This window comes from Streptomyces sp. NPDC057280, assembly GCF_042668605.1.
GTDB lineage: Bacteria > Actinomycetota > Actinomycetes > Streptomycetales > Streptomycetaceae > Streptomyces.
On the sequence record NZ_JBHUYR010000017.1, the window covers coordinates 1 to 113070 of the forward strand.

105 protein-coding genes, 1 tRNA gene and 12 pseudogenes (1 of these 118 only partly in view) are annotated in these 113070 nt (G+C 68.2%); 49 read left to right on the top strand and 69 right to left on the bottom strand.

The genetic code is table 11. From position 1 onward, the window contains the following. Positions 1-1181: 1181 nt before the first annotated feature. Complete coding sequence (locus ACFUO4_RS43815; protein WP_383496377.1) at positions 1182-1370, top strand: hypothetical protein; 189 nt, start codon at positions 1182-1184, stop codon at positions 1368-1370. On the opposite strand, the pseudogene ACFUO4_RS43820 reads toward ACFUO4_RS43815, so the two are convergent. After that, positions 1340-1750, bottom strand: a pseudogene (locus ACFUO4_RS43820) (transposase); the annotation flags it as partial. The gene ACFUO4_RS43815 and the pseudogene ACFUO4_RS43820 overlap by 31 nt on opposite strands. 808 nt (positions 1751-2558) lie before the next feature. Next, positions 2559-2762: a hypothetical protein gene (locus tag ACFUO4_RS43825; protein ID WP_383496380.1), complete on the bottom strand. Its 204-nt coding sequence runs from the start codon at positions 2760-2762 to the stop codon at positions 2559-2561. Between the two features lie 144 nt (positions 2763-2906). Between ACFUO4_RS43825 and ACFUO4_RS43830 the strand changes: the two genes are divergently transcribed. Further along, positions 2907-6083, top strand: coding sequence for an NACHT domain-containing protein (locus ACFUO4_RS43830; RefSeq protein ID WP_383496383.1), 3177 nt, complete (start codon positions 2907-2909; stop codon positions 6081-6083). A 187-nt stretch (positions 6084-6270) separates the two neighbouring features. On the opposite strand, the gene ACFUO4_RS43835 is transcribed toward ACFUO4_RS43830, so the two are convergent. From ACFUO4_RS43835 to ACFUO4_RS43855, 5 genes and pseudogenes are all read right to left on the bottom strand, one after another. Next, on the bottom strand, positions 6271-7185 hold the full coding sequence (locus tag ACFUO4_RS43835; RefSeq protein WP_383496385.1) for a replication-relaxation family protein: 915 nt from the start codon (positions 7183-7185) through the stop codon (positions 6271-6273). A gap of 315 nt (positions 7186-7500) precedes the next feature. Next, positions 7501-8217, bottom strand: a complete 717-nt coding sequence (locus ACFUO4_RS43840) for a hypothetical protein (protein ID WP_383496388.1) — start codon at positions 8215-8217, stop codon at positions 7501-7503. A 219-nt stretch (positions 8218-8436) separates the two neighbouring features. Further along, the gene (locus tag ACFUO4_RS43845; RefSeq protein ID WP_383496391.1) at positions 8437-8607 is read right to left on the bottom strand and encodes a hypothetical protein; all 171 of its coding nucleotides are present in this window, start codon (positions 8605-8607) and stop codon (positions 8437-8439) included. A 131-nt stretch (positions 8608-8738) separates the two neighbouring features. After that, positions 8739-9005, bottom strand: coding sequence for a hypothetical protein (locus ACFUO4_RS43850; RefSeq protein WP_383496394.1), 267 nt, complete (start codon positions 9003-9005; stop codon positions 8739-8741). Positions 9006-9117: 112 nt separating this feature from the next. Continuing rightward, positions 9118-9924, bottom strand: a pseudogene (locus ACFUO4_RS43855) (IS5 family transposase). Between the two features lie 380 nt (positions 9925-10304). Between ACFUO4_RS43855 and ACFUO4_RS43860 the strand changes: the two are divergent. After that, positions 10305-10661, top strand: a pseudogene (locus ACFUO4_RS43860) (IS110 family transposase); the annotation flags it as partial. A gap of 11 nt (positions 10662-10672) precedes the next feature. On the opposite strand, the gene ACFUO4_RS43865 reads toward ACFUO4_RS43860, so the two are convergent. After that, the gene (locus ACFUO4_RS43865; RefSeq protein WP_383496397.1) at positions 10673-10954 is read right to left on the bottom strand and encodes a transposase family protein; all 282 of its coding nucleotides are present in this window, start codon (positions 10952-10954) and stop codon (positions 10673-10675) included. Positions 10955-11106: 152 nt separating this feature from the next. Between ACFUO4_RS43865 and ACFUO4_RS43870 the strand changes: the two genes are divergently transcribed. From ACFUO4_RS43870 to ACFUO4_RS43880, 3 genes and pseudogenes are all read left to right on the top strand, one after another. After that, positions 11107-11922: a GAF domain-containing protein gene (locus tag ACFUO4_RS43870; RefSeq protein ID WP_383496400.1), complete on the top strand. Its 816-nt coding sequence runs from the start codon at positions 11107-11109 to the stop codon at positions 11920-11922. A gap of 565 nt (positions 11923-12487) precedes the next feature. Beyond that, complete coding sequence (locus ACFUO4_RS43875) at positions 12488-13000, top strand: hypothetical protein (protein WP_383496403.1); 513 nt, start codon at positions 12488-12490, stop codon at positions 12998-13000. Between the two features lie 228 nt (positions 13001-13228). After that, a pseudogene (locus tag ACFUO4_RS43880) lies at positions 13229-13366 on the top strand (hypothetical protein); the annotation flags it as partial. Between the two features lie 53 nt (positions 13367-13419). Here the strand turns inward: ACFUO4_RS43880 and ACFUO4_RS43885 are convergent. Together ACFUO4_RS43885 and ACFUO4_RS43890 are read right to left on the bottom strand one after the other, a co-directional pair. Further along, positions 13420-13707, bottom strand: a pseudogene (locus ACFUO4_RS43885) (hypothetical protein); the annotation flags it as partial. Between the two features lie 137 nt (positions 13708-13844). Further along, the gene (locus ACFUO4_RS43890) at positions 13845-14384 is read right to left on the bottom strand and encodes a hypothetical protein (RefSeq protein WP_383496406.1); all 540 of its coding nucleotides are present in this window, start codon (positions 14382-14384) and stop codon (positions 13845-13847) included. Positions 14385-14564: 180 nt separating this feature from the next. Here ACFUO4_RS43890 and ACFUO4_RS43895 point away from each other — a divergent pair, with 180 nt between their 5' ends. Beyond that, positions 14565-15164, top strand: coding sequence for a hypothetical protein (locus ACFUO4_RS43895; protein WP_383496409.1), 600 nt, complete (start codon positions 14565-14567; stop codon positions 15162-15164). Here the strand turns inward: ACFUO4_RS43895 and ACFUO4_RS43900 are convergent. The 4 genes from ACFUO4_RS43900 to ACFUO4_RS43915 form a co-directional block, all read right to left on the bottom strand. After that, complete coding sequence (locus ACFUO4_RS43900; RefSeq protein ID WP_383496412.1) at positions 15046-17334, bottom strand: tyrosine-type recombinase/integrase; 2289 nt, start codon at positions 17332-17334, stop codon at positions 15046-15048. The genes ACFUO4_RS43895 and ACFUO4_RS43900 overlap by 119 nt on opposite strands. After that, the gene (locus ACFUO4_RS43905) at positions 17331-17870 is read right to left on the bottom strand and encodes a site-specific integrase (protein WP_383496415.1); all 540 of its coding nucleotides are present in this window, start codon (positions 17868-17870) and stop codon (positions 17331-17333) included. Before ACFUO4_RS43905 ends, ACFUO4_RS43900 begins: the two co-directional genes overlap by 4 nt. 35 nt (positions 17871-17905) lie before the next feature. Further along, positions 17906-18379 carry a site-specific integrase gene (locus ACFUO4_RS43910; RefSeq protein ID WP_383496418.1) on the bottom strand — a complete coding sequence of 158 codons (474 nt, stop codon included), beginning with the start codon at positions 18377-18379 and terminating at the stop codon, positions 17906-17908. Between the two features lie 795 nt (positions 18380-19174). Then, positions 19175-19615 carry a hypothetical protein gene (locus tag ACFUO4_RS43915; RefSeq protein ID WP_383496421.1) on the bottom strand — a complete coding sequence of 147 codons (441 nt, stop codon included), beginning with the start codon at positions 19613-19615 and terminating at the stop codon, positions 19175-19177. 65 nt (positions 19616-19680) lie between these two features. On the opposite strand from ACFUO4_RS43915, the gene ACFUO4_RS43920 reads away from it, so the two are divergent. Beyond that, positions 19681-19980 (top strand): hypothetical protein, encoded by a 300-nt coding sequence (locus tag ACFUO4_RS43920; protein ID WP_383496424.1) that lies wholly within the window; start codon positions 19681-19683, stop codon positions 19978-19980. 32 nt (positions 19981-20012) lie between these two features. Here the strand turns inward: ACFUO4_RS43920 and ACFUO4_RS43925 are convergent, their stop codons facing one another. From ACFUO4_RS43925 to ACFUO4_RS43945, 5 genes are all read right to left on the bottom strand, one after another. Further along, entirely contained in the window at positions 20013-21131 is a 1119-nt protein-coding gene (locus tag ACFUO4_RS43925; RefSeq protein WP_383496427.1) for a DNA-processing protein DprA, read from the bottom strand. 134 nt (positions 21132-21265) lie between these two features. After that, the gene (locus ACFUO4_RS43930) at positions 21266-21748 is read right to left on the bottom strand and encodes a single-stranded DNA-binding protein (protein ID WP_383496430.1); all 483 of its coding nucleotides are present in this window, start codon (positions 21746-21748) and stop codon (positions 21266-21268) included. Between the two features lie 44 nt (positions 21749-21792). Then, positions 21793-22590, bottom strand: a complete 798-nt coding sequence (locus ACFUO4_RS43935; RefSeq protein WP_383496433.1) for a hypothetical protein — start codon at positions 22588-22590, stop codon at positions 21793-21795. A gap of 41 nt (positions 22591-22631) precedes the next feature. Next, entirely contained in the window at positions 22632-23243 is a 612-nt protein-coding gene (locus ACFUO4_RS43940) for a cell envelope biogenesis protein OmpA (RefSeq protein WP_383496436.1), read from the bottom strand. A 52-nt stretch (positions 23244-23295) separates the two neighbouring features. Then, complete coding sequence (locus ACFUO4_RS43945) at positions 23296-23703, bottom strand: hypothetical protein (RefSeq protein ID WP_383496439.1); 408 nt, start codon at positions 23701-23703, stop codon at positions 23296-23298. A 271-nt stretch (positions 23704-23974) separates the two neighbouring features. Between ACFUO4_RS43945 and ACFUO4_RS43950 the strand changes: the two genes are divergently transcribed. After that, positions 23975-24628, top strand: a complete 654-nt coding sequence (locus tag ACFUO4_RS43950) for a class I SAM-dependent methyltransferase (RefSeq protein WP_383496443.1) — start codon at positions 23975-23977, stop codon at positions 24626-24628. 26 nt (positions 24629-24654) lie between these two features. On the opposite strand, the gene ACFUO4_RS43955 is transcribed toward ACFUO4_RS43950, so the two are convergent. The 6 genes from ACFUO4_RS43955 to ACFUO4_RS43980 form a co-directional block, all read right to left on the bottom strand. Then, entirely contained in the window at positions 24655-24783 is a 129-nt protein-coding gene (locus ACFUO4_RS43955; RefSeq protein WP_383496446.1) for a hypothetical protein, read from the bottom strand. A gap of 85 nt (positions 24784-24868) precedes the next feature. Continuing rightward, the gene (locus tag ACFUO4_RS43960) at positions 24869-26344 is read right to left on the bottom strand and encodes a ParB/RepB/Spo0J family partition protein (RefSeq protein ID WP_383496449.1); all 1476 of its coding nucleotides are present in this window, start codon (positions 26342-26344) and stop codon (positions 24869-24871) included. A 773-nt stretch (positions 26345-27117) separates the two neighbouring features. Then, positions 27118-27303, bottom strand: coding sequence for a hypothetical protein (locus ACFUO4_RS43965; RefSeq protein ID WP_383496452.1), 186 nt, complete (start codon positions 27301-27303; stop codon positions 27118-27120). A gap of 56 nt (positions 27304-27359) precedes the next feature. Next, positions 27360-27554, bottom strand: coding sequence for a hypothetical protein (locus ACFUO4_RS43970; RefSeq protein ID WP_383496455.1), 195 nt, complete (start codon positions 27552-27554; stop codon positions 27360-27362). Between the two features lie 193 nt (positions 27555-27747). Then, positions 27748-28179, bottom strand: coding sequence for a DUF4259 domain-containing protein (locus ACFUO4_RS43975; protein WP_383496458.1), 432 nt, complete (start codon positions 28177-28179; stop codon positions 27748-27750). A 57-nt stretch (positions 28180-28236) separates the two neighbouring features. After that, a complete protein-coding gene (locus ACFUO4_RS43980; protein ID WP_383496460.1) occupies positions 28237-29844 on the bottom strand; it encodes an ISL3 family transposase in 1608 nt (535 codons plus the stop codon). Positions 29845-30184: 340 nt separating this feature from the next. Here ACFUO4_RS43980 and fxsT (ACFUO4_RS43985) point away from each other — a divergent pair, with 340 nt between their 5' ends. Further along, positions 30185-32503: an FxSxx-COOH system tetratricopeptide repeat protein gene (gene fxsT, locus ACFUO4_RS43985; protein WP_383496463.1), complete on the top strand. Its 2319-nt coding sequence runs from the start codon at positions 30185-30187 to the stop codon at positions 32501-32503. Positions 32504-32548: 45 nt separating this feature from the next. Here fxsT (ACFUO4_RS43985) and ACFUO4_RS43990 read toward each other — a convergent pair whose 3' ends face one another. Together ACFUO4_RS43990 and ACFUO4_RS43995 are read right to left on the bottom strand one after the other, a co-directional pair. Next, the gene (locus ACFUO4_RS43990; protein WP_383496466.1) at positions 32549-32776 is read right to left on the bottom strand and encodes a helicase associated domain-containing protein; all 228 of its coding nucleotides are present in this window, start codon (positions 32774-32776) and stop codon (positions 32549-32551) included. A gap of 179 nt (positions 32777-32955) precedes the next feature. After that, a complete protein-coding gene (locus ACFUO4_RS43995) occupies positions 32956-33612 on the bottom strand; it encodes a hypothetical protein (protein ID WP_383496469.1) in 657 nt (218 codons plus the stop codon). Between the two features lie 213 nt (positions 33613-33825). Here ACFUO4_RS43995 and fxsT (ACFUO4_RS44000) point away from each other — a divergent pair, with 213 nt between their 5' ends. Then, positions 33826-36165 carry an FxSxx-COOH system tetratricopeptide repeat protein gene (gene fxsT, locus ACFUO4_RS44000; protein WP_383496473.1) on the top strand — a complete coding sequence of 780 codons (2340 nt, stop codon included), beginning with the start codon at positions 33826-33828 and terminating at the stop codon, positions 36163-36165. A 58-nt stretch (positions 36166-36223) separates the two neighbouring features. Here fxsT (ACFUO4_RS44000) and ACFUO4_RS44005 read toward each other — a convergent pair whose 3' ends face one another. Both ACFUO4_RS44005 and ACFUO4_RS44010 read right to left on the bottom strand, forming a co-directional pair. Then, positions 36224-36706 (bottom strand): helicase associated domain-containing protein, encoded by a 483-nt coding sequence (locus ACFUO4_RS44005; RefSeq protein WP_383496476.1) that lies wholly within the window; start codon positions 36704-36706, stop codon positions 36224-36226. Between the two features lie 345 nt (positions 36707-37051). Beyond that, positions 37052-37624 (bottom strand): DUF5362 family protein, encoded by a 573-nt coding sequence (locus ACFUO4_RS44010; RefSeq protein ID WP_383496479.1) that lies wholly within the window; start codon positions 37622-37624, stop codon positions 37052-37054. A gap of 413 nt (positions 37625-38037) precedes the next feature. On the opposite strand from ACFUO4_RS44010, the gene ACFUO4_RS44015 reads away from it, so the two are divergent. Further along, entirely contained in the window at positions 38038-38439 is a 402-nt protein-coding gene (locus ACFUO4_RS44015) for a toll/interleukin-1 receptor domain-containing protein (protein ID WP_383496482.1), read from the top strand. Positions 38440-38479: 40 nt separating this feature from the next. Here the strand turns inward: ACFUO4_RS44015 and ACFUO4_RS44020 are convergent. Further along, a pseudogene (locus ACFUO4_RS44020) lies at positions 38480-38845 on the bottom strand (2-dehydropantoate 2-reductase N-terminal domain-containing protein); the annotation flags it as partial. A gap of 68 nt (positions 38846-38913) precedes the next feature. Beyond that, entirely contained in the window at positions 38914-40314 is a 1401-nt protein-coding gene (locus tag ACFUO4_RS44025; RefSeq protein WP_383496485.1) for an MFS transporter, read from the bottom strand. Between the two features lie 140 nt (positions 40315-40454). On the opposite strand from ACFUO4_RS44025, the gene ACFUO4_RS44030 reads away from it, so the two are divergent. From ACFUO4_RS44030 to ACFUO4_RS44040, 3 genes are all read left to right on the top strand, one after another. Further along, on the top strand, positions 40455-40964 hold the full coding sequence (locus ACFUO4_RS44030) for a winged helix-turn-helix transcriptional regulator (protein WP_383496489.1): 510 nt from the start codon (positions 40455-40457) through the stop codon (positions 40962-40964). 75 nt (positions 40965-41039) lie between these two features. Beyond that, positions 41040-41981: a DMT family transporter gene (locus ACFUO4_RS44035; RefSeq protein ID WP_383496492.1), complete on the top strand. Its 942-nt coding sequence runs from the start codon at positions 41040-41042 to the stop codon at positions 41979-41981. 82 nt (positions 41982-42063) lie between these two features. Further along, positions 42064-42987: a LysR substrate-binding domain-containing protein gene (locus tag ACFUO4_RS44040; protein ID WP_383496495.1), complete on the top strand. Its 924-nt coding sequence runs from the start codon at positions 42064-42066 to the stop codon at positions 42985-42987. A gap of 27 nt (positions 42988-43014) precedes the next feature. On the opposite strand, the gene ACFUO4_RS44045 is transcribed toward ACFUO4_RS44040, so the two are convergent. Continuing rightward, complete coding sequence (locus ACFUO4_RS44045) at positions 43015-43932, bottom strand: NmrA family NAD(P)-binding protein (RefSeq protein ID WP_383496498.1); 918 nt, start codon at positions 43930-43932, stop codon at positions 43015-43017. Positions 43933-44033: 101 nt separating this feature from the next. Here ACFUO4_RS44045 and ACFUO4_RS44050 point away from each other — a divergent pair, with 101 nt between their 5' ends. Next, positions 44034-44666, top strand: a complete 633-nt coding sequence (locus ACFUO4_RS44050; protein WP_383496501.1) for a TetR/AcrR family transcriptional regulator — start codon at positions 44034-44036, stop codon at positions 44664-44666. Between the two features lie 56 nt (positions 44667-44722). Here ACFUO4_RS44050 and ACFUO4_RS44055 read toward each other — a convergent pair whose 3' ends face one another. The 3 genes from ACFUO4_RS44055 to ACFUO4_RS44065 form a co-directional block, all read right to left on the bottom strand. Then, on the bottom strand, positions 44723-45406 hold the full coding sequence (locus tag ACFUO4_RS44055) for a response regulator (RefSeq protein ID WP_383496504.1): 684 nt from the start codon (positions 45404-45406) through the stop codon (positions 44723-44725). Further along, positions 45403-46674, bottom strand: a complete 1272-nt coding sequence (locus ACFUO4_RS44060; RefSeq protein ID WP_383496507.1) for a sensor histidine kinase — start codon at positions 46672-46674, stop codon at positions 45403-45405. The genes ACFUO4_RS44055 and ACFUO4_RS44060 overlap by 4 nt, the downstream gene beginning before the upstream one ends. Before the next feature lie 133 nt (positions 46675-46807). Further along, positions 46808-47452, bottom strand: a complete 645-nt coding sequence (locus ACFUO4_RS44065) for a DUF998 domain-containing protein (RefSeq protein WP_383496510.1) — start codon at positions 47450-47452, stop codon at positions 46808-46810. A gap of 798 nt (positions 47453-48250) precedes the next feature. On the opposite strand from ACFUO4_RS44065, the gene ACFUO4_RS44070 reads away from it, so the two are divergent. Continuing rightward, on the top strand, positions 48251-49159 hold the full coding sequence (locus ACFUO4_RS44070; protein WP_383496513.1) for an MFS transporter: 909 nt from the start codon (positions 48251-48253) through the stop codon (positions 49157-49159). Between the two features lie 48 nt (positions 49160-49207). Here the strand turns inward: ACFUO4_RS44070 and ACFUO4_RS44075 are convergent. Beyond that, positions 49208-49384, bottom strand: a pseudogene (locus tag ACFUO4_RS44075) (hypothetical protein); the annotation flags it as partial. 532 nt (positions 49385-49916) lie between these two features. Between ACFUO4_RS44075 and ACFUO4_RS44080 the strand changes: the two are divergent. Then, positions 49917-50780, top strand: coding sequence for a hypothetical protein (locus tag ACFUO4_RS44080; protein ID WP_383496516.1), 864 nt, complete (start codon positions 49917-49919; stop codon positions 50778-50780). 93 nt (positions 50781-50873) lie between these two features. Here ACFUO4_RS44080 and ACFUO4_RS44085 read toward each other — a convergent pair whose 3' ends face one another. Beyond that, a complete protein-coding gene (locus tag ACFUO4_RS44085; RefSeq protein ID WP_383496519.1) occupies positions 50874-51851 on the bottom strand; it encodes a hypothetical protein in 978 nt (325 codons plus the stop codon). Positions 51852-52554: 703 nt separating this feature from the next. Here ACFUO4_RS44085 and ACFUO4_RS44090 point away from each other — a divergent pair. The 7 genes and pseudogenes from ACFUO4_RS44090 to ACFUO4_RS44120 form a co-directional block, all read left to right on the top strand. Then, positions 52555-53667, top strand: a pseudogene (locus ACFUO4_RS44090) (GlxA family transcriptional regulator); the annotation flags it as partial. A 38-nt stretch (positions 53668-53705) separates the two neighbouring features. Then, positions 53706-54752 carry a hypothetical protein gene (locus ACFUO4_RS44095; RefSeq protein ID WP_383496522.1) on the top strand — a complete coding sequence of 349 codons (1047 nt, stop codon included), beginning with the start codon at positions 53706-53708 and terminating at the stop codon, positions 54750-54752. A gap of 220 nt (positions 54753-54972) precedes the next feature. Then, positions 54973-55796 (top strand): IS5 family transposase gene (locus ACFUO4_RS44100; RefSeq protein WP_383496524.1). Its coding sequence is split into 2 segments (ribosomal slippage): positions 54973-55314 and positions 55317-55796, totalling 822 coding nucleotides; the frame shifts between segments, so codons are not numbered across the junction. A 10-nt stretch (positions 55797-55806) separates the two neighbouring features. After that, positions 55807-56244: an SMI1/KNR4 family protein gene (locus tag ACFUO4_RS44105; RefSeq protein ID WP_383496527.1), complete on the top strand. Its 438-nt coding sequence runs from the start codon at positions 55807-55809 to the stop codon at positions 56242-56244. A 205-nt stretch (positions 56245-56449) separates the two neighbouring features. Then, a complete protein-coding gene (locus ACFUO4_RS44110; protein WP_383496530.1) occupies positions 56450-56968 on the top strand; it encodes an endonuclease domain-containing protein in 519 nt (172 codons plus the stop codon). Positions 56969-57833: 865 nt separating this feature from the next. Beyond that, on the top strand, positions 57834-58085 hold the full coding sequence (locus ACFUO4_RS44115) for an antitoxin MazE7 (RefSeq protein ID WP_383496533.1): 252 nt from the start codon (positions 57834-57836) through the stop codon (positions 58083-58085). A gap of 3 nt (positions 58086-58088) precedes the next feature. After that, complete coding sequence (locus ACFUO4_RS44120; protein WP_383496536.1) at positions 58089-58469, top strand: toxin Doc; 381 nt, start codon at positions 58089-58091, stop codon at positions 58467-58469. Between the two features lie 80 nt (positions 58470-58549). On the opposite strand, the gene ACFUO4_RS44125 is transcribed toward ACFUO4_RS44120, so the two are convergent. Continuing rightward, positions 58550-59176 (bottom strand): hypothetical protein, encoded by a 627-nt coding sequence (locus ACFUO4_RS44125; RefSeq protein WP_383496539.1) that lies wholly within the window; start codon positions 59174-59176, stop codon positions 58550-58552. A gap of 267 nt (positions 59177-59443) precedes the next feature. Between ACFUO4_RS44125 and ACFUO4_RS44130 the strand changes: the two genes are divergently transcribed. After that, positions 59444-61060, top strand: coding sequence for a hypothetical protein (locus ACFUO4_RS44130; protein WP_383496542.1), 1617 nt, complete (start codon positions 59444-59446; stop codon positions 61058-61060). A 294-nt stretch (positions 61061-61354) separates the two neighbouring features. On the opposite strand, the gene ACFUO4_RS44135 is transcribed toward ACFUO4_RS44130, so the two are convergent. Beyond that, entirely contained in the window at positions 61355-62008 is a 654-nt protein-coding gene (locus ACFUO4_RS44135) for a hypothetical protein (protein WP_383496545.1), read from the bottom strand. Positions 62009-62325: 317 nt separating this feature from the next. Here ACFUO4_RS44135 and ACFUO4_RS44140 point away from each other — a divergent pair. Beyond that, a pseudogene (locus ACFUO4_RS44140) lies at positions 62326-63249 on the top strand (PHP domain-containing protein); the annotation flags it as partial. A gap of 21 nt (positions 63250-63270) precedes the next feature. On the opposite strand, the gene ACFUO4_RS44145 reads toward ACFUO4_RS44140, so the two are convergent. From ACFUO4_RS44145 to ACFUO4_RS44160, 4 genes are all read right to left on the bottom strand, one after another. Continuing rightward, positions 63271-63486 carry a DUF6207 family protein gene (locus ACFUO4_RS44145; protein ID WP_383496548.1) on the bottom strand — a complete coding sequence of 72 codons (216 nt, stop codon included), beginning with the start codon at positions 63484-63486 and terminating at the stop codon, positions 63271-63273. A 281-nt stretch (positions 63487-63767) separates the two neighbouring features. Then, positions 63768-64439 carry an HNH endonuclease family protein gene (locus tag ACFUO4_RS44150; protein WP_383496551.1) on the bottom strand — a complete coding sequence of 224 codons (672 nt, stop codon included), beginning with the start codon at positions 64437-64439 and terminating at the stop codon, positions 63768-63770. 708 nt (positions 64440-65147) lie between these two features. Beyond that, positions 65148-65627 (bottom strand): GNAT family N-acetyltransferase, encoded by a 480-nt coding sequence (locus ACFUO4_RS44155; protein ID WP_383496554.1) that lies wholly within the window; start codon positions 65625-65627, stop codon positions 65148-65150. Between the two features lie 312 nt (positions 65628-65939). Continuing rightward, positions 65940-68597: a helix-turn-helix domain-containing protein gene (locus ACFUO4_RS44160; protein ID WP_383496557.1), complete on the bottom strand. Its 2658-nt coding sequence runs from the start codon at positions 68595-68597 to the stop codon at positions 65940-65942. Positions 68598-68716: 119 nt separating this feature from the next. On the opposite strand from ACFUO4_RS44160, the gene ACFUO4_RS44165 reads away from it, so the two are divergent. The 6 genes from ACFUO4_RS44165 (at position 68717) to istB (ending at position 74348) form a co-directional block, all read left to right on the top strand. Continuing rightward, positions 68717-68914 carry a hypothetical protein gene (locus ACFUO4_RS44165; protein ID WP_383496560.1) on the top strand — a complete coding sequence of 66 codons (198 nt, stop codon included), beginning with the start codon at positions 68717-68719 and terminating at the stop codon, positions 68912-68914. Positions 68915-69547: 633 nt separating this feature from the next. Continuing rightward, entirely contained in the window at positions 69548-69805 is a 258-nt protein-coding gene (locus ACFUO4_RS44170) for a hypothetical protein (protein ID WP_383496685.1), read from the top strand. Positions 69806-70075: 270 nt separating this feature from the next. Continuing rightward, a complete protein-coding gene (locus tag ACFUO4_RS44175) occupies positions 70076-71350 on the top strand; it encodes a helix-turn-helix domain-containing protein (protein WP_383496562.1) in 1275 nt (424 codons plus the stop codon). 245 nt (positions 71351-71595) lie between these two features. Further along, positions 71596-71775, top strand: a complete 180-nt coding sequence (locus ACFUO4_RS44180; protein WP_383496565.1) for a hypothetical protein — start codon at positions 71596-71598, stop codon at positions 71773-71775. Between the two features lie 132 nt (positions 71776-71907). Continuing rightward, positions 71908-73563, top strand: a complete 1656-nt coding sequence (istA, locus tag ACFUO4_RS44185) for an IS21 family transposase (protein WP_383496568.1) — start codon at positions 71908-71910, stop codon at positions 73561-73563. Next, positions 73560-74348 carry an IS21-like element helper ATPase IstB gene (gene istB, locus ACFUO4_RS44190; RefSeq protein WP_351960816.1) on the top strand — a complete coding sequence of 263 codons (789 nt, stop codon included), beginning with the start codon at positions 73560-73562 and terminating at the stop codon, positions 74346-74348. Before istA ends, istB begins: the two co-directional genes overlap by 4 nt. Positions 74349-74400: 52 nt before the next feature. Here the strand turns inward: istB and ACFUO4_RS44195 are convergent, their stop codons facing one another. Then, positions 74401-74997, bottom strand: coding sequence for a DinB family protein (locus ACFUO4_RS44195; RefSeq protein ID WP_383496571.1), 597 nt, complete (start codon positions 74995-74997; stop codon positions 74401-74403). Between the two features lie 157 nt (positions 74998-75154). On the opposite strand from ACFUO4_RS44195, the gene ACFUO4_RS44200 reads away from it, so the two are divergent. Next, positions 75155-78445 carry a hypothetical protein gene (locus tag ACFUO4_RS44200; protein WP_383496575.1) on the top strand — a complete coding sequence of 1097 codons (3291 nt, stop codon included), beginning with the start codon at positions 75155-75157 and terminating at the stop codon, positions 78443-78445. Here ACFUO4_RS44200 and ACFUO4_RS44205 read toward each other — a convergent pair. Then, complete coding sequence (locus ACFUO4_RS44205; RefSeq protein WP_383496578.1) at positions 78442-78690, bottom strand: hypothetical protein; 249 nt, start codon at positions 78688-78690, stop codon at positions 78442-78444. The genes ACFUO4_RS44200 and ACFUO4_RS44205 overlap by 4 nt on opposite strands. Positions 78691-78873: 183 nt before the next feature. Here ACFUO4_RS44205 and ACFUO4_RS44210 point away from each other — a divergent pair, with 183 nt between their 5' ends. Further along, on the top strand, positions 78874-80388 hold the full coding sequence (locus tag ACFUO4_RS44210; protein ID WP_383496581.1) for an ATP-dependent endonuclease: 1515 nt from the start codon (positions 78874-78876) through the stop codon (positions 80386-80388). After that, positions 80388-81257 (top strand): HNH endonuclease, encoded by an 870-nt coding sequence (locus tag ACFUO4_RS44215; protein WP_383496584.1) that lies wholly within the window; start codon positions 80388-80390, stop codon positions 81255-81257. The genes ACFUO4_RS44210 and ACFUO4_RS44215 overlap by 1 nt, the downstream gene beginning before the upstream one ends. Before the next feature lie 217 nt (positions 81258-81474). On the opposite strand, the gene ACFUO4_RS44220 is transcribed toward ACFUO4_RS44215, so the two are convergent. Next, positions 81475-81909, bottom strand: a complete 435-nt coding sequence (locus tag ACFUO4_RS44220; RefSeq protein ID WP_383496587.1) for a hypothetical protein — start codon at positions 81907-81909, stop codon at positions 81475-81477. Between the two features lie 117 nt (positions 81910-82026). On the opposite strand from ACFUO4_RS44220, the gene ACFUO4_RS44225 reads away from it, so the two are divergent. From ACFUO4_RS44225 to ACFUO4_RS44250, 6 genes and pseudogenes are all read left to right on the top strand, one after another. Continuing rightward, positions 82027-83277, top strand: a complete 1251-nt coding sequence (locus ACFUO4_RS44225) for an IS256 family transposase (RefSeq protein WP_383496590.1) — start codon at positions 82027-82029, stop codon at positions 83275-83277. Next, positions 83274-83879, top strand: a complete 606-nt coding sequence (locus ACFUO4_RS44230; RefSeq protein WP_383496593.1) for a histidine phosphatase family protein — start codon at positions 83274-83276, stop codon at positions 83877-83879. The genes ACFUO4_RS44225 and ACFUO4_RS44230 overlap by 4 nt, the downstream gene beginning before the upstream one ends. A 479-nt stretch (positions 83880-84358) precedes the next feature. After that, a pseudogene (locus ACFUO4_RS44235) lies at positions 84359-85194 on the top strand (IS256 family transposase); the annotation flags it as partial. Between the two features lie 181 nt (positions 85195-85375). Next, positions 85376-86644: an IS110 family transposase gene (locus ACFUO4_RS44240; RefSeq protein WP_383496596.1), complete on the top strand. Its 1269-nt coding sequence runs from the start codon at positions 85376-85378 to the stop codon at positions 86642-86644. A gap of 135 nt (positions 86645-86779) precedes the next feature. Beyond that, positions 86780-87244: pseudogene (locus tag ACFUO4_RS44245) on the top strand (transposase); the annotation flags it as partial. Between the two features lie 39 nt (positions 87245-87283). After that, positions 87284-87562 (top strand): annotated as a pseudogene (locus tag ACFUO4_RS44250) (GNAT family N-acetyltransferase); the annotation flags it as partial. 370 nt (positions 87563-87932) lie between these two features. Here ACFUO4_RS44250 and ACFUO4_RS44255 read toward each other — a convergent pair. The 7 genes from ACFUO4_RS44255 to ACFUO4_RS44285 all read right to left on the bottom strand — a co-directional run bounded on the left by ACFUO4_RS44255 (position 87933) and on the right by ACFUO4_RS44285 (position 93447). Then, positions 87933-88847 (bottom strand): replication-relaxation family protein, encoded by a 915-nt coding sequence (locus ACFUO4_RS44255; protein WP_383496599.1) that lies wholly within the window; start codon positions 88845-88847, stop codon positions 87933-87935. A 306-nt stretch (positions 88848-89153) separates the two neighbouring features. After that, positions 89154-89870 (bottom strand): hypothetical protein, encoded by a 717-nt coding sequence (locus ACFUO4_RS44260; RefSeq protein WP_383496602.1) that lies wholly within the window; start codon positions 89868-89870, stop codon positions 89154-89156. 56 nt (positions 89871-89926) lie between these two features. Then, positions 89927-90364 (bottom strand): hypothetical protein, encoded by a 438-nt coding sequence (locus ACFUO4_RS44265; RefSeq protein ID WP_383496605.1) that lies wholly within the window; start codon positions 90362-90364, stop codon positions 89927-89929. Between the two features lie 28 nt (positions 90365-90392). Continuing rightward, the gene (locus tag ACFUO4_RS44270) at positions 90393-91262 is read right to left on the bottom strand and encodes a GNAT family N-acetyltransferase (protein WP_383496608.1); all 870 of its coding nucleotides are present in this window, start codon (positions 91260-91262) and stop codon (positions 90393-90395) included. Between the two features lie 83 nt (positions 91263-91345). Next, positions 91346-91513, bottom strand: a complete 168-nt coding sequence (locus ACFUO4_RS44275) for a hypothetical protein (RefSeq protein ID WP_383496611.1) — start codon at positions 91511-91513, stop codon at positions 91346-91348. Next, positions 91510-92637, bottom strand: a complete 1128-nt coding sequence (locus ACFUO4_RS44280) for a radical SAM protein (protein ID WP_383496614.1) — start codon at positions 92635-92637, stop codon at positions 91510-91512. The genes ACFUO4_RS44275 and ACFUO4_RS44280 overlap by 4 nt, the downstream gene beginning before the upstream one ends. A 450-nt stretch (positions 92638-93087) precedes the next feature. After that, positions 93088-93447, bottom strand: a complete 360-nt coding sequence (locus ACFUO4_RS44285; RefSeq protein WP_383496617.1) for a hypothetical protein — start codon at positions 93445-93447, stop codon at positions 93088-93090. A gap of 189 nt (positions 93448-93636) precedes the next feature. On the opposite strand from ACFUO4_RS44285, the gene ACFUO4_RS44290 reads away from it, so the two are divergent. From ACFUO4_RS44290 to ACFUO4_RS44305, 4 genes are read left to right on the top strand one after another with little or no spacing between them, the layout of a single operon-like run. After that, positions 93637-94056 (top strand): hypothetical protein, encoded by a 420-nt coding sequence (locus ACFUO4_RS44290; RefSeq protein ID WP_383496620.1) that lies wholly within the window; start codon positions 93637-93639, stop codon positions 94054-94056. Next, entirely contained in the window at positions 94016-94540 is a 525-nt protein-coding gene (locus ACFUO4_RS44295) for a DUF6879 family protein (protein ID WP_383496622.1), read from the top strand. Before ACFUO4_RS44290 ends, ACFUO4_RS44295 begins: the two co-directional genes overlap by 41 nt. Before the next feature lie 7 nt (positions 94541-94547). Continuing rightward, positions 94548-95402 (top strand): helix-turn-helix domain-containing protein, encoded by an 855-nt coding sequence (locus ACFUO4_RS44300; RefSeq protein ID WP_383496625.1) that lies wholly within the window; start codon positions 94548-94550, stop codon positions 95400-95402. 9 nt (positions 95403-95411) lie between these two features. Continuing rightward, positions 95412-95594, top strand: coding sequence for a DUF397 domain-containing protein (locus ACFUO4_RS44305; protein WP_383496629.1), 183 nt, complete (start codon positions 95412-95414; stop codon positions 95592-95594). A 428-nt stretch (positions 95595-96022) separates the two neighbouring features. Here the strand turns inward: ACFUO4_RS44305 and ACFUO4_RS44310 are convergent, their stop codons facing one another. Continuing rightward, complete coding sequence (locus ACFUO4_RS44310; protein WP_383496632.1) at positions 96023-96538, bottom strand: hypothetical protein; 516 nt, start codon at positions 96536-96538, stop codon at positions 96023-96025. Between the two features lie 205 nt (positions 96539-96743). On the opposite strand from ACFUO4_RS44310, the gene ACFUO4_RS44315 reads away from it, so the two are divergent. Further along, the gene (locus ACFUO4_RS44315; RefSeq protein WP_383496635.1) at positions 96744-97310 is read left to right on the top strand and encodes a VanZ family protein; all 567 of its coding nucleotides are present in this window, start codon (positions 96744-96746) and stop codon (positions 97308-97310) included. A gap of 56 nt (positions 97311-97366) precedes the next feature. Here ACFUO4_RS44315 and ACFUO4_RS44320 read toward each other — a convergent pair whose 3' ends face one another. The 5 genes from ACFUO4_RS44320 to ACFUO4_RS44340 all read right to left on the bottom strand — a co-directional run bounded on the left by ACFUO4_RS44320 (position 97367) and on the right by ACFUO4_RS44340 (position 99842). Then, positions 97367-97612, bottom strand: coding sequence for a hypothetical protein (locus tag ACFUO4_RS44320; protein WP_383496637.1), 246 nt, complete (start codon positions 97610-97612; stop codon positions 97367-97369). A gap of 219 nt (positions 97613-97831) precedes the next feature. Next, positions 97832-98389 (bottom strand): hypothetical protein, encoded by a 558-nt coding sequence (locus tag ACFUO4_RS44325; RefSeq protein ID WP_383496640.1) that lies wholly within the window; start codon positions 98387-98389, stop codon positions 97832-97834. Between the two features lie 145 nt (positions 98390-98534). Beyond that, the gene (locus ACFUO4_RS44330) at positions 98535-98990 is read right to left on the bottom strand and encodes a hypothetical protein (protein WP_383496643.1); all 456 of its coding nucleotides are present in this window, start codon (positions 98988-98990) and stop codon (positions 98535-98537) included. Beyond that, positions 98983-99471: a hypothetical protein gene (locus ACFUO4_RS44335; protein WP_383496646.1), complete on the bottom strand. Its 489-nt coding sequence runs from the start codon at positions 99469-99471 to the stop codon at positions 98983-98985. Before ACFUO4_RS44335 ends, ACFUO4_RS44330 begins: the two co-directional genes overlap by 8 nt. Positions 99472-99768: 297 nt before the next feature. Further along, a tRNA-Ile gene (locus ACFUO4_RS44340) sits at positions 99769-99842 on the bottom strand. 345 nt (positions 99843-100187) lie between these two features. Here ACFUO4_RS44340 and ACFUO4_RS44345 point away from each other — a divergent pair. Further along, positions 100188-101438, top strand: a complete 1251-nt coding sequence (locus tag ACFUO4_RS44345; protein ID WP_383496649.1) for an IS256 family transposase — start codon at positions 100188-100190, stop codon at positions 101436-101438. Beyond that, positions 101435-102040: a histidine phosphatase family protein gene (locus ACFUO4_RS44350; protein ID WP_383496593.1), complete on the top strand. Its 606-nt coding sequence runs from the start codon at positions 101435-101437 to the stop codon at positions 102038-102040. Before ACFUO4_RS44345 ends, ACFUO4_RS44350 begins: the two co-directional genes overlap by 4 nt. A 223-nt stretch (positions 102041-102263) precedes the next feature. Here the strand turns inward: ACFUO4_RS44350 and ACFUO4_RS44355 are convergent, their stop codons facing one another. The 10 genes from ACFUO4_RS44355 to ACFUO4_RS44400 form a co-directional block, all read right to left on the bottom strand. Beyond that, a complete protein-coding gene (locus ACFUO4_RS44355; RefSeq protein WP_383496652.1) occupies positions 102264-103439 on the bottom strand; it encodes a DUF932 domain-containing protein in 1176 nt (391 codons plus the stop codon). 431 nt (positions 103440-103870) lie between these two features. After that, the gene (locus tag ACFUO4_RS44360) at positions 103871-104437 is read right to left on the bottom strand and encodes a hypothetical protein (RefSeq protein WP_383496655.1); all 567 of its coding nucleotides are present in this window, start codon (positions 104435-104437) and stop codon (positions 103871-103873) included. A gap of 141 nt (positions 104438-104578) precedes the next feature. Beyond that, positions 104579-105091 (bottom strand): hypothetical protein, encoded by a 513-nt coding sequence (locus tag ACFUO4_RS44365; protein ID WP_383496658.1) that lies wholly within the window; start codon positions 105089-105091, stop codon positions 104579-104581. Positions 105092-105178: 87 nt separating this feature from the next. Beyond that, the gene (locus tag ACFUO4_RS44370; protein WP_383496661.1) at positions 105179-105532 is read right to left on the bottom strand and encodes a hypothetical protein; all 354 of its coding nucleotides are present in this window, start codon (positions 105530-105532) and stop codon (positions 105179-105181) included. 114 nt (positions 105533-105646) lie between these two features. After that, a complete protein-coding gene (locus ACFUO4_RS44375; RefSeq protein ID WP_383496664.1) occupies positions 105647-106018 on the bottom strand; it encodes a hypothetical protein in 372 nt (123 codons plus the stop codon). A gap of 937 nt (positions 106019-106955) precedes the next feature. Further along, entirely contained in the window at positions 106956-107462 is a 507-nt protein-coding gene (locus tag ACFUO4_RS44380) for a hypothetical protein (RefSeq protein WP_383496667.1), read from the bottom strand. 676 nt (positions 107463-108138) lie between these two features. Next, positions 108139-109098 carry a hypothetical protein gene (locus ACFUO4_RS44385; RefSeq protein ID WP_383496670.1) on the bottom strand — a complete coding sequence of 320 codons (960 nt, stop codon included), beginning with the start codon at positions 109096-109098 and terminating at the stop codon, positions 108139-108141. Continuing rightward, a complete protein-coding gene (locus ACFUO4_RS44390) occupies positions 109095-110120 on the bottom strand; it encodes a TniB family NTP-binding protein (protein WP_383496689.1) in 1026 nt (341 codons plus the stop codon). The genes ACFUO4_RS44385 and ACFUO4_RS44390 overlap by 4 nt, the downstream gene beginning before the upstream one ends. Positions 110121-110161: 41 nt before the next feature. Continuing rightward, positions 110162-112396, bottom strand: a complete 2235-nt coding sequence (locus tag ACFUO4_RS44395) for a Mu transposase C-terminal domain-containing protein (RefSeq protein ID WP_383496672.1) — start codon at positions 112394-112396, stop codon at positions 110162-110164. Between the two features lie 5 nt (positions 112397-112401). Continuing rightward, positions 112402-113070: the 3' portion of a TnsA-like heteromeric transposase endonuclease subunit gene (locus ACFUO4_RS44400; protein WP_383496675.1), read on the bottom strand. It continues 75 nt past the right edge of the window; only the last 669 of its 744 coding nucleotides appear in the window; its start codon lies off the right edge, out of view — the gene reads right to left on this strand; it ends in the stop codon at positions 112402-112404.

A 113070-nucleotide genomic window follows, 5' to 3' on the forward strand; every position in this document is an offset into this window, starting at 1 on the left:
GGGAGAGACGAGACGACATCCACGAAGCCTTCCTCGGCATCGCCACCTGCCTCATCACACACCGCCACGTCCAACGCCTTTGTTAGGACCTCTTATAGGGCCGGCCCGCCCCCCTTCTTACGCGATCCGAGAAAATTTCTCCCTGCCCGGCCGAGCCCCCACACGGAGGCCGTCGGCACAGTCCGATGGTGCGTGCGAGCCGCATGGGCCGCGGCCCGCGAGCTTCAGGCCGGCGGGCCGCGGTCCGCGAGCTTCAGGCCGACGGATCACGTGGGCGGTCACCACAGCGCGCATCAGACCGGCTCCCAAACGGTCAGCGGCATTTCCCGCTCCACTATCCACTGGCTTCTGCCGACCGACTGGGCGAGGTGCTCCGGCCCGGGGCGAGGTGGGCGCGCCGTACGAAGGCCTTCCTCGGAGGGAGAGTGGGGCCGAGTGAGCGGTTCACTGCGCGCAGCGGACGCTCTGGTGTCAGACTGGCCGTGTGCCCGTCAGGCTCCCCCGTCTTGGCGGGCACAGCCGTGTCCCGGCCACAGATCGAAGGCGATGGAGTGAGCCGGCTGCGCCGCGGCGAGCCGGATGTCACCTGGGCCGCGACGGCCCAGGCGGCCCTGGAAGTGCTTGAAGGCCAGGCGTCCCGCCTCCCACACCAACACTCCAGCACTCACCGCCGACCCGTCTTTTATACCGAACCTGGATCAGCCCATTCCGGCCCGGAATGTAGCCGGCCACTGGAAGACTCCCGGCATGAGACGCCGTCCGAGATACCGCCGCCCTGTCGGCCGGGCGGTCCGCCGGTATCAGCTTCGGGATCACCGCGGCCGCTATACCCGCGACCCACGCCCCCGAGTACAGGGCCCGTGGTGGGGACCGCTCATCATCTTCGGGATCATCGCCCTCCTGGTCCTTCTTGCCGCGCTGTAGACGCGTCCCGCCTGGCAATCACAGGTGACACGGGGCGGCTGAGACGGCGCGACAGGTGACGTAGCGCCGTCAAGGGCGGTCCCGTTGGGTGGTCGATCGGGGCGGTACGTCGGCGCGGCGAGCATCGGCTCCGGCAGGACCCATGTCATCGCGGCGGCGGACCGGGTGAGACGGTCGGCTTCTGCCGTGGCCGCGCGTGCTTCCTGTTCGGCCCGGGCGGGCGCATCCGCGGTCTGCCCGAGCCCTTCCTCGGCCTGGTGCTGTTCTCGGTCGGCCGCTGGCAGATCTTCGCGCGTCTGCAGCAGCTTCTCCTCGGCGGCGGCCCGGTGCTGAGCCTGCCGGTGACGGTCGCGGGCCCGCTCGCATGTGGCTATCGCTGCCCCGTGCACGGCACGCCGCTCTTTAAGACCGTGTCCTACGTGGTGAGGCGGATGAGTCGTTTGTAGCAGCACAGGGCAGCGGCGAGCCCGAGAAGGGCCAGGTAGTTGCGGGGATCGCGTTCGTAGCGACGGCTCAGGCGTCGAAGGCCGGACAGCCATGACATCGTCCGCTCGATGACCCAGCGTCGGCGGCCCAATCGTTCGCTGGACTCGATGCCTTTGCGCGCGATCCGCACTTCGATGCGTTTGCCGCGTAATCATTTCCGCAGGTCAGCGTGATCGTAGGCTTTGTCCGCGTGGAGGCGCTGGGGTTTGAAGTGGCGGCCGCGGTGGGGGTCGTGTCTCGTTTGGTGACCCTCGACCGTGGGTTTCAGCCCTTCGCTGTCGTGTGTGTTGCCGGCCGGGACGCCGAGGAGGAGGGGCAGTCCGTTCGCGTCCGACAGGACGATCTCGCCGTCGAGGGAGAGAGAGGCCGACTGTTGGAGATCGAGCGGGCTGGATTGCTCGGGGAGCACGAACCCTCTGCCTGGACCGGCTCCGCTCAGCCCAGGCTCGACCTCGGCCTGAGGATCGAGGTGTACTCCAACCTCACCCACGTCCGGCCCGCCTTGTGGGCCGCCTTCCAAAGGTCCGGCTCGCGCGCTCGGTCCTGGCACTGTGCGACCACTTCGAGACGTCCTCAAGCTCCGGCGGCACGGGTCCCCGACTCCCGCCCCGGGTTCCCAGCCCTGGACAGGTCGAGGGCCCGGGGCGGGCCTCTCGTTCGAGGACCTTGGGGGCGAGCGGGCCGGGGTTGGTGGCGTCCATAGGGCCAACTTCCGGTTCGATCGTCCGCGCGTGGCCGCCATGCTCCACACCCGTGAAGCCTGGGCGTACGCAGCCATGGACCGCACGGCAGCCTTCACCCGGGCGACCGGAGAGGCAGGCGAAGCCACGCAGGTGGCCCTGGTCTTCCTTCGAAGGCCGGACCAGTCGAAGTTCGGGATGACTGCTCGCGGATGGGCCAGTTGCCGGGCAGGCTTAAGGCGTGACGCCTTTCGCCTTGTCCGCCGTGCTGGTGGACAACGAGCAGTTCCCGGTCGAGGCCGCGCTGGGGGAGTTGATGTCGGTCGGGAGCCCGCAGAGGGGGTGGCTTCCAGCGGGGTGCTTGGAGCCGCTCGCTGCCGTGGTGCAACGGAGGCCGGACGCCCGCATGCGCTGGCCCGGCGCCTCGCGGCTTGCGAGAGCCCGCCGACAGGGCTGGAAGAGGCGGGTTCAACGCCGCAGCACGGCCAGCGCACCAGCAATCGCGGCCGCCAGGGCAACAGCGCGCGCAGCGGTGGAGGCGGCCCGGGCACAGACTGCGGGGTAACTAGCGCCGTCACGTCGGGCCAGATAACCGGCTGCCGTACCGCACATGAGGGCGATGACGACGGAGAGAGCGCAGGTGAGCAGAACGATGGCGGTGTGGTCGGACACGGCAGGATCTCCCTTTCATGACAGGGGGCGGGGTATGCCGAGGCCGAACTTCGCGTAGTTGCTGTTCGCTGTGGTTCGGTGAACCAAAATGAACAGGGGTGAACAGGCCGCCAGAAGCGGGCAGTCCAAGCGGAGGAGCGGGAAGTGCCGGGCACACCACAGCAGAAGGCGCTTTCCGAACTCCGTGAACGCCTCAAAGCCGCCCAGGTCGCCAAGCGCTACCCCACGCAGGCAGTGTTGGCCCACCGAGCCGGATTGGGCCGCACCGCGGTCAATCAGGCATTGAGCACCACTTCCATGCAGGTCCCCTCGGACACGACGGTGCGGAAGCTGGCCATTGCCCTTGGTCTTGATGCGGTCCCCCTGCTGACGCTGCGCCGGGCAGCCCTGGCCGAGGGTAAAAGCAGCGACGGGAACGGCGGTCTCGATCAGCGCACCTATCAGGCCATCACCGAGTACAAGCAACGGCTGCGCCAGTACTACAGCACCCTCCCCCTGGACCCACTCACCTCCCTGGCGGTGCCGGAGACACAAGCACCGGTCCGTCTGCCTGAGGCCTTCATCGCGCCTCGCCTGCATGCCGACCCACCACCAGCGCAAGTGGACGTCAGCGACTTGCAGGAAGACACAGCCCGCATGCTGGCCCGGCTGTCCAGCCAGGCGGCCGACACCGATCACGACGCGCTGGAAGTACTGTCCGACCCCCGCCACGAGCGTGTGGTGGTCCTGGGAGACCCTGGTTCGGGCAAGTCCACCCTGACGCGTTACCTGGCGGTGGAGCTGGCTCGTGACGGCGGAGCGGCCGGCAGGCTGGCAGCGCTGAGCGAATGCGTGCCGTTCGTAGTCGAGTTAAGTGCCTACCGGCCCGATCACGAGGATCGGTCGACCATCGAGCGGTACCTGGTCCGCCGTCATGAAGTCGAAGGGCTTGGACTGCACGACGATGTGCTCCACGTCGTGTTAGCTCAGGGCCACGCCGTGGTCATCTTCGATGGCCTGGACGAGATCTTCCACCCGGAGCTTCGTACCGACATGATGCAGCGCATCGCCGACTTTAGTTCACGCTGGCCCAGTGTCCGGGTCATTGTGACCTCGCGGCTCGTCGGATACCGGCGCGCGGTACTGGACCAAGCCGGATTCGCCCACTTCACCATCGCTGACTTCAACCGGGCGGCCATCGACGAGTTCCTTCGCCGCTGGTATGCCCATGAAGAAGGAAGCGGCCCAGACATGGCACGGCAGAGGGCACAGGAGCTCGCCGCGCAGCCGGCACTGCAGGAACTGGCGGGCAATCCGTTGTTGCTGACCATGCTGGCTACCGTGGACGGGGACCACAGCCTCCCGCATGACCGCGCAGGGCTGTATCGGCACGCGGTCAACCGTCTAATCGGCCAGCATGTGTGGAAGACGGCCAGCGCCTCGGGCTCCCTACCGCAGCCTGTCGTAGACATGCTGGACAGCCTGGAACCGCGAGACCGCAGGGAGGTTTTCCAGCGAGTGGCCCGCGCGATGATGGAGGGCACACATGGTGCGGCTGGCAACATCATCGGCGGCGACAGCCTGCTGAATTCGATGACTGAATACTTCCAGGAGGCCTTCGGGACCAGCCTGCCACTGGCACGAAGTGCAGCAGAAGTAGTGCTGAATCAACTGCGTGAGCGCGCCACCATCTTGGTGCGCAATGGGCCGGAAACCTATGGCTTCCTGCACCGGACCTTCCTCGAGTATCTGGCCGCAGCCGACATCAGTCAGCGCTACTTGAACCGAGAATGGACCCTTGGGGAACTTCTGGAAGAGGTAGTGGCGCGCCGGGCCGGGGACTCCACTTGGCACGAGACGCTGTTGCTGCTCATCAGCCAGCTCTCAGAACATGATGCATCCCGGGCGGTAGACCGCCTCCTCACGCTGGGCGCATCCGGCGACCTCACCGCCGCCGACAGCGCCGTGCTGGCTCTGCGCGCACTCGCCGCCACCACCGCTGTAGGTGCCTTGATCGGTCCCAGCATCGCCGCAGTCGACGCCGCGATTACAGTTCTCACACCTCGATTGCGGCAACAACACGAACCCGTGCTCGCCCAAGCCCTGCCCGCACTGGCCTCTTTCAGCCCTCAGTGGCCTGGTCGCGAACGCTACCTGCGCTGGTATTCGCTCATCGGCCAGTTCACCCAGGCCAGCGACGAGCCAGCGCGAGCAGCCTGCGCTCTGCAACACGATCTCGACGATCTCCTACGCCTGGCCCACCGCACCTACGCACCCGCAGCCCGCATCGCGATCCTTCATCACATCACCCGGCTGACGGGCGGACGCACAGCGGCCTGGCGCATGCTGTTGGCAGCGGTTACTACCGACCAGCCCGCTGCCCGCATTGCTGCCGCGCACGCCCTGGCAGACGAGGCGGCTCAAGACGACACGCCGCGCACTCTCCTGCTTGATCGGGCGGCCAACGACCCGGTCCCAGCTGTAAGGGCAGCCATCCTGACCCTGTTGGCCGGCCACTGGGGCCACAGCGATGATGTCCTCACGTTGCTGACCCACCGTGCTGCCGAGGACCCCGACTCCTATGTCCGCTGGACCGTCGTGACCGCCCTCGCCCACGCCTGGCCCGATCACCTCAACACCCGTGCGGTGCTGGCGGTACGGGCAGCATGCGACAGCGATCCCACAGTGCGGGCCACCAGCCTGCAGGCGACAACCCACACGGCTGACGGCTCCACCAATATGCCCGGACTTATGCGCTTTGCTGTCTCTCTGCCAGACCCGCAGGTCCGCAGCACCGCCCTGCGGGACCTCGCCCGGCACGCCCCCCGGAACGAGGACACCTTCCACCTCGTAAAGCAGGCCACCAATGACCCGAACGGTCTGGTCCGCGCCTGCGCCGTGGAAACGCTCGTGCAGCATTGGGGCTGGCGCGAGGAAACCCTGTTCGTCGTCCGGCAAGCCGCCGAGGACCCCGAAAGCGTCGTCCGTGGCCTGGCCGTTGAAGCGCTCGCACAGCGCTGGGCCACCCACGACGAAACCCCCGCCTGCGTCGAGAAAGCCAGCCGCGACACCCACCCGGACACCCGGTTCGCCGCCTACCAAGCGCAAGCTTGGCTGAAAGGAACGGACCCAGCGTTCTGGACCGCGCTGAGGCGCACGACCGCTGATGACCCCGATTCGACCGTACGGCAGCGGCTCCTACACCTCATCACGCTGGCTGCGCCCGACGGCGCACGTACCCTGCTCGAAGCCCGCACACGAGAGGAAACCCATCCTGACGTGCGGGACTGCGCCTGGGGATTACTGGCCTCTTTCACGACAACAGCTCGGCCCTTCAAGTAAGCAGCAGCCCGCCCGGCCCGCCGCTGTGCTTCGTTCAGTCGGCGTTGCCTCATGTGGACCGCAACCGTCACTGCGACGGGGATTGTGCCTCGTGGTCGTCCGCTCGGTGGCTGTCGTTTTGACAGCAGCGAGGCTTACCAAGTGAACCGTTCGGACATGCCACGGCCCGCAGGTGGGGTTGTTCTGGTTACAGCTCGGTCCAGGGGCGGGGTTCGCCCCCGGGCAGGGGGACCCAGACCGGTGCGGTCGGGCCGTGCTTCTCGATGTCCTCCAGCACAGCGGCCCCCAGTGGTACCTCCCGGGCGAGGGCGGCAACGAGTGGGTGTTGGGCGGCCATGGCCTGCAGATCGCTGATGCGGTCTTCCAGCCGTGCTCGGGACGCACCGGTGAGGACGAACAGCACGCGGGGGAAGACGGGATACCAGCGCAGCCATGTGGGGCCGGTAGAGACGGGTCGGCGGCGGCCGACTGACTGGGCTTCGTACTGGAACAGCCTGGCGTACTCGATCAGCTTCACGGCCAGGCGTTCACTGCTCATGGTGGTGCGGTCGACTTCCACGAACCCGCGCAGTTTGCGCCGGTGTTCGCTGTCGATGTGGGTGTAGTGGAGGACGGCGTCGGCGACGAGCCGTTCGCCCTCGCCGATGGAGTGGGCTACTTCAGGGGTCCAGTCCCATGGCCCGTGTTCGTGTCCGAGCCGGCGGGCGTCGGCTGCGAAGGGGAGGTGGGCGCGGACGACACACAGTGTGTGCGGTGTCTTCAGTGACGCTGCAGTGGCTGAGGTGATGCGGTAGGGGGGCCGTCCTCGCAGGAGGGGGAGGTCACGGGTCAGCCGTACCCCGTCGGGGGTGAGGTACCAGGCGTGCGTGCGCGATCGGTCTGGTTCCTGCAGCACGGTGAGGTCGACGAAGCCTGCGGAGCGCAGTTTGTTGAGGACGCGGGAGATGAGTTGGCGGGGGCTGTCGGGCCGGAGCATTTGCCGTAGTTGGCCGGTGGTGGCCATGCGGTGCAGGGCGAGCGCGGTGAGGACTTGCAGGCGCAGGGGTTCAGCAGGGCTGGGGGCCGGTTCGGCAGCCGGTTCATCTGAAGAGAAGCGGGCCATAGAGGCAGCCAACCCGGTGCCCCTGACCGTGCCCCTGACCACGGAAGCCCGACCATGGTCACGGCTCAACAACGGCTTCGTGGTCGGGCCATGGTCGGGGTCGTGGTCAGGGCTACGGACTGTGAGCCGTTCGCGTCATGGTCGGAAGAAGAAGGTGGCCGTTCCCGGTCCGCAGCAGCAGGATCGGCTGGGGCGGGGTGTGGTGGCGAAGCCACGCCGTCCCGGCCGTCGTGCGACCCCCGGCCCGCAAGGAACCAACCCCAACTGGGGGCCGCGTTCAGGCGCGGTGCGCGCAGTCCCGTGCACCGCCGGGTCCTACCTCCTGGACCGTTGTTCGGCTTGTTCGAGGATGCGCCGCCGTGTCCAGCGCCGGCGGCCGTTTTGGCGACCGGCGTTCTCGGCGATGCCGTCGGTGGTCTTGAGCAGCGGCAGGTTGCCCTGGGACAGACTGCTGGAGAAGGAGCTGAGGCTTTTGTAGCCGAGCAGGGCGGCCGCCTCACTCGCGCCCAGCAACTCGTCGGGATCGCCGTCCACGGGAACCTCGGGAAGGGGCGGTGCCGGCTTGGTACCGGCTCGGCGTCCGCGGCCGGGTCTGGTCTCCAGCCAGTTCAGCAGGGTCTGGACGCGCCATTGCTGGCGGCGGTAGGGGTTGTCGGTGGTGCCGAGTTCTTCGACGACGTCGGGTTCGGGGAAGTAGCCGGGGTGGTCGCGGACGAAGGTGGTGACCTGGTTGGGGTTCTTGTAGCCGAGGAACCTGGAGGCTTCTGCCGCGTTGAGGAGTTCCTGCGGGTCGCGGGCGGGCGGCTTGTACCCGTGCAGCCGGGTGGGTGTGCGGTGGGTGAACCACTCGGTGACTTCGGCGTGGTCCCACAGCCGGGCGCGGCCGCGGGTGGTGACGGGTTCGGGGAAGGTCGTGCCGGCCGTGTTCTGCTCGCGGCTGGTGTACAGGCCGCTGATCCGGGCGGGTGTCAGGCCCTGTTCGGCTGCGATCTGTGCGGCGTCGATCAGGCGAGGCTCAGGGTGCGAGGTCATGGCACAGCCTTTCCTCTTGTCAGCTGTGTGCCGGCCCACCCGGCTCACAAAGCAAATAATGGCAGAAGGTTTAGGGTGGGGTCCAGCCCGCGGCTCAACGCTTTTTGCCGGCCGGCCGCCCTGGCGGCGTGCCGCCTACTCGTTGGGGAGCAGGCAGATGCCGCGCCGCGCGGCGTCCTCGGCCATCTGGGTGTACGCGATGGCGGCCGGCGTCATCTCCTACTCGGCCAGCGCCAAGAGCAGGATGACCTTCTTGCGGTCCTGCGCGGCCTCACACGGCAAGCTGGCGACGTCCGCGGCGAGCAGCAGCTCCGCGGTGGTCCGTCCGTCGAGACGGTTTGCTACCGCCCGGTGCAGATCCTGAAGGCCTTGCTGGTACAGCTCGTTCACGTCGTCCAGGAGCAGCAGGTCCTCGGCGCGGGCGGCCGGTGGCGGCTGGGGTGAGGTCGAGGATGCGCTGGGTGGTCGTGATCGTCATGAGAAGTATCTCCCCAAAACAGCGCTGGGCGGGGTGATGGTGGTCAGCGGCAGCCGTCGCACCCGGCGGCCCTGTACAGGATCGTGCCTCGCTCGTGCGGGCCTTGGAGTCCCCTGCGGGTGGTGCGCTTTGCGGTGCCGTCGCCGGCGCCGACCGCGACCAATGCCTCCCGGTGCCGGACCGCCGGGGCGCAGCCCGCCCGAGGGGCCAGGGCGCCGAGCGCGATGAGCTGGGCTTCGGCGTGCTGTTCCTGGAGTCTTGTGTGCGTGGTGCTCTCGTGGAAGAGGTTGCAGTCTGGCAGGCGCTTCACCGTCCGGGCGGTGGCCCGGTTCGCGTATACCGCGTTCGTGGCTGCGTTACGGGGGTCTTTCAATCCTGCTCGCGGCTGAGCATCTCAGTGCTCGCCAGGCTTGGACGTCATTTCACTTGGTCAGTCGGCGGAGACATATGAGGGTCGCGGCGATGGCTGTGAAGGCAAGGAAGTGTTCCGGCTTGCGCTCGTAGCGGCGGTGCAGGCGGCGGCAGCCGGACAGCCAGGACATGGTCCGCTCCACCACCCAACGGTGCTGGCCCAGCCGCTGGGACGACTCGATGCCCTTGCGGGCAAGACGGTGCCTGATGCCGCGGGAGGCGAGCCATTGCCGCAGGTGGCGGTAGTCGTATCCCTTGTCGCCGTGGAGCTTGGCGGGCCGTCGGCGCCGTGGGCCGCGTCGTGAGCGGATGGGTGGGATGCCGCGGACCAGTGGGATGAGGGCCTGGCTGTCGTGGAGGTTGGCGGCGGAGATGCCGATCGGCAGCGGCAGGCCCCGGCGGTCCACGATGAGGTGGATTTTCGATCCTTTCTTGCCGCGGTCGGTCGGATTCGGTCCCGACAGCTGCCTCCTTTGAGGGCCCGGACGCTGACGGAGTCGATCGCGCACCGCGACCAGTCCAGGCCTCCGCGGGCGCCGAGTTCGTCGAGGACCAGGCGGTGGAGCCTGGCCCACACCCTGGCCTCGGTCCACTCGGTGAACCGGTGGAAGGCGGTCACGCCCGACAGCCCGAACCCTGGAGGCAGTTGGTTCCAGGTGCAGCCCGAGGTGGCCACGAAGATGATGGCAGCCAGCACCTCGCGGTCCCCTCGTCGACGGTGCCCTCCACCCTGTGGGGTGCCGGCGCGACGGCACCACCCGCTGGAACAACGCCCATAGCTCTTCCGGCGCCATCCGCTCGACAAGCGCAGCAGTCATCACCCCAGACTGCCGCAAGATCACGCCAACTGAAATGGCGTCTAAGTCGTCCTGATCACGGCAGACTCCGGACTGCCTCCGCGCGAACCATGCGCAGGTTCACTGCACAGACGAGCAGTCATACAGGTGGCTGCTGGGCCAGGCCCAGTGCCGTCAGCAGACGTGCGAGGGCCTCCGGCCTTCGGGTCCGGCATAGCTTCCCCCTCCTGTTGTTGATGATCCTGGGGGTGGTGTCAGCGGGTCCGGAGGCATCGACGGACCGCTGATGAGGGGCTTGAACTACGGCTTCACCCGAGCCGGAAGAGTTCTCCGTAACGTGGATGTGGCAGCTCGGTGCCCTGGCAGGCCGGACGAAAGCGTGATGGAGGGGCCTGCACGTGATCGACACCGGCGACATCGACGTCTTCCTCGGCCTGGACGTCGGCAAGGGCGAACACCACGCCACCGCCGTCACACCGGCAGGGAAGAAGGCGTTCGACAAACGCCTGCCCAACACCGAGCCCAAGCTCCGCGAACTCTTCAGCAAGTTCCGGGCCAAGCACGGAACGGTGCTGGTCGTGGTCGACCAGCCGGCTTCGATCGGGGCACTGCCGCTGGCGGTCGCGAGGGACATGGGCTGCCCGGTCGCCTATCTGCCTGGGCTGACGATGCGACGGATCGCCGACCTCTATCCAGGTGAGGCGAAGACGGAGGCGAGGCGGGCCCCGGCCCGCCCGGCCAGGAGCCGCCCGATCACCGCAAGCATGGCCTACTGGAGCTGGCTGCGGCGCCCGTATCGGAACGTCAGTCCCTCGACCTGCTTGGCGAAGGTCCGGCGCGGACACGACGACGCCTCACACCGAAACCGGCGGACCGTCAGATAGATCGTCACCGGACGTCCCCCGACGGCGACATCGGCGAGCCTGCGCCGGTACCGGTCGTGCACACGACAGGAGTTGGCCGCACAAGTGGGGCATGGAGCGGTCTCCGCAACCGTGGTAGCGGTGATCGTAAGCGTCGTGCCGACGAGTTGGAGGTCAGTCACGGCCACGGACGCGGTTCAGCGACGGATACCTTGCGTGTGGCTGTGGCCATCCCGTGAAGCGGCGTTGAGTCGACATCACCCCCGTCGGCAAGAGATGAAAATTCCCACACTCCGGCGAACCGGAGTCTCGGTTCACTACGATCACCACGGGGGTGTGGGTGAACGCTGACACGTTAGAGGCCGTGAAGCGGATAGGTCTATTCGTTCTGTCCGGTTTGCTTGCTGGAGGGGTATTTGTTCTCTCCATTGTCGCCGATGGGGCGGAAGGGCGGAGTAAGTGGACCTGGACCGCTACAGGTGCGCTGGTGGCAATGGCAGTTGTGGCAGTGGCGGCCTATGAGAACCGCCGCGCCGAGACGGCCCGACAGAAAACCCGCCAAGAAGCAATCAAAGCCGCCGGGGACCTGGCTCTTGCCTACAACATGTACCTCGTTCCGGCAAGTGAGCAGATACGTGAGCTGGCAAGGGCTTACGTTGCGAACAATCCTCGCCCGCCAGGCGCTCTACCCACTTCGGAAGAGGATGGCTACCGTACAAATATCCTCGGATCGGTGCTGGAGGCGGCCGTTGCTCTTACAGCGGAACCTGGCCCGACCGGTCTTCCGAGGGCGCGGAGCGCCTACTACGAGATGGATGCGGCCGGCGATTTCATTCGAGTGGACAAGAGGGGGAGAATTCCGGAACCTAGTATCAAGGTGGCAGCTGGTAGTATGGGTGGACATCACATGGACTTCATTTTGAACAGTGGTACCTCATTCTTTGCAGATGGCACGCCCGGCAATACGAGTATCATCAACCCTCAGGGCATTGGTTACAAGTCTGTGATCGCGGTTCCAGTCCGTGCTGATGGCAAGAGATTTGGGGTGCTAACCGTAGACGCTCCTGAGTACGCCGATTTCATTCCTGCTCATGTCGATCTTATGAAGACCCTGGCCAACGTGCTTGCCGCCTCTCTGCTGTTCGGCGCTCCGTGATGGCGGCGGCCCCAAGGCCAGATGGAGATCCGGATCCCGAGTTCGTGGCGTATCGGGAGAGTCAGGTTCGGCGAACAGCAATGCGACAAGAGGCCGCGCGGATACTGGACGACCGACTGAATCTCACCAGAGAAGCCGCGCCGTGGAATGTGGCCACGTATAGCACACTCACTGTGACGGCAACGGCCTCGGCCATCGTCCTGGCCCTAACTGGGTTCATATGGTGGACCGCTTTGCCTGCGGCGACGGCGATGGCTTGCCTGTGGCTTTTCGCGGTGTCTGTCAGGCAGATGCGCCACGCGAGCCCGCGGCGTCGGTACAGGGATGAAGAGCCGCACTGAGCTGGCCCAATCGTCCACGTCAGCCTGAAGCCAGGCGCGCGGACGCCGGTTCAGATTGAAGAGACTCAAGCGGGTGCGGATTACGTGGGTGGGCGACGAAGCCGAGTAACCAACGGTGGAAGGGGCTGAATATGAAAAATCGGCCCCTTCCGGACTTGTAGGGGATTACTTTTGCCTCCGTGTGGGGATCAGTGGGAAATAGCGGTTGGAGCCGGGGGGTACGAATGGAGATCGCTGCGCTGATCGTGTCGGTTGTGGCGCTGGCTGCTTCTGGCATTGTTTCTGTACGACAGTTGCAACTTACGGAACATTCGAACACGCTGCCAGTCCTCGTGGATTTCTTCCGAGAGCATCGCGGTGAGCGACTAGCTCAGGCTCGGCAACTCATATTCGACAAATCTTCCGTCTGGGACTTGTCCGCCGGATTGGAAGGATTGCCCGAGGTCGAGCGGAGTCTGATACGAGAGCTGGCGTGGTTCTATGATAACCTCGGCGCTTTGGTCACGCACGGCGTGGTGGACATCGAGCCAATCTCGGGCTATTTGGGTGGATCGGTCATATCTGTATGGGAGGGGCTGGAGCCGCTTGTTAGGGCAGAGCGAGAAAAGCGAGTGCAGAGCGGCCTGCCGGACACGAATCGCTGGCAAGAATATTTTGAAAACCTCTATCGCTTGGTCAAAAAGTTTCCGCCAGAACAGGCCCGGTCGCAGTCACCACTATGGCTGCCAGGCAACTGACGGTTGAACGTCGGCCCATCACCTACTAGGCGCAATGCCGTGACTCTGTTGGTAATCTTGGCAGGGGGTGACGGTCGTCGCTTTTGGTGGTTGGCTGGTCTGTGGCGGGGCGGCCTCGGTTCGGGGCGGTGGACGGTGTCGATGCGTCCGACAAGTTTTCAGCGGATTCCTCCGATGACGGTCTGCACTGCGTGGGCAGCATGTCCGAGGGGGACTCCGGTCATGCTGATGCGGGACCGGCTGGATGTGGTGTTCGCTGACGAGGACTTCACTCATCTGTATCCGGCCGATGGCCGACCGGGCTTCTCGCCAGGACAGTTGGCGCTGGTGTCGGTCTTGCAGTTCGCGGAGAACCTCTCGGACCGTGGGACGGCGGTTGCGGTGCGCACGAGGATCGATTGGAAGTACGGGCTCGGCCTGGGGATGAGGCCGTGCTCGCTGCTGTCCTGGGCGGCGAACGCGGCCGGGATCCCCAGGGCACGGATGGGCCCCAGCCAGGGCAGAGACTCGGCGAGGGTGGCCGCGGCGTCTATCGGGACGTCGGGGGCGACTGACCATAGGCAGAGCTCGGGTCCGTAGCGGTCGACGGTCGCCTGCAGCCAGGCGAGCCAGGCCTGCTCGCCGGGCCAGCCCTTGCCGAACTTGCCGTTGTCGCACGCGTACCGGGCGCCGGGCGGGATCACGTTGCCCTGAGCCGGGGTCGCCATGCAGGCCAGGAGTCCGGCCTGCATGGCGGCCCGTACGTCAGCTCCGGAGGGGAGAAGCGGGAGATGGGGAAGCACAGGGGCTGAGGGATTGGATGCGCGCACGGGATGTCCTTCTGGAGGTGGTGGTGAGGTGCGGTTCAGGCGAGGGGGAGTTGCGCGGCGGAGCCCGAGATGAGGTCGTTCCAGTGCTGCTCGAAGTTCTGGTCCTGCTTGTCGATCACGCGGGCGGGGGCGGTGGTGAAGAGTTCCTCCGCCATCGGCCAGCCCTTGGTGCGGGGCCGGACCCAGGCCCGGGCGCGCCCGTATACCGGGTCGTGCTCGGCGTCGACGCCGTGCCGCTCGGAGACGGTGATCAGCCGCTGGGCGAGCTGGTGGGGGCGGCCGAGGTCGACGCGCTCGGTGGAGCGCTTGACCGGCTGACGCCGGCTGTCCTCTGTGACCAGGAACAGGCGCCGCACGTGGTAGAGCGCCCACGGCATGTCCAGCTCGCGCTCGAACGCCTCCAGGCACGCCCGGTCGCGGGGCTGGGTGGGGTCGAACATCTCCAGAAGGGTCTTGCGGCCGTAGAGCTTCGCGTTCGGATTGAGGCTCATCGCCGTGTACTCCAGGCGCAGCACCTCACCGGTGATGTCGGGGTGGGCGCGCATGCGCTCCATGTGGGCGGGCAGCGCGCCCATGGAGGCGGAGAAGCGACAAGTTATTGAGAATTGAGACAGGGGAGAACTTCTCTGCTGGTTGAGATTGGAGGGTCGTATGAGGCAGCTGTGTTGATCGAGGGAACGCCCGGCTGGAATTCCGTGGTCTCGTTTGCGGTTCGTTGCGTTGGGTTCGAACGGATGTGTAGGGATCACGAAACGGTGGGAGAATGGCACGGTCAACCGGGGGGCGATGTGGGGAATGATGCAGGGAAATTTTCACCTGAGGAACTTCTGGCATTGATTCAGTGGCACATTGTTCGATGCGATGAACTGCGCTCGGCAGTGGCAAATCGTGCCGCTGTTCTGCTAAGTGCTAATGCCTTCACTACTGCTGGCGTGGCTGCGGTATCAGTGAGCGTCTCGGCTCCGCAGGCAAAATTGGTTCTCTATCTGATTTTTGTGGCGACGGCATCCACGTTAATCTTTGCGGCCTTGTCGGTTGCTTTTGCCGCTGACTCTTTGATCAACCGGTTCGGCTGGACTGTTCGCCAAGGAGTCGAATCGACATCGTTCGCCCCCGCCTTCAGTCATTCTGATACGGTCCGTTATGTGGCGTCGCTCGCAGGTTTTCGGCAGACGCAGCTTGATCTTCGGGTGACCGATGCGCTTGAGCATGCGATCTCGGAACTTTGGATCGTGATTAGGGCTCACCATCGAAGGTATGCTCAGATGCGGAAATCTGTGCGATTTTTCTATTATTCTCTGGGTTCTTTTGTTGCTTCTTCGGCGCTTGCCCTACTTGCTCGTTTGGTTGCGTGAAGCGGTTCTCCTGATATTCCAGGGTTGAATTAAAGACCTGGGACAGCGGAATGAAACTGGTGGTGGTTCCCAGTTCTCTTGGGGTTGGGCCTGCCGGAGTAGGCGTGTCTGCGAGTCGTTCGGCCAGGGTGCCGACCGCCTCGCGGTCTCCTTCGAGGGCCTCGCGTTCGTCGTCGGTCAGATTGAGCTGTTCGAGCATCTGGTCGATGCCGTCCTTCACCGCCAGGAGTTGTCCGCGGGCGGACTGCTTGGGGACGTAGAACGGGCAGCGGGCGCAGGCGAGCCGGTGGGGGCACTTGGCGAAGAAGTCGTAGCTGCAGTAGCCCTCGCCCAGGTCGTAGTACTTCCAGGGCTGTTCGCCGTCGGCAGCGGCGCCTGTGAGGATGGACTCGCGGTCGATGAGGACCTGGATGGTGCGGACGTTGCGGGCGAAGTAGTCGGCCTTCTTGTAGGCGGCGGTGAGGGTGCGCCGCAGGATCTCGGCGTAATAGCGGGTGCTGGCGGGGTGTTTGTGTCCGAGCCATTGCTGCAGGTCGTTGACGGTCAACGATTCGCGGGCGTTGAGGAGTTGGGTGGCGATAGCGGCGCGGGCGCGGTGGCTGGTCAGTGCGCCGTGGGAGTCGGCCTGCGGGACGCCGGACTTGTGGAAGAGGACGGGGATGATGTTGTGGTTGAGGTAGTCCTTGCCGACGAGCTGGCCGCGGTGGCAGAACAGGTGCGGTCGCTTCTGCCCGGTCTTGCGGTCGATCAGGTCGGGCTGGGGCGGCCGGATGAGTTTCCAGGCGTCGATGAGCTGGCCAACGATCGGGTCGACCGGCTTGTTGAACGGCCGGGAGGTCTTGTTCTGCGGGATGTGCAGCAGGCAGATAGTGAAGGGCTCGCCGGTGGTGTCGTCGGTGGCCTGGTCCCAGGTGACGCAGTCCAGTTCGAGGCGGCGGATCTCGTCGACGCGGCAGCCGCCGAACAGCCAGACGCCGACCATCGCGCGGACCATCTCGACGGGATAGTAGGTGGCCTTCCAGCCGGCTTCGCGGGCCCTGCCGGAGCCACAGGGCTTGAGATCCTCGGCGTTCAGGGTCAGTCCGGCGGCCATGAGCTTGGCCCATGATGCGTCGTCGATGATCCTGGGGTTCGGTCCCATCTGGGCGCGCAGGGACAGGGGCATGCTCATCACGCGGCGCGGATCGAAGCGCGGTTTGATCCATTCCCATTCGATGAGGTCGCAGAAGAACCCGCGGATGCTGTCGATCCTCGCTGCCCGGCCGCCGGGACAGATGGGCTGGCCGAAGCGGCTGCGGTTGCGGTTGTGTCCGGCCCACTGGCCGACGGTGGCGTGCATGGTGTCGGCGACGTACTCGGCCGCCATGTCCCGGCTCCACTGATCCGGCGCGATGACGTCGGCGTGCTTTTCCGCGGCCCAGCGTCCGGCGATGAGGATGACGGAGAACATCGAGCGGATGGTGCCGGGCTCATGCGTGGAGAACTTCCGCCAGCGCAGGGCCCATTCGGCCCATTGGAGCGGGACGGTGGAGAGCATGTCGGAGCGGGGACCGGCCTTGCCCTCGTTGCTGTGCAGCGGAGCGGGGATGGTGCCCTTGCTCGCGAGCACCCGGGAGAGCTTGATCAGGCCGCGGCGTCGGCTGTTGAGGCCGGCCACGTTGTTGTACTCGGCCACCAGTTGGCGCACCAGAGTGTCGGGGAGATCTTCCAGACAAGGGCTTCCGGCGCTGAGGAGGGCGTCGAGGACCGCGTTGCCGACCTGCCACTCCAGCAGGTGCGGGGAGGTCTGCCAGGAACTCAGCGTCTGCTCGACCTCGCGTAGTGCGGGCCCGGTCGCTCCGGGGCCGAAGACCAGATCCGCGAGCCGGTGCATCTGGTTGATCCCGGCAGTGTGATGCAGGCGGTGGTGCCCGCCGAGGAGGTGTCCGAGGGCGGCGATGTGCAGACGGGCCGGGCCGGCCGCGGCCGACACCTCCGCCCAGGTGTCTTCGTCCCGCGACTGGTAGGAGAGGCCGCGGGCTCGTACTGCGTCGAGTACCCGGTTGCGTGCGGCGCGGCCGGTCTTGCGGGGCCATTCGCGTACGGCGTCGTCGATCGGGCGCATCAGCTCGAACAGGGCCTCACGTGCCATCGTGGCGGTGTGAGCTTGGCCGGTGTCGGCTGGGTTCATGGCTCCTCCAGCAGTGCAGCGAGCAATCGCTCGCGGTCAGCGTGGATGGTGGTGTTCGCGCGGTAGAAACGGGCGGCCAGCTCACGGCCAGACAGGTGGATGTAGCGCATGGTGGTCGCCAGATCGCGGTGGCCGGCGTACTGGGCTATCTGGTCAAGGGTCCAGTCGGCGCGGGCCAGGTCGGTCAGCCGTAGATGCCGGAACGTGTGGGTGGACACCCTGGCGGCCCCGGCACTTCGGGCGATGTGTTCGACGGTCTTCGACCAGCTGGAAGGCCCCAGCGGCGCACCGTAGTTGCGGTTCGACACCGACCGGAACAGCGGCCCGTCGATCCGGCCGAACAGTGCGCGACGTTCGCGGAGGTAGGCCACGAACAGCTGCGACGAGGTACTGCCGAACGCCACCTCCCGGGCCCTCTGGGACTTGGTGGTCTCTGCCCGCAAGTGGATGAGACGGTGTGCGGGCTCGAAGTCTTCGACGTCGAGTTGGACGAGCTCTTCGCGGCGCAGGGCGCCGTCGTAGGCGAGCGTGACCATCAGCTGGTTGCGCAGCGATTCCGCTGCACAGGCAGCTAGGATCCGTTGCCAGACTTCCTCGTTGGGGATCCACGGGGCTTGCTCGATGTGCCGTACCAAGCCCTGACGGGGTCGTCGGCCGCCGCGTCCGGCCTGCCCCCGGCGGACCGGGTTCTGTTCGCGCAGGCCGTCTTCACCAGGTACTCGTAGAAGGACCGGACTGCGACCAGGCGCTGTTGGATGGTCGCGTTCGCCAGGCCCGTCTCCCCTTGGCGTGACCCTTTCGACGTGTGGCTGACGGTTCGGGGCCGGTCCAACATGTTCCTGATCCAGGCGGCAACGATGTCCGCGCGGGCCAGCAAGGGATCCGTATCTTCAGCTGCACAGAACTGCAGATGGTCCTCGACCGCGCGGCCGTACGCGTCGATCGTGTTGGGCGCTCGCCCGATGTTGGCTGTGAACTGCAGCCAACGGTGCGCCAGTTGATGCTCTGCGACAGTGGGGAACTTGCCCCACGGGATCGGGGCCATGAGTGCACGTTACTCGTGACCGAAGGGGAAGTTGCGATCTTAGCCCAACCTTTCTGGTGGGAATGACAGTTCGATTTGCGAATGGATCTGTGAAGTCCGGAAAAATATCGTAAAGAACATCGGTCGACGGTTAGGGAATGGTGTCCTCCGAGTCGGCAGGGGGAAGTCTCTGGCAATCTGGTGAACGGGGGGTTCGTCATGTGGTGGGATGCCGTTTCTGCAATATCTGGCGCGATTGGCGCTGCTACCGTACTAGGAGCCCTACCCTTTGCCTTGCGTCAGTTAGATGAGACTCTGAAAACGCGTCACATTTTGGCAATGGCGGAGGCCCTTGAGCCGCTGGAAGGTGTCAAATTCCAGGAAGTTCGTACGCTATTTTGCGATCATGGCTCACTCATTGCGGAAGTCCTCGGCCGGGAGGATGGCATGAAGGAGTTGGGCCTGCTGCTTCGTAGTCACTCCTTGGATGGGTGTGAGATCTCCTCTGTTGAGGAACTTCGTACGGGGCTTGCTGCGTTGGAATCCTCTGCACTGTATAGCCTCCATGGCATGTCGCCGTTGACTGAGGAGCGCGCTTATTACAGCGTGGTCGTGGCGGACACTTGGCCTCGAATCCGCCCCTTTGTGGAGGCTGTTCGCGGGGGTATGGATGATGTGGATCAGCGTCCCTCGACTGGGGGGCGCTTCGGTCCGGTCTACATGCAACACTTCGAGCGCGCTTATGAATTGATGTGCGGAGAGTATTGCCATGACTACTTCACTCGCTCGTATAAGGTTCCCAGGCTGAAGCGTAAGTTATTGCGCGACTTGGGAGGGTCGTCGTACTCGTACATCCTTCGAAAAAGGGGTGAGGGCACGATGCGGCGCTGGAGGCGGTGACCGAGTCGGGCCGAGCGTGATCGATTGCCCAGGAAGTGAGGCGGTAGCGCTGGCCTTTGCCTGATTCCACATAAAGCAGAAGGTGCAGTAGGACTTCGGCCAGTGCACGTCGAACCGCTCCAGCAGGTAGGCCTCGCATTGCTGCCGGGTCCAGCCCCAGTCGATGAGGGGGAACTCACCGGTGCGCCCGGGCATCTTCGAGGTGACCTGGTCGCCGAGGCGGCGGCCTTCCTCGTCGGCGTTGAGGCCCATGATCTGCCGGAACGGGCGGCCGCCGAAGACCTGCTTGAGCCACCAGTCACCGACGTCGGCCTTCGCCCACAGGGAGCATTTGCGGGTGCCGGCGACCTGGGGCACGGTGCCGACGGACTCCTGGTCGTGTCCCAGAGCGTCCACGGCCCGCGGGCGAAGAGCTTCTCGGGGTGGCGGGAGTCGTCCAGGATCGTGAACCCGTCGGACTTCAGGTGCCCGTTGCGTGCCAGCTGGACGAAGCGCACGCCGTTCTCGCGCAGCAGCGGGAGCATGAACTCGTCGGCCAGAAGCCGGGTTTCTGGCCACTCGCTGCCGGTGGCCATATAGAGGACGGCGGTGCGGTCGAGGTCGATGCCGTGGGCGGCCGGGGCGGTGAGCGTCTTGGCGAGGTAGGCGGTGGAGTCGGCGCCCACGCCCCAGTTGATGATGGTGTCGAGGTCGTCGTCGGCGGCGCTGAGGCCGGGCAGTGACGGCGTGTACGGCGTCAGGGACATGGCGGCACTCACTCCTCGAGGGGCCGGTCGTGCAGATGCTGGGCGGAGACGATGAGCAGGCGGTCGTCGACGGGCCAGGGGTCGCAGGACTCCCACAGGTCGCCCTGGGACAGCACCACCACCTCGTCGGGCGCTGTGATGAGGCAGCACGCGCCGCAGCCGCAGGACGGGTCGAAGGGCTCGGGGTGGGCGATGTAGGGGGTGGTGAAGTAGTCGGCTCCCTCCTCGCTGACCGCGACCAGGAGCAGGTCGCCGTCCGCGACATCGCCGGCGCGGGCCACGCGCGCATGCGGCAGGGCGAGAGCGAGACGGGGGTCCGCGCTGTTGACAGCGAGCTGTTTGTCGATGAGGCGAGTGTTGCCGCTGGAGTGGACGTCGCCGGTGGAGGGCGCGGCGAGCAGGGGCCGATGGAGGCTGATGGCCGTTTCGGCCGTGTACATCGCCGAGACGTGGTCCAGGGCCTCGACGAGGACCACCGCCCGGGCGAGTGCGGCCAGCACCACGGCGCTCGCCTTCAGCGTCGCGCCGCTGGGTGGGGTGCCGGGCCGGTAGAGGCTGACCCCGGCGCCGCCGTTGCCGACGACGGAACGCAGCAGCGGGGCGTGCGTGTGGGGGTGGACACCGTCCAGGCCGCGCGGCAGGACGGCGAGGGACGCCCCACCCGTCTCGGCGGCGGCCTGGTGGGCGGTGGAGTCGACGCCGTAGGCGAGCGTTGCGGTGACGGTGTGACCGGCCCCGGCGAGGGCGGTGGCGAAGTCGTGCGCGCGCGTGACAGCCCGCTCGGTGGGGACCCGGTTGCCCGCCACGGCGACCGCGCTGCCGGTCAGCTGCGCAAGCCGCTCGCGGCCACGGACCCACAGACCCAGCGGGCATACGGGTCCCAGGTCGGTGAGCGCGGTGGGCCACTCATCGTCCGAGGGGATGACGAACGGGCAGGTCAGCTCTGCTCGGGCGAGTTCCTCGCGTGGCCGGTAGGAGGCAAGGAGCCCGCTGCCGTCGTCGCGGAGGCGCCGGTCCCACACCTCGGCCGGGGTGTACTCGGCGAGGTCAGCGGCGAGTTGGCCGGGGGCGAAGTGGGCGGCGAGCGCGGCGCGTGCGGCGCGGTCGGACAGGACGCGTGCGGGCATGAGAGGCCGGCCTTTCGGGCAGGGCGCGGCACCGGCAGGAGAACCCGGTGCCGCGCCGGGGCGGGCGAAGGGGGAAGTGATCAGCTGCCGACGGGAAGGGGAGTGCCGTCGGCAGCTGCGGTGGAGTGGCCGGGCTAGGACCAGTTGGCGGACCGCTTCTGCTCCCACCAGTCGGGCGGGCTGCCCGGTCGCCCGGGGGGCGGGGCCGCGGTGGCGGGCTGCGGCGCCGGGGGAGAGGTGGCCGGGGGAGCGGTGACGGGGCGGGCGGCGATGGGGCTGGGCAGGCTGGTTTCGGTGTAGGCGATGCGCCTGCGCAGGCTGATGCCGAGGTCGTCGACGCTCAGGTGGATGGAGTCGTCCTTGACTCCGGTGATGCGCCCCTTGACCAGGACGTGGACTCCGTCGACGAGCGATTCGGTCGCGTTGGTGGCCAGGTCCCGCCAGGCGGTGCAGATGTAGGGGATCGGCTCCAGGTCGCGCCATTTCTGCGCGGCAGTATCCCACCGGGTGGGGGTCTGGTTGAGGCGGAAGCGGCAGACGGCGATGCCGGCTTGGGTGAAGCGGACTTCCACGTCACCGGTGACGGTGCCGGACACGTGCGTGACGGACGGGGCCATACGAACACCTCCAACATAAAATAATAGTGTATCTAGGGGTGGGGTCAACTCCCCTGTCGGCGCTGCCCGCCCGAGCGTCCGGCGCGGCGGGCGAGGCGCCGTATCCGGGCTGTCCATCCGGTCGGCTCCGGCGGGGTGACGTTGTCGGACACCGTGGTGTCGCCGATCTCCACCAGTATCGGGACCGTGCCGTCGGCGCGGACCAACTGCTTGGCGGTGGTGTCCAGATCGACGGAGATGCGTACGGCCTGGCGGTCTGCGTCGAGGTAGGCGAAGACGAGGATTCCCGCGATCTCGATGCAGGGCAGACCTTCACCCTCGGGGCCGTCCATCGGGTGGAAGACCGCGGTGCTGTTCGCCGTGGCGCAGGCGTCGTCGTCGCAGAGGCTGAGGCTGCCGGGCGCGCGGACGTGGCGGGAGATGTCGGCGGGATACAGCGCATAACCTTCGTCCCCGCAGTGCTTGTCCGGGCCGTAGTACAGGTCCACGACGGCCTGGTCGTCGGCCGGGGGCCTCAGGGGGAAGCCTTCGGTGCCCGCCACGTCGTCCCAGGAGTTGCGCACCTGCTGTGCGAGGGAGGCCACGGCGGAGGCTTCGTCGGCCCAGAGGGTGACGGCATCGGTGCACAGGTCCCACGTACGCAGTACCCACGCCCGCCCCGCCGGCTGCATGGTGAGGTCGCGGGGGACGGCGAAGGTGAAGCGGTGCAGCCAGCTGTCGAGGATGGTGACGGTGTCCGTCCCGGGCCATTCGCCGGTGCGGTCCTGGAGGTCGTCCATCAGGTCGGCCAGATTGAGGACGGCTTTGCCTGCGGGCGTGGTCGGGTCCGGTGTGATCGGCATGACGGTTTCCCTTTCTGTTCTGTGTGATGTGACAGGGGCGGTCAGGCCTCGTTCATGAGGCTGTTGAAGAGGTCCATCAGGCGTTGCTGGTCTGGGGTGAGGGTGGCGGTGCGCAGCACACGTCGGCGCAGGACGGGTGCGTCGAGGCTGATGCCCAAGGGTGCCTCGGACCGCTCGGACCTGAAGGCGAGGCGGTAGGTGCGGGTGTGGATCATCCAGGCCTCGTAGCGGTCGGCGGGGCTGCCGCTGCGGGCGGGGTGCCCTTCGTCCGTCGTGCGGGACAGGCACCGGCAGGACGGATCGGAACACGGCTGTCCGGCGGGGTGGCTGGCCAGCACCGGTCCGCGGCGGTGGTGCGTGCGGGTCCCGTTCAGCATCGGGCAGTGCGCGGCGGTGTACGGCAGGCATTCGGGGTGCAGGGCCGGTTCCGGGGAAGAGCCCTGGACGACATCGGCCGGGCGCACCAGCAGGAAGCACCGCTTCTCCAGCGGCTGTTCGCAGATCTGGCACAGGCGCCGCCGGAAGGCGTTGATGGTCTTGTCGGCGTCGAGGACGCCGAAGGCGGCGTGACCGTCGTGGATCAGGGTCACGTAGGGCACCACCAGGCCGCCCGCCAGCGGCCGGTGGGCACAGCGTTGGGGTATCGCGTGCATGGCGTGAGTTCCTTCGGATCGGTGGCGTGCCGCGGGCTTTGCCTGCCGGATGTCAGCTGGCCGGTGGGGAAGGGTCGGCGGGGCCGGCGGCGAGGAGCGCTTCCCAGTGGGCGTAGCGGCAGCCGGTGGCGTCGTGCAGGCGCAGATGCAGCCAGTTGAGGTTGCCGTCGGCCCGGATGACGGCCTCCGCTCCGATGGCGGCGGCCCGGGGGTAGAGGGTGCCGTCGTCGGGGTCGGCCAGGACGACGATCAGACCTGAGCGGTGCGGCAGGTGGCGGAGCGTGAAGGCGGTGTAGCTGCGGTCGTCCAGGAGCACGAGCGGCGCGCGCTCGTACTCCTCGGCACTGAACAACGGCGAGGGCAGGTGCAGGCGGGGGACGGGGCTCGTGCGCAGGCCGACCGGATCGTCGTCGCTGCGGTCGCTGATCACCAGCACCGGGGCTTGTGCGGGGGCGGACATGGCGGTGACGCGTCGCTTTCGTGAGGAACGGAGCCAGAAGGAGGCTTTGAGGGAGGGGTGAGTTGGCGCCCTGCGGGCGGGGCGGCCGGGCGGCCGCCCCGCCCGCAGGTGTGCGGTCGCCAGAGCGGGTAGAGCACCAGCGCGGGGCGGTCGGTGTCGGGGATGCTGTCCCCGTACAGCTCGCGCAAGGACGGGTCCGCTATGAGGCTCGCGATCAAGGTGGTGGCGGATTCCCGTGTGGCCTTGGTGAACGTGGGGCTAGGTTTGCGGGGTGACTGACATCGCCTATCTCGCCGGGGTCCGGGAGTCGTATGACACCGTGGCTGCCGACTACGCAGCAAGCGTCAAGGCACCTGCCGAACTGGACCCGCTGTCGCGGGCGATGCTGGCCGCGTTCGCCGAAGTGGTGCAGGCATCTGGTCGCGGACCGGTCGCGGACGTGGGGTGTGGTCCGGGGAAGGTGACAGCGCACCTGGCCGACCTGGGGCTCTCGGCATTCGGTATCGACGTGTCGCCGAAGATGATCGAACTGGCCCGTGAGGCTTATCCTCACCTGCGGTTTTCTGTGGGTTCCATGACTGCGTTGGAGATCGGCGACGACGATCTAGGCGGGATTCTGGCCTATTACTCGACTCACCACACGCCGCCGGAGTTGCTGCCAGTTGTGTTCGCCGAGTTCCACCGCACCCTGGCCCCTGGGGGGCATCTGATGCTCGTCTGCCGTGTGGGGAAGGATGAGCATCTGCGTCGGACCGTGGCGTATGGGGACCAGTCGGCGTCTTTCGAGTCCTATCGGCTGCCGGCGGATCGCATTTCCGAACTGCTGCAGCAAGCTGGGCTCGTTGTCACCGCGCAACTGGCGCACACTCCCGGCCAAGGAGTGAAGGGAACGATCGCCAGCTTCATGGTCCACAAGCCGGAATAACCCGGGCCGGTGACCTCCCATCCCCGTCAGGTTGCGGAAGGGGGACCTCCTGGCGTTGGCATGATGCTGTTCGTGAGGCGGGTCAGGGGGATGAAGGCAGGGCCGGTGCCCAGCTTCCCGATGAAGTCGACGTCGTCGTCGATGGTGACGGTCATGCTGGTTCGCCTCTCTGTGGCATGGAGGGTGGGGGTACCGGCCGGGCACGGGCGTGTCCGGCCGGGGCTTGCGCGGGAGGTTCGGTCAGGCGGCGGTGTCGGGCCGGTGGCGGGCGACCGCCTCGTCCTCGACCTCGGACAGCCGGTAGCTGCCGTTGTCGTCGTGGCCGAGCGCTTCGAGGAGCAGCAGGTAGCGGGCCTGGTGGGCGTTGAGGTGCGACCAGGTCTTGGGTTCGCGGATGGTGTACTCGCAGGCGGCGGCGACGTGCGCGAACAGCGCGTTGACGACACGTGCCTTGGGCAGTTGCACCGCGGTCTCCGCCAGGTTCGCATGCTCGGGGTCCTTGATGCCCAGGAAACGGGCGACGGTCGCGCTCTCGTGCTTGTCGGTCCAGGAGCTGTAGAAGTACGGGACGGTGAGCACGACCTCCTGCGCGAAGACGCGGGCCGCCTCCGGCAGGGTCTTCATCCGCACGAGCCGGGCGACGAAGTCCTGACGGGGACCGGCAGCGGCCTTCCACGCCCGGTTGCAGGCGATGACCTTGCGCCGCTCTTCCGCCCGCTGCTCGTCCTCCTGCGTGCGGGGCTTCTTCGCCTGGGGGCGGACCTTGTGGCCGTGCGCGGCCGGGTCGGAGCAGTGCCAGACGGGCTGGTGCTCGTCGTCGAGTCGGGCGCTGTGACCGGGGCAGTTCTTGTGGTTGTCCTGGTTGAGCGGGTTGCCCAGCCCGGTGGTCAGCTCGGCCAGCGGCTTGGACGGGTCCTTCTGCCCCCAGCACGGCTGCCCCAGCAGCTCGATACCCGCCTTCTTGAGGTCTTCCACGGCCCTGGCCCGCGCCTCGGCGTCGGCCTGCTCGGCCTTGAGCAGCGCCAGCTCCTGGTCCCAGTGGCCGCGCCCGCCGTTGCCCTCCTCGGTGTCGCGCTTCAGCGCGCGCAGCAGTCGGCGCTCCGCGCCGCTGACGTGCTCGACCTCGGCGAGCTGGGCGGTCTGCTCCAGGTCCATGCCACCGGCCGCAGCCCGGCGCAGCGTCGCGTCATCGAGCTTCTGCGCCGCCTTGGCCTGCTGGGCGGCGTGGCGGCCGACGCCGAGGGCCCGGGTGGCCTGCTTCCTCTCGATGTCGCTCATGTCGATCAGGGCCAGCTCCTGCGACTTGAGGATGTCGCGCTCGCTCATTCCCTCGCGGTGCTTGTTCTCGACCAGGGACAAAAACCGGGTCCAGCCGTCCCGGCCGACCAGGTCCTCCCGCACGTGCGCCTTGATCCGGCGGACCGGGCGGCCGTCCTGCTCGGCGGTGGCGTTGGCGATCTGTAGTGCCTGTGCGCGCCGCCAGCCCTTGAACGCGCCGTAGGTGCCGTCGGGCTGGGGCCGGACGCTGATGGTCTCCTCGACACCGATCTCCTTGACGGAGGCGATCAGCTCCTCGTCCGGTTCGGTGTCGCTCTCACGGGCGTTCTGCTCGTCGCGCACCACCTGCGCCGGGTCGAGCAGCACGATCTGCGTTGTGGCGGACTCCTCCTCAGGTGCGACGGGTTCAGTGGGCTGGGTCGAGACGGCGGTGGCCATGGGGCGCTCCTTCTCCTTGCCTGTGCGGCGAATTGGGGCGGTTGGGGTGTCACCCCCTCGCCCCAAAAAGCAATAATAGTGTGTTCTAGGGTGAGGGCTAGATACCCTATGAACTGCGAAAACGTGGCTACTCGGGGCGTCTGAGGCGCTCCGTGTGACGGTCCCGGCCTACGAGTCCCGGCCTCAGCTCAGATCGTGCACGACGTGCCAGCACGGACCGGACAAGACCGTGAGCCCCAGGTTCCCGACCAGCTCAAGCAGGGCCTCATCCCACCCGGCGATGATCGGGAGAGAGGTAACTGCCCGGTACGTGTGGGTTGGGGCTGCTCGTAGCCCGCGCCGAGAACGATGTGTTCGACGTCGCCGACCGTGAACAGCTGCACGCGCGCGTCGGCAGAGTCTTCGCTTGCGGGGCGGTGTGCCTGGGCTCGCAGCGACTCATTCAGCGCTGCCCACTCCCGGGGCGGCGCTACCGCGACGCCGGACATGGCGTACACGGAGTGGGACACGGGCATGGGTCAACCGCTCTGGTTCAGGGGCCGGTTCGGCGTACGGGTGCGGCCGGTTCGCAGCGGACGGACGCGGTGGCGGCGGCCGGAAAGCCGGGGCGCTCACGGGGCGCGGGTGCCGGCTGCGTGTGCGGGCGGCCGGATGGCCTCGTCGAAGGCCGGGTGCTGCCTCGATGTCGACGGCAACACCGCGTTGCGGACGCGCATGGCCCGGATGAGAACCCCCAGATGCGGGGCATAGCAGCGCCGATCGGGGGTGAACACCTATTGGCCGTCAGGCACCGGGAGGATCTGGAGTACGCCCGCGAACATGACGAGCCGTTCGTTGCTCTGGGCGGGGAACGCCGACTCCGTCGCCGGGCTGCCGCAGAAACGGCAGCGGTAGGTCCACGGGTTCTCGGCCTGGTAGTGGCCGCCGGGGCAGACGTGGCAGAGGACCGGAACAGGCACGGTGCACCTCCGCACGGGCACCCCTCGTCGGGCGCCCGCAGGCACGGGCGGTCAGGTCAGAGCTTCACGCGGGTGACGTGGGAGGTCGGCAGATGGACGCGCAGGACGTCCCCATGCGCGGGCGGGTCGTGTGCCGCGAGCCGTTGGAGCGCTTCGGAGAGCTTCGGGTCCGCGAAGTCCTCCTCCGCCCTCGCCGCTTCGCCGACCGGCACCCTGCGCGCCGTGGTCTCGGTGGGCCGCAGGTCCGGCATCTCCTCGCTGGGCGCGTGCCGCGATGAATGGACTCCAGCCCAGGGGCATTCCGCTGCCCGTCCGCTGCTCCGTCGTCGTGATGTACACGGCCGCGGCCTGCGGCCGTCACCCGGGTGTTTGGCGGTGAAGGCCCGGATGGCTTTGTTCACGAGAATGGGTTCTGGCTCAGGTTCTGTGGAAGGTGACACTGTGTCACCGCTCGACATCGAACAGCGGGATGGACGGTGATGGCGGAGCGAGAACTGCGCGAAGGCGGTTGAGGTTGGCTCGCCACTGCTTCCAGTCCTCCGGGTCGACCCAGTTCGAGGCTGCTCCGGCCTGGTCGCTGATGATGCGGGCGAGAACCTTGTCCGCGAGCGTCCGGAGATCGTCAGGGAAGGCGGGCATGGGTTCTTCTGGGCCGTAAGGTGTGTCGATTGGCTCGCCGCCAGGGCATTGCGCCGCAATCAGTGCGGCTGCGGCCACCGCTTCTTCTCCTTCGGTGAGCCAGCCCGTGGCGTCGACGGTGCGCGTCAGGACGCCACGGATCAGTGCCTCGCGGTCCTCGGGTTTCGCGTCGTCGAGATCGCCGGCGAAGTCCGCGGCCGAGTCGTTGTCGAAGGGGCCAGTGTCCCAGGTGCCCATGTTGATCTCCTCGTGTAGTTGCCGCCCGGATCTTCGCATCAGCCGCTGACATTTCGATCACTGTGCGAGCAGGACGCGCTTCCGCAGAAGGGCGAAGCCAGCACGCCCGAACATCTGGCGCTTGAGCATCTTGATCCGGTTGACATGGCCTTCGACTGCACCCGAGCTCCAGGGCAGGGTCAATCCGGCGATGACGGCGTCGAGGTCGCGATCGATGCCGGCGGCGAGGGTGTGGAGACTGGGCAGGTCGTCCTGCCGGACGGCGTTGAGCCAGTCCGGGAGACGCTCGCCCTGGCGCTCAGTGAGCATCACCGCGAAGGAACGGACGTGCCGGGTGAGGGCGTCGAGCTCGGGGCAGTGGGTGCGGACAGTCTTGAGCTGGAGCCGTTCGGGCTCGGTGAGGGTCTCCGGTTGCCTGAGGATCCATCCGGCGACCGTTCGGGGCGACGGTGGTCGGGCGGTCACCGGCCGCGGCGAGGTGCGCTTCTTGTGCAGGTAGGCACGGACGCGCTGGTAGCTGCCTTTGTAGCCGAGCGGCACGATCTCCTCCCACAGTTTCCAGGCGTTGGTGAAACCCTCGTTCCACCGGTCGTCCAGGTAGAGCTTGTAGTCGTCGAGGACTGAGGGCCGGTTTTGCCATTGGCCGGTGAACAGTTCTTCCGGGGTCGCTGCGTCGGCGAGCTGCTTGACGGTCCGCCAGGTCATGCCGAGATGACGCTGGATCGAGCGGCGACTGTGCCCGGCCTCCACCAGTGCGTGGACGGCAGCGTGCCGGGCCCGGGTACGGTCGGCGAACCGATGGCCGGTCGGCCAAGGCGAGCCGGACGGCTCTTCTTCCGGATCGGGCTCAGGCTCAGGCTCGGGTTCGGGGGCGGTCGGGACGAGAGTGCTGAGGCAGCGGCGGTGCTGGGCGACGGCTCTTTCGGCGGCTTCGCTCAGGTTGTGCCAGAGGTGCCACCGGTCCGCGACCTGGACGGCCTGCGGTGCGCCGGCGGCGGCGCCTTCGGCGAAGAACGGTGCCCGGTCCCGGCAGATGACCTCAACGCCTGGTCGTTCGGTGAGCCAGGCCGCGAGGCTGGATGCCTCCCGGTCGGGCAGCAGGTCGATGGGGCGGCGCGTTTCGATGTCGACCAGGACGGTTCCGTAGTGGCGGCCCTTGCGGGTGGCGTACTCGTCGACGCCGACCACACGTGGAGCGGCCACCTCGGGCTCGGGAAGAGCGTCCACCAGCCGGAGCACCGTACTGCGGCTGACGGACACTCCGAGAACCCGGGCGATGCGGGCACCGGCCCGGCCAGCGAGGGCCAGACCGACCGCGGCCAAGGTCGAGCGCAGCCGTTCAGTCCGCTGGCCGTGCCGGCGTGTCAGACCGGGTATCTGCTCGACGAACGTACGACGTGCACAGCCCGAGTTCCCGCAGATGAACCGACGGACCCTCAGCTGGAGAACAACACTTCGGCCACCGCTCGGCACATCAGCGGGAAACCGCAGGTAGGAACCATGAACCCGGTTCGACCAGACCCCGCAGACCGGGCATATGGCGCCGTCCGCGATGCATCGCGCATCAACACGCACTGTCTCGATGTTCACGTCCACCGACAGCACCGCGACGTCCGCGATCGACGGCAACAACAGCTCCTTCAGCCGGAGCACGACCTCTTCCACGGTCCCGAACCGTCAGCCCAACCACCTTGCCCACGAACCATTTTCGGGCGACTTCAGGTACGGCTCGAAGGTGCCCGGCTGTCACTCAGAGTGGCCGCGCCACACAAGTTGAGCCAGAACCCAACCTCGTGAGCAAAGCCATCGTGGTCTGCTCCCGCAGCCTGTCCGTGGATCGGGCTCTGTGCGCCTGCCCCTCTGTAGGCCGCTTCCGGTGCCTGTACGGCGGCCATTGGTCGCAGGAAGGTGAAGAGTACGTCCGGCTCTCTACCTGAGCTCTACGCTGGTCTATCCAGTACGAGCGGCGTGGTGTCGGGGGACAGGGATGGGTGCGGGTGCGGGGGTGTCTGACGGCACGTCGGGCGGGGTGTGGTTTATCAGTCATGCGGGTGCCGACAGAGCCTGGGCGGAGTGGGTCGCCTGGCAGCTCCTGGAGGCCGGCCTTGAGGTGGAGTTGGATTGCTGGGACTGGGGCGCGGGTGACAGCTTCATTGCGAAGATGAATGCGGCCCTGGAGCACGGCCGGATGCTGGCGTTGTACTCCCCGGACTACTTCGATCCCGAGCGGTTCACCCTCCTCGAGTACGAGGCGATGCTGGCGATGCGGGAGAAGATCACTCCGGTACGCATCGCGGACGTCACACCACCGCCTGTGCTGCGTCCGTTGATCGCCTCGGATCTGTTCGGGCTGGACGACCAGGCAGCCCGCGAGGCACTCCTGCGTGCGGTGAGCGGTCCGTCCCGTCCCGGCCGGGCGCCGGGGCGTCCGCCGGGGATGTTGTCGAGGATCGGTGGTACGGGGCCGCGTCTGCCGGGTTCCTTGCCGCGGGTTCGGAACCTCCCTGCCCGGAATGCGGCGTTCACCGGCCGCGACAGCCTCCTGGTGCATCTGCGGGAAGCGCTCGCGTCCGGGCAGCGAGTAGCCGTGCAGGCCCTGCATGGCCGGGGCGGGGTCGGCAAGACCCAGCTCGCCCTGGAGTACGCCTACCGGTTCGCCAGCGAGTATGAGTTCGCCTGGTGGATCGCCTCGGAAGACCCCGCGCTGATCCCCGACCAGCTCGCCGCGCTTGCCGCCCGTACCGGGATCGCGCCCGCGGGCACACCATCAGCTGCCGCGGTGGAGCTGTTGCTGGCGGAGCTGGGTGGGATGTCCCGCTGCTTGCTGGTGTTCGACAACGCGGAAGACCCCGATGCTCTCGCTCGGTTCCTGCCGGGCGGGCCCGGGCATGTGCTGATCACCTCCCGCAACCCCCAGTGGACCAGCTACGCCGTCCCCGTCGACGTCGATACTCTTTCCCGGTCTGAGTCGGTGGCTCTGCTGCGTGCGCAGGGCGCGGTCTTGACCGACGGCGACGCCGACGGCATCGCTGCCACCCTGGGTGATCTCCCGCTCGCGCAGGCGGCCGCACTGTTGACCCGGGGTCTGTCGGCGGCGGACTTGAAGGCCGAGTTGGCGGCGAACTTGGTGGAGGTGATGAAGCGCAACCCTCCGCCCGGCTACCAGGCCGGTTTGGCTGCGCAGGTCCGCGTGACCCGTTCCCGCCTCCAGGCGCAGCATCCCGGGGCGGCCGCGGTGGTGGAGGCGCTGGCGCTTCTGGCCCCCGAACCCTTCCCCCTGGCGACCTGCGCCGGCTGGCTTCCCGAGCGGGCGTCCGCTCTTCTTGGGGAGGCGGTGGGTTCGCGGTTCGCGGCGGTGGACGCGGTGGAGGCGATCGCCCGGCACGGTGTGGCCCGGATCCAGGACGGCACCGTGCCCCTGCACCGTCTCACCCAGGACCTGCTCACGGGACAGATGACCCGCCCCGAACACGATCAGGCGCAGGCGGATGCCGAAGCCCTGCTGACCGCAGCCGACCCCGGTGACGTCGGCGATCCGCGGTGGTGGCCGGCCTGGCAGGTACTGCTCCCGCACGCCCTGGCTCTCGACCCTGCCCAGCTCGCCACCAGCCGGGGACGGGATGTGGTGGGGTGGGCGTGCTGGTATCTGATGGAGCGCGGGCAGCCCCGCCCGGCCCAGGAACGTCTGCAACGCCTCTACGACGCTTGCCTGCAGCAGCTGGGCCCGGACCACGACGACACCCTGCGGGCCGCCCACTCCCTGGCCCGTGTCTACAACGACACCCGCGACCACGAGCGCGCCCGCGCCCTGTACGAAGACACCCTTAACCGCCGCCGACGCCTCTACGGCGACGAGGATCCCGACACCCTGGCCAGTGCCGTCGCCCTGGCCGTTGGGCTGCAGGCGTTGGGGCGGTACGAGGAAACCCTCGCCTTGGAGGAGGACACGCTGACGGTGCAGCGTCGGGTGCTGGGAGCAGAGCATCCGGACACGCTGCGCACGGCGTCCAACCTGGCCGTCCGTCTGGGGGATGTGGGTCGGGTGGGGGAGGCGGTGGTGTTGGGGGAGGAGACGCTTGCGGTGCAGCGGCGGGTGCTGGGGGCAGAGCATCCGGAGACGCTGTTCACGGCGTCCAACCTGGCCGTCCGTCTGGGGCAGGTGGGTCGGGTGGGGGAGGGGGTGGTGTTGGAGGAGGAGACGTACGCCCGGCGGCGGCGGGTGTTGGGTGAGGATCATCCCGACACTCTGAAGTCTGTTGAGGTGCTGGAGTGGCTCAAAGGGCGACAAGGCGAAGATCCGGAGGAACGCGCTTCGGGGGCGTGACTCCGCCTCTTTCCCGTGGCAGTACGCTTCCCCTTCCCAAGGCGCCTACCAGCGCATCCCCAACGCGGTCAGCGCATCGCGTTGTTCGGGGTTGAGTTTGTCGGCGCGGCGGCGGGTGTCGGAGATGAACGACCCCAAGCCCGGCAGTTCGCCGTCGACGTCCTCGCGGTGCTGGCGACGCACACGGAGGTGCTCTTCACGGGCATAAGACTGGCGGACGGCGGCCATGTGTTGTTCCCACAGCTCATCCTGGGACCGCCGCACCGGTCGCACCTGCTCTGTGGTGTCGGGGTCGATGCCGCACCTCTCCAGGAGGTGGCGCTGGGTCGGTGTCAGTTTGTCCCACCTGGCAGCATGCCTTCGAGACCGGCTGGCTTTGCTGCGCCCGCACCGTATCCTCAGCAATCCACATCATGCCGACCCCCTTCAGTAGCACCGCCCATAGCCCGCTCTCAGCGACTGAGACGGATCCTGAACGGTCCGATGTACAGGGCCGTGCCCTCAAAAGCGTTGGCTACTTCGCGGGAGAAGGAGGCAGGACGCATAGTGGACTGCTCTACATCGATCAGCGGAAACTGCACACATCGCACCGGCCTCTCTTCCCCATCGACGAGGACAGTCACTGTGACGGTTTGGCCTCGTCGGAGAAGAGCAGGCTTGATGACCAGGCCTCCGCGGTGTCTGCCTCCGGTGCCGGGGATCAGCGTCTGCCATGTCTCGATCTGAGGCAGGAGAGTTCCGTCCGGATCGGTCGCAACATCCAGGACAGCCGCTACAGCATGCTCGAAGTCGAACTTGATCGGTTCCCCCTCGTGGAACATCGATGCCGTCACATCGCGTTCTCCTGAGTTCGAGATGACTAGCTCGACGATGCGAGGACTCGACAGTCGCGTGGACCCCAGGCTGACGTTCAGTAGATCACCGTCGCCGGCAGGCCTGTCGAACAGCGCAGTGTTGGACTGTACCCACCAGTGGATCTTCCGCTGAGGGTTCGCAGACCTCATGGCAGCCCAGGCTCCCACCGCACCAACCAGCAAGCTCGCCAAGACCGTGATGATGAACTGCCACCAAGAACCCGACTCCCACCACTCACCTGCCAACTTGTCCATGATCCGGAGTCAATCACCTGAGATATTGCGCCAAGGCCGCTTTGAAGGAGGCTAGAGGTTCCTCTGGACGCCCGATGCATTCGACAGGCTCCTGGGCACGGTGGGAAGGCCTCCCTGCCTGAAGGCCAGAAGCGCAGAAGATTGGGACTAGGCAGGCGCCCGAGTTCTACGCTGGTCTATGCAGTACCAGCAGCGTGGTGTCGGGGGACAGCGATGGGCACGGCAACGGGGGCGTCTGACGGGGCGTCGGATGGCGTGTGGTTTGTCAGTCATGCCGGGGCGGATCGTGCGTGGGCGGAGTGGATTGCCTGGCAGCTCCTGGACGCCGGTCTCGAGGTGGAGTTGGACTGCTGGGATTGGGGTGCGGGCGACAATTTCGTGCTGAAGATGAACGCCGCTCTTGAGCGCGGCCGGTTTCTCGCCCTGTTCTCGCCCGCGTATTTCGAGCCGGAGCGGTTCACGACTCCGGAGTGGACGGCGATGGTGGCCCGGCAGGAGAGGATCACTCCGGTCCGTATCGCGCAGGCGCCCACACCGCCGATCCTGAGTCCTTTGATCGTCACCGATCTGTTCGGCCTGGACGACGAGGCAGCTTGTAAGGCGCTGCTGCGTGCGGTGACTGGGCCTGCCCGACCCACCCGGGCGCCGGGGCGGCCGCCGGGGATGTTGTCGCGGGTGGGTGGGAGTGGTCCGCGGTTGCCGGGGAGTCTGCCGCGGGTGTGGAACGTGCCGGCCCGGAACGCTGCTTTCACCGGCCGTGACAGCATGCTGGTCCACACACGTGAGACACTGGCGGCGAACAGCCGCGTGGCGGTCCAAGCCCTGCACGGTCGCGGCGGGGTGGGGAAAACCCAGCTGGCGATCGAGTACGCCTACCGTTTCGCCGGCGAGTACGAGCTGGTCTGGTGGATCACCTCGGAAGACCCCGCTCTGATCCCCGGCCAGCTTGCAGCCCTCGCCGTCGACACCGGTGCGGCACCCGCGGGCACACCCTCCGCCGACGCCGTCTCCGCCGTGCTTGCCGAGTTGCGCACCCGCTCACGCTGGTTGCTGATCTTCGACAACGCGGAAGACCCCGCCGCTCTCGCTCCGTTCCTGCCCGGCGGGCCCGGGCATGTGCTGATCACCTCCCGCAACCCGCTGTGGACCAGCTACGCCGTCCCCGTCGACGTCGACACCCTCTCCCGGACCGAGTCGGTGGCCTTGCTGCGCGCGCAGGGTGCAGTCCTGACCGATGCGGACGCCAGCTCCATTGCTGCCACCCTGGATGATCTCCCGCTCGCCCTTGCTCAGGCCGCAGCCCTCCTGGTGCGGGGCCTGTCGGCGGAAGACTTGAATGAGGAACTGGTGGCCAACCTGGTGGAGGTGATGGCGCATCATCCTCCGCCTGGCTACCGGGCCGGCCTGGCCGCGCAGGTCCGTCTCACCCGTTCGAGCCTCAAGGCCGAGCATCCGGGCGCAGCTGCGGTGGTGGATGCCCTGGCTCTGCTGGCGCCCGAGCCTTTTCCCCTGACCACCTGCGCCGGTCATATCCCCGACCAGGTCTCCGCTCTCCTGGCGGAGACGATGGGTTCACGGCTGGCAGCGGGCAGCGCGGTCGAGGCGATCGCCCGGCACGGCCTGGCACGTGTCCAAGACGGCACGCTCCAACTACACCGTCTCACCCAGGACATGCTCGCGGGGTTGATGACCGGTCAGGAGCACGGCCAGGCGCGGGCCGAAGCCGAAACCCTCCTGATCGCGGCGTTCCCCGGCGACTCGGCCCAGCCGCGATGGTGGCCGGCCTGGCAGGTCTTGCTCCCCCACGCCCTCGCCCTCGACCCCGCCCAGCTCACCACCAGCTTGGGACGCAAGGTGGTGGAGGATGCGTGCTGGTATCTGATGGACCGCGGCCAGGCGCGCCCCGTCCGGGAGCGCCTGCAACGGCTGTACGACAGCTGCCTGCAGCAGCTGGGCCCTGACCACGAGGACACCCTGCGCGCCGCCCACTGTCTGGCTCGCGCCTACGGCGACACTCAGGACCCTGAGCGTGCCCTCGCCCTGAACGAAGACACTCTCGCCCGCCGCCGACGCCTTAACGGCGACGATCACAGTCGCACCCTGGACAGCGCCAACAGCCGTGCCGTCTGGCTTCGTGAGCTGGGACGAGATGAGGAAGCCCTCGCCCTGGATGAGAAGGCCCTGGAAACACTGCGTCGGGTGTTGGGTGGGGAGCATCCGGACACGCTGACCACGGCGGCAAGTCTGGCCGCCCATCTGGCTCGTGTGGGTCGGGTGGGGGAGGCGGTGGTGTTGGGGGAGGAGACGCTGGCGGTACAGCGTCGGGTGTTGGGTGGGGAGCATCCGGACGTGCTGCGCACGGCGTCTAACCAGGCGATTCACTTGGGGCAGGTGGGTCGGGTGGGGGAGGCGGTGGTGTTGGAGGAGGAGACGCACGCCCGGCGGCGGCGGGTGTTGGGCAAGGGCCATCCCGACACTCTGAAGTCTGTTGAGGTGCTGGGGTGGCTCAAAGGGCTTGGCGAAGATCCGGACGTACGCACCTCAGGGGAGTGACTCCGCCTGCTTCCCGCGTAGACACGTCCTGCGGCAGCCCGCTTCCCCTCACCAACGCTTACCAGCGCATGCCCAACGCGGTCAGTGCTTCGCGTCGTTCGGGGCTGAGCTTGTCGGCTCGCCTTCGGGCGTTGGAGATGAATGACCCCAGCCCGAGCAGCTCCCCATCAAGATCTTCGCGGTGCTGGCGAGGTACCCACAGATGCCCTTCCCGGGCGTGGAACTGGCGTGCGGCGGTCATGTTCCGCTCCCACAGCTCATCCTGGGACCGCCGCGCTGGCCGCACCTCGCGCCCCGTGGCGTCCGGGTCCACCCCGAGGCTCTCCAGGAGGTAGTGCTGTGCCGGGGTCAGCTTGTCCCACCCGGCGGTCTGTCCGGCGATCCACACGGCCAGGTCTTCGCCCTGCACCACCAGTTCACCGGCCTTGGCGGGCAGTGCGCCTCCGGCTTGGACGTGGCGGAGCAGTGTAGGAAAGGGCGCATGTTCGCGGGTTGGTAGCAGGCTCTGTTTGCTGTGCTGGGCTGGAGTGTTGGGGTTCACCCGGTCGGTTGAGTCTTCTTTGGATGCTTCACGATTCGTGACGGCGTGGCGGTATCCAGGAAGGGGACAAAGCAGTCTGGATGGGGGAGGGGTGGGTGCGGTGGTAGGGGGTGGTGCGTTCGTCTTCCGGTAGCGAAATGTTCGGGATCGGCCTTCGTGCCGTCCGCTGCTACACCGCATTCCTGGGCCATCCCAGACTCGGTGTTCTCACACCCTGAGTTTCGGGGGGTGTGGCTGCCCATCGATCGGTCTGTGTACGCCGAGCTTGCGCTGTAGCCGTGTCCTAACCGGTGGTGGGTCCGATGCCGGGTCCCGAGCGAGTACTGCTGCGCGGATTGTGGGCGGTCACGCTGCTTTGGTGAAGATGCGCCCCGTGTCATCGATCCAGACATGGAGGCGGAGTGTCTGGTCATGCATGGCGGTTCCGCTGATCCCGGCTGCCATGCCGGCAGCCCCGACCGCACCGCCAGCTGTGGCGGCCGCGGTGCCCCCGGTAAAGACAGCGGCCCCCGCAGCGATCATGGGGAGCCCGATGACGGCGCCGATGATCGTAAGAGTCAGCAGCGCACCGAAGATGATCATTCCGATGCCGGTCAGCACGCCCAGAAGACCGACCCCGCCGACCGTCGCACCCGCGGCGACACCGGTGGCACCCACCGCGACAGCTGCAGCACCGTCGGCGCGCTGAATCTGGGCCAGGAGCACCGCGCCCGGCATGCGGTGGACCTCGGTCCACCCTCGCGCCGCCATAGAGCCGACGAACCGCGTCAGCTCCGCTTCCCGCTGCTCAGGCTCGATCGGCCTGCCGTACCCCGGGAACACCACCCGGTCCGGAGCCTGAGCACCCCACTGGGGCGCCTTCCACACCTCAGCGCTAGCACTATCCGGCCCCAGGGGGCGCTGCACGCGGTCACTCATGGCTCTGCTCTCCGCCCGGACCACCTCGCACCTCCCATTACACACCCACCCGACAGAACAGGCCTGCGAGCTGCCTGAGCAGAAGATCAGCACTTGGACCGTGAACGGGCGGCCACAAGGCAGAAGCCGCTCGGGGCTGCCCCTGTGTCGGCGGCGGCTCCTCCGCGCACCCGGCTGGCGCTGGTGCGGGAGGTCGACAGGCTGGGGCAAGTCACGCTGAGGGCCAGCGGTAAGGGCCCTCGGGTGGCGCCTGGGGCTCGGCGTCGGCAGCGGCACGGGGATCCGTCGCCACGAGTCGGCCAGGGGCTGGTTCCGGGGCCGGTGCCGTGGGGTGCCGCCCCGCAGCAGCGAGGGCCCTGCGGCCTGGTGAAGACCGGGGCTGGGCAGGGGCCTCGACCTCTACGCTGAGGGCGGTGAGAAATCGTGGTTTCGGGGGCGCGATGAGTGCGGTCGAGGGGCGTGACCAGGCGTCTGACGGGGTGTGGTTCGTCAGTCATGCGGGTGCGGATCGGGCATGGGCGGAATGGATCGCCTGGCAGCTCCTCGACGCCGGCCACGAAGTCGAGCTGGACTGCTGGGACTGGGGAACGGGCGACAACTTCATCCTGAAGATGAACGCGGCCTTGGAACAGGGTCGGATGGTGGCCCTGTTCTCTCCCGCGTACTTCGGGGCCAGCATCGCCGTCCACTCCGGCGTCGTGAACCGCTCCGGCTCCGCGCCGTCCAGCGTGGCGGCCGCCGGTGCGCAGACGGTCTGTCTGAAGGCCGTCGAGTTCGCCGATCTCGAGGCTCGCGCCCCGGGGCCGATACGGTGATGGCGCCGTCCGGGGTGAGCTGCGCGGCGACCTTCACGACGGCTCCCAGGACGGTTGCGGGGAACTGGGTGTCGATCACGTCGAGGTGGTCGATGCCGTTGAGGAAGGGGACGATCGCGGTGTGTGGGCCGACCGCCGGCTTGAGGTCCTGGAGGGCGGCGTCGAGGTGAGCGGCTTTCACGGTCAGCAGGATCAGGTCGTAGGGACCGTCGAGTTCCTCTGCGGTGACCAGCTTCGGGTCCAGGCGTTGGGTTCCTTCCGGCGCGGTGATGCGCAGCCCGTCGGCGCGCAGTGCGGCGGCGCGGCGGGGGCGGACCAGGAAGGTCACGTCGCGGCCCGCGCGGGCGAGGCGGGCGCCGAAGTAGCCGCCGGTGGCCCCGGCGCCGACGATGAGGATGCGTGTCATGAGTGCTTTTCCTTCGCTGCGTGGGGGGCTTGAGCAGGTGTGAGGGTGAGTGGTTCAGCGCGGTTCGGTCAGGGGGTGGCCGGTGCGGGAGCCGCGGCGGCGGCCTCGCGGGTGCGGGCGGCGGTGCGGGTGATCCGGACACCGACGGCGGCCGCGGCGACGCTCAGCGCCGCGGCCACCAGCCATGCGGCGCGGAAGTCCTGGCGTTGGGCGGGGCCGACGTGCGTGCCGACGATGGCCACGAGGAGCGCGACGCCGACGGTGGCGGATATCTGGCGCACGGAGTTGACCAGGGCCGATCCGGTGGCCGCCCGGTGGCCGGGCAGGGAGCTGACGCCGGCGGCGACCAGCGTGCCCAGGGTCAGCCCGACGCCCACGCCGCCGAGGACTTGACTGGGCAGCAGGTCGAGCCAGTAGTTGACGTCGAGGGAAGCGAAGCAGGTGCGCCAGAGCATCGCTGCGGCGAAGAGCAGCCCGCCCGTGGCGACCAGCGGCCCGTGTCCCAGGCGCTGTGCGGCGCGTGCGGTGAGCAGGGTGACGACAGGGACCAGCGCGGGCCCCGGGACCATGGCCACGCCGGTGCGCAGGGCGCTCCAGTGCCAGATCTCCTGGCACCACAGCACGTTGGACAGGAGCATGATGGCGAAGGCGACGCCGAACACGAACGTGCCCGTGCTCGCGGCGCCGAACTGGGGAAGGCGCAGCAAGGGCAGCTCGAACAGCGGGTGACTGTGCCGGATCGAGCGGCGGACGAAGACGGCGGCGCCGACCAGCGCGAGAGCGAACAGCCCGACACTCCTGGTGTCTAGCCACCCCCAGTCCGGAGCCTGCACCAGCGCACCCGACAACGCGGCGATCGCCAGGGTGATCAGCGCGGCGCCCGTCAGGTCCGGCAGGCGGCCCTGCTCCCTCCGGGCGGGCGAGGGCAGAACACGCAGCCCTGCCGCCACGGTGGCGATACCGATGGGAACGTTGATCACGAAAACCCAGCGCCAGTCGACCTGGACCAGCAGCCCGCCCGCGACGGGGCCCGTGGCGGCGGCGAGCCCGCCCACGGCCGCCCAGTTGCGGGTGGCGCGGGTGCGGTGCTCCGTCGGCACGGAGGCCAGCAGGAGCGCCAGGGAGGTGGGCAACTGAGCGGCTGCGCCCACCGCTTGGAGGGCTCGGGCGGCCACCAGGGTCCCCAGGTCCGGTGCCAGGGCGCAGGCGAGCGAGGCGAGGGTGAAGACGGTGACGCCGGCGAGGAACACCGGTCGCTGTCCGATCCGGTCGCCCATACGGCCCGCGACGACGAGCAGGGCCGCCAGGGCGATGGCGTAGGCGTTGAGCACCCAGGACAACGAGCCCAGCGTGGCCGCCTGGCCGGACGAGGAGGCGAAGGACGAGCCCATGGCGGGCAGCGCGACGTTGACGATCCACAGATCGAGGTTGGTCATGAAGACCGCCAGGAGGATGACGGTCGACGCCACACGCTGCTTTGAAAACCAAACCGATGGGCTCATGCGACCAGCGAAGCATGAGCAGCTTTGAGATTCAAACCGCAGCAGGGGGAGGAGCCTCGGTATTGCCCAAGCTTTGACATCCAAAGTAGCCGCGGCATACTCGGATCATGAGCACTCGAACCAACGACCCCTACGGCGTCCCCGGTCGCCCCTGTTCGATCGCCGCCGCCTTGCAGGTGGTGGGCGACCGCTGGTCGCTGCTCGCCGTCCGCGAGGTCACATTCGGCAACCACCGCTTCAGTGAGATCGCCAAGAACACCGGCGCTCCCACCGACCGCCTCTCCGCCCGGCTCAAGAGCCTGGTCGCCGACGGCGTCCTGGAGCGCCGTCCGCTACCCGACGCGCCGCGCCATGGCGGCTACTACCTCACCGAGGCCGGCGCCGACCTGATCGGCGTCATCCGCGAGCTGCTGCGCTGGGGGGACCGCTGGCTGACCAGCTCCCCGCCGATGAAGCTGTGGCACCACGATCACGCCTTCACGCCTCTTCCGGTCTGCGCTCACTGCGGCGAGCCGCTCGCCGAGGGCGAGGCGCACGCAGAGGTGACTGCGGAGGGCTGGGCGCTGTCCGGGCCGGTCGCGGGCTCGCCTGGCCGCGCGGGCGAAGGCCACGAGTGACACGTAAGTAGATGTTGGGTTTCTGCAAGAAAACATTAAATTGTTCTTCTTGGTGGATAGTGACACGTTGGTGAGGTGAATCGTCACCTCTTCTCTCCGCGCTTCATCGCACTGGCGGGCACTGTCGTCCTGTGGGCGTCCGCCTTCCCCGCGATCCGTGTGGGTGTGGAAGGGCTCGGCCTCGCCGCACTGTCCTTCCTCCGGCTCGCCGTCGCTGCCGTCGCCCTGCTCGTCATCGCGCCGTTCGCCGGTGTCCGCCTTCCCCGAAAGGCCGACCTGCCGCTGATCATCCTGTGCGGGCTGAGCGGCATGACCGCCTACCAGATCCTGCTCAACTGGGGGGAGATCCACGTCGAAGCCGGTACCGCCAGCCTGCTGATCGCGATCGCCCCGGTGTTCAGCGTGCTGCTCGCCGGTGTCTTCCTCTCCGAGCCGCTCACCCGCAACGTCGTCGTCGGCAGTGTCATTGCGCTCGCCGGCACCGCCGTCGTCACCCTGGCCGAAGGCTTCGCCGGCTTCAGCCTCGCCTCCCTCGTCGTGCTGGCCGCCGCCGTCGTCCAGGGCGTCTACCACTTCGCGAGCAAGCCACTGCTGCGGCACTACAGCGGTCTGGAGGTGGCGACCTACGCCATGCTCGCGGGGACCGTCTTCGCGCTGCCGTTGCTGCCCGCGACGGTGGGAGCAGTGACGGACGCCTCCGCCGGGTCCCTGTGGGCGGCGGTCTTCCTGGGCCTGCTGCCTTCCGCGCTCGGGTTCGTGATCTGGGGCTACGCTGTCGCCCGTCTGCCCATGGCGGCGTCCACTGCGGCGCTGTACCTGGTGCCTCCCGTGGCACTGCTCGTGTCCTTCGTGTGGCTGGGCGAGACCCCGCACCCCCTCGAACTGCTCGGCGGCGCCGTCTCCGTGGCCGGAGTGGTGCTGATCAACCGCCACAAGCAAGCTGCCGCCGGCCCCGGGCCGGAGCACGGTGCGCTGGAGCCTGCTGCCCCTTCCGCCGTGGGGCGACCGTCCGCCTGAGCCCTGAGCTGCCATGCCCAGCTCGGTGACCACAGGGACCGTTGAGGATTACGGTCGATAGACCTGCCGGAGAGGACTTCGAATGCTTGACGTGCGACGACTGAGAATTCTGCAGCACCTCGACACCTACGGCACGGTCGCCGCCACGGCCGAGGTCCTCCATCTGACGGCCCCTGCCGTGTCGCAGCAGTTGTCGGTCCTGGAACGTGAAGCCGGCCTGCCCGTGGTGGAGAAGAATGGACGAACCCTGCGTCTGACACCTGCGGGGGAACTCCTCGTGGCGCACGCCGAGGTGATCCTGGCCGACCTCGCGGCGGCGGAGTCCGATCTCCAGGCGCTGAAGGGAGGCCACCACGGGCTGATCCGGGTGGCGGCCTTCGCCTCCGCCGCAAGGACACTGCTGCCCGAGGTCTACCGGCTGATCGCCGAGCACGGGGACCAACAGGCCCGCACGCTCACCGTGCAGCTCGTCGAGCAGGAGCCCGATGCCGCCATGGAGGCCTTGAAGAAGCGTCAGGTCGACGTGGTCCTGGCGCACAGCTACTCCGTGCTGCCGCGCAACTTCCCCGGCGACAGCCAGCAGGACGTCCTCATGGAGGACCCGGTCCTGCTGTGCCTGCCCACCGGCCATGCGCGGCGTCTGGAACTCACGCCCGGTCAGCCGATGGACCTCACCCGGCTGGCGGGCGAGGCGTGGCTGACGCCTGGCCCGGAGACCTCCTGTTACCAGATGATCCAACGAACCTGCGGAGCCGCGGGATTCGTCCCCGACATCCGTGTCCGCAGCAGCGACTTCTCCGTGCTCCTGTCACTCGTGGCCGCGGGAGCGGGCATCGCACTGGCTCCCCGGCTGGCCATCGGTGAGCAGCCAGGGATCAGCGTGCACCCGCTCCTGGTCCCGGTCACCCGCACGGTGTTCACGGTCGTCCGCACCGGCACCGCCCGCAGACCGGATGTTCATCTGCTGAACGCCCTGCTGAAACAGGCGGCCGACGCCGTGACGTGATCCCTGTGGGGCGGCGGCGCTGCGGCGTCAGGCGAACTGGTCGAGCAGTTCCTGGCGGTGTGCGGCCGCCCAGGTATCCAGGTGGACCGGGTCGCGTCCCAGCAACTCCTCGACCGTGGTCGTGGTGACCGCCGCGTAGTCGAAGCGGCCCTCGTAGGTCTGGCGCGCCCAGATGAAGGTGCTGGCCGCGTATGCGGCGTCCATGCCGGCGGGCGGCGTGGCGTCCAGTCCGGCGTCGATCATGTGCTGGAGGTCGTTCGGGGTCAGGACGAGGGCGGGGACGGTGCGCCCGAGGGCGGTGGTGAGGACGTCGGCGACCTCGGCGCCGTTGAGGAGATCGGCGGACAGGTAGTAGTCCTGACCCGCGTGCCGGTCGGGGCCTTCGGCCAGGACCTTGGCCGCGACCGCGGCGATGTCGTCGGCGGCGATCCAGCCGACCTGCTTGTCGCCCATCGGCCACACCATGTGGCCCTCCCGCAGGCGGTTGATGCCCAGCAGGTTCTCCATGAACACGTGCGGGTGGATGTTCGCCCAGGCCACCGCGGAGCCGGCTATGTAGCGCTCCACCAGTTCGTGCCATGCGAAGTGGGGGTCGGTGGAGCGTCCGTCGCTGTAGACGCCCAGGTGGACCAGGAAGGCCACGCCGGCGTCCTCGGCCGCGTCCACGAGGGTCTTGGCCTGGTGGTTCATCGCCGACGTGTAGCCGGTCATCAGGAACAGCCGGTCGATGCCCTTGAGCGCATCGGGGAAGGTGTCCGGGTCGTCGAGATCGAGGTGGACGGCCTCCTTGCCCTCGTCGGTCCACTGCTGGACGGTCGCCGCTCTGCGTGATGCACGCACCGCGGTCACGGCCGTGGGTGTCGCTTCCAGCTCTCTGACGACCGCCGCTCCCACGTGGCCGGTGGCCCCGAGGACCAGTACGCGCGGGATTCGGGTGTCGGACATGTGTCACTCCCTGCCTCATGCGAAAGCAATCACTTTCGTATGCAGCGATAGTCATCACTGTCGTATGCTCTGTCAAGTCGACGACGAGCGGAGGACGAGCCGTGCGGACCTGGGCCGACAACGACCCCAAAGCCCGCCTCATGACGCGCAAGCGCGAGGCGATCATCAACGCGGCGCTGGCGGCCTTCCTGGACGAGGGGTACGGCGGCAGCTCGGTCAACCGCATCGCCGCCGGCGCCGGGGTGTCCATCACCACGCTCTACCGGCACTTCGAGAGCAAGGACGACCTCTTCGTCGCCGTCATCCAGGAGGCGTGCGGCTCGTCCACGCAGACCACGGACCCCGAGTGGCTGGACCTGCCTCCGCTCGAAGGTCTGACGGAGGCAGGCTGCGAACTGCTCGAACACATCCTGTCCGAGCAACAGTTGGCCCTCTTCAGGGTCGTGGCGCGAGACGCACAGCGGTTCCCGGAGCTCGGCCGCCGCTACCGGCAGGACATCCTCGACAATCGTGTCCTGCTGTTCCGGCGCCACCTTGACCGCTGGCCGGCCGCGCTGCGCTCACAGGTCCGTGACCTCGACCGGGCTGCGCACGTCTTCTCTGCCCTCGTCCAGGCGGAAATCGTGGACACCGCCTTGTTCGGCGGGCCCGTCCCCGGTCCGGCCGCCATCCGCGACCATGCGCAAAAAGCCGCCCAGGACCTGCTCAGCCTCGCCGAGGCGGGGCGGCTCTAGACGGTAGGGGGGTGCCGGTTGTAGGCCCGGGCCCACGAGCGGCACCTCCCTACCGTCTAGCCGTCGTGCGGGCCCGTCATGCCGTTGCGCCACGCCCACGCGATCAGCGCACCGCGGTCCTCCAGCGCGAGTTTGGCCAGCAGGTGATTGAGGTGCGTCTTGACCGTCGCTTCGCTGATCACCAGGTCCCGGGCCACCTGACGGTTGTTGAGGCCTTCGGCGACCAGCCGCAGCACGTCGATCTCACGGCGCGTCAGCCCGGCCGACGCGGCCGGTTCCCTGTCCGCCCGTGGCACGGGTGGCGAGGCGGCATCCTGCTGACGGGTGACCAGTTCGACAAGACGCCGCTGCACCGCGGGATCCAGTGCGGTGCGTCGGGCGGCGACGTCCCGCACAGCAGCCAGCACCGACTCGCCCGTGGCGTCCTTGGTGAGATATCCGGCCGCTCCGGCCCGCAGCGCCGGCAGCACCGCGTCGTCGTCCGCGTAGGTGGTCAGTACCAGGACCCGCGCCCCGATCCCCGCGGCCAGCACCCGCTCCGTGACCCCGGTGCCGTCCAGCCCCGGCATCCGCAGGTCCACCACCACGACATCGGGACGCATCCGTACCGCCAGGTCGACCGCGTCCAGGCCGTTGTCCGCCTGCCCGACCACTTCGATGTCCTCGGCCGAACCGAGCAGCAGCACCACCCCGTCGCGCACGACGGCCTGGTCGTCGGCGACGACCACCCGGATGGTCACTTGCTCTCCTTCCCCATGCGGCCCAGCACGCCGCCCGTGCCCAAGCCGTCCACCATTGTCTCTCCCGCACCGCCGCCACCGGCCCCGGCGCCGAGCTCGGAGGATCCGCCTCCCGTCGGCGCCGCGACGGGCACGCGCAGCACAACGCGCCAGCCCGGCCCCTCCGGCGCGGGGCCGGTGCTCAGCGAACCCCCGACGGCTTCGACCCGCTCACCCATCCCGCGTAGTCCCGTGCCGCTTCCCCGCGCCCCCGCCGCAACACCGCCCGGAGGTAGCCCGTAGTCGCGGACGGCCAGGCGCAGTTCGTCCGGCTCCCAGGCCAGATTCACATCGACGCGACTTCCGGTGGCATAGCGCGCCGCGTTCGTCAGCGCTTCCTGTACGGCGCGGTAGACCGCATGGCCGGCCTTCGCTGACACCTCGCCCTTCTGGCCGACGACCCGCATCCGGACCGAGCCGGGGTAGCGCTCCGCCAGAGCAGCGAGGTCGTCCACACCGCGCAGCGGGCCACCACGCAGCGCTCCCACCGCCGCCCGTACCTCCTGAACCCCGTCCCGCGCGAGATCAGCGGCCCGGTCGAGCGGGCCCATCAAGGACTCGCCGACCCCCTCCCGGGCGGCGACCGCCCGCAGAGCCTGGAGCTGCATCGACAGAGCGGCAAGGCTGTGCGCCAGCACGTCATGCATCTCACGCACGATGCGGGCGCGCTCCTCCAAGGCCGCCGCCTCCCTCTGCGCCTCCCGCGACGCCTCCACCTCGGCGAGCAGCGCCATCGCACGGTTGCGTTCGGCCTCCAGCGCGGCGTGCTCGATGAACCGGTCGGCCAGGATCCACGCGGCGACCCCCGCCAGCAGGCCGGCCGCACTGCGGGTGATCACCATGATCAGCACGCCGAACCCGGTGGCCACTGCGGCCATCACCGCTGTCCGGACCGGACCGGGAGCCATCCGGGTGGGAAGGAACGCGACACCGAACAGGATCGGCACCTCGCCCAGCCCCGCGGGCGCCAGGGCGGTGATGGCGAAACCCGTGACGATCGTCAGCGACAAGCCCCCGACCGCATGCCGTGCCGAGGAGGCACGCTGACCAAGCAGCGTTCCCGCTACGGCCACCGCCCCGAGGACACCGACGATCGCCTTCCCCCAGACGCCGGGCGCGGCAGGCACGGACACCGCGACGCTGATCAGCATGGCCACCGCGCCCACCAGTCCGCGTCGCTCCCGCAGCTTCTCGTGGGGCCGCACGGTGGCAGCCGGAACGTTCACCATCGCCGCTCTTGCCTCTCTCGTGCGCTCACAGCCGGTACGGCCATGCTCCCCGACGGACCCGCACCGCACCGCCGGACCCACCCGCCCCCGAGGCGGACGCAGGCCCAGCGGTGCAAGCGGTGAGCCCGGCTCCTCACATGGTCTCCGCCGCCGCTGTCTCCTTGCGCGCCACGGCCGCCCATGCGGTACCCACGCCCGCCACGGTCAGCCAGGCGGCCTGCGGCCAGATGCCGATGCGCTCCCAGACACCCAGACCGACATGCAGGAGGGACCCGGAATCCGCGGCCATGCCGGTGGCCGCGATACCGACGACAGCAGCGACGAACACCACAATGCTCAGCACCCCGCTCAGGGCGTGGCCCCGGCGCAGACGCCGAACACCGATGACGGCCATGCCCGCACCCCCGACCACCGTGTGGATCAGGGCCCCCAGCGCATGGACCGTCAGGTTCGTGTCCTCGGGCCACACGCCGACCAAGACGGTGCCCAAGCCGCCGACGGCCAGCAGCACATTCCCCGTCAGGTGCCCGCGCTCGGCGGTCAACAGCGCCCCTACGGCCCAGGTCACACCCCACATGATGATCGACACGTTCATCACCGAGTGCGCCGGTGAGCAGACGTAAGGACCAGTGCCGGACGGGAACCGGGCACAGTGCAATGCTCCGAGGTCACTGATGAAGTTCCTGCTCAGCGAGTACGGCGTCCGCCAACCCGCGGCCACGGCAGCCTGCACAAGGAACCACTGGAAGGACGAGAACAGCAGGAACGCACCTGCCATGCGGCGCCCAGTGACCGTGCCGGGGGCCCCGGCACGCGCTAGGGACGAGCGGGTAAGTGCATGGGGCGGGAACGACGTGTTCGAAAGAGCCATGGGATGCACCTTCTTCTACCCTGCAGGATCGCCACACAGGTGAATGTGCGAGCCGATCGTTGCAGGTGGCGGGCGGGAACACACCCCATCCTGCGCAACCTGCCGACGCCCGGCGTCGCACCGCGGGTCGACAACGGGTGGAAGTGCCACCTGCCCAAGGCGCGTGTCTCCACCCCTGGGTGGAGACGAGCCAGGCGCGCGACGGACCGCACGTGGTCAGCCCAGGCGGCAGCGGTAGTCACCCTGGCTGCGCTCGACCTCCAGATCACGCTCAATCGACCACCCCGCCCGAGCCACGGCATGCTCACATAACGTGCGCCTCACCGGCGCGAGTTCCTACCCCACCCGCGCTGGGACCTCCGGCCCGGAGACCGTGCGGAAGACGAGCCCGCCCTCCGCTTCCGCCGGCTTGGCGCCACCGGTCAGGGCTTCGTCGTCGGGGATGACGACGCACCGGCCGGGACGGCGCTCGGTATGGGCGTCGTCGAGTTGGTCGCCGCGGCTGACGGAAGCAGGAAGAGAGAGGAGGACCGCCGGCTTGTCTAAGGCTTCGATCTCGACAAGCGTTGTTGCCCCCCGCGCGGCCGGTGACCAGGGGTCTGCTAGCCGTAGCACGCGGTCGTCACTTCGCACAGAGAGTCCAGTTGCCGGCAGTTCTCCAGGCCGTCCAGGGCGGGGGCGTGGTTCCCCGAGCCGGGGACGTGCATGACCGAGAACCCGGGTGCAGAGCCGGTCAAGCCGGCGGCGCACCGCGTCGTCGATGCGGTGGGGGCCGCAGCCCAACTGCCGACCTCGCTCGCCCTTCTGCTGGCGGCCGTTCCGGCCGAGAACCGTACGCGCGCCACCCGCAACTGGGCGGCAGTCGGCGGACTGGATGCCGCCGCGGGCCCCGTCGCCGGCGGCCTGCTGGTCCAGGTCGACTGGCGCTGGGTGTTCGTGATCAACGTACCCATCGCCATCGCCACCGTCGTGGCCGGCCTTCGCGTCCTGCCCCGTACGACCCGCCGGGAAGAGGGCCGCCTGCCCGACATGCTCGGCGCGCTGCTCGTCACCGTCGCTGTGGCAGCCCTCTCCGGAGGTCTCGTGCAGGCCCCGGACTGGGGATGGCTGAACGCCAGGACTCTCGTGCTGTTCGCGGTCGCGCTGGTCACCGCGACTGCCTTCACCATCCGCTCACTGCGTCACAGCCACCCGCTGTTCGAGCTGCACCTGTTGAGGCTGCCCCGATTCGGCACCGCGAACATCGGGACCTTCGTCTTCGGTGTGGCCTTCGCCATCATGCTGCTGTCCAACGTGCTGTGGTGCCAGGAGGTCCGGCACTGGAGCGTGCTGCGCACCGGCGTTGCCATGGTGCCCGGGCCGGCCCTGGTCCCGGTCGTCACGCTGCTTACCGCGCGTGCCGCGCAGCGCCTCGGCCACGGGCCGCTGATCACCGTGGGTGGGCCTGCTGTTCGCCGTGGCGATGCTCTGGCGGGCCTGCTTCGCGTCTACCTGTTCGGCCGCGGACACGTTCTCAACCACCAGCAAGAGCCTGTCCTTCATACCGGCCAGCACCGTGCGATACAGCGCTGCCCGACCAAACACATCGATCGGAATGCGCTCAGGCATGACTGATGGCGCCACTGATCGCAACAGCGTTTCCAGAGCGTGAGATGGCTCGAGCGGCCCCGACGGCTCGTAGCCTCGCAGGTCCAAGTAGACGGAACCGCCCGGAAACCAGCCCTGGCGAACAGCCTCATGGGCTGCTTGCAGAACCACAGCGCTTTTTCCGACCCCTGCCATCCCGGTCACCACGGTGGCAGGGGGTAGTTCCTGTCCGTCCGGCGCGAGCTGCTCCATCAGGCTGCGCAGTTCCTTCTGCCGGCCAGTAAAAGCCTGAAGGTGACGAGGCAGTTGATGCGGAATCAAGTAGTCACTTGCATGCGGTGAGATGATGATGGAGCGGTTGTCGCCGCCCACAACGATGTTGTGGGCGCCTCCGACGGATCGGCCTCCAACCGCACTGCCCTCAGAATCGCCCCTGGCCACGCGCTCTCCCCTCTCAACCCTACGTGCTCCTCCGCTGGCGGAGGGGAGAACGCATGCCGTCCGCCTAACCCCAACAGGCAGGGGAGCTCGTTCCTACCGCACCCGCCAAGACGATGCATCAGTAAGGGAAGCTCTCTGGCGGTCTGTCAAGAAGCTGCGTACCGCGGCCGACACGAGTGATACCGGGGTGTCGCTGTGTGATCGCAGGGGGGTACCGTATCTCCCAGACAAGCGGCCGGCCTGCTCGGACGTGCGGTGCGACGACGGACTCCGGCCGGACGCTGGTGGCGACTGCGACAACTGCGCGAACGTGATCCACATCCGCCGGGGGCGCCGGGCGCGTATGGCTGCCGAAATCGACCGGGAGCTGCCCGGGATCGGTGAGGCAGAGCGCCGCAAGGTCCTCGAAGAACGGCTGCGTGAGCAGGCTGCCGTCGAGGCCGAGGACTTCATGTGGCGCCGTGAGCTGGCGCTGGCGGAGCGGGCCCGGCGGGAGGCGGCTCGTGCGGCAGCCCGGGAGCGGGGCGAGCGCGAGCGCCAGGAGGCTGTGGCCGCCGAAGCTGGGCGGCAGGAGCTGCCGTGCGGGGACTGCGGGCAGGACCGGTCGGCCGGACTGTGTGAGGCGTGCGGTTTTCGGCGCCGGAGGGAGGCGGCGATCGTGGAGGCCGGGCTGGTCGTGGCGACCTGGGCGGCCGACCTGGACGATGCCGTGGACGTCGCCGCGGTGGCCGCGCACGTCCGCTCGACGCTGGACGCCGGCATCGAGGCGGCCCGCCAGCAGTTCCTGGAGCTGATGGAGCCGGGCGAGCTGGAGGCCGACCCGGTCGCGGCGGCGTCCGTGCTCGCGTTCAACGCCTGCCAGACCGTGGAGCAGGCGCTGCCGGAGTACCGCAGCAGCGCGCTCGAACGGCTGGGCAGTACTCCGGAGGCAGAGGAGGAAGCCCGCCGGGCGTACAAGACCGAGCAGAACCGCAGGTGGTTCCGGGCGAACCCGAACGGCGCGGACGCGGTCGCCGCCGCGACGAAGGCCGCCGATGCCGCCCGGGAGCGCACGGCCGAGTACCTGCTCACGGTGCGCTTGGAGCAGCTGCGCGAGCGGACGGCGGACCGTACCGAACAGGCGGCGGCCGCGCCGTGGTCGGACCGGCTGACCGCACTGGCCGCGCGCCCGCTGGTCGGCGAGAGGGCCGAGGCGATGATCGCGTGAACGGCGAAGTGAGCGGGGGCGACCTCGCGCGCCAGCCCCCGGCCGCAGCCGACTAGGGAGGCCTATCGGACAGTCCCATGCCGACGCTGCACCTCAGACATTGGCCGGGCGGGGCAGGCCAGCGATGTGCAGCCAGGTCTTGGCGGTCTGTCGGCCAGCGGCCTCGAGTTCGGCCGTCGGCCAGCCGTTGTGGCTGTACAGGCGTCGCAGCATCGCGAGGGCCGCTAGCGGAGCTCCAGCACAACGGACCGCAGCCTCCTGAGGGCTGATCTGCATCTGCCGGTACTCAAAGTGATCGTCCGGTCCGGTCACCGGGGCACCTGGAGCATCCGTGTAGAACATCAGCAATCCATGAGTCTGCCCGTGCGCGACGGCTGAAGTGGCCCGCCACAGCAAGGCGCCCAGTTGGCCACCTGGTGCGATGACATCGCTAGCCATCTCTGTGGTGCTGGGTGCTGGGTGCGGGCCGAGGTAGCAGGGCCGCACCTTGTCCGCGATCTTTCCCTTCACGGAGAAGCCATGGAGCCGGGCAGAACGAAGGATGCGCTCGGTGCGCTCTCTGAGTCGTTGGCGAGCCTCTTCGGCTCCCGTGGTCTGGCCGTGCCCCACCATCAGCGACTGCTCTTTCAGACTCAGCAGGCGGTAGTTCATGTTGCGCCGCACCCGCTCCCGGACACCGATGTCCGGCTCCAACAGAAACCACGGCTTAGTGGCTATATCCAGGGCACTGCGGGCCACCGTATGCGAGGCCGTCAGGCCACCAGGCGAGCTGAGCAGCAGGCCCAGGCTGTCGAGATGGTCCATGGCGGCCAAGGTTGGCGCTATGGCCGCCAGATGTGCGTCGTGGACCGGGCGAGCTGCCCACTCGCCCGCCAAGTCGTCATCCTGCTGCAGCTCAAGCGCGGCAGGGGAGTCTGGCAACGCCCGGCCATGGTGCCGGCTATAGGTGTTGTCGAACTCCTCGCGAAGCAGTTGCAGGGAGCCGCTCAGTACATGCCACGCATCTGTCGTCACAGCTTCGAAGGTAAGCCGCAAGCAGGCCACCTGCTTGCGAATTACCGGCAGGCGCACGGCACAAGCCAACGCCTGCACAGACGCGCGAGCCCAGGCGGGCGGGCAGGGTGCTGGGCATGCCACAAAGCCTCCGACAAGAAAGAGTGGTCGTCGGCCGCGTCCAGGCGTGCGAGTCGGGAGACGGATCCGCAAAGATGGATTCTGACGCGGGCAGTGGACGGGCAGGCTCCCGTTTCGGACTCGTCCCGTTGGACGTTGACCGAGGGGCGAGTAGGGAGGCCGCGCGTTCAAGTCCGGTTCGGTCGTGCAGTGTTGGCCCCTACCTCTTACGGTGTTCCCGGCAGCCACGGACTGCTGAGACGCTGGTGAGGAAACGGGGGCCTCCTTGAAAGACTTCGTCACGGTCTGCGCGGCTGAGCTCATCAGGCATATGCGCGAGGAGTCCTGGCCGCTGGTCCGCGACGCTCTCGTCACGTTCCTCGTGGATAACGAACCGGGCAGCGCAACGCGGGCGAACGAGGTCCGGCAGCAGCTGGAGCGTGCACGCGGTGACCTGCTCCGTGCGCTGGAGAACAGTGAGCAGGACACGGCCACCGACGTGGAAGCAGAACTACGGATGCGCTTGCGCCGTGTCCTGCACGATCGGCCCCGTGCAAGCACTCCGCTTCGGCTTCTGGTGAGCCAATTCCAGCATGCCGCAGCGCCGGCTCGTGTGAAGGAACCGCAGCCCGAAGCCAGCCACCTCCCTGCAGCCTCCGGAGTGCCGTCCCACGAGGCCACAGCTCCCCGCTCCGTCGATGCCGCGCCCGGGGTGATCCCCGGGCGACGCCGCAAGGAAGTTGTCGCGGTGCTGCTGTTCCGTGGCGGCCCGATCTTCGAGACTTCCATCCCCCTGTCGGTGTTCGGAATCGACCGCCAGGACGTCGGCGTACCCCGCTACCGCCTTCTGGTGACGGCTGGAGAGGAGGGCCCCCTACAGACCACAGGAGGCCTCGAACTTGTCGCGCCGTACGGGCTGGACGCGATCGCGCGCGCTGGGACTGTCGTGGTGCCTGCCTGGCGGTCGATCACCTCGCCACCGTCCGAGGAGGCGCTCGACGCGCTGCGCCAGGCGCACGAGGAAGGCGCCCGCATCGTCGGGCTCAATACCGGGGCGTTCGTCCTTGCCGCAGCGGGCCTGCTGGACGGCCGCCCCGCGACGACACACTGGATGTATGCACCGACACTGGCCAAACGCTATCCGTCAGTGCACGTCGATCCCAGAGAGCTCTTCGTCGACGACGGCGACATCCTGACGTCCGCCGGCACGGCGGCCGGACTCGACTTGTGCCTCCACATCGTCCGTACGGACCACGGCAGTGAAGCGGCCAGCGCCCTGGCCCGCCGCCTGGTGGCGCCCACGCGGAGGGCGGGAGCCCGGGAACTCTCTGCGGACCGCGCCTTACCGGAGGAGATCGGCGCCGACCCGCTCGCCGAGGTGATCACCTGGGCGCTGGAGCACCTGCACGAGCAGTTCGACATCGACACCCTCGCGGCACGCGCGCACTTGAGCCGGCGCACCTTTGACCGGCGCTTCCATGAACTCACCGGAAGTGCCCCCATGCAGTGGCTGACGACTCAGCGGGTTCTACAGGCCCAGCGACTGCTGGAGACTACCGAGTTGTCCGTCGACGAGATCGCCGTACGCTGCGGCTTCCGTTCGCCGGTGGCTTTGCGCGGACACTTCCGTCGCCAACTTGGCTCCTCCCCGGCTGCATACCGGGACGCCTACCGTGCTCGCTACCCTGCGGACGGCGGGGTCCTGCACACCTCACCCGGTCCCTCGCCCGCCCCGGACGACGATGAATGGCCGGCCCCGCCTCCCATCCAGCCGACCGCTTCTCGCCGTGTGCAGCGGGGCGCTGGCGCCTGATGGGAGACATCGCCAAGGGCGCGCTGGGAGGCGCCTGGAGTCTGCTGGTCGGGTGGGTGCTTCCCACCGCGATCAACCTCGCCGTCCTCACCACGACCTTGCTCCCCAGCCTTCGCAAGGTTCCGCCGTTCGAGCACGCATCAAGCCTGGCCGAAGGACGCGGCGCGCTGGCCTTTCTGACTGCGTCACTGATGCTGGGCCTGGTCCTCAACGCACTGCAGAACCCTCTCTACCGCATCCTGGAGGGCTACTTGCTGTGGCCCTCGCTCGCCTACGAACACGGCTGCCGCCGTCACCAGGAGATCAGACGCATCCTGACCGACCGGCTACGTCTCATGCGCCTTGAGCGTCGTGCTGCGGGCCCTGGCCTGTCCGCCATCGACCGAGCCGACCTCGCCCTCCTGCGTCATAGCCGCCATCTCACCCGCTATCAAAGCCAGGACCAGCGCAGCACCGTCACCCGCCGTGCCCTCCTGCAAGAGCGCCTCGCCCGCTACCCCGTCGACGACAGCCACCTCGCCCCGACTCGGCTGGGCAACGCGATCCGCCGCTTCGAGGTATACGCCTACGACCGCTATCAGCTCGACTCGCAGCTCCTGTGGAACGAGTTGACCTCCACAGCCCCAGAACAGGCCCGTCGCCAGGTCGACACCGCACGGACCAGCGTCGACTTCTTCGTCTGCCTGCTCTACGGCCACCTTGCCGTACTGCTCGCCGCCGTCGTGACTCTCACCTCCACTGCCAATGCCGCTGGCGCGCCAGCCGCAGCGGCGACCGCTGTCGTCCTCGCCGCTCTTCTGCCCGTGTGGTACCGGTGCGCCGTCAGCGCCACAGATGAATGGGCGGCCGCGGTGCGGGCCCTGGTCAACGTCGGACGACACCCGCTGGCCGCGTCGCTCGGCCTCAACATTCCCAAAGAAATCGCCGCCGAACGCACCATGTGGTCCCTGGTCTCCCGTCTCCCGCGCATCCCGTACCACGAGAATGCTGCAGCCCTGGACCACTACCGTCGCTCGCCTGCTCACCCAAACGACAACACCACGTGAACTTGCAGGCAGTGGCCGAGTCAGCTGGGTGGCACGGGCCGCGGTGGTTGCCCGGCTGTGGCCTGCTGTAGAACGTGCTCTGGTCAACCTGGCCGTCGTCGCTCCCTCGCCGAAGGCCTCGGTCTGGTCCCGCTGGCAAAGCTCGCAGACGAACGTGCCGTGTGAGCCCTCGCCAGCAACTTAGACGATGTCTTGATTGGCCGTAGTTCGTTGCCAGGGCATGGGCATAGTTGAGCGGTTGGCGCCGGATGGGCTCTGGGAGATCTTTCAAGGTGTAGCGCCTGAGCCGCCGGTGCGACGCCAGGGCGGCGGTCGGCGACGGTGTGATGACCGCGCTGTGCTGGCGGCGATCATCTTCGTTGCGGCTTCGGGTTGTACGTGGCGGCAATTGCCGCCAGTCTTTGGTGCCTCCTGGCAGACGGTGCATCGGCGCTTCACCGATTGGTCGAAGGCCCGGGTGTGGGCGAAGATGCACCGCATAGTGCTGGACCGGCTCGGTGCGGATGGCCAGCTGGACTGGTCGCGATGCGCGATCGACTCGGCGAGCGTCCGAGCGGTCAAAGGGGGCCCTTGACTGGACCGAATCCGACTGATCGCGGCAAGCTCGGATCGAAGATCCATGTCATCTGTGACCGCAACGGCCTGCCGATCTCGGTGGGCATCTCGGGTGCCAACCTCCACGACAGTCAGGCGCTGATTCCGTTGATGCGTGGCATCCCGCCGATCCGATCCCGTTTTGGCCCTCGGCGTCGCCGCCCGGCCAAGCTGCACGCTGACAAGGGGTACGACTTCGACCATCTGCGCGGATGGCTACGGCGCCGGCAGATCGTGCCGCGCATCGCCCGGCGAGGCATCGAGCCACCGGGCCGCCTGGGCCGACACCGCTGGGTGGTTGAGCGCACGATGTCCTGGCTGAACGGGTGCCGTCGCCTGCACCGACGCTACGAGCACAAGGCTGAACACTTCCTGGCGTTCGTAGGCATAGCCAGCATGCTCATCTGCTTTCGCCGGTGCAGTGCCCGAGCCCTGAAGGTGGCTGGCTAAGCTCCGGATCATGTGGAGACAGGCAGCGACAGCGGTCTTTCCCGGCGTGGGCTTCCGGGAACCGGCCCAGGCATCCGATCTCGTCGCGGCGGAGACCCGGCTGAGGCGAACGCTGCCAGCAGAGCTCCGGCAATTGCTCCTCGAAAGCAATGGGGTGATCGGACACACTCACGTGGACACCGTCTGGCCCATCGATCAGATCGTCGAGAGGAACCTGCTCTTCTGGTCCGACCAGACGTTCGCGCAGCTCTACATGAGTTTCGACGCCCTCCTCTTCTTCGGGGACAACGGAGGTGGCGACCAGTTCGCCTTCGTGCAGGAGCCCGAGCGTCCCGACATCTTCGTGTGGGAGCACGAGAACGACAGTCGTCGATGGGTCGCCAACAACCTGCAGGACTACCTCAGCCGTTCACTCCGAGCTGACGGCGACGACTGGTATCAGCTCTGATGCGGCAGGTCTCCGATCATGAGCCGACACCAATCAAGACACCGTCTTAATCAGCCGCGGTTGGAGTTCGGCCTGTATTGACATCGTCCGCGTGTACGACGGGCACGCGGCGACCTCTCGCCGAAGCCGCCCGAGGACGATGGGGCTCACCTCCCCCCCAAGGGCTTCTGCGGCGTTGTCAGCGCCGAGCACTAACGTCGGCGCGGTGACGAGCGCATGGTTCCAGTTCGAGGACTCCAGCAGTTGCCATATATGCGACGAGTTCATCTACAAGGGCGAGCGGTACGGCAAGACTTTGTGCCTGGAGTGCGGCCCAGCCGTGGCCCAGGCGCGGCGGTTCCGGCTCTCCTTGGCGCGCGTTAATGCGATCTTGCGCATCCAGGACGACTGCTGCGCGATATGTGGCGGCAGTCCGGGAGACAGCGCGGCCAGCGGTCCGATCTGGTGGCAGATCGATCACGACCATGCGTGCTGTACCGGCTGTCCGAAGTGTGTTCGCGGACTGCTGTGCCTGCCCTGCAACGTGAGACTTGGCCACTACGAGGGGCAGTTGGGGCGTGGTCGCCTGGATGGGTGGCGCGTGCAGAACGTCGACGATTACCTCGCGAGCCCGCCGGCACAAAGCATTGAGGCCCGCAAGCTTCATCCCGATGATTACGGATGGGCGCGCGTCAGGTACACGGCCTTCACGTGGCGAACCCTCACCTGGAAGAGGCAGGCCTAATGCCCCAAGTCCTTCTTGTAGTCGGCGAGGGCCAGAACGGCCGCGGACTGTTCCTCGGGCTCGGGCTCGTGCGGCTCGATCCGCACGCGGCGCCGGTCGCCGTCGACCCCGCGCCTCCGGGGATGTGCCGCAGGGCCAGAGAGAGGAGGGGAGATGCGATCAGTCGACCCCGCGTCTGCGGGGATGTGCCGGAAGTCTTCGCGACGTCGGGCAGTTCCCTCCAGTCGACCCCGCGCTTGCGGGGATGTGCCGTGCTCCAGATGGTCAACCCCGACGCCAGAGCAGTCGACCCCGCGCCTGCGGGGATGTGCCGTTCTACGACCCCCAGGGCGAGCGCTACGGCATGTCGACCCCGCGCCCGCGGGGATGCGCCGAACATGAGGCAGCCACCCACTGTGTTGCGGCCGTCGACCCCGGGCCCGCGGGGATGTGCCCTGTGGCCGTCGATCTGGGAGGCCTCCCGTGGTGTCGACCCCGCGCCCGCGGGGATGTGCCGTACTTCGACATCCATTACAACGACCCGCCGGGGTCGACCCCGCGCCTGCGGGGATGTGCCGGTGCAGGCCAACCCCGCCAAGCCCAACGCCAGAGCAGTCGACCCCGCGCCTGCGGGGATGTGCCGGTCGCCAGGTGGGTCTGGGCGGGGCCTGCTGCGTCGCCCCCGCGCCTGCGGGGATGTGCCTCGGCTGTAGTGGAGCTGCGCGGCGACCGTCACGTCGACCCTGCGCCTGCGGGGATGTGCCGCCGCCGAAGTCGGTACGCGGCGACGTCTCGCCGGAGCTGGTCGAGGACGGGCAGTGATCGGTGCAGGGTCACGTCCCGTGATAGGTATTCGCGAAGGTACCCGTTAGTGCATACTCGGGATATGGCTGATACCACCATGAAGGTCGACTCCGAGACCAGGGACCGGTTCGCCGCGGTCGCCGCCGCCCGCGGGCAGAGCGTGCGCGCCTACCTGGCCGAGCTGGCCAAAGAGGAAGAGAACCAGATCAAGCTGAGCAGGGCGACCGCCGTGTTCCGCGAGATCATCGCCAGGCCTGGCCTGGCCGAGGCATTCGACGAGGCCTTCCCCGACGACGCCCTGGGGCGGCAGAGCACAACGGGGCGGGCGGCCTGATCCTTGGAACTGCACATCGACATCCGGTGGCTCCTTGACCGCCAGGAAGAACTCCTCGGCAAGGAGCTCGGGGTCCGGGACTACTCGGGCCTGGTGGCCGCCGTTGCCCGGCACCGGGTGAACACACCACAGCTGGACATGGGCGAGCCCGACGCCTACTGGCGGGCCGCAGCCCTGCTGGAACAGCTGGTTCTGCTGCGCCCCTTGCCGGCCCGCAACGCCTACTTCGGGTACGGCGTGGCCGTGGCCTATATCCGGGCGTCCGGAGAGGAGATCGACGACTCCTTCGAACTGTGGCGGGACCTGATCGCTGACATTCGGGCGCTGCGGCTCACCGTCTACGACATCGCCGACCGTCTGCGCTCCTGGGGCGCCGCGCAGTAGAAGACTGCGCCGGTTGGCGCGCCTCTTATCAGAGCGCGCGCCAACCGGGCGCAGAGGTGTCCAGGGAGTTCGGCCGCTGCTCAGTACCAGCTCATGTCCCGCTGGTAGGCCTCGTAGTCGGCCAGGTGGGACGTGTAGCCGTCTTGGAGCAGGTGAGCAAGCCGATGGAGTCTGTTGGCTTGTTCGTAGAAGTCGATGTTCTCCTGAACGGGGCGTGCGGGAGTCCCGTCCCTACCGATCAGGGAGTACCGGTAGGCCTGCCCCGTCTCATCCTCGCTGTCGAGCCACTTCAGGGACTCCAACGTCTTCAGGTCGATGGTGTTCTCGGAGTCCATAGATGTCAGGTGCTGCAGGTACCGGTTGTAGCAATCCGCGAGCTTCTTGATGTTGTGCGTTTTACTCAGCCGCTCCGCGACGCGTTCCGCGCTGAGGTTCTCCGGGCCCTGATAGCCGTCGCGCAGCGCACAGCGGGCCGCGAGTTTGATCAGCCATTTCAGCGTGAGCTCGATGCTGTGCCGGTACAGGTACAGGATGGGGATGGGCAGGCCGTCATTGGGCTGAGCGAAGAACCGCTCGGCTGCGAGGTCGGCCACGTCCAGATAGCCGCCCGCAATGGTGAGCTCGTCTTCGGCGGAGCCGCCGAGGATGGCGATGCGGTGGTGATCCCAGCGCGGCCGGGGCAGGTCAAAATCGTCGATATCATCCATATCGGTCAGGGTGGGCTTGCGTGGCCCCGCCCGGCAAGCGAATAACCAACAGCGATCGCAGCGCCCACCCGCGGCAGACCCGTCGCGATAGATCACGTCGCGCGGTCATCGCCGTTGGCCCCTCGCGCGCGTTGGTCGGCGCATCCCGACGGCCGTGGCGACGAGGCGCCGTCGCCATCCATGCTCTTGTGTCAGTCCCCAATGTCAGACTGCAACTGCCCCTGTCACGGGGGTGGTTGAGCTGATCTCCGGCGAGAGGATTGATACGTGGCGGTCGACTGGGACGTGCTGGACTGGACATGCCCCACCTGCGCGGCGCCGCGCGCGAAGGCATGCACCACGAAGGACGGCCGCCCCCGGTCTACGCACATCGGTCGTCGAATCACCTTGATCCTGCTGCGGTTCGCTGTACGCCGCGGCCGCGGCCAGCCTCCGGTCGAGCGGGCCCAGATCGTACGGTCCCTCATCGAGGTCCAGGAGTCGGACAAGGCCGCCCGAAAGGGCTACCTGTGGCATCAGGCCGCCGGCGAGCTGTACCTGTGGGACCAGGTGGTGGCTGAAGCCGGGCGGCACACGGCGGCCGCCGTCGCGGGCCACCTCGACGGCGACGAGCTGCGCGACGCAGCCCAGCAGACCGCACGCCGCATCAACCAGGCACGAGAGCTCCTGATCGAATGGCACCGAGAGCGCGCGGAATATCCGCTCGACGAGGAGCTCCTGGCCGGGGTGCTGCGCCCCACTCCGAGCCTGCTCGCCCGTGCCCGGCGCCGCGGCGACCTTCAGCACCTTGAAGCCGACCTGGCGCGCCGGACCGCGCACCTTGACCGGACAGGCGGCACCTGGGCAGCGACGTGGCACAGCAGCGGCGCCCTGACCGCGCACCGCGACGACGGTCTGTGCGTCCGCAGCTGGAGCGCCACCCCCGATGCCGTGGAACAAGCCCTGCAGTCGTTCGAGGCCACCAGCCGCCACCGCCCACAGATCACCCTGGCCCTGCATGGTGAACGGCCCGACGTCCCGGCCACGGACAATGACGCACCCGGCATCGACCGGGGGGATGTCCAGCGCGCCTTCGATGCCGACCGGGCCGCGCTCGAAGCCACCGTGGCCGCCATCGTCGATCTCCAGCGGGCCTGGCCCGAGCAGGAGATCACTGATCGGGTGCGGGCGGCCACCGCCCAGCTCCAGGCCAGCGCGCCGCAGTCGCCGCATTTCGACCTCTACAGCCGCCAGCGGGAACGCACCTGGGCATACAGCGAGAGCGCCGCCTGGGTGCGTACCGACGCCATCGTGCAGGCCGTCGACAAGGTCTGGGGCGACTTCGACCGCTCCGAGGAGTCGCGCGGCCCCAGCTGGATTCCGCGCGCCACCCGCGAACTGCTCACCACCCAGCCCGAGCAGCTCGCCGCGTTCCTCCGCCACCACTTTGCCGAGACATCCGCCATCACCCTCGGCGTCATCAACGGGCCGGCCGGGCCGCTCTACAACGTCGCCTCGGGCGGCGCCCATCGCACCCACCTTTTTCGGATTCTGGGCCTGCCCTGGATCGTCGCGGAGCTCTATGCCCGCATCCCGCGCCGCCGGTTCGAGGTCGCTTCCGTCATCGACACTTCCAAAGGCATGCCCGAGATCGAGCGTGTCGGGCGCGGCTGGAACACCCTGCTCGAGCGCGGCCTCCTCCATGGCCGCATCCGCTACGAAGGCGACTTCGCCGTGCTCGACCTCGACCACGCACCCGCGCCGTGGCTGCTGGGCGACGCCGCCCTCGCCAGCGCCTACAACACGGCCTACGAGCGGGTGTATCCCGGCGCGCTGACCGAACTGGGCATCCCCGCGACCGCCCTGGCCGGCCTCGAAGCCTGGGAGCAGTGGCTGTACGACTGACGGACCCCAACAGCACGGCATGGGACACCAGAACACGCCCGTGACCGGTTGCGAGAGATGAGCGCTGACGCTCGCGCCCGCGCTGATCCGTCGAGTGGGCGCCGGGCGACGGAGGCTGCTGGTTGACCCCGCGTATCCCGACGGCCGTGCCGGTCAGCTGCTGGGGCAATCCGCCTCGACCAGGGGTGATCGGTCGTGGTCCGTCGCACCTGTGACCATGGAGGTCAGTCGGCCCGTAGGGCCAGGTCTTTGCTCAGCCACGGCAGAGATAGATGCCGCAGGCTTCCGGACGGGTCAGGGTGTGGGCGAGGCCTCGGTGAGTGCCATCCAGTCTCGGATCGTCTCCTGGTGTGAACCTCTCGCCGTACTCGCGGCCACCGCCTCGGCGTCCTCGACGCAACACGGCGTTCCTGCTCGGGTGAGCAGGACGAGTGGCCACGCAGGGCCCGGCCCGGCCGGCTCCCCGTCGAAGGCGGTCCAGTCCCAGGGCCCGCCGAACCGCCATGCCCGGCCGGCGGCATCGGCGACCTCGTCGCCCACCTGGAGGGATGCGTATGGGCGCATCAACAGTTCGAAGGTGAAGGGAATCCCATCGCCCGGGTGGATGGTGTATCCCGAGCCATCACGATGGCTCTCGTCCGGGAACTCGCGATAGGACAGACCTCGAGGGAGCACGGTCACGGTCTGGGTGGGATGTGGCAGCCAGGCCGTCTCCAGCGGGGGGTCGTGGTGTTCGACGTCCGTCACGTGCACGAGGGTGGGCGGCACGCCGACCCGGCAGAGGTCTCCCGCCTTCAGCTGGTCGGGCGGGGGGTCCGTTCGAAAGAGCTCGGCCTCCGCCTCGGGCGAGAAGCTCCCGCCGCTGTTCACGCCGAGGGCGACGACCCCGTTCCAGCGCGCGAACTCGTTCTCGGTATCGATCTCCCACCACGGCCATCGCACCGACACGTGATCCCACGTGACACCCTGCACGACCCTGGCAACCGTGAACGGGCAAGCAACCGACAGCACGTCACCGACTCGGAAGTCCCCCTCATCGATCATTCGGTCAGGGTAGACGGGTTCTTCTGTCGGGCCTGCGGGCGACCTGCTGCGCACATTGGCCAATTGGCGTGCTCAAAGGCCAGCTATCGCGCACAGTCACAACGCCCGCCCAACTCGTGACCTGGGATCTCACGCACTACATTGTTCGAAAAGATATTCGATACTGAGGAAGCGGTGCACCGCATGGCGGGCCGAAGGGGGCAGGAGATGGGAGGCACGCCATGGGCGGCTTTACCCATCTCAGCGTCGCCTCCGGGTTCTCCACCCGGTTCGGTGCCGCCCGCCCCGAGCAGCTCGTCCAGCGCGCCGCCGAACGCGGCATGACGACGCTGGCGCTGACCGACCGCGACGCCGTGACCGGCGCCGTGCGGTTCGCGCAGGCCGCCCTCGCGCACGGCATCCGGCCGATCTTCGGCATCAGCCTTGGCGTCGCCCCGCTCGCCCCCGCTCCCGCGCAGCGCCGCCGCACCCGGTCCGCGGCGGCGCCCACGTGGACGAGCCGCCCCACCGGATAGTCCTGCTCGCCCAGTCCGCCGCCGGCTGGGCACGGCTGTGCAGGCTGAATTCCGCCGCCCACACGCACAGCGACGGCCCGCCCCTTCTCACCTGGGAGGACCTGCACCAGCACGCGGGGGAGGGGCTGACCGTGCTGCTCGGCCCCACCTCCGAACCCATCCGCGCCCTGGCCGCCGGCCGCACGGATCTCGCCGAACACCTCCTCGCGCCCTGGCGGCAGCCGCCCGGCATCCAGCTGCGCCTGGAAGCCTGCTGGCTTGGGCACATCGGCCCCGGGCCCGGCTCACTGCGCCTGGCCGCCCGCACCCTCACCCCTCGCCGACCTACTGGGCATCCCCGTCGTGCTGACCAACGCCGTCCGCTACGCCGACGCCGACCAGCACCGCCTCGCCGACGTCCTGGACGCCGCCCGCCTGCTGCGCCCCATCGACCGCCGCCACCTCGACTCAGGGGAGCGCTGGCTGAAGCCCCCGGCCGCCATGGGCGAGATCGCCCGCCGGATCGCCGCGGCCGCCAGCCACGGCGAGGACCGCGCCGACCGGCTGATGGCGGACACCACCGCCACGGCCGACGCCTGTGCCGTCGACCCCGCCCGCGACCTCGGAACTGGAGGCCCGAGTGTCCCGGATGACAGGTGAGGCGAAGGGGCGTTAGTCGGGGGCTTGGCGGAGGTCGAGGAAGCAGCGCAGTCGTACGCCGGGCTGTCCTGGTTCTCGGGTCGCGTGGGCGGCGGGTGCGATGGCGCACTGTGCAGCGAGCAGGCTCTGAACGGCGAAAGCGGTCGTCTCGTCCCCGGCCGCGATTTCCACCACGGCGAGTCCGGGCTCAGCCATGTGCGCTTCGTTGATCGCTCTCATACACAGCATTACGCGCACACGCCCTGCCAGGTTCTCCCGCAGCGGCGTCTTCACCCGTCCGAGCACCCGAGTGAGGGCTCATGATGCCGAGACCGATCGGGAACCCAGCCCGATGCCGCTGGCGTAGAGCAGCGAGCAAGCGGACGTAGCAGCCTCACGGCGTCGGGCGCAGCAGATGGTGCGGCCGCTGCCGGTGTTGCGGTAGAGGCAGCTGTGGAGATGGTGCGGGGCGGGCATTGCCGCGGTCCCTCCGATGCGGTCGGAACCGCATCCGAAGGCCCGGGTCGGCGTTAGGGGGCCGGAACGTAGTGGACGACCGTCAACTCGCATGGCCCGCCGGCGTAGACGTTGATGGTGTCGATTTCGGCTTGGTCAGCACTCAGCCCCCAGCGCAGCTTGGTCGCGGTCCACTCGGCGAGGTAGCGGCACGTGGCGCTCGGCGCGGGCGGCATCCACGCGCTGGGGTCCTGGTCAGCCTTCTGACGGTTCGTCCGTGCGGTGACAGCGACCAGGCTGGCGGCGGCGTCCTGGTCATTGGCGTACGCCTCGCGGTGGGCGGCGCTCCACGTGGAGGCGCCGGAGTCCCAGGCCTCGGCGAGAGGGACCATGTGGTCGATGTCAAGCTGGGCAGGGTCAGTGACTTCCTGCTCGTCGTAGTAGGACAGCCACTTGCCGCCGCTCAGCTTGCAGCCGGCCGACACGGTCGGCGCCTCAGAGGCTTCCGCCAGGAGTACTTCGGCACGAGTGTTGCAGCCGTCGGCCGGGTCCAGGCCGCTGTTCCAGTGCTTGAACTTGTCGCGTGTATATCCGGTGCGGGACTCGTCGGCGACCGGGATCTGTCCGACCGCGTACGAGAGCGGGAAAGCCTGCGCTGCTGCTGAGGCATGCGCCGGCGTAGGGACAGCGAGCGGGGCGAGGACGATGAAGAGCGCGGGAAGAGCGCGCAGCATGTTCTTGATCACGACGGCATCAATAGCGGTGCATGACCGGACCAGTGAGTGATCAGACCCCTTTGTGGACCGGTCGGCTGAACGCTTTCACCGCCGAACCGTTTTATCCCATCACCCAGTTGACGTCGATGCCTGCCGATCAAGGGCGTCGGAGTAAGTGATCGCGATCCGAGTGTCTCAGCGTTCGACCTTCCAAGCGGTGGGGCAGCACGACGAAGCCCTTGCCCCGCTGGCTGACGGCCCACTTCGCACCGTCCGGTGCGAGGCCCTGGCCGAGGTGGGCGCATTGAACGGCGCGCCCTCGCGCACTGCTCGCCGCCATACCCGGCCCCAGTCAGGATGCGGTCCCTGAGCGAGCCCACTCCTTGCGGCGCGCCTGGGAGCGTTGGTTGGCGGTGGGACGCCAGTTCTTGGCCGTGCGTCGGCGAGGCGGACACCGCGGGACCTTCCGATGCCTTCTCCACCCTCGTGTCGGCGAGGAGCACAACTCGCGGTAGATGCGATCCCACTCGGGGGCCGAACCACCCCCGCGTCCGCGGGGGTGAACCGACCCAGTCCATGGCCGCGAAGCGCCTGGTACCGGGAGAAGGACCTACTGCCGGGCGACCTGGAAACCGTCATTGACGCGGCCAGCAGCCTGAACGAAACAGTCGAGCAGATCCTGTGCGAGAGCGGCCTGGACCAAGTGCTTCCTATCGACCGCTGACAGCTGCACGGTGGTCAGGTGTACCGGGGTTCTGGGGTGCTCCTGCGTAAGACGTCCGTGACTGGACAGCCCCAGGCCGCTCCGGGTGTCTCGGGTTCGATCAGCGTCAATCCGCACGCTTGGAAGAACGCCCGTCGGCTGAGTGCATCGTTGCCGTCCTGAGGGGCCAGGGCGAGGAACGTGCGGCCTGCCTCCTGAGCCCGGTGGGCAACGCCGGTCAGCAAGGCGCGCCCGAGCTCGCCGCGCCGCTCAGCGACCACGATGTTGTAGATCCATGCCTGCTTTCCGAGATGACCGGCCCGTCCCTGGTCCCGCCCGAAGTCGCAGTGCAGGTCGTACTCCACTACGCCCACGACCTCACCGTCTTGGTCGGCCACGAGTACGTCGATGCCTTCGGTGCTGTAGAGGCCCCCATCGGGTGCAAGGTCCGCCGATGCCAGAAGGCCAGCGACCACCGAGTGGTCGGCCTCAGACATCGTGCGGATCAGCGCCATGCGCTGAGTATCCCAATGAAGTGCTGTGCTGAGGGCATCCTCAACCCAGCGTCCTCAAATATGCCCGCGCCATCGGCAAGCCGATTTCGTTCACCGATCCCGCCCCCGCTGCAACGTAGTTCGCCGGGAGAGGTCCTCAGGATCCCAGGACATACACGCACATGGACGGCTTCGCGGGCTCCTCCGGCTCCGGGGCCAGCGGCACGATGTCGAGATGCTCCAGGCGCTCCGAAACCACGGACCGTGACTCGGAAGAAACATCAACAGCCTCGCACCGCTGAAGCTCCTGCACCCACAGAACTAACGTAAAACTCAGTAGTGGGTCCTGCTGGAGCGGGACCATGGGGGCGTCGGCCTGCCATCGGGGTCCAGGCCATACGGCCAGAGCCTGTTGAGCAATCTGGCTGGCAGGCGGTTGAGGCGGGGGGCGTCGCCGTGGTCGGCGGCTTGCAGGGCGAGGAGTTCGGCGCCTTCCTGGTCTCCGGCCTGCTCCCGCAGTTGTGCCAGGTGGTAAAGGGCGAGGGTGTCGCCGTGGTCGGCGGCCTGCTGCAGAAGCTGTGCGGCGCCGTCCCAGTCCCCGGCCTCCTCTCGCAGCAGCGCCAAGATGTACAGGCCGCCGATGCTGCCCCCGTTGGCGCCCTGTTGCAGAAGGAGTTCGGCGGCGTCCCGGTCTCCGTCTGCTTCCCTCAGTTGCGCCAGACGGTTTAAGGCGGCGGTGTCGCCGTGGTCGGCGGCCTGCTGCAGTAGCAGTTCGGCGCCGTCCCAGTCCTCGGCAACCTGCCGCGATACTGCCAGCCGGTATAGAGGGGTGGTGTCACCGTTAGCAGCGGCTTGTCGGGCCAGGAGTTCGGCGCCGTCCCGGTCCCCGGCCTCCTCTCGCATTTCTGCCAGTCGGTACAGGGCGGCTGAGAGGCCCTGGTCCACGGCCTGCTGCAGAAGGAGTTCGGCGCTGTCACGGTCCCCGGCCCGCTTCCGCAAGTCCGCCAGTCGGATCAAAGCGTCGGCCTCGCCCTCCATAGCGGCTTGTCGGGCCAGGAGTTCGGCGCCGTCCCGGTCCCCGGCCTGCTCCCGCATTTCTGCCAGTCGGTACAGGGCGGCTGAGAGGCCCTGGTCTACGGCCTGCCGCAGAATGAGTTCGGCGCCGTCTAGGTCCCCCGCCTGCTTCCGTTGCTCCGCGAGGCGGTACAGGGCGGCTGACAGGCCCTGGTCCACGGCCTGCTGCAGAATGAGTTCGGCGCCGTCCCGGTCGCCGATCCTCGCCCGTAGTTCCGCGAGGCGGTACAGGGAGTCGACGCTGCCGCGGTCCACGGCCTGCTGCAGAAGGAGTTCGGCGCTGCCTCGGTCCCCTGCCTCTTCCCGCAGCATCGCTAGGGCGTGCAGGGCATTGGTGTCGCCGTGGTCGGCAAGCTTCCGGGCCAGGAGTTCGGCGCCTTCATGGTCTCCGGCCTCCTCCCGCTGTAGCGCCAGAGAGTGCAGGGCGTTGGTGCTGCCGTGGTGCGCGGCGCGGTGGAGCAGGTGGTGGGCCCATTGCAGGCGGTGCCGGTCTTGGGCGGCGCGGGTGAGGTTTTCCAGGTCGTCAGGGTGGCTGAGGTGGGTGTAGGCGGCCTGCCAGAAGGAGGAGGGCGGGCACAGATGACGGCGAGCGCCGCGGCCGTGCTCTTCGAGGTAGTCGGCGAGCCGGACCAGAGACCTTGTGGGCGGCGGCGAAAGGATGGGGCGACCGGTGGGAGCTGGCGGGCGTCGTAGGGGCCGGGGGTTAGTGCGACGCAGTGGTGCCTGCTTGCCATGGACGGGTGTAGCGAGTTCAGCGAAAGCCTGCTCCGCCCAGTCGTCGGTGAGCTGGTCGTAGTCAATGTCACTGAGGTAGTCGGTGGCTGCGTCGGTGAGAAACGCCTGGGGCAGGTGGAGGTCCACGCCGAGGCGGCGGGCGTCCATCGCCGCGTTCAGCACCGCTCTGGCGGCCGGGCTGGCCTGCTCGTAGCGGGCGAGGAGTTCGGGGGCGCCGGCCAGGTCCTGGGTCACCCGCCCGCTCGTACGGGCGCGCGTCAGGGCATCTGCCAGCAGCCTGTCACCGTCCTCAGCGAACTCCGTGGCAGCGTCCAGGGCCATGGTGTCGAACGTCTCAGGGACGCTCACCGTGTGGCCAACCAGCAGCTCCCGCACCCGGCTGTACTGATCCGCCCCGCCCGTAGCGGGCAGAGCAGTGTACTCCTGGATGTACCCAGGCCAGAGCGTGCCCAGCACCAGGACCGGGGCACGTTCCTCGTCGATCAGCAAGTGGTGCACGGCCGCCGCGATCCGCTCGCCGAACTTCGGGTCGCCGAGGTAGTGCTGTGCCTCGTTGAGCCAGACAACGGTCCGTGGCCCGACTCGGTGCAGGTCATCCAGCGCAGCTTCGGCACGAGTGGGATCGAAGGGATGCCACAACCGCCACCCCTTCTCCATCTCCCTGAGTGGCTGCACAGCCTCCCAGCAGGCCCGCGTCTTGCCCGTCGAGGAGGTCCCCACCAAGACCACGATCCCGCTGCGGCCCCTTGCTGCCGCCGCAACGGCGTTGGCCAATATCTGGTCATGCTGGCGCCGCACGTACCCGGGCAGTGGTAGCACGCCGTCGGTGCGCGTCTTGCCGGGGCCAGCAGGGTGCACCTCCAGTTCATGCGGATCCCACTGCCCGATCGGCCGGCCCGGCCCTGTCACATCGGCTGCCACCATGCCTGCCTCTTCGGCCGCGGCCCGCCGCAGCTCCAGCAACTCGCCCACCGGCAGCTTCAACACGTCAGCCAGCGCCGTCACAGTGTCCACCGACGGCACGCCGCCCCGGGGTGAGAGCGCCTTTGACACCGTCGTACGGCCCAGGCCGGCCCTGCCGGCGAGCTGCGTCTGATCCAGCCGGGCATGAGCCCGTCCTGAATCGAGCCTGTTGCACAGCTCAGCGTGTGCGGGACTGCGGCGGTCCGGCTCGTCGTGCATGTGAAGGTCCCCCGGAGTGGTGTGTGCCCGTGTTCATCTTCGTTCCCGTGAACCATGGCGCACAGCGGTTCCGCGAGCTTCGTCCCTGTCAATACTCCACCGCATCCAGGGAGTCCGCCGTGACCGTCGCCATTGCCCTTCTCGCCATCGCAGTCATTCTCGTCGTCGCCCTGCTGTCCGCCGTCGGCGCCGGCATGCTGGCCCGCCTGGACGGCGCGACCTGGCCGACGGCCTTCACCCGCGCGGCAGGCACCTTCGCCGCAGTCCTCGCCCTCGCCGCCGCCGCGACCTCGGCGCTCTCCCCCTTCCTCACCTGACGACTCGGCCTCCTCTGTCTCCGAGGGCCACCGTTTCGCCTGCTGATGGCAGGGTGCTTGTCAGCGACCCGGGCCAATACGCTGTGGGGTGGGGAGACAAGGTGAGCAGATCTTGCTGGGGTGAGAGGAGGGCGGCGAACTCGCGGGCGGTGTCGGCTTCCCGGGCGTACTGTGCGGCGCTGGCGAGGTAGGCCCCGATCAGGGACGGGCTGACCGGGCTGTCGGCGCCGCTTCCTGTCCCTCCGCGCAGCCGGAGAGTTCTGGGCGGGCCTCGGCGAGCGCGACAGCGTCGAGAAGTGCTTCACGCCTGACAGCAGTGGGGTACTCGGCCGCAGATTTCCGGGCAGACTGTGAACCTGCTGCATGAATCTCATCGTCGGCGAGACGGTAGCGAAGGCACTCGTCCGCCTCCGTCTCGAGTGCACTGACGCGCGAGCCGATCGCGGCCAAGGCTCGCTCTACAAGGTCCTCGTTAGGATCAGCGCTGGCCTCGTCCTCGACGTGCAGACCACCGGCCTCAACGACGCGTGGGCTGTCTAGTGCGGCCTGACTGACCGTTACGGCACCACGCTGGTCGACAAAATCATCAATCCGCTCCACGACATTGACCCCGCGGCGAGCGCACTCCACGGCATCACGAGCGACCGGATCTCCAGCGACCCTACGTTCAGTGCTCTCGTACCTGATCTCAGCCGCCTCATGACAGGACGGCGGTGCCTCATGTACAACGCCGCCTTCGACCGTGGCGTCCTGGAGCGCGAGCTGTGCCGGCACTTCCACAGCACGGCCCGAGCCCAGACCTGGCTGAGCTGTAGGCCATCTGGAAGAGCCTGTGGTCAGCTCATCGATGCTTCTACCGCGACCAGCCCATCGGTAGCGCCTACGAAGTGATCGCGAACTGCCAATTACTTCTGTCCACGCTCGAGCAGATTGGAAGGTAGACCGCCAGCCAACAGGGGGGCGCCTGACCACGCCGCGCGGGGTGGACGGGCCGATGGGTGAGCCGTCGCCCCGGACGCGGGCTGGTGAATGTTGGACGAGGAGGCAGTGGAAAGCGGCCTCGGCTGCCGGGTCCGGAGCGCTGGCGTGGCGTTGGCGCCAGGCTGCCAGCGTCCCGGCTGGTGACCGGCGTTGTCGGTGCCGGGCCGTAGGGTTTCGCGTATGGCCCGTTCTTGGACGCGACTGCACGAGCACCTCGGTACTCCGCCCGGCCCGCTCACCTTCGACATGGTGGAGAAGGCCGCCGACACCCACGTCGCGGAGTCCGACGACCTGGACTGGAAGGAGCATCTGCCGCAGCCGCCGCGCGACGGCCGGTGGAACGAACTGGCCAAGGATGTCGCCGCGATGGCCAATACACGTGGCGGCCTGCTCGTTTACGGCGTCACTGACCAGGACACCAAGCCGGTCGGCATCGACCCGGCCGAGGTCAACGCCGCGCAGTACGCGCAGTGGATCCGCAACCACGTCCAGCCCTACCTGGCCGACGTCGACTTCACCGTCCTGTCCTCGCCTGACGGAGTCCTCAGCTTCCTGGTCGTCGATGTGCCCGCCAGCCCTATGGCCCCTCACCACGTGTACGGCACGGCGGCTAAGGACAAGGATCAGCAGGCTGCCGTCGTTCCCTACCGCGACCGTGACCACACCGCGTGGATGGCCGAGCATCAGATCGAACGCGCCTACCGTGACCGCTTCACGCGCGTCCAGCACGCTCAGGACGAGCTCGAGCGCCTTTTCACCCACACCCGGGAGTATGTCCTGGCCGAACAGGATGAGCGCTCGGCCTGGTTCATCGCCGTCACCCGGCCTGAGCGGCCACTGCCGCGCACTGCCGCGCCTCTGGCCCGCGAGATGGTCGGTGACATCTGTGGCACCGCCATGGCCCACTCCCAGCACCTGACCCGCGACCGCCACACTGTCAGCCCCCTGCAGACGTTGAGCGTGATGCTGCACGACCCCCGTCCCGGGCTGCGCTGCTGGGTCTTCACCACCCTGTCCCTGCGCATGGGCCGGGAGATCCACGCCGAACTGCACCACGACGGCAGCGCCGTCCTCGCCGTCAACCTCTCCTGGAGAGCCTTGCGCCAGGACGCCGATTCGCAGGCGACGGGCCCCCTGGTCGACACGGACGTCACCGCTGCGGCCTGCCGCGACACCCTCGCCCTGGCCTGTGAACTCTCCCGCCACCTCGGCGTGGACAGCTCCTCGCACGTCCAGGCGGCCATCACCACCGCCGAACCGACACCCCTGACACCCATCGTCACCGAGCATGGCGGCGCCTTCAGAGACATCCCCGACCGTGCCCGTCGGCCCCGCCGCATCCAGACGGTGACCGCCGTGGTCAACCCCGCTGACGAGGACAATCTGTTGCGCGCGAGCGCCCAGGAGCTCCTTACCGATCTGATGCACCAGTTCGGCATCACCGCCCACCTATAGTCGGCCGGGCCTGGCGACCGTAGTCACGCCGCCGCGGGAACCGTCCGGTCCCGCACTGAATGTGCCGTCGTGATGACTCGACCGCCGTTGCCGGCACCAGGCACCTGTCCTCGTCGGGTCCCCGCTACTGCGACGCACCAGCCATCGAGAGGACACCACCGGCCAGGCGGCCGCGCGCTTTTGCTGGGCGGCTGCCCTGTACGAAGGATGCGCGTTGCGTGTTGCTGCCGACTACGGTGACCGCCATGGACGCCGCAACCTCGCCTGATGTTGAACCCGCCCTTGCCCTGGAGCCGGTGGACGAGGCCCTGGCGGCCTCTCTGACCGCACAGGGCGAAGACGGTATGCGGGCGCTGGGCCTGCTGCGCGACGCCTACCGCATCCTCGGCGACGACCGCTATGAGAGGCCGGGGGTGGCTATGTAGGTGACTGCGGGAGCCGTTTCGATGTGACTGTGGGAGTCACCTTCTGACCGAGTTCGCGATGTCAGTTTGTTTTGACGTCACGTGAGGGCTAGCGGTGGGAGCGTGAGGTGTGCCTTTCCCGCTGGGGGCCTCATGGGTAACTCGCAGTCGAAGGTCGAGTTGTACGCGGCGATCCGCCGGGATCACCGGATGGGGATGTCGCTGCGGGCGCTTCAGCGCACGCACAACGTGACCTGGAGGACGGTCCGGCGGGCCCTGGACGGGCAGTGGCCACAGCCGCGGAAGAAGCAACGGCGCAAGGAGTCGAGACTCGACCCCTACAAGCCGTTGATCGACGGGATGCTACTGGCTGACCTGGATGCTCCGCCCAAGCAGCGGCACACCGCCCAGCGCATCTACGACCGCCTGGCCGAGGACCATGCGGCTGACGACATCTCCTATCCCATGGTCCGCGTCTATGTGAAGGACCGCCGCAAGGAGGTCCGCCGGCAGGCCGGGGTCGGCCCGGACGCGATGTTCGTGCCGCAGACGCATCTGCCGGGAGCGGAGGCGGAGGTCGACTTCGGCGACGTGCACGTCATGCTCGCGGGTAAGTTGACCAAGGTCTATCTGTTCTCGATGCGGCTTTCTTACTCCGGCAAGGCGGTGCACCGCGTCTTCGCCTCCTGCGGCCAGGAGGCGTTCTTCGAAGGGCACGTGCACGCCTTTCGGGCCATGGGCGGCATACCCCGCGGCCGCATCCGCTACGACAACCTGCGGGCCGCGGTCGAGCGGGTCCTGGGCCTGTCCAGGGCCAGGGTGGAGAACGACCGCTGGACGGCGTTCCGCTCGCACTGGGGCATCGATGCCTTCTACTGCCGTCCCGGCATCGAGGGCGCCCACGAGAAGGGTGGCGTCGAGGGGCAGATCGGCTACTACCGCCGCAACCACTTCGTCCCTGTTCCCGAGGTCACCTCGCTGACCGAACTGAACGCCATGGTCGACGAGTGGGACGTGGACGACGAAGGCCGGCGTCTGAGGTCGAAGACCCGCACCATCGGGGAGCACTTCGCCCAGGAACAGCCACTGCTGCGGCCACTGCCGAGGGAGGTGTTCGAGACCGGACGCTGGTTCACCCCGCGGGTCAACCGCTTCGGCCAGGTCACCGTCCGCTGCAACTCCTACTCGGTCCCGGTCCGCTTCATCGGCCGCCAGCTGCGGGTGCTGCTGCACGCCAACGACCTGGTCGTCTACGACGGCCGCACCGTGGTCGCCCACCACGAACGGCTCAGCGGCCGGGGCGAATCCCGCCTGGTCCTGGACCACTACCTGGAAGCACTCCTGCGCAAGCCGGGCGCCTTCCCCGGAGCAACTGCCCTCGAACAGGCCAAAGCCGCAGGAAAGTTCACCCCAGTCCACGAAGCCTGGTGGACCGCCGCCCGCGCCGCCCACGGCGAGGCAGCCGGCACCCGAGCCCTGATCGAGGTGCTGCTGCTGGGCCGCCACATGGAACACGAACACGTCGTCGCCGGACTCGCCGCCGCCCACCGAGCCGGCGCCCTGACCGCGGACGCGGTCGCACTGGAGGCCCGCAAGGCCGCCGAGGGCGAGACCTTCACCGAACCCGTGAAACCCGCCCCGACCCGACCCGTCCAGCCGCAGGAGGAGACCAGCGGCACGGTCACCTTCCTGTCCGACTGGAGGCTGTCCCACCTCCCGCCCGACAACCGGCCGCTTCCGTCGGTGGCCCACTACGACCAACTCCTGCAACGGCACGGCCGCACGGCCGGCAAGAAAGAGGGATCATGACACGCAAGCGCGGACTGACCGAAGAAGCCGCCACCGCCTCGATCGACCAGGCATGCCGCATGCTCAGGCTGCCGTCGATCCGACAGCAGTTCGCCGACCTCGCCGAAGGCGCCGCACGTGACCAGATGTCATACCGGGCCTTCCTCGCCGAACTGCTGATGACCGAGTGCGACGACCGGGCCCGCCGACGCTCCGAACGCCGGATCAAGGCCGCTTCCTTCCCGAGGGACAAGAGCCTGCGGGCGTTCGACTTCGACGCCAACCCCAGCATCGACCCGGCCACCGTCAACACCCTCGCCACCTGCGAATGGGTCAAGAAGGGCGAGCCGCTCTGCCTGATCGGAGACTCCGGCACCGGCAAGTCCCACCTCCTGATCGCCCTGGGCACCGAGGCGGCGATGCACGGCTTCCGCGTCCGCTACGTGCTGGCCACCAAGCTCGTCAACGAACTGGTCGAGGCCGCCGACGAGAAGATGCTGTCCAAGACGATCGCTCGCTACGGCCGTGTCGATCTTTTATGCATCGATGAACTCGGCTACATGGAACTTGACCGCAGGGGTGCTGAGCTGCTGTTTCAGGTTCTAACGGAGCGTGAGGAAAAGAACAGCGTCGCCATCGCCTCGAACGAGAGTTTCAGTGGCTGGACGAAGACCTTCACCGACCCCCGGCTCTGCGCGGCCATCGTCGACCGCCTGACCTTCAACGGCGCCATCATCCAAACCGGCACCGAGTCCTACCGCCTCGCCCACACCAAAGCCCTGGCCGAACAGACCGCAGCCGGATGAACGCCACCGCATGGCCGACCCCGCAGCCAACGGGGTCGCCAGCACGGCGAGATCAGCCCTCGACCTCCCGCGCCACGCGCTCCAGTCGGCTCCGGTAGTCCTCCCACCACGCCTGATCCCCCGGCGGCAAGTTGTCCTTGCCTTGCAGATATCCGACGGATCCGTCGATGAGCTCTCGCACGATATCGGCGTGACCAGCATGCCGCTGAGTATCGGAGATCACGCGCACCACGATGTGATTCAGCGTCACCTCTCGACGTTCCTCCGGCCACCACGGGACGTGACCGACCGCGTCAAGCGGCAGCGCCGCGATCGTGCTGTTGGAGTGCTCCCACGCCTGGCGATACAGCCCAACGATCTCTTCCCGAGATTCATCTGCAGTGGCCCACATGTCCGAGTTGAGCTCTGACTCCTCGGTATACCACCAGGACGGCGGCTCCCCGTCGAAGAACGGTCGCCCAAACGTGTCGCCAAAATACCCCAGCTCCACGCTGGCAACATGCTTGACCAGCCCCAACAGGTTCGTGCCCGTGGGAGTCAGCGGACGGCGAATGTCGTACTCCGAGAGACCATCCAACTTCCACACCAGGGCGTCACGCGCCTCCTGCAAGTATCGGAGAAGGTCCGCTTTCGGGTTCGGTTCGATCATGCCGGGCAGTCTCCCACCCTGCACTGACAGCCGGGAGTGACATCAAAAGTCACTGACATTGATCTTGCTCGCAGGTGCGAAACGACTCCCCAAGTCACCTCGAAATGACTCCCGTTGAAAGTGGCACAGCCAGCCGGGGGAGATCGCTGACGCGTGTGTGCGTGGCGCGCTCGATGCCCTCCTGGACCTCCCCGGCACCGCAACGGCGTCCAAGCCCACCGGGATGAAGAGCGCGGCCCAGAACCTGCTGGACGCGGTGGACGCCTACCGGCCCACCGACGAGGAAGGCCCGGCCACCGCTGTCGGACGACGCCCACGCCGCGCCCGGGATCCGCAGAAAGCGCTGCACCGCATTCGGCAAGCGGCCGATGAGCTGCGCCCCGAACTCAAGCGGCCCGGCGGATATCACCGCCGCCGAGCCCGGAACATTGCCGAGCGGGTCATGGGCCAGCAGCTCGGTGCCGCGCAGGACCATGCCCTCGACGCCTGGGGGAAGATCTACAGCGATGCCTCCGGCGTCCTGCACGGCAGCGCCGAACAGAAGGCCGCCGCCCACTACCGGCAGATGCTGCGCCTGGCCCGTGAGGTGTTCGTCCCACTGCCCGGCCGAGCCCAAGAGATCGTCGCTCTCGCTGAGCTCCAGCAGCCCACCCGCGCGGATGCGGACGTGCTGGCCGGCTGGGCCGACCCGCGGGCGCTGCGCTACTTTTTCCTCTCCCGACCGGCTGCTGCCTGGCTCGATGTGCTGGACGACGTCCTGCTGCTGCCTGACATCTACAGCACCACCGGTCACTGGCCGGCCGCCCCCTACCTCGACCACCTCGCCCAGACCGTCCCTGGCCGGGCGGGCGCGTGGCTGGCCGACCATGCGGCCGTGATCACCGATGCCGGGGTGGACGCGACTGCGGCGCTGCTGCGCCTGGCCGACCGTCCCGGCATCGGCCTTAACTCTCAGGTCCGCACCGTCCTCACCGGCCTGGCGCATCCTCAGCGGGAAGTCCGGGTGACGGACGGGTGGCTGCTGCGGCTGGCCGCCGACTGGGCCCAGGGCATCCCTCTCACTCACCGCGACCAGGACTGGATTTTCGCGGTGGAGGCGCTGCTGCGCGCCGCGGTGCGCGCCGAGCACGCTGCCGATGAGGAGCCCGCCGCCGAAGACGGCAACGCTCCCGAGGCCCGACCGCGCGAGGACCTCGCCGCGCAGGCTGCCGCGCGCCTGCCCGATTGGCAGACGTCCCGCGTGCTCGCGGTCCTCGTCCACACCGCCGACCACACGGGCATTGAGGGCACCCGCCACGCCGCGCCGACGATCCGTACGGTCCTCGCCTCGCTGGTGCGCGACGACCTCCGCCTCACCGACCCGGTTCTGCGGCACGCGGTCGTCTTCCACCGGGATCTGGCCGAGGTGTCGCTGGAGCACCCGGAAGGGTGGGTGGGCCTACTGCTGGTCCGCGCCCTCCTCGACCTAGCCGCCGCCGACGCCCAGGCGGGCGTCCCGCTCGCCGAACGCACCGCCGCCCTCGTGCAGCAAGTCGGGAAGGCGGACGAGCGGCTGCGCGACCGGCTGCTGGCCGCCCACCTCGACCAGCAGCTGCCCGACGGCCCCACAGCAGGCGAGGAGGCCGCCTGGTGGGAACAGGCAAGGGCCCTGCTTCCCGTGCTGCTGGCACGCCGGCCCACGCCGGAGGGCGCCCGCCTGGCCGACTACCTGCGCCACCACAGCCCGGACACCGACGCCTACATCCTCCACACCCGCATGTCCGCTGCTCTCGGTACTCCGCCAGGCCCCGACGACCTGGCCTCCTACGACCCCAGCGGGGCGGGGCGGCCTCCCCGGGCATGGCTGCGGGTGTGGCGCTGGTCCCCGGTGCTGCCCGAAGCGGTGGCCGCACCGTGGGAGCCGGCCCTGGCCCTGCTGCGGCAAGTCAGCCCGTCCGGTCCTGCGGACCCGCGCACCGCCGACCCGCTGTTCCAGATCACCGACCCTCCGCAGCCCGCCGTCACCGCTGATCAGGCCGCCCGTCTCGCCGCCGAGCAAGGCCCGTCGGCCGTGGCAGCAGTCCTTGCTGCTGCCCCCGACGCGGGCACATCCCCCTACCTGATGGTCCTGCGCACCCTGATCGACCACGACCCCACCTCCTGGACCACCGATCCCCTCGAAATCCTCACCGCGCTCGCCCTACCCGAACTGCAAGCCCTCTACCTGGCTGTCGCAGCCGACTACACACGCGCCCCTGGCGCCTTCCCCGGCCACGCCCTGGCCAAAGCGGCCGTCGCCGCCCTCACGTGGCACCCCGCCACCACGACACCCGCGCCCAGCACCGGAAGAGACGACGCCGACGACGAGGAAGAGTTCCCGGCAGCCGACCTTGCCCAGCAGGCCATGCTCCGCCTGCTGACCGCCGTCTGGCGCACCGACACGAACCTCGGCGACCAACTGCCCGCGGCCCTTGACCACCTCTACGCCCTGACCCACCCCCTGACCACGCCCGCCGCCGCCACGGACAGCGCGGGTCCCGACCCGGCCGGCCCCGCCCTGCAATGCCTCCTCGACTACGCCCGCCACCACGCCCGCACCACCGGCCGCGGCCTACCCGAGAGACTGACCACCCACCTCAACGCCATCGTCGACGCCACCGGCCAGACCCCGCGCACCGCCGCCGTCCTCGGCCCTCACCTCCCCCTGCTTCACACCACGGCCTCTGACTGGGTCCACGCACACCGCACCACCCTGCTCACCCTGTCCGCCCACGCGACCTCGGCCGCCGCCTCCTGGCTGCGCCGGGGCCCGCTGTATCCACCGCTGCTCACCGACCTCGACCGCGGCCAGCTCCTTGACTGTCTGCGCAACGACACTCCGCCCGAGACCACCACCCACATTGCCCACGCACTGCTGAACAACCCCGCCCAACTGGGCGCCCCAGGCAAGCTTTTCACCCACCTCGCCCACGGCGACAACGCACCGGCCACCATCGCCCGCCTGCTGCACCGCATCGCCCTCGACACCGAGCTGGCCACCACCGATCCGGCCACAACCCTGTGGCGCACCGCGCTGGCCGCCCCCCTCCCCGAGGGCGCGCTCGCCGGGGCCGGCGCCTTCGCCCGCACCGACATCGATGACACCATCTGGCTGGAGCTCACCCTCGCCTCCGCACGCCACACCCCCGCTTTGGACGACCCCGACCACGTCGCTGAACGCGCCGCCAACCACCCTCACAACCCCACCGCTGCCCTGATCACCGCCCTTCTCCTCACCCACCCCAGCACCGACCCCTGGCGCGATGCCGCCGTCCGTGACCACGCCCGCCTCCTGCTGACCCGAGCCAGCCAACTTCCGTCCGCGCAGCGCCCCGACCACGCCCTACGAGAACTGCGCGACGCCCTGATCACTGCGGGCGACCTCGATGCCCACCGCCTCTACCAACCAGACCCCGTACCACGGAGTTAAGCAGCAGCGCCGAGCCCCGGGCGCAGGTCGTGCGCCAAGGCCTTTGGGTGGTCCGTCCCGAGGGTGCGTTCCAGCTCGGCCACTTCTGCCGCGAGCGCTCTGGCTTCGTCGCGGGGCAGCGGGCCCAGCTGGCTGTGCGCGTTGGTCATGTCGTCGCTCGCACGGCGGGTGTCCGGGTGGGCGAACTGCCGGTAGTCCTCGGCCTCCTGGCCAGCGCTCGCCGCGCAGTTCGGGATGGTCGGCAAACCGAGACGGCGCGGTTCGGGAGATGGTTGAACAGCCCCCAGCAACAGGGGTTTGTGTCCCGGCTGGACCGTGGTCAGCGGAGCCCTGAGGGAGCGCTGAGGTTCTCCGAAGGTCCCGATGTCCGGCCCGGTACGGTGTTTCGGTGAGAGACCAGGGGATCAGGGGGCGTGACAATCGTGCCGATGCAGTTCACGGTTTTGGATCGGTTCAGTCAGCCGCCCCGAACCGCACCGGGGGCCTATCTGGTCAGCGACAACTGGGACGACTACTCGTACAAAACATTCTTCACGCTGTGGTGCTCCGACGGACACCAGCAGGTCGAGATCGGCAATGTTCGGATCGCCACTTTCGGCATGCAACCTGGCCGTGTGCGCGTGCCCGATACGTTCGAAGAACTGGACGAAGCCCAGTACTTCTCGCTGGGGACGGACGAGACCTACTACGCGAACCTGAAGACACTCGGCGATGAGACCAGGGGCACCGTTCTCCATCTGCTCAGGGATCTTGCTTTCGGCCCGCAGAGCACGCTCGAACGAGCTCTGCAGGAGGAGGTCACCCGGGTTTCCCTGATGCGTGGCATTGAACTGGCCACGGTCACCGGGCAGTTCGCCCGTATCGCCCGCGGGGGAGCGGTCCTCAGCAAGTACCACTTCATCTATGCATCGCTGCCCATGCCGGGCGCCGGCGTCGCGCCGCCCCTTGCGGTGGGTTTCAAGGTCACCCCCGACGTTCTGCCGCCCACCAATGTGCACGTCCTGATCGGGCGCAACGGCGTAGGCAAGAGCCACCTTCTTAACGGCATCACCCGCACGCTCATGAACCCCGATGGCGAACACGGCACGCTGGTCTTCGTCGACCAGGACACCCAAGACGCATCCACCCAGCGGTTCGTAAACGTTGTGTCCGTGTCCTTCAGCGCTTTCGACGAATTCGAGCCGGTGAACCCAAGCCCAAGGCGCGACGACCTCGGCTACGCCCATGTGGGCCTCCGGAGGTCAGGTGCGGAGCACGCTATGACCGCGGATGAGCTTGCCGAAGACTTCGCGAGAAGTGCCCGGGAATGCGTGAGCGGGTCCGAGCGGCGGTCGTCGGCCTGGCGGAGATCTCTTGCCACGCTCGAGACCGACCCGATCTTCCAGGACGCCAATGTCACTGTCTTGTCGGACAGAGCCCACGATCCCGAAGCGACCAGCGGGCTGTTCCGCAAACTCAGCTCCGGACACAAGATCGTTCTGCTGACCATCACCAAACTGGTCCAGCTCGTCACCGAGCGGTCCCTCGTCCTCATTGACGAACCCGAGGCCCACCTCCACCCTCCGCTGCTGTCGGCGCTCGTCCGCGCGCTCTCTGACCTCCTCACCGAACGCAACGGGGTTGCGATCATCGCCACGCACTCCCCGGTTGTTCTGCAGGAGGTGCCCAAGGAGTGCGTGTGGGCGATCCGCCGCTACGGCAATCACCGCGTGGCTGACCGCCCGGACACTGAGACCTTCGGGGAGAACGTCGGCGTCCTCACCCGCGAGATCTTCGGTTTGGAAGTAGCCAAATCCGGCTTCCACCGCGCCCTCGAAGAAGCCGTTGCCCAGGACCTGAGCTACGAGGAAGTCCTGGCCAAGTTCAACCACCAACTGGGCATGGAGGGCCGCGCGCTGGCCCGGGCCGCCATCGCTCACCGAGACGCCCGGAGAGCTCCCTGATGTGGCCGCTCACGCCACCAAGCCGCTCCGCGCGCGACGTCTACCGAGAGTGCATCAGCAACGCACGGCCAGACAACAGAGCGATCCTGGACCTGTACGAGGACAGCGTCGCCCAAGCCTCGGACACCTACAACCAGGCCTGCCGGGGTCAAGAACTGCACACTCTGAATGCCGCCGCATTCCGTCCGCCCTACCCACCCCTAACCGACGAGGCCGCCGAACAGCACGCCGACCTGCTGGAGAACGTCTACACCCAGCGCCTGGTCGGCGAAAACGGCCCTGGCCGCCACATCTACAACGAACTCCGCGCCTCCGCACACCGCTGCCCCCTATGCGGCGTCGGCAGGGTCACCACCCTCGACCACCACCTGCCCAAGACCAAGTACCAGTACCTGGCCGTCACCCCGACCAATCTCCTGCCCGCCTGCGCCGACTGCAACAAGAAGAAGGCCAGCACCGCGCCGGGCACTGCAGCGGAACAGACTCTCCACCCCTACTTCGACAACATCGACAAGGACATCTGGCTCACCGCCACCGTCATCGAAGACATCCCCTGCACCCTGCAGTTCGCCGTCACGCCACCTACACACTGGCCGCCCGAGCTGATACGCCGAGTCGAGGGGCACTTCCTCGCCTTCGGCCTCGGCGAGCTCTACGCCCTCCAAGCAAGCGACGAACTCGTAGGTCTCAACCACCACTTCATCGCACTCGCCGGGCAAGGACCCGAGACCCTGACGGCCTATCTAGCGGAGATCGCAGACAGCCACGCCGCAGTCCGCAGAAACCATTGGCAAACAGCCACCTACCGCGCCCTCGAGCGAAGCACATGGTTCTGCACGGGCGGTTTCATCCCCGCCGCTCGTCCATGAGGCCAAGCGGTGCCTGGCGGAAAAAGGGCCACCATGACGAAGAGGCCGCCCGGCTGTCGGGGATGGGGCCACGCCGAATTGAATGCTACAGAGGAGGGCTGCGCGAAGTGACGTGGACCACATGGGCTGTGTCGCCCTGCTGCTGGAGCACGTGTCACAGCCCGGCTGCGCCATTCGGCGTCCGGCTCTGCCCCAGCCTCCGCGCCCGATTCTGCAGTCAGGCAATCCGAAGCTGGCCGACCGCGGCGGCGTCGAGTTCCGCTGAGAGGGCCATCTGTTGGGCGATTGCCGCGGGAGCGCCGAAGACTTGGCAGATCATCTCCCCTGCCCGGTTCATCGCCTCAGGCAGGGTCCGACCGAAACTGGCTTCATTGAGTTGGTACGTAGTGGCGGAAAAATAGCCGTCTGACCAGCTGACTCTGAGCGTGATCGGAACGCTCTTGAGGGTCTGCCAGTCGTTGGCGCGTGCCATCTCGATCAGCGTGGCGCTGGGGTGGCGCGCTCCCTCTTCCCGGCCGTCCAGCCACGCCTCGACGGCCGGGATGTCAGCGACGATGGTGTCAGAGTCGGCGCGATGGTCGTAACAGTGGTACAGGGCCATCTGGTTGACGTGGATGACGAGGAGTGCCTCGCCGAACGTGCCGAGGAGCAATGCTTGGGACTTGTGGATCAGCCCCGGGAGGGACGCGGAGGGCGTACCTTCCCGAATGATCCTGTGATGGTCACCGAGTAGGCCCGCGTTCGCAGCGCGGGTCGGGAGGGCACGCCCGTGCTCAGCGTAGTCACCGACGACGGCTCCACCCAGTCAGGCTCCCTGATCGACGAGATCGTCCGCGAAGGCGCCCGCCGGATGCTCGCCGCCGCGCTGGAGGCGGAAGTCAACCAGTACATAGCCGAGTTGGCGGCCGAGACCGACGAGCGCGGGCACCGCCTGGTGGTCCGCAATGGCCACCACCGACCGCGGACCGTCATCACGGCGGCGGGCCCAGTCGAGGTGAAAGCCCCGCGGGTGAACGACCGCCGCGTCGACGACGCCACCGGCGAGCGCAAGCGGTTCTCCTCGCAGATCCTGGCGCCGTGGTGCCGCAAGTCGCCGAAGATCTCGGAAGTACTGCCGCTCCTCTACCTGCACGGACTGTCGTCCGGGGACTTCGTGCCCGCGCTGGAACAGTTCCTCGGCGGCACGGCCGGCCTGTCGCCCGCGACTATCACCCGGCTGACCAGGCAGTGGCAGGACGACCACGTCGCCTTCCAGGACCGGGACCTGTCGGACCGGGACTTCGTCTACGTGTGGGCGGACGGGGTGCATCCGAAGGTCCGTCTCGGGCAGGCGCACTCGTGCGTCCTGGTCCTGCTCGGCGTCCGTCTGGACGGCACCAAGGAGCTGATCGCGCTGGCGGAGGGCCTGCGGGAGTCCGCCGAATCATGGGCCGACCTGTTGCGGGACTGCCGCCGACGCGGCATGCGCGATCCGGAACTGGTCATCGGCGACGGCGCAATGGGCCTGTGGAAGGCCCTCGCCGAGGTGTTCCCCGCCGCGCGGCAGCAAAGATGCTGGGTCCACAAGGCCCGTAATGTCGCGAACTGCCTGCCGAAGTCCGCACAGCCGGGCGCGGCGAAGGCGCTGCAGGAGATCTACAACGCCGAAAGCCGCAGCCACGCCGAGCGAGCGGTCGAGGCGTTCGCCCGCACCTACGGTGCGAAGTGGCCCAAGGCGGTCGCGAAGATCACCGATGACCAGGACGAGTTGCTGGCGTTCTACGACTTCCCGGCCGAGCATTGGGTCCACCTGCGGACCACCAACCCCATCGAGTCCACGTTCTCCACGGTCAAGCTGCGGACGAAGGTCACCCGGGGCGCGGGCAGCCCCTCTGCGGCCCTGGCGATGGTGTTCAAGCTGGTGGAGTCCGCTCAGACCCGATGGCGCGCGATCACCGGAGCCCATCTCGTCCCCCTGGTCCGGGCCGGTGCGAAGTTCGAGAACGGCGTCCTGGTCGAGCGAGAGGAGCTGGCGGCATGAGCGTGCGGGTCCGGGTGTGGTGCCTTCGCCACGGCGAGTCGCAGAACGTCACGGACAACGTCGCCGGGGCCGTGCCGAGCGCTCCGCTGACCGAGCGGGGCCATGAGCAGGCCGCTCTCGCGGCCCGGACTCTGGCCGGCGAGCGGATCGGCGCGGTCTACTCCAGCTCGGCCTTGCGCGCACGGCAGACCGCCCAGCCGCTGGCCACTGCAGCCCGCGTTGACGTCCAGGCCCTGCCCGACCTCGTGGAGGTCGGCATCGGCAGGCACGAGGGAAGCAGCGATCCGGCCGTTCGACGGCAGACCGCAGACGTGCTTCGCTCCTGGGTGGTCAACAACGACCTGACACAGCAGGTCGGTGACGGTGAAACCGGCTTCGCGGTCACGGCCCGCATGGGCAAGGCGTTCCAGACCATCGCCGAGCAGCACCGGGGCGAGACCGTCGCCGTCATCGGCCACGTCGCCAGCCTCACGGTCGCGCTCGGCCAGCTCTGCACCCTCGGAGCCGCGGTCTGGGGCACGCCCCTGCCCCACGCGCAGCCCTTCCTCATCGAGTGGGACGGCTCCACCTGGCACTGCCCCTCATGGCCAGGAGCGAACTGACGCACCGCAAACCAGACGACCCAATCCACAAGTCTTGACGATTGCTCCGTGCCGAGGCTCCACGTGGCCTCCACCCCGTGGAGGTCAAAGTCGAAGTGCCAGCCGGTTCGGCCAGCAAGGAGATTGCCGAGCGCTCGCCAGGCGGGGAGGCTTACGAAGTCGCCGCCGAAGGACTCGCAGATCGTTTCGTAGTCATTATTCGCGAACCTCGTCCGAACCGACCGGTACGCGGGAGTGCTGTCCATGTTCGGAGTGTAGGAACGGGAACAGCGCGTCGCTCCCCTTGGCAGGCCTCCGGCGACGCGCGCCTCACCGCGTGACGTCACCGGCACGCGCTCTCGTGAGGTTTTCTGGGCGCCCAGGGCAGCCCGAGGACGAGCCCCACACGACTGTGGTGGGACCCTTTGGCCGGGCTCCTGACTTGTTCAATCGGGACTGTAAGACGTTCGGTGTAACTCCCGATCATGGAAGATGCATCGATGACCAGCGAGAACGTGTCCGAGTCCGTGGGTGCCGAGTCCACAAGCGCGGTGTCGGCGAAGGCTGTTGACGACCAGTTGATCGACGAGCTGGTGCACCGGGCCCAGGCGGAGGGGCTGCAGCTGACCGGTGAAGGCGGGCTGCTGCAGCAGTTAATCAAGCGGTTGCTGGAGTCTGCTCTGGAAGGCGAGATCACGGACCATCTCGGCTATGACAAGCACGACCCGGCTGGCAAGAACGGCGGCAACTCCCGCAACGGCAAATGCACCACCGTGCTGACCGACGTCGGCTCGGTGGAGACAATGGTGCCGCGCGACCGGGACGGCTCCTTCGAACCGAAGATCGTCAAGAAGCGGTAGAAGCGCCTGACCGGCGTCGACGAGATGGTCATCTCGCTCGCCGCGAAGGGCCTGACCACCGGTGAGGTGCAAGCCCACCTGGCCGAGGTCTATGGTGCCGAGGTCTCCCGCCAGACAACCTCGACCATCACCGACCAGGTCCTCGAGGGCATGGCCGAATGGCAGAGCCGCCCCCTCGACGCCGTCTATCCGGTGGTCTTCATCGATGCCATCCACGTGAAGACCCGCGATGGCGCGGTCGCCAACCGGCCCATCTACGTGGCCTTGGCCGTCACCACCGAAGGCCGGCGGGAGATCGTGGGCTTGTGGGCCGGCGACGGCGGCGAGGGCGCTAAGCACTGATGCACATCCTCACCGAGATCAAAAACCGCGGCGTCAGCGACTTGCTCATGCTGGTCTATGACGGGCTGAAAGGCCTGCCCGAGGCGGTGGAGACGGTCTGGCCCAGGACGATCGTGCAGACCTCATCCGTGCACACTCCTTGGTGGCGGGAATTCCCCGCCGGTCACCGCGCCAGCGGGAGAGGACCTATGCAGACGCGTTGCCTTCGAGGCCCCCATGCAGACCTGTCCCTCCCGCTGGAGGCGGGCCGCGAACTGGCCAGCGGGAGTCGCGCTTCGAGCGCCGAGATGAGGTACCAGCGGGGCCGCCCGGTCGGTGACCTGGACCGACAGGACGGAACCCATGGACCACTCGTTACCCACCAACACTGCAGATCCAGCCGGGGTGTTCGCCGGCATCGACTGGGGCAACGCCCATCAGCAGCTCTGCCTCGTGGACGAGGCCGGCCAGGTCGTGCACCAAAGGCGCTACGCGCACACTGCTGACGGCCTCGAGCGTCTGGACGGACACCTGCGCCGCCACGCACCACTGGCCGGGATAGCCATCGAACGAGGCGAGGGCCTGCTGGTCGAGCGTCTTCAAGCCGCAGGTCACACCCTCTACTGCGTCTCACCGAAGATCTCCGCGCGAGCGCGGGAACGCTACCGGATGGCACCGAAGAAGGACGATGCCTTCGACGCGTTCGTCCTGGCCGACAGCCTCCGTCACGAATACCGGCACTGGCGGCCACTGCCGGTCGCCTCACCGGCCCTGGCCGAGCTGCGGGCCGTCATCCGCGACCGCGAACGCGTCATCTGGAACCAGCGCGACCTGGAGAACCAGCTCCGAGCCATCCTCGAGTCCTACCACCCCGCCGTGCTACACCTGTTCTCCTCCCTCGACCGCGACATCAGCCTCGCGTTCCTGCAGGACTACCCCACCCCTGAGCAGGCCCGCCGCGTCGGCCCTGAGCGGATGAAGGCGTTCACCGGCCGTCACGGTTACTCCGGGCGCACTCGTCCCGAAGTGCTGGTGGAACGACTGCGTACGCACCTGCTGACCGCAGCCCCGGGCACGGTCGCCGGCAAGCAACTGACCGCCGTGCTCTTCGCCGAGCAACTCGCCCTGCTCAACGACCACATCCGCATCCTTAACAAACGGATCGATGAACTCCTGGCCACCCACACAGACGCGCCGATCTTCCTCAGTTTCCCTTGCATGGGGCGCTCCTGCGCGGCAACTCTGCTGGCCGAGATGGGCGAGGACCGCGATCGTTTCCCCACCCCGGCCGCGCTCATGGCCGAGACCGGAGTTGCCCCGGTCACCCGTTCCTCCGGTCGCACCCGGCAAGTCCGCTTCCGCTATGCGGCCAACAAGCGAATGCGCCACGCAGTGGACTGGTGGGTCTTCAATATGGCTCGCGAAGTCCCTTGGGTGCGTGAGGCATACGAGGAGGCCAGGGCCCGCCGTCAGCCTCACAACCCCGCTATCCGCGGTCTCGGCACCCGCTGGGTCCGCGTCCTCTGGCGTTGCTGGCAGGACCACACCCTCTACAACCCCGACCTCCACCTCAGCAACCGCACGGAGGCCGATCTGACAGCCTGAAGGCCTCCTGCGCCGTCTGACCGAAGCCGCGGGACGATCACGCCACCGACCCTCGGCTCTTTGGCATGCCGGCAGCCCCTTCCGAAACAACACACGCCTCGTGATCCACAACCCGGAAGGTTGACAGGGGGAGTCTGCGTCGTGCATCTGCTGCGGAACTCCTTCCGCTATGCCGCCCGCCAGGACTGGGACAAGATCGCGCGTCTTCTCAAGCCGGTCTACACGGCGCCGACCGAAGAAGCCGCCCTGGACCGGTTCGCCGAGTTTGCCGATGCATGGGGCAGGAAGTATCCGGCGATCGTGAAACTGTGGGAGAACGCCTGGGAGGAGTTCACCCCGTTCCTGCGGTTCGACACCGAGATCCGGCGCATCGTCTGCACGACGAACGCGATCGAGTCGGTGAACGCGCGGATCCGTCGGGCGGTGAAAACCCGTGGACACTTCCCCAACGAGCAAGCCGCGTTGAAATGCGTCTACATGGCGATCATGTCCCTCGACCCCACCGGCAAAGGCCAGGCCCGCTGGACCATGCGCTGGAAGACCGCCCTGAACGCTTTCGACATCACCTTCGACGGCCGCCTGTCGGCGGCCCGTCAGTAACCCCAACTACCCAGTTACACCACTCGTTTGACAGTCCCGCGCTCCACCGGCTACGAGCCGTCGAGTGGCTACACATCCACGTATGCCGTGTCCGAGGTGATGGTGCGCCCCCGGTGGCGCAAGCAGGGCATCTCAGAGCGGCTGCACGAGTTGCTCTTGAAGGAGCGCACGGAAGACCTCGCCGTCTTGCTGGTCGACGTCACCCACCCCAAGGTGCAGGCGCTTTACGAGACATGGGGTTATGCAAAGGTCGGGGAGCAGCAGCCGTTCGCCGATTCCCCGGTGTACGCGGTCATGGTCAAGGATCTTCGGGCCTGAGACAGATCACGAGAGTTGAGCGTGTGCCCCGGGACGTTGAGTGTCCGTGGAACCGGAAGTCCGGGGCTCGACGTCATGCTCGGAGCACGTTGATCTGGCGGAGGTGAGATGTGGAAGGCGAACCGCCCTGGTGGGGGGTCATCGCGATCTCGGCAGGGGTGACGGTGCCGTGGTCGTGCTCGGCCTGGGCTGGGCGCGAAGGAGGCCCGGACGGTAGACGGCGCCCCAGCGTCCTTCCACTCAACGTTCTCTACGTTGTTGACCGGGACAGGGCGAACTCCTGACACGTCCCGCTCGACAGGGATCGCCTGTTGGTATCGCCACGGCCTGATCACCGCTGAGTACCTCCGGGAGTTGCGGGTAGTTCTGGTCACAGCTCGGTCCAAGGTCGGGGTTCGCCTCCGGCGAGTGGTGTCCAGACCGGTGTGGTCGGTCCGTGTTGTTCGATGTCCTCGAGAACGGCGGCGCCCAGTGGTACCTCCCGGGCGAGGGCTGCGACGAGCGGGTGTTGGGCGGTCATGGCCTGCAGGTCGCTGATGCGGTCCGTCAGCCTTGCTCGGGAGGCGCCGGTGAGTACGAACAGCACGCGGGGGAAGACGGGGTACCAGCGCAGCCACGCCGGGCCGGTAGAGACGGGTCGGCGGCGGCCCACAGACTGGGCTTCGTACTGGAACAGCCTGGCGTACTCGATCAGCTTCACAGCCAGGCGCTCGCTGCTCATAGTCGTGCGGTCGACTTCCACAAAGGCGCGCAGCTTGCGCCGGTGTTCGCTGTCGACATGGGTGTAGTGCAGGACGGCGTCGGCGACGAGCCGTGCCCCCTCGCCGATGGAGTGGGCTACTTCGGGGGTCCAGTCCCAGGGCCCGTGTTCGTGTCCGAGGCGGCGGGCGTCGGCTGCGAAGGGGAGGTGGGCGCGGACGACGCACAGTGTGTGCGGCGTCTTCAGCGATGCTGCGGTGGTGGAGGTGATGGGGTAGGGCGGCCGGCCGCGCAGGAGGGGGAGGTCACGGGTGAGCCGTGCCCCGTCGGGGGTGAGGTACCAGGCGTGTGTCCGCGATCGGTCTGGTTCCTGCAGCGGGGTGAGGTCGACGAAGCCTGCGGAGCGCAGTTTGTTCAGCACGCGGGAGATGAGTTGGCGGGGGCTGTCGGGCCGGAGCATCTGCCGTAGTTGGCCGGTGGTGGCCATGCGGTGCAGGGCGAGCGCGGTCAGGACCTGCAGGCGCAGGGGTTCAGCCGGGCCGGGCGCCGGTTCGGCGGCCGGAACACCTGGAAGGGAATGGGTCATAGAGGCAGCCAACCTTCGGGCCCCGACCAGGACCCCGACCACGGAACCCCGACCAAGGTCACGGCTCAACAACGGCCTCGTGGTCGGGGCCATGGTCGGGGGCTGGGCGGCCGGCTGTGAGCCGTCCGTTCCGGCGGGTGGAAAAGAAGAAGAGGGCCGGTCCGCAGCAGCTTCTGTTGCTGCAGGGCGTGGTGGCGAAGCCACGCCATGCCGGCCCTCGGGCGACAGACGGCCCGCAAGAGACCAACCCAGAACCGGCTGTCGCGTTCACGGCGCGGTGCGCGGAGAGCCGCTCACCGCCGGGTCCTACCTCCTGGACCGCTGGGCGGCCTGCTCAAGGATGCGCCGCCGTGTCCAGCGTCGGCGCCCGTTTTGGCGGCCGGCGTTCTCGGCGATGCCGTCGGTGGTCTTGAGCAGCGGAAGGTTGCCCTGGGACAGACTGCTGGAGAAGGAGCTGAGGCTCTTGTAGCCGAGCAGGGCGGCCGCCTCGCTCGCGCCCAGGAGCTCGTCGGGGTCGCCGTCGACGGGAACCTCGGGGAGGGGCGGTGCAGGCTTGGTACCGGCGCGGCGTCCGCGGCCGGGCCGGCTCTGAAGCCAGTCCAGCAGCGTCTGAACGCGCCACTGCTGCCGGCGGTAGGGATTCTCAGCCGTGCCGAGTTCCTCGACGATGTCCGGCTCGGGGAAGTAGCCGGGGTGGTCGCGGACGAAGGTGGTGACCTGGTTGGGGTTCTTATAGCCGAGGAACCGGGAGGCCTCGGCCGCGTTGAGCAGCTCCTGCGGATCACGGGCGGGCGGCTTGTACCCCTGCAGCCGGGTCGGGATGCGGTGGGTGAACCACTCGGTGACCTCGGCGTGGTCCCACAGCCGGGCGCGGCCGCGGGTGGCGACGGGTTCGGGAAAGGTCTGGCTGGCCGTGTTCTGCTCGCGGCTGGTGTACAGGCTGCTGATCCGGGCGGGGGTCAGGCCGTGTTCGGCCGCGATCTGGGCAGCGTCGGCCAGGCGAGGCTCACGGTGCGCGGTCATGGCACAACCGTCCCTCCTGTCGGCAGTGCGCCGGCCAGCCCGGCTCACAAAACAAATTATGGCAGAAGTGTTGGGAGGGGTCCAGCCTGCGACTCGATTCTTCCCCGGTTGCCGCCCTGGCGGCGTCCCGCCTGTTCTTCGGGGATAAGGCAGGTGCCGTTGCGCGCAGCTGTCTCGGCCATCTGCGTGTACTTCAGGGCGGCGGGCGTCATCTCCCACTCGGTCCGCGCTAGTAGCAGGATCACCTCGGCGCGGTCCTTGGATGCATCACAGGGCATGCCGGTCGTCTCCGCAGCGGTCATCAGGCCCGCGGTGGCCAGCCCGACGAGACGTGCTGCGATGTCCCGGTGTAGTTCCTTGAGGCCTTGCTGGTATAGCTCGTTCGCCTCGCCCAGGAGCGGCAGCAGGCCGTGGTCGCGGGCGGCTGCAGCGAGATCGAGGCTGGAACCCGCGGGTCTTGGATCGCGGATACTCGGGGGTATGTGATCTGGCATCACGCGGCCCCTGTGGCTTGGATGCAGGTCAGGCGGTCTGCCAGTACGTGAAGCCGAGGGAGTTCAATCCTTCGGACCGGCATAGACGATCTGAGGCGCCTGCGACTTCGGTCTGGAGGAGTTGGTACGCGGCGCCGTTGGCCTGTCCCCAGTACATGGCGGCGCGCCACAGCAGGCGTCCCAGCCCTTGACCGCGGTGTTCCTGGAGGACGCCGAAGTACTGCGGCATCAGCTGAGGGACGCCGATCGCGTCGGGGCGGATCTCCATAGGACCGATGGCGCCGGCCACCCGGCCCTTCACGGCGGTGATGAAAACGGGCCCTACGGTTCCTGCCTGCATCTGCTGGTGGAGGAAGGCGAAGCCGTCCGCGGCCATCCGTTCGGCGAAGCTGGCGAAGGTGTCTTGTACGGTGGCCGGCCACTCATGGAAGAGACGGACAGGGCCATCAGGAGGTGGGCAGACGGCTGTCCTGAAGTCCTGGAGCTGGATGCGCGTACCGCGCCCGACCGCAACTTCCGGGCCGAGGAAGCGCACGATCCGTGCCGTCGCTGCCCCATGTTCGGCGGCCAGCTTCTGGGCCAGTTCGGTCGCCGTGAGCAGGCTGGCGGGCTCGGTGCCGTAGAGGTGGACCTTGACCATGCCGGCGCCGCGTCGGGACAGCGTGGGAATGAGCGTCTGGCTGGGCTGGTGGGCGATGTCTGGGACAAGGATGGTCTCGTCCTTGCTGTCGGACCAGCGGATGTCCTTGTCGTAGCGCAGGAACCAGCGCTCGGTGGAGGCCGCGATCAGGGTGTCCGTGAACAGGTCCTCGGTCAGGACGGACGGATGGACGGGGCCGATGGTTGGCACGTAGGGCGCCAGCAGCACTGGACGAAGCCAGTCCCAGCGGAATCGCATGTGCTTAAGGTACTCATCTCGTACTCGAAGGCTCAGGCCCTGACGCGATGGCGCCAGGACCTGAGCACGGGGGAGCGGAAGGGTCAGTTCGGGTTGTCGTCGCCGGCCGCGCAGGAGCAGGCGCTGCCCTCCATCAGGGCATCAGCGTCCCTTTCGATGACGACCGCGGTGGTGGCGACGAGCGTGGCGGACACGGTCGGGCGGACGAGTGGCGGGCGGCTGGTGAGGATCTCGACGGGTACGGGATTCATGCGTGCACCGTCTCCTTGGTGTAGGTGTGCTGGCAGTAGGTGTGCAGTGGTGCCTTCGCCTCCTGGTAGACCTTCGCGAGCGGTCGGCACACCCGGCAGGAGCCGGAGAGCGAACAGCCCGAGCAGCCACCGGTGCGAAGCATCAGCCGGTCGGAGATTGCTCCGAGTCGGCGAAGACCGTCGAGGCCTTCGGCCATGAGGTCGATCTGGTCATCACGGCCGATCTTGCAGATCGAGACCTTGGCGTGGGGGTCGGCGTGGAAGAAGGTCACGCCGGCGTTGCAGCCCTGGAAGACCGGTCGCTGACGCAGGTGCTCGCTGGACTGGACGAGCAGGGGCTCGCCGGTGCCGGAGAAGGTCGGCTGCATGTTGGTGTAGACGTGGTGATCGAGGCCCCAGCTTTGGACGAGGGCCACCATGGCGTCGACCTCGTGAGCGTTGTCCTCGGTGACTACGACGGAGACCCGCAGGGGCAGACCGGCGTTGCGGGCCGCGGCCATGCCCTTGTTGAAGTTCTTCCAGGCGCCCGTGCGCTGGGTGAGGGCGTCGAACGATTCCTTGGTGGCGCCGTACATGCTGACGACGACGCGATAGGGCGGGCAGTCACGGAACAGTCGCAGCAGGTCGGGCTTCCACAGGCGCGAGGCGTTGGTGGAGACCGTGAGCATCATGCCCTGGCGGTGGGCGTACCGGTACGCGCCCTCGAAGTCGGGGTCGAGCGTGGGTTCACCGCCCGTTATCTGCAGCCACAGCACCCCGGCGTCGCGGAAGATGTCGATGAGCTTGACCTTGTCTTCCCAGCTGAGGCCGGCCAGAGGGCGTTCGCCGAGGTAGCAGTGCTTGCAGCCGAAGTTGCAGTAGAGGTTGATTTCCCAACTCGCCCGGGCAAATCCGAACTCGGTCGGTTCGCGTACCAGGAGCGCCGAACCGGCGTTCCGACCGTCCAGATCGAGGCCCCAGGCTTCGGCGGCGGTGGTCGCCAGCCAGTCAGGTACGTGGTCGTCCGTCCGGGCACGGTGCTGTAAGTCCTCGTAGCGCTCGGCCGGCAAGCGCACACAGGTGGCGCTGCCGGGCCGGACGGCCAGGTAGCCGTCCAAGAACGGGCTGACGATCAGCTGGTGCATCCAATACCTCCTGGGGCTTAAGCCCCACCCCGGCTCGCACAGCGGAACCAAGCCGGAGCGGAAGCTATACGGCAGGACGCGCGTCCCGCCGCTGGTTGTAGGAGCAGACGACGTGGCGACACCAAGCGCAGCAGTCGCCACACGCGAAGGGAGGGGCCGGCACGCCGCCTGCCTCGACTGGGCCCATGAAGATCAGGAGCTGATCAGGAGCTGATCGGGGCGGCGGCAGAGCAGACATGGTCCTGGACCCACGGGCGAGGGGTCATGCCCCGGCCTCGATGCGCTCTTGGCGAGTCCGTGTCACCACGAGCTGGTCTGGTTTGTCGGCCGGCCACTCGGAACGGGCCGCAGCCCGGAGGATGGGCACGCCGTGGCTGACGTCCGTCACGATCGCGCGGCATCCGGGCTGGTACTCGACCTCGTCCCCCACGCCAGGCAGCCTTCTGTCCTTCATTGCGGCACCCCTCCGCTCGTCTCGGCGTAGACCCACATCAGACGCCGGGTGAGGTGCGCTACGTCGCGCATGAAGAAGAAGGCTGTGAAACTCGGCGTCTGTCTGCTGGGGCGGTTGGTCAGCTCCAACAGCTTGTACGCCCGGCGGAACAGGTCCATGACTTCGTCATCGTCATCAGCGCCCAGGTCTTCGGCCAGGAGCAAGCTCAGGAGACCAACGACCCTCGTCGTTTTGAAGTCGATGTCCTCTCGGGTCGACGTGCTCAGCTCCATCCTCAGCACGTCATCTGTGGTGTCCGAGAGCAGCTCCACATCGATGGGCAAGCTGTCGACGCTGGCCTTCGGTTCCTCGGTCACGCTCGCCACCACACTTCTCCCCTCGACGCTGCCTGCGGACTTGGGTTCGAGACGACCGTAGGGCGGCTTCCGTCCAACCCCCAAGAAGATTGCGCGAGTTTGCAGAAAGCCGATTGACGGGCTCGAACGGGCCCTCGACCATCGGGATATCGCGCAAACAAGCGCAAGGCAGCAGACAGGGAGAGCGCCATGAAGCTACGGTTCCTTGGTAAGAACTCCACCGTGGGCGACTGCCCCACCCTGTACGCCACGGACCGGGACACCTACCTCGTGCAGGGCTGGAAGATCTTCGCCAACGACCTGCTGATGCAGCTCGACGTCCCCGAAGGGCAGACGGCTGTAGAGGTGCCGACGGAACTGTTCGAGTTCCTGAAGGAGGACGGACTGACGGTCGGCGCATTCAAGCGCCTCGAGGACCCGATCATGATCCTCACGCCCGGCGGCACCTACGTCGTCCAGGGCACGCAGGTGACCGACCCCGAGGCCCGGTCCCAGATGGAGATTCCGGACTACGAGACCGTGGTCGAAGTCCCCAAGACCGCGATCACCGCCCTACTGGAGGAACCGCGTGGAGCTGATCTCCAGCGCCAAGCGCAACCAGCTCTTTGAGACCTTCACGTCCGACGCCTTCCACCTGGAGCTGAGGGACGACTACTCCATCCCGGACGAGGACGGCCCCTACGAGAGCTGGCTGCGCGGCGAGCCCGTCGATTACTCGTACATGGAGCCGTGGATGCAGCTCATCAAACGGGTCACCAGCGAGGGCAGGACCGTCCGGCGCGTACGGGTCGTTACCGAGCCGCACACGCCGTACATCCAGTGGGAGCACAGCGCGACCACGCACAACGAAGAGGCCGGCGAGGACATCCGGTGGCTGCCCCGTCACGTTCTTCCCGACGAGCTGGTCCTCCCCATGGGCGGTAACGACTGGTGGCTGTTCGACGACCGCCTCCTGGCCGTCGGCCACTTTGACGCCGGCGGCCGCGTGCTCGGCTCGGAGCTGATCGAGGCTCCGGCGGTCGTTGCCGCGTGCGTCCGCATCCGGGACCTGCTCTGGAGCCTGGCCACCCCGCACCGCGAGTACAAGCCCTGAACCATCCGTGAGCAACCAAGCACAAGAAACACGCGAGGCATTGGGAGCCCGGCTGCGCGGTTTCCGGAAAGACGCCGGATTCACCAGCGGCCGGGCATTGGCCCGCGCCCTCGGGTGGCAGGAATCGAAGGTCTCCCGACTGGAGCACGGTAAGCAGAACGCCAGCGAGCAGGACATCCGGGCCTGGTGTACGGCGACCCGGCAGGAGGAGCACATCCCTGACCTGGTCGCCACCGTGCGCCACATCGACGAGCTGTGGCTGGAGTGGCGCCGGCAGGTTCAGACGGGCGCCGCGACCAGGCAGAAGAAGTCCTTGCCTGTGTACGCCCGAACCAAGGTCTTCCGGATCTGGCACCCCAACCTCATCTGGGGCACCTTCCAGACGGCGGACTACGCCGCTGAGATCTTCCAACAAGCCGTCCGGTTCCTTGAGTTCCCCAACGACACCGAGGCTGCCGTCGGCAAGCGGCTCGAACGCCAGCGATACCTCTACGAGGGCAACCGGATCTACAACGTCCTCCTGGGCGAGCAAGCCCTGTACTCCAACGTCGGCGGACCGGAAGTGATGAAGGCCCAACTCGACCGCCTACTGGCCTTGATGGGATTGCCCCGCGTCAGCCTCGGCGTCGTCCCCCGAGCCGCCGCGACACAGATCTGGCTTGGCCACGGCTTCTCGATGTTCGACGACAAGCTCATCCTGGTGGAGACCTACTCGGCCGAGTTCTCCGTCACTCAACCCCGAGAGATCGACCTGTATGCCAAGGCCTTCGCCCTGTTGAAACAGTCCGCGGTCTACGGCACCGCCGTCCGTGACCTCATCCTCACCGCCACCCAGTACTTCGATCAGCTACCGAGCGACTAGGAGAACACCGTGCAGCCTGTGACCCCGAACTGGCGGACAAGCACCTACACGGGTACAGAGAACTGCGTTGAAGTAGCCGACAACGACCCGACCATGGTGATGGTGCGGGACACGAAGGCGCCCCGTGGCGGCTTGCTGGCCGTCCAGCTGACGACCTGGGCGGCCTTCGTCGAGTTCGCCAAGGCGGGATAGCGATGGACGGCCGCGAGGTTGCCCTCATCGGCACCGTACAGACCAGCCTCGGCCCGGGCGGGCGGAGCTTCGCGCTTGCGGTGCAGCAGTCCTGCCCTGATTCGGGGGCGGCGAGCAGCGCGGCTTCGGTGTGCAGGGGATACAGGCACCGGGTGATTTCGCCGGCCACGTGGCGGGCGCTGTGGGCGGTGGCCCCGATCCGGGGGTGCGGTCATGGTGGTCTCGTTCGGCAGGGCGACCTTCCCAGTTTCCGCACTCTCGCTGCGGGCATCGACCGAGACGTTGATGCCGTCGTTGCCGGCGTGACCCTGCCCTGGAACTCCGGGGTCGTCGAAGGGCATGTCCATCGGGTCAAGATGCTGAAGCGTCAGATGTTCGGCCGCGCCCGTTTGACCTCTCGCGTCAACGAGTGCTGCTTGCGTGACGTCCTAGACCGGCTCCTCGTAGGCATGGATCTCGGAGGGCACACGAGCAAGCAACAGCTCTAGGTGCCCTTCCATGGCGGCGAGCCACTCGTCGAGGTCCGTGTCGGCGTCGTGGAAGAACCAGGAGTTGAAGCTTCCCAGAGCGTCCAGGGCGGGTTCGCACTCGTAGCGGAGTTCGCAGTGAATCTGTACGTAGTGGTCGTGCTCACCACCGTCGTCGTTGATGTCGAACTGTCGCGTGAGGTCCACCGTGAACATCGGACGCCCGCTGAAGGCGTACGTGCCGTACTGGAAGAGCAAGCCGTCTGAGTCGGGGGTGGGCGCGGTGGCAAAGCGCTGGCGCGCGAACCGCATGAAGGCCAGCCATGCAGCCCGCGTGGTCAACTCGGTCTTCGCCGATCGCTCGACTGCCAGCTCGGCACGCAGGACATCGAGGGGTCCCTCTACCCGCGGTCTGTCGTGCACGTCAGCTCTCCCCGGTTCGTGAATCAGCACCCTAACCTCGTAGGGCCGGATCACATCCAGTCCTGACCCGCTTGGCAGCCACCTCCCGGCTCGCAACGCTCAGTCACTGCTGCACGGACAGGCGGGTTGCTTCGGCTTGGTGGTAGGCGGCGGACCAGGTCGGGTGAGGTAGCGCAGGAGGCCGGGGGCGCGGTTTTCATACGCTGGCGATATGTGTCACCGGTGAGACTGCCGGTGGCATGCGGGCGGAGGGGGCAGGGTGCGACTGGACGGGGGGCATTGGGTCGGCACGTTCACGGGGGTGGTGTTCCTGACGGTGGCTGCGCTGCCGTTCGCCGCGTGTGCGGTGTGGGTCCTGGCCCGTCGGCGGAGGCTCGTCGGTGTCATGGCGGCGAGAGCGTGGCGCATGTCGCTCGCTGAGGTGGGCATTGTCTACGGGACGGTGCCACCGGTCTGGCTGATCCTGCTGCCGGGCGACGAGGGCCGGGCGGTCGTGAGTCTGCTGCCGCTGCGGGACCTGCTGGCGATGGACGCGGGGCAGGTCGTCGGCAATCTGCTGGTGTTCGCGCCGCTGGGGTTCCTCGTCCCGCTGCGGTTCGCACCGCTGGCATCAATGCGGCGGGTTGTGGCACTCGGGGCCGGCTGCTCGGTCCTGGTCGAGACGGCGCAGTACGTGCTGCGACTGGACCGGGTGTCATCCGTGGACGACGTGCTGCTCAACACCGCCGGGGCCGCTCTCGCCGCGCTGCTGTCACGCCGCTGGTGGCGCGCCGTCGGTAGCCTGTCGGCTCCCGCGGGAGGATCGGTTCGGGAACGGGCTTCGTAGCTCACGGCTCTTGAGCCTGGCCCCTGCCGCAGGCTGCCAAGGTTCAGTGGGAACACTCAACCGTCAGTGCGACACGACAACAGCGGCTGGACCGGGACGTGGCGGCGGTCGGCGTGGTCGCGGGAGAGGGTCAGGCTGTTGCGGTGGCCGGTGTGGCTGCGCCTGGGCCGCGGGAGGTCTTCGTCGGGGGCGGTGGTCGTGTAGGCGTTCACGGGGCGACGACAGGCGCGGACGGCGGTGAACTGGTCCCAGCGGTTAGGGGTGCCGGTGCCGCGCATCGCCCCGCCCACCTTGAACACCATGGCGTCCTTCTCGCCGGCTGGCGGTGGGGTGTACGGGGCTGGCGGGCGTCGTGTCGGTGGTCAGGTCGGGCTGGTCGTGGGCTGTGGTTCCTCGGGGCTGGACGGGGTGGGTTGAGGGGGCGTGCCGCCCCTGCGGTCGGGGAAGGGGGGTGGGCGCAGGGGCGGTGGGCGGTTTTGGGGGTGTGGACCGATGTTGCACCAGAGCTTTTTGACGGGTGTTCAGTATGGTGCCATCACGAGGTCACCGATCACCTGCAGGTCGACTTGGGTGGCCAGCCACGGTATGCGTTCGGCCTCCACTTGTTTGGCGTGGATGAACACCGTGTGATCGGCTGCTGGGTCTTGCAGATCGAGGTCGCGGGCATGCACGCACAGGGTGACGAACGCGCCGCGGGTGCCTCCCGCTCCCAGACCTATCTCTGGGGCCTCGGGCCAGGCGTTGAAGTCCCACCGGGCCGTCGCCGGGCTGTCGCCCACCGCTTCGAGGAACGGCCTCACGGTCTCTGGTCTCTCAGCCCAGCTTCGCAGCCAGACGGGCAGGCAGGCCGAAGGATCATTCCCTGTGTCAGAGGCGCCGTCCCTGTCCCCGACAGCCCACCATGCAGCGTTCGGCAGCAGGGCCAGCAGCTGCGAGAGAGAGCGGGGCGAGGAGATGCGCGTATCGAAATCGACTTCCAGGTCTGTCAGGTCGGCGATTGCCAGCAGTCTCTCAACGATGCGCAGTGCTTCTGAGATGTCCGCCGTTCTCAAGACGGGCTGCGCGTAGGAGTTGGCCACGACGATCAGTGTGCCACCGCATGATTGTTGGTCACCCGGCCGTCACTCGTCGACTTCCGTGGTTCAGAACTTTGGGTAGAGGGTGGGCTGCAGTAGCCGTCTGCTGTGAGGGCGGGCTTCTCGCTCATGAGCGCTCCTCGGCGGGTCAGTGGGGGCGGTGCAGGGTGGGGGCGTGGCAGACACTGAACGGCGCGGCGTCATCCTGCGGGAGGGGGGAGAGGGCCTCGCGCAGGTCGGCGGGGTTGATGGGGTGGAGCCAGCCGTCGCGTATGTCCCATCCGCATGCGCGTTGGCCGGTGTTGGTGGCGATGGTGGCGATGAGGACGGCGTCAGCCACGGTGCTGTTCTCCAGGGCGAACGTCAGGAGCACGAAGAACCGCACGTACTGTTCGGCGGAGCTCTCCACACGGCAGGTGCCCGGTTCGATGGACACGGTGAGGTCGGCGTTCATTTCCGTTCCGTCGGTGCGTTCGGCCGAGAGGGCGAGTTCGTGTTCGCCTGTGCCGAGGGCGGGGAGCAGGGCGGTCAGTGCGTGCAGGGCGTGGCCCATGGCGGATGTCGTGGCGGCGTTGCCGGGCCGGGGGAGCTGCGGTTCAGTCATGGGGGTTCTCCTCGTCGGTGTCGGGGAGCTGGGGGAGGACGGGGGCGGGGTGGACCTCGCGTTCTACGGCCACGGGGTCGGGGCAGGGAACGACGGCGGCTTGGAGGCCGTCGGTGTCCAGGGGGTGGAGCCATCCGTCCTGCACAGCCCAGCCGCATGCGCGGGGGCGGGGCTCGGCGGCGGTGGTGGCGATCAGGACGGTGCTGCGCATGGTGCTGGCCTCCAGCGCGAACACCAGCAGCATGCGGAAGGTGCAGAATGCGTTGTCGTCCAGGACGGCCAGGCGCAGCGGCTGTATGCCGATGGAGAGATCGGTTCGGCCGGTGACGAAGGCGTGGTCGGTTCGCTCGGCGACCAGGTTCAGTGTGTGCTCGCCGTCGCCGAGTGTCTGGAGCACGGCGGACAGGGCGGTGAGGGTGCGGCTCATGGCGGCCTCGATGGCCTCGTCTCCAGGATGGGTGAGTGCTGGGCGTGCGGGCATGAGGGCTCCTTATGGGGTGGGGCGGTCAGTACAGGGCGGGGGTGTGCGTGGGCGACGGTCTGGTCGAGCGCTGTGAGGTCCGCGGGGGTTGGGCGCAAGGTGTGCGCTGTCGCCCTGGGTGTCCTTGCGGGCGCGGAGGTCTCGGCCTCGCAGGTCCTGGGCGTGAACGGGGCGGCGTCGGCGTTGTGTAGATGGCCGTTCGCCCTCAGGGCGCCGGGCAGTAACTGCGCGGGTCGCCCAGTACCTCGAACCGTGGTGCGGGGATCTCCATTGCGGTCGTGTGCGGTGGTGTGGGAGTAGTGCTGGCGGGGTTCGAACCCGCGACCTCAGGACTTATAAGATCCGCGCTCTGCCAACTGAGCTACAGCACTGCGGTGTTGGTCGTGCGGGCGGGCTGTCGAGGCCCGTGGACGGGGGCGGTGGGCTGCTGGCTTCGTGAGGGAACTGGGCGTCGGGGGCGGTGGGCGGTGCTTGCCGGCACCGCGGCGTCCGGCTGCGCGCACAGACATGAGGACTCCTTCCGGGATGGGGCGGGGTGGTGGGCGACGGAGGCCGGCGCACTGCGTCCGTGGGCGCCAATGGGTATGGGTCTGGAGCAATGCTTGGGACTTGTGGATCAGCCCCGGGAGGGACGCGGAGGGCGTACCTTCCCGAATGATCCTGTGATGGTCACCGAGTAGGCCCGCGTTCGCAGCGCGGGTCGGGAGGGCACGCCCGTGCTCAGCGTAGTCACCGACGACGGCTCCACCCAGTCAGGCTCCCTGATCGACGAGATCGTCCGCGAAGGCGCCCGCCGGATGCTCGCCGCCGCGCTGGAGGCGGAAGTCAACCAGTACATAGCCGAGTTGGCGGCCGAGACCGACGAGCGCGGGCACCGCCTGGTGGTCCGCAATGGCCACCACCGACCGCGGACCGTCATCACGGCGGCGGGCCCAGTCGAGGTGAAAGCCCCGCGGGTGAACGACCGCCGCGTCGACGACGCCACCGGCGAGCGCAAGCGGTTCTCCTCGCAGATCCTGGCGCCGTGGTGCCGCAAGTCGCCGAAGATCTCGGAAGTACTGCCGCTCCTCTACCTGCACGGACTGTCGTCCGGGGACTTCGTGCCCGCGCTGGAACAGTTCCTCGGCGGCACGGCCGGCCTGTCGCCCGCGACTATCACCCGGCTGACCAGGCAGTGGCAGGACGACCACGTCGCCTTCCAGGACCGGGACCTGTCGGACCGGGACTTCGTCTACGTGTGGGCGGACGGGGTGCATCCGAAGGTCCGTCTCGGGCAGGCGCACTCGCGCGTCCTGGTCCTGCTCGGCGTCCGTCTGGACGGCACCAAGGAGCTGATCGCGCTGGCGGAGGGCCTGCGGGAGTCCGCCGAATCATGGGCCGACCTGTTGCGGGACTGCCGCCGACGCGGCATGCGCGATCCGGAACTGGTCATCGGCGACGGCGCAATGGGCCTGTGGAAGGCCCTCGCCGAGGTGTTCCCCGCCGCGCGGCAGCAAAGATGCTGGGTCCACAAGGCCCGTAATGTCGCGAACTGCCTGCCGAAGTCCGCACAGCCGGGCGCGGCGAAGGCGCTGCAGGAGATCTACAACGCCGAAAGCCGCAGCCACGCCGAGCGAGCGGTCGAGGCGTTCGCCCGCACCTACGGTGCGAAGTGGCCCAAGGCGGTCGCGAAGATCACCGATGACCAGGACGAGTTGCTGGCGTTCTACGACTTCCCGGCCGAGCATTGGGTCCACCTGCGGACCACCAACCCCATCGAGTCCACGTTCTCCACGGTCAAGCTGCGGACGAAGGTCACCCGGGGCGCGGGCAGCCCCTCTGCGGCCCTGGCGATGGTGTTCAAGCTGGTGGAGTCCGCTCAGACCCGATGGCGCGCGATCACCGGAGCCCATCTCGTCCCCCTGGTCCGGGCCGGTGCGAAGTTCGAGAACGGCGTCCTGGTCGAGCGAGAGGAGCTGGCGGCATGAGCGTGCGGGTCCGGGTGTGGTGCCTTCGCCACGGCGAGTCGCAGAACGTCACGGACAACGTCGCCGGGGCCGTGCCGAGCGCTCCGCTGACCGAGCGGGGCCATGAGCAGGCCGCTCTCGCGGCCCGGACTCTGGCCGGCGAGCGGATCGGCGCGGTCTACTCCAGCTCGGCCTTGCGCGCACGGCAGACCGCCCAGCCGCTGGCCACTGCAGCCCGCGTTGACGTCCAGGCCCTGCCCGACCTCGTGGAGGTCGGCATCGGCAGGCACGAGGGAAGCAGCGATCCGGCCGTTCGACGGCAGACCGCAGACGTGCTTCGCTCCTGGGTGGTCAACAACGACCTGACACAGCAGGTCGGTGACGGTGAAACCGGCTTCGCGGTCACGGCCCGCATGGGCAAGGCGTTCCAGACCATCGCCGAGCAGCACCGGGGCGAGACCGTCGCCGTCATCGGCCACGTCGCCAGCCTCACGGTCGCGCTCGGCCAGCTCTGCACCCTCGGAGCCGCGGTCTGGGGCACGCCCCTGCCCCACGCGCAGCCCTTCCTCATCGAGTGGGACGGCTCCACCTGGCACTGCCCCTCATGGCCAGGAGCGAACTGACGCACCGCAAACCAGACGACCCAATCCACAAGTCTTGACGATTGCTCATGGGTTCTGCGCGCGGTCGGCTCCGCCGACGCGTCGCGCTGCTGCTGCGCGGCAGGGGCTGGGGTGGCGCGCTCCGCGCTCCTTGCGGGGTGGGGTCGCGCGCTCCGTGCTCGTGGGCCGGTGGGGCCCGTGCGGGCCGGGTTGGGGGAGTTGCCCGGCCCGCACGGGGGTCTTCTCAGCCGTGTGCGGCGGCGGCCGTCAGGGCGGGGACGGCGAGGGCTTCGAGGGTGGCGGCCTGGTCGGCGTCGGTGAGGGTCTGCGCGGTCGACGTGATGGCCTGCATCACGCCCCCGGCCGTCATCTGCCCGCCCCGGATGAAGTGGGCGAGGATGCGGTCCTTCGTCTCGGTGCCGATGCTGAGTGTCTTGGTGACGTACTCGATGGTCTTCGTCGGCTCCTGAAGCGTCCGACCGGCGGCGGCCTCCATCTCATGCACCTTGGCCTCGACGTACTCGCGGGACAGGAACGTGGTCACGGCGTCGGTGGTCTTGGATGTGATCAGTTCCAGCGTTTTGCGCTGGGTCTGGCCGGACCAGGACACCACTCCCTCGTCCTGCTTGCCTCCGAGGTGCACGGCGCGCATGACGTCGTGGGTCTGGGTGAGGCCGTTGCGGCAGACCTGGATGACCGCGCGCGGGGTGATGGTGTAGGCCCCGGCGCCGACTTCGCTGTTGGTGATGACGAACCCGGCGGAGATCATGGGGAGTTGTTCGCCGCTGCGGCCGTCGAACGGGGAGCGGTAGCCGCGCAGCAGGGTGCGGGCCTGGACCGCGACCGCTTCCGACTCCACCCGCACATACATCCGCCGGTCGCTCAGGTCGCATCCGGTGATGCGGGTGGGGTGTCCGGACTGCTGCACCCCGTCGAGGGCGGCGAGCAGCATGTCGAGGTTGTCCATCAGCTTGTAGCTGTCGGACAGCAGCGCACGGGCCACACCCTCACCGGCCATGCCGGGACCGTCCTCGCCCCGGAACGCGCGGAGCATGAAACGGCGCTCGGGCTCCTCGCGCAGCCACGCGTTGACGTTCTCGTCCAGCAGCTGGACGTTCTCCGCCCGCATCCGCCGCAGGTAGGCCAGCGGAATGCGGAGCTTGTCGGAGATTCCTTCGTCGGCAACGGCGGTCGGCCGGTAGATGCCGTCCACCTGCGTGACGCCGCTGGGCGTGAGCTGGGACTCCACGCCCTCGACGTGCACGTTGCCCTCACGCATCCGCAGCGCGGAGGCGGGGGCGACGACGTCGAGCTTGCGGCGCTGGCTGTCCTCCAGGATGTGGACCAGGTCGGACAGGTCGGCGTTGCGGGCGCCGGCGGGGGCGACGTTCGTGGCGCGTTCGGCGAACTGCTGAGTCATGCGGTGTTCCCCTTCGCTGTGGGTTGCTGCGGGGTCGGGGGGCGGAGCCACCGCCCTGCAGCAAACTCAATAATAGTGTGTTCTGATGGGGTGTGAACCCCCCTCTGAACTGCCGGACCCGGGTACCGCCGGTGCTGAACGGGCCGGTTCGGACCGGGCCTGCTCGCGGCTGACGGCTTCGGCCCACCGCTCGCCCATGCGGTCACGCGGGGCGGTGGGCGTCAGCCCGTAGGGTGGCCCGCGGCCCGCGGCCTGCCGGTCCGCGGTCACACCATGCGCGCGGCGGCCCCTCGCGGCTGCCGTGCTCTGCCGTCCGGCGCCGGTAGCGGGGGAGCAGGGGTCGGTCGGCTGGTCAGTGGCCGGCGGGTCTGGCTGGTGGGGCCGCGCCCTGCTGAGGAGGGGGTGCAGGGCGCGGCGGCTCGGTGGTGCGGTTACGTGGACTGCGGCTTGGTGGTGGCCGAGGTGGCGGTGAGGGCTTCCTTGATCAGGGCGTCGAGGGCCTTGTCGATATGCCGCCGGGCCCTGGGGCCCAAGTGGCAGCAGCTTTCCTCATCGATCCGCTCGAAGACGGCCCTGCGGGCTGGGCTCGGCGGGGTGACGCCGGGCATGACCCCGGCCTCGATCGCCCGCTGGCGGAAGTCGTCCCAGACGGTGCACCAGTCCTTCTCGTCCGCCAGATCATCCAGCTCGCCGACCGTGGCGGGCAGGGCGGTGAGCACCTGCCGCGCCTGCTCCCGGTAGTCATCGCAGTTCTCGGCGATCCACTTCACCAGCGGGTCGCCGGACGCCTTCAGGCCGTCCCAGGCGCCTTCTAGGGCGTCCTGGTATGCAGTCTGGGCCGCGTCGGCCTCCTGGTTGAAGGCGAGGGCCTGGCGGCGTGCCTCCTCGTCGTATCCGAACCGCCCCGGGTACTTCTCCTCCGCCGCTGCCACGGCCGCGCTGCATGCTGCCTGGGCGGCGTCGACGCTCTCGACGTATTTCCTGACCTCCGGCCACATGCGCCGGGCTCCCTGCGCTTCCACTGGTCGTTCCCCCTTCGGCGTTGGCTTCTGCGGGACCGGGGGGCGGGTCACCACCCCCCAACACATTCAATAATAGTGTGTTTTAGGGGTGGGTGAACCCACCCCTGACCAGCACACTCACCCCGCCACGCGGAATGCCGGTAACGGCGTCAGACTCGAACGACGCGCACCCGTCACCACCGTCACAGGCGCCACACCCCGCATCTCGCACAGGTCGTAGCGCACCTCCGGCTCACCGCCGAACGGATCGGCATGGACATGGATCGCCTGGACCCACCACTGGCCATGACGCCGGGTCACACTCCCGTGATAGTCCACCTTCTGCCACAGAGCAGGGTCGGCGAACTGTGACGTGACCTGCACCGCCCGCAGTCCGGCGAGCACGCGCGTGACGCTCTCCCCGTCGACCGGGACACCCTCCACCGCCGGGGCGGTGTGCCCGGTGCGCACCCCCATCGCCCACCCCAGCACGAAGAACGGCACCGCCACGTCCAACTGCTCCTGAGACACCCCCAGGGCGTCAGGCGCGCTCACGGCTCCCGCCAACTCCCGCAGCGCGTAAGCAGCCTGCTCGCCCTCCGCCTGCGTCACCGGCTCACCGGTACGGCTCATCATCTGCGTCTCTTCCATGATCCCTCCAGCCCGGGCCCGAGGCTCACCGCCCCGGATCCCCTGATCGGCAAGCAGCGCACTCGCCGCGCCGCTCCGTCTTCCCCTCTAGCGGCCGAGGACGGCCACGATGTCTTCCGCCCAGTGGTAGTGCTCGAAGAACGCGAGAGGCACCAGCGCGAACAGCCCGGCCATCAGGTAGTCATCCGCCTTGGCCCAGGCCCGGCAGGCGGCGTGGCCGAGGCTCCTGCGCCACGTGATCTCCACCGTGATCTCGCACCCGAAAACACGGGGATGGAACTCACGGTGAATCCGGCCCAACTTCCCACCCGGACGCGACACATGGACGTGGTGCATCCCGTCGGCCCGCTCGGCGATCCTCTCGAACTTCCACGACTGCCCGGTGTCCGCACCCGATTGCACCCGAAGGGTACGGCCCGTCAGAATTTCCTCGCCGGTCACACACGAAACAAGCTTCATGATCAGTTCCCCTCTTTTCCGATCACGCGTTGTGTGACCCCTGAAGAGGACAGCGGGAGTTCTTTTCCCCTCGCCCCTCAGAGGGTCTTCTGCGGGCTAGTTCAGAAATCCGCGAGAGCTGAGGAACTCAGCCGTGATGTGCGCGACCCCGCGCGGCTTGTAGATCTGCGGAAAACGCCGCATCTCCACCTCCGTACGTCCCATCTCGTCCGGCTCGGGGAGCTCGTGAACGAGCCGGTAAGGACCGTCACCCGACGGCATTTCCAGCACAACCGGGCCCACCTTGGTGTCGAACCGAATCCCGGTGTAGCGCGCATCGGAGTTGTGCACGATCACCGCACCCGCCCGCTGGCAGGCCAGGGGCAGGAAGTTCGCGACCGTCCGGGCCTGAATGGCCAGAGCGTTCATCGGAGCACCGGAGCCGCCGCGCACCCGCCGGACGATTCCGTCAGAGATCTTGATCTCCACGTTCTCCCCTTCGTTGATCCCTTGCAGCCTCCTGGGGGATGACCCCCAGTACTTCAAATAATAGTGTTAATGTTGCATGATCGGAACCCCTGTTGCGCTACAGGTTGCGCTAGAAGCTGCGCCAGGACGTTGCGCTAGAGGTTGCGCTAGAAGTTGCGCACCCCGGCGGCCGGCCTCCCCAACGCCCCAGGCCAACCGGCCAACCAAGCCTGGTAAGCCCGCTGACATCCCCTCTGCACACCCCCACGCCCCCACGAGAACAAGAAGGAGAAGGGAAGGACGGGGACGGGTGGGGTGAGCCTCGGGGGATCGGGGCGCCGTTCCTCCTGTTGCGCGTCGGCGGGGCCTCCGCGCCCAGCACTGGACACAACTGACGCCCGGAGGCTGGGCATGACCGAGTGGAACGCCTCCGACCCCAGCTCAAGACGCGCACCGCCCCTGCACGATGGAGCATTCCCCTACGATGAGAGAGCCCGTCTGAGAGGGCACCTGCTGGCGGGGAGTTCCGGCACGGGTTTGCCGACCCACCGGATCTGCCGTTCCCCGTCAGCAGGCAAAACCCAGCAATAAATAGGGCGCAGCGCAGCAGAGTACGAGCCGCTGAAACCACGACACCGCGCATTTCCCGCTCCCACTTCCCCCACCTCTTTGCGCGCGCTCTGCTCCGCAGACACGACGCGCCGCCGCTACGCGGCGGACACCCGGGCAGCTCCGCGCCCGGACAGGATGGCGGTGGCATCGCTACGCGATGCACGAGGTAGGGGCAGCCCGCTGACACGGGCCACCCCTACCTCGCTGCTCTACGACGCTCCGCGTCGTTCGTGGGTGGGGGTGCCGAGTTCCTTGAACGACATCCCCGCCCGCCCTGCCCCCGTGCCCGGCGGTACACGGGGGCAGGGCGGGGGCCAGGTCGCCATCCCAGCCCACCTACGGGCCGCTAGAGGACGGTGTAGGCCACAGGCGGATAGACCGCCTCACCCTCGTCGTCCTCGTCGCTGCTGTGCAGCCCGAACGCGTCCACGAACACCGCCGGTTCACGCTCGCCGATCAGCTCAGCCGCCTCCGACGCGGTGCACTCGCTGAGCGTGCAGTAGGCCAGGTGCCAGGCCCGGATGACGTACGCCGCGCTCTGGTCGTCCGGCGCGGGGGAGCGCAGGTACAGCGTGCCGTACGACAACGGCTGGGCCAGCCCGACCATCAGCAGGAAGGCCATGTTGTCCAGGTACTTCTCCTCGGCGCCCACGAGGTCGTCCAGGCCGCCCTCACCCTCCACGGTCACACGGAGGACCGCCGCCAGCGGCTTCTCCTCACCGTCCATGGTCACGCCCAGCCGCACCACATGCTCACCCGGCGCCAGACGGCCCATCAGACGGGCCAGCACCGCATAAGCCTCCTCACGGGCCTCCGCGATCCGTGCCGGAGAAATCGGCTTCAACTTCGCCATTTTCTGTTTTCCTTCCAGTCGTCTGAGAGGTTTCACCCGGTGAGGTTGCCGCCTTACCGAGCAGTCCAATTGTATTTCCCAAACGGGCCCACGAGAATGGGGATTTGAAGCATTCCCGGAAAATCAGCCACAGCCTATCGATCACTCAATAAGCAGAATGTTTCCGACGCCTATAGAGCGCAAGGAAGTTCACTACAATCCGCTACCCAGAAACGGCGGGGGACAGCGGATCAGGCCACAATTCATCGATTAAGCCAAACTGACACACCTTCAAGATGGCCGGAAAGCCGCCCCGTTCTTGTCGCTGCTTCTGACGCGCCCGGAGGGGGCGTCAGAACGAATCTGACCGAAGGTCAGATTCCCGGATCACGGAGTGATCCGGCTATCGTCACGGAGTGACGATCCATTCTGGTCTGCCGTTGGTGGTGCGTTTTGATGTTGTGTGTGGGCTGGGGTTGTGCAAGTTGAGTGGGTGGTTTTCCGGTTGGGAGGGTGGCTGCGGGGTGTTGGCGATGGTTGGGTTCGGCCTTTGTGGTGCTTTGTTCGGTGCTGTGACCTGCAGGGATTGGGTGTTGTGCAGGTTGGGCGGGTGAGGTGTCGATGGTTGTGCAGGTGTATCGGCGGGTCATGAGGCAGCCGGGACGGTCACCACTGGCTGTTGTGGTGTCCGGGTGGTTCAGCGTGGGGTGAGGCGGATGGAGAGGAGGTCGCTCGGGGGTGGGGCCAGGCGTGGTAACCCCAGCGCGTGGGCGAGGTGTTGAAGGAATCTGGCGTGTTGCGTGTGGGGGAGTCCGCGTGCGGGGACGCGGGCCAGGGCACGGGCGAGGGTGATGGTTTCGGGATAGGTGATGAGGCTTCTGGTGAGGAGCATCTCTGACGCGTTCTTGTTTCCCTGGAGCAGGCCCTCGTTGGCCGCGGCCAGCTGCTCGAGGCGTCGGGTCCAGCGCGGGGCCAAATGGCGTTGGTGGTCGTACCAGCGGGTGGTGATCGACGTGGCCCACGTGTAGGCGTTGGGTGCGTCTTGACGGCGGCGGAGCCGCTGGTGTTGCTGGTGGGCACGGGTGAGTTCGGGCAGGCCATGGATGTTCAAAGGGCCGGCCAGCCGGTGATCACTGCTGGCCTGTAGGTGCCGTGGACAGAGCCGCTGGTGTTCGGGCAGATACGCCCATGCTGTCGCTGTGGTGCCGTGGCTGTGGGATCGGATGCAGCAGGTGCAGGCGTGTACCGCCCGTAAGGCGGGGTCGGTGGGACGCCACTGTGCCTTGGGCGCGTGGCCGGTGTGCTGTGGCCAGTGGTGTGAGGGCGCCTTTTCGCCGTGGCCGAGGGCATGGTCCAGGTGGGCCGGCCCGATGCCCGCCCATGCGGCCACGTGCTGCAGCGCAGGCGCGTTGAGGTGGAGTTCGGTGGCGGGGGCGGTGCCTGCCGTTCCGCTGTGGTCGATGCCGAGGCCGTCGAGGAGCTGGGCCGGGCCAAGACGGTAGATGTCGGCGAGGCGCTGTATGTAGGAGACGGGCGCTTCGAACGGCATGGGGCGCACGCGTACGACACCCTGTGTCGGCAGGGGCGGCTGTACCGCCCAGGGGGCGCGGATCTTGAGAGCGTCGGGCCGTGAGCCGAAGGTCGTGGCGGGGCTCATAGCGTGCTGCGCCGGTGCTCACGGTCTGCTTCGGCACCCGTGCGCCGCGGGGCGGACGGTGGGGTGCGGGGGCGGTAGTGCTCTTCGGCGAGGTGGTCCAGGCGGATGGTGTCGAGCAGGGCTTTGGTGATGCGTTCGCTGCCGTCGAGCAAAGCGATCAGGGCGGCTTGGCGGATCAGTCGGGAGAGGCTGCCGATCTTTCCGCCGGTACGCGCGTGCAGGTACGAGGCGAGCCGGGGCAGGCTGCCTGGGCGGTGCCGAGTTAGATCGAGAGCCTTCTCCATGGCCCAGATGAGGTCTTTGAAGGGTTCGCTCTTGCCGAGACGGGCAGGGAAGGCGCCGCAGTCGATCAGGCCGGCGCGTCCGGCGAGTTGGGCTCCGCGGATGCCGGTGAACAGTGCGGTGCGGGTGACGTCGATTCCGGCGTAGACGAAGGTGGCGCCGATCCGCTCGGTGAGGTCTTTGAGGAGGTCGGCGCTTTCGGCACCGGTGGTGGTGCGCGGGTTGAGCCGGTGGATCTCGTCGATCAATACGAGTTTCACACCGGCTTTGGCGTAGGTCGCACACACTGCGGTGGTGATCTGGGCCTGGGTCATGCGGGCGGTGGTGGGAATGCCGAGGAAGCGGGCGAACTCGGCGGCGAGGGTTTTCGCGCTGGCGGCGGGCGGCACCAGCACGTACGCGACCGGCACGCAGGCGACGTGGCCCATGCCGGGGTGGGGTTGGCGTGTGGTGTGGGCGAGGTGGCAGGTCCGGCCGACCTGGAGGAGCGCGGTGGTCTTGCCGGTGGTGGCCGGGCCGGTGACGATCAGGCTGGGGCGGGCGGTGGCCTGCTGGTGGCGCCCCAGGAGCATCAAGGTGCGCACGTTGCGGGACAGGGCGTCGATGGCGGGGGTGCGGATGGTGACGAACGCCGAGTGGTAGGCGAGGCGTTCCTCCAGGGTCCGCGGCGCAGCCTGCGTCCCGGGCGGCGTGGGTGGGGGAGTGGTCGCGAATGCCTCGAAGCCCTGCCACGTGTTCATCGCCGGCGCCTCTGGCGCGAGCCGGAAGCCCTCTTCCTCGCTCACCACTGCTCGGCCTCCCGATAGGCGTCGTACAGATCGAACCCCCCACCGGTGCCGGCGAAGCCGTCCGCGCCATCATCACCAGCGCTGTCATCGGGCCCGTCCCCACCGTCGAGGTCGTCGAGGCTGTCTCCCTCTTCCCATCCGGTGCCGTCCTGCATGCTCTGCACCCACCCGCCAGGAAAGGCATGCTGCCCGGCGTCCGTATCAGCCGGTGTCCCCAACAGCGCGGCACCGTCCTCGCCCCGCCTCTCACCCTGCGCCGCGCCTGGAGCGCCTTTGCGCCCGCTCCTGCCCTGCGCCCCTCGCTGCCCCGGCACAGCCGGTGAGAGCGGGACGGCGCGCTCCACCAGGTGCGCCGCCGAAGCTTTGCCCGTGCGGGCGCGGCGCAGGACCTGGTCGAGGACATCGGCGAGATCGGCTTCGTGCTGCTCGCGGCCGCCACGCTGCTCCACGAGCGTCTTCACATGCCGCCAGGCGTTTTCGCCGAACGGTTCGTGGACGTGTTCGCGGTGGATCCAGGGCACTTCGGCGAGCTGCCCGTCAGGCAGCCGTACCCACACCTGCCGCAGATCGTGGGGGTTGTGGTGGACTTCCCATTTGCCGCCCCGGGCGGTGACGCCGGAGGCCTGGCCTCGGTGCTCGTTGAGGACCGCGTGGTCATAGGTGCGGTGGCTGATGCGGATACCGCGACCGGTGACGGCCTGCCAGCGCACGGGCAGAAGCTCGAGATAGTCCCGGCCGGTCAGCGCGAGCGGCACGTACCCGCACACCCCCAGGAGTGCCGCCCACATCTCGTTCGGCGACAGCGCTGCCCGGGGCAGCATGGGGTGCCGCAGTGCTGCGTGGCGACGGGACTGCCATCCGCAGACGATCCACTCGTCGAGCAGCTCCTGTAGCTGTGTAAGAGTCCAGCTGGCCTCGGCTTCCACGTTCCGCCCGCGCCGTGTGACGTTGGAGCCGGTGTAGCCGGCGACGTGCTGGGCGAAGAGCGTGTTGATCGCGCCGAAGGTCCGCTCCACCGAGCCTTTGGCGGTCGGCTGTCGCGGAGGGGCAGGCTGCACACTCACCCCCAGGGTCTCGCTCGCGGCCAGGAAGCCTTCGGAGACGAACACCTTGCCCCGATCCACGACGATGGTCTCGGGCACCACCACCGGCCGCGCCGCGGCCCCGGCGAACCGGTGATCGAGGGACAGCAGCCGTTTGTAGGGCACCGCCGCATACGCAAGCTCCAGCGCCGTCTCCCAGCCGGGCCGCATAGGGTGGGGCACGGCCATCTCGGCGAGCAGCAGCGCCGCGTCCACCGCTTTCGTCCCCTCAGGCCGCAGCACGGCGGCCAGGATGGACCGGGTGGCCACGTCGAGGGCGATGGTGAGCTCCGGACGCGCCACACGCCCGTGGCCGTCGATGGCCATGACGTCCAGCCGGGTGGTGTCGACCTGCACTATCTCGCCCGGCCGCAGCGCCCTGGTCGGCGTGAACGGCCCCACCGGAACCGTTGCGGTACGCGCCGGACGCCCCGGCAGCTCCCGGGGATCGGCCAATGCCTTCACCAGCCGGTTGAACGTCGACTCCGGCGGCACTGCCACCACACCCACCCCGTGCACCTCCTCCAGGACCTGGCCGGTCAACTCCCGCAACCCCCGCAGCGTCCCCTTGGAACGCCCGCGCTGACGCCGCAGAGCCTCCAGCACCGCAGCCACCACCCGCTCATCGCTGCGTCCCGTGGGACTGCAGGCCCGCCGCGCTCGCCCGTCAACCAACCCCAACAGCCCCTGCTGCCGGTAGCGAGCCCGCATCCGCCGCACCGTGGCCACACTGACCTGCGTCCAGCCCAGCGCCGTCAACTCCTCGGCCTTGGCCTGCTCCCGCTCGGCCAGCGACCACCGCTTGAGGTCAAACCGCGGACGAGGCACACCCTTACCGCCGGGCCCGTCAGGAAGCCCGGATTCGACCTCGCGGATGTGCCGCTGCCAAGCCAACGCCCTCTCCCGCGCCTGGACTTCAACCCCCTCGAACAAACCCCACTGCGGCACCTCGGGGCGCACCCGGTCCGTGATGATGCGAAAACCGGGATCAGCGCACATGTGCGCCGCGAGCACCGACGCTGTCGTCCCGGCCTCATCGACCAGCCGCACCGTCTGCCCGACCAGCGCAGCGATCTGCCACGTGACGCCATCGAACACGACATGCGCCCCGACCTCGACCCGCCAGCCCCCAGACAACCCCGCCATCACCCCTACTCCTCAGCCGTTCCACGTCGGACCACGACCCGCTCGTACAAGGGCACCTTGAGCGCCGCCTCAAGCCGCCCCGCCCACAGCGCGTGATACACAACCGGCAAGACCTGCAGCGGATCCCCGACGGCAACCACCCCCTCGATCAACGGCCGAGGCTGCGCGAAGGCATCCAAGACCGCTTCCTCCAGGCCGTCCGGACCCCGGTAGCGCGGATGCCGGTAGCCCGCCAACCACCGCACATTCGCCGCCACCACCGCATCCGGCGGCCCAAGACGCCGGTAGCGCCACCCCACCCGCCCACACACTGCGTCCAGCACCGCCTGAGCCCGCCGCGCCCGTACCCCGCCGGCGCCCTCAACAGCGGGACAGTCCGCCAGCAGCCCGGTCCCATCCGCGTACCGGGCGAACACCTGGGGGATCCAGGACCGCACCCGGCTGCGTTCATCGCGCCACACCACCCGTACCGGACGCGCCGACAACCCCACGACTTGCCGGTCCCGGTCCAGCAGCATCAACTGCGCCCGCATGGCCGCCGACCCGTGCGCCACATGCCAGCCCATCGTGGCCGACCACCACCAGCCAGGCCCCCACCGCCGACCGGGCATGACCGGGAACGCGGCCACCGGCGGCGCGTGCTCAAAACGCCCCTCGGCAACAGCCGCGGTCCA

Excerpts from the sequence above, each read along its gene's own strand:
- ACFUO4_RS43835 (WP_383496385.1), bottom strand. The coding sequence starts at position 7,185 with ATGGCCCGCTTCTCTTCAGATGAACCGGCTGCCGAACCGGCCCCCAGC.
- ACFUO4_RS43840 (WP_383496388.1), bottom strand. The coding sequence starts at position 8,217 with ATGACCTCGCACCCTGAGCCTCGCCTGATCGACGCCGCACAGATCGCA.
- ACFUO4_RS43875 (WP_383496403.1), top strand. The coding sequence starts at position 12,488 with ATGGAGATCGCTGCGCTGATCGTGTCGGTTGTGGCGCTGGCTGCTTCT.
- ACFUO4_RS43890 (WP_383496406.1), bottom strand. The coding sequence starts at position 14,384 with ATGGGCGCGCTGCCCGCCCACATGGAGCGCATGCGCGCCCACCCCGAC.
- ACFUO4_RS43900 (WP_383496412.1), bottom strand. The coding sequence starts at position 17,334 with ATGAACCCAGCCGACACCGGCCAAGCTCACACCGCCACGATGGCACGT.
- ACFUO4_RS43905 (WP_383496415.1), bottom strand. The coding sequence starts at position 17,870 with ATGGTCACGCTCGCCTACGACGGCGCCCTGCGCCGCGAAGAGCTCGTC.
- ACFUO4_RS43910 (WP_383496418.1), bottom strand. The coding sequence starts at position 18,379 with ATGGCCCCGATCCCGTGGGGCAAGTTCCCCACTGTCGCAGAGCATCAA.
- ACFUO4_RS43925 (WP_383496427.1), bottom strand. The coding sequence starts at position 21,131 with ATGCCCGCACGCGTCCTGTCCGACCGCGCCGCACGCGCCGCGCTCGCC.
- ACFUO4_RS43930 (WP_383496430.1), bottom strand. The coding sequence starts at position 21,748 with ATGGCCCCGTCCGTCACGCACGTGTCCGGCACCGTCACCGGTGACGTG.
- ACFUO4_RS43935 (WP_383496433.1), bottom strand. The coding sequence starts at position 22,590 with ATGCCGATCACACCGGACCCGACCACGCCCGCAGGCAAAGCCGTCCTC.
- ACFUO4_RS43940 (WP_383496436.1), bottom strand. The coding sequence starts at position 23,243 with ATGCACGCGATACCCCAACGCTGTGCCCACCGGCCGCTGGCGGGCGGC.
- ACFUO4_RS43945 (WP_383496439.1), bottom strand. The coding sequence starts at position 23,703 with ATGTCCGCCCCCGCACAAGCCCCGGTGCTGGTGATCAGCGACCGCAGC.
- ACFUO4_RS43955 (WP_383496446.1), bottom strand. The coding sequence starts at position 24,783 with ATGACCGTCACCATCGACGACGACGTCGACTTCATCGGGAAGCTGGGC.
- ACFUO4_RS43960 (WP_383496449.1), bottom strand. The coding sequence starts at position 26,344 with ATGGCCACCGCCGTCTCGACCCAGCCCACTGAACCCGTCGCACCTGAG.
- ACFUO4_RS43970 (WP_383496455.1), bottom strand. The coding sequence starts at position 27,554 with ATGCCGGACCTGCGGCCCACCGAGACCACGGCGCGCAGGGTGCCGGTC.
- ACFUO4_RS43975 (WP_383496458.1), bottom strand. The coding sequence starts at position 28,179 with ATGGGCACCTGGGACACTGGCCCCTTCGACAACGACTCGGCCGCGGAC.
- ACFUO4_RS43995 (WP_383496469.1), bottom strand. The coding sequence starts at position 33,612 with ATGGACAAGTTGGCAGGTGAGTGGTGGGAGTCGGGTTCTTGGTGGCAG.
- fxsT (WP_383496473.1), top strand. The coding sequence starts at position 33,826 with ATGGGCACGGCAACGGGGGCGTCTGACGGGGCGTCGGATGGCGTGTGG.
- ACFUO4_RS44010 (WP_383496479.1), bottom strand. The coding sequence starts at position 37,624 with ATGAGTGACCGCGTGCAGCGCCCCCTGGGGCCGGATAGTGCTAGCGCT.
- ACFUO4_RS44030 (WP_383496489.1), top strand. The coding sequence starts at position 40,455 with ATGAGCACTCGAACCAACGACCCCTACGGCGTCCCCGGTCGCCCCTGT.
- ACFUO4_RS44040 (WP_383496495.1), top strand. The coding sequence starts at position 42,064 with ATGCTTGACGTGCGACGACTGAGAATTCTGCAGCACCTCGACACCTAC.
- ACFUO4_RS44045 (WP_383496498.1), bottom strand. The coding sequence starts at position 43,932 with ATGTCCGACACCCGAATCCCGCGCGTACTGGTCCTCGGGGCCACCGGC.
- ACFUO4_RS44060 (WP_383496507.1), bottom strand. The coding sequence starts at position 46,674 with ATGGTGAACGTTCCGGCTGCCACCGTGCGGCCCCACGAGAAGCTGCGG.
- ACFUO4_RS44065 (WP_383496510.1), bottom strand. The coding sequence starts at position 47,452 with ATGGCAGGTGCGTTCCTGCTGTTCTCGTCCTTCCAGTGGTTCCTTGTG.
- ACFUO4_RS44070 (WP_383496513.1), top strand. The coding sequence starts at position 48,251 with ATGACCGAGAACCCGGGTGCAGAGCCGGTCAAGCCGGCGGCGCACCGC.
- ACFUO4_RS44080 (WP_383496516.1), top strand. The coding sequence starts at position 49,917 with ATGGCTGCCGAAATCGACCGGGAGCTGCCCGGGATCGGTGAGGCAGAG.
- ACFUO4_RS44095 (WP_383496522.1), top strand. The coding sequence starts at position 53,706 with ATGGGAGACATCGCCAAGGGCGCGCTGGGAGGCGCCTGGAGTCTGCTG.
- ACFUO4_RS44105 (WP_383496527.1), top strand. The coding sequence starts at position 55,807 with ATGTGGAGACAGGCAGCGACAGCGGTCTTTCCCGGCGTGGGCTTCCGG.
- ACFUO4_RS44115 (WP_383496533.1), top strand. The coding sequence starts at position 57,834 with ATGGCTGATACCACCATGAAGGTCGACTCCGAGACCAGGGACCGGTTC.
- ACFUO4_RS44125 (WP_383496539.1), bottom strand. The coding sequence starts at position 59,176 with ATGGATGATATCGACGATTTTGACCTGCCCCGGCCGCGCTGGGATCAC.
- ACFUO4_RS44145 (WP_383496548.1), bottom strand. The coding sequence starts at position 63,486 with ATGCTGTGTATGAGAGCGATCAACGAAGCGCACATGGCTGAGCCCGGA.
- ACFUO4_RS44155 (WP_383496554.1), bottom strand. The coding sequence starts at position 65,627 with ATGGCGCTGATCCGCACGATGTCTGAGGCCGACCACTCGGTGGTCGCT.
- ACFUO4_RS44160 (WP_383496557.1), bottom strand. The coding sequence starts at position 68,597 with ATGCACGACGAGCCGGACCGCCGCAGTCCCGCACACGCTGAGCTGTGC.
- ACFUO4_RS44175 (WP_383496562.1), top strand. The coding sequence starts at position 70,076 with ATGGCCCGTTCTTGGACGCGACTGCACGAGCACCTCGGTACTCCGCCC.
- ACFUO4_RS44180 (WP_383496565.1), top strand. The coding sequence starts at position 71,596 with ATGGACGCCGCAACCTCGCCTGATGTTGAACCCGCCCTTGCCCTGGAG.
- istA (WP_383496568.1), top strand. The coding sequence starts at position 71,908 with ATGGGTAACTCGCAGTCGAAGGTCGAGTTGTACGCGGCGATCCGCCGG.
- istB (WP_351960816.1), top strand. The coding sequence starts at position 73,560 with ATGACACGCAAGCGCGGACTGACCGAAGAAGCCGCCACCGCCTCGATC.
- ACFUO4_RS44195 (WP_383496571.1), bottom strand. The coding sequence starts at position 74,997 with ATGATCGAACCGAACCCGAAAGCGGACCTTCTCCGATACTTGCAGGAG.
- ACFUO4_RS44210 (WP_383496581.1), top strand. The coding sequence starts at position 78,874 with ATGCAGTTCACGGTTTTGGATCGGTTCAGTCAGCCGCCCCGAACCGCA.
- ACFUO4_RS44215 (WP_383496584.1), top strand. The coding sequence starts at position 80,388 with ATGTGGCCGCTCACGCCACCAAGCCGCTCCGCGCGCGACGTCTACCGA.
- ACFUO4_RS44230 (WP_383496593.1), top strand. The coding sequence starts at position 83,274 with ATGAGCGTGCGGGTCCGGGTGTGGTGCCTTCGCCACGGCGAGTCGCAG.
- ACFUO4_RS44255 (WP_383496599.1), bottom strand. The coding sequence starts at position 88,847 with ATGACCCATTCCCTTCCAGGTGTTCCGGCCGCCGAACCGGCGCCCGGC.
- ACFUO4_RS44260 (WP_383496602.1), bottom strand. The coding sequence starts at position 89,870 with ATGACCGCGCACCGTGAGCCTCGCCTGGCCGACGCTGCCCAGATCGCG.
- ACFUO4_RS44265 (WP_383496605.1), bottom strand. The coding sequence starts at position 90,364 with ATGCCAGATCACATACCCCCGAGTATCCGCGATCCAAGACCCGCGGGT.
- ACFUO4_RS44270 (WP_383496608.1), bottom strand. The coding sequence starts at position 91,262 with ATGCGATTCCGCTGGGACTGGCTTCGTCCAGTGCTGCTGGCGCCCTAC.
- ACFUO4_RS44275 (WP_383496611.1), bottom strand. The coding sequence starts at position 91,513 with ATGAATCCCGTACCCGTCGAGATCCTCACCAGCCGCCCGCCACTCGTC.
- ACFUO4_RS44280 (WP_383496614.1), bottom strand. The coding sequence starts at position 92,637 with ATGCACCAGCTGATCGTCAGCCCGTTCTTGGACGGCTACCTGGCCGTC.
- ACFUO4_RS44290 (WP_383496620.1), top strand. The coding sequence starts at position 93,637 with ATGAAGCTACGGTTCCTTGGTAAGAACTCCACCGTGGGCGACTGCCCC.
- ACFUO4_RS44320 (WP_383496637.1), bottom strand. The coding sequence starts at position 97,612 with ATGGTGTTCAAGGTGGGCGGGGCGATGCGCGGCACCGGCACCCCTAAC.
- ACFUO4_RS44330 (WP_383496643.1), bottom strand. The coding sequence starts at position 98,990 with ATGACTGAACCGCAGCTCCCCCGGCCCGGCAACGCCGCCACGACATCC.
- ACFUO4_RS44335 (WP_383496646.1), bottom strand. The coding sequence starts at position 99,471 with ATGCCCGCACGCCCAGCACTCACCCATCCTGGAGACGAGGCCATCGAG.
- ACFUO4_RS44350 (WP_383496593.1), top strand. The coding sequence starts at position 101,435 with ATGAGCGTGCGGGTCCGGGTGTGGTGCCTTCGCCACGGCGAGTCGCAG.
- ACFUO4_RS44355 (WP_383496652.1), bottom strand. The coding sequence starts at position 103,439 with ATGACTCAGCAGTTCGCCGAACGCGCCACGAACGTCGCCCCCGCCGGC.
- ACFUO4_RS44360 (WP_383496655.1), bottom strand. The coding sequence starts at position 104,437 with ATGTGGCCGGAGGTCAGGAAATACGTCGAGAGCGTCGACGCCGCCCAG.
- ACFUO4_RS44365 (WP_383496658.1), bottom strand. The coding sequence starts at position 105,091 with ATGGAAGAGACGCAGATGATGAGCCGTACCGGTGAGCCGGTGACGCAG.
- ACFUO4_RS44380 (WP_383496667.1), bottom strand. The coding sequence starts at position 107,462 with ATGGCGAAGTTGAAGCCGATTTCTCCGGCACGGATCGCGGAGGCCCGT.
- ACFUO4_RS44385 (WP_383496670.1), bottom strand. The coding sequence starts at position 109,098 with ATGAGCCCCGCCACGACCTTCGGCTCACGGCCCGACGCTCTCAAGATC.
- ACFUO4_RS44390 (WP_383496689.1), bottom strand. The coding sequence starts at position 110,120 with ATGAACACGTGGCAGGGCTTCGAGGCATTCGCGACCACTCCCCCACCC.
- ACFUO4_RS44395 (WP_383496672.1), bottom strand. The coding sequence starts at position 112,396 with ATGGCGGGGTTGTCTGGGGGCTGGCGGGTCGAGGTCGGGGCGCATGTC.